Below are 108,813 nucleotides of genomic sequence, written 5' to 3'. Positions count from 1 at the left end.
CTTCCCGCTATCATAGGAGCAAGACAGGTTTATTCTTAGAACGACTCGAATTAATTGAAAAGATCTCTACAGAAGGCAATTTTGAGCTTCTAAAGCCCTTCGGAAACGAACTCTCTCTGTAAAAGCATATCTCAGGTAATACAAGACATTAAAAGAGAAGGGTATGATTCGATAAATTTGAAAACTTGAAACAAAAGAGCAAGTCGAAAGATTTTGGATTTGATTCGAAGGTCTTTATCATTCAAAAGGAAAAAATGAAGGTGAGATGAAAGGAAATACAAAGTCCTTGAAGAACAGAGAGAAGAACTTTGAATTACTTCAAGTTTTTCGCGAGTATGAACGCATAAAGCAAGAACAAAAGCTTTTCGATTACTGACAGACACTATTCTTGAGTTACTGTACGCTCTAGAAAGTGAAGATGGTCTACTTTCAGCTCTTCAAGAAAGATATTTATACATACTTGCTGATGAGCATCAAGACTCAAACCGCGCACAAAACAAAATACTAGATCATATCTCGAGTTTTCATGAAAATCCCAAGATTCTCAGAGTAGGAGACGACAAACAGGCTATCTACAGTATTTCAAGGGGCATCACTCGAAAACTTTCCAGTATTCCTAAAACCGTAGCACCTGAAGCGACTACAATATTGAAAAACTCTTTGAACTCCATAAGTATTCTCACAATCATAGTTTTGATACTTTTGAAAAAACCTTAAAAGAAACTGGCTTACTTGAAAGTATATTGGAGTCAAGAAGAAGTAGGGTAATTATCGAAAAGATGCAAACACTATACGAAAGAGCCAAGACTCTTGAAAGTAGGGAGGAGATTATTACTTGAATTACTTCCTTTCCTATATTACTAAAGCACATCGAATATGTAATAGTTACAACTGCAGCACAAAGAACAGAAGAAAAACCTATCCACCGTGCATAGTGAAAAAGGACTCGAATACGACGTTGTTGTTCCCGGTTAAAGAGATTAAGCAATGGAAAGTAAAAGGAAACCGGAATATTTTTATCTTCCGAATTAAAGCCCTAAAGGTTAGCAAGGAAGGAAATATTAAAGAGGACGAGAGGCGTCTCTTATGTTATACACACCAAAAAAGGCCATTCTTCTTATCCAAGATCAAATTCAGAAGGACGAAAATATTTACCCTCTCAGTTTCTCGATGAGCTTGGACTGAGCGAAAACAAGGGTCCCGAGGTTGGCACTTATATAGATCAGGAAAGATTTAGTCCGTCACGAAAGCTTTTGGATAAAGACCTGGTGGAATTTCTCTTTTGGAAGCAAGGCTTAAATCCGACTGCCGTCAACAAATATCTTGCCTGTCCCTGGGAGTACTTTTTTTTGACATTGATGCGACTTCCACAGCCACCAAATAGGAGCGCTGTATTTGGAACAGCAGTACATAAAACTCTTCAAGAATTCTTTGATGAAAGAACGAAGAAAAATGACCTTAGCATAACTGAGGTGCTCGCATTAATGGAAAGAGAAATAAAAAGCTCACACTTAGAAGCCCTAGACAAAGAAAAGCTGATCAAACGTGGAAGTTGAACTCCTGCCTGGATTCTAGAAGAAGGTAGAAAAAAAGATGGCAGCGAGAAAGCGAGTACAGAAAAGAGATATGAAACAACCGCTGGAGACAACTAATGGTAAAATTGCAATTACTTTCCGGTAAATTAGATAAGATCCATAGAGATGAAGGGAGTGAAGGCTTGGATAGTAACAGACTTCAAAACCGGCGAACCCAAGTCGAGAAATAATATAGAAGGAGAGACTCAAATGACTTGAACGGTGACTACAAAACGTCAGCTCAGATTCTACTCGTCTTTCGCTGAGAGCAATGAACGGCGAGAAAATGAAAGATAGGGGATCATCCGATCTTGTGAAGCCCAACAAAAGCGGTAAAATATATAAAAACACGAACGATCTCCCATCAGCAAACAAGCAAAGGGCAGAGCTAAAAAAATCATACAGAGAGGATCTCTTCCGAGATCCTCTCTATGGAATTCACACAAAAAGGTTGTGATAAAAAGGATTGCGAGTGGTGCCGCCTGGCAAACCTTTTGCTGTAGTTGTAACTAGTTCAGCTCGATAAGTCTGTCTATGATAGCAGCTAAAGGTTCTTCTGGAATTGCTCCGCTAATTCCCACGGCATTACCACCTTCAGAAAACACGGCCAAACTTCCGGCCTCAGGTCCCAACTGCGTTAGAGTATTGTATATATCATCCCTAGCGTCCTCTGTGATCTCCGCATCACTTATAAGTAGGCTATATGGCGTTCCGGTACCTCCGGCGTTTTGAGCGTCCTCCAAATGTGCTTCCACGATAGACAACGTCTCTTCATTGGCAAAACAACTTTCAAACTCCTCCACGTTGGCCCCCGCGTCTTGCGCAAATTCAGGCAACAGATCATGATCCAATCCATCGTTGGAAGGAGTTTCTTCATAGATCCTATCGATAAAGGTCCAGAAACCTTCTTCTCCGGCTGACTGAGCTACACACTCAGAAGCAACTGCTTCCGGAATTGCTTTCTGGTGAGCTGCCTCTAGAGGGAAGTGTCTATATACCCAAGCAAATTCACCTTCGTCATAGTTTTCTATTAAATTGTTCAAAGTATCATGATGTCGCTTGCAGAATGGACATTCCAAGTCAGAATAATCAACAAGCTTTACGGGAGCGTCTAGACTTCCTCGAATATGATCAGTTGAATCTACTGATTCATAAGAAATGGAAGAGATGGTCGGGCCACTAGAACCGGGATCTCCTGCTGATGAATCGTTGTTATCGTTTACAAAGATTATAGCGCCGGCCGTCAGCGCACCGATCAAAAGACCGGCAACTATGATCGAAATTGGTAAAAAAAGATTTGAAGATTTCATATATTTTTATGCTTTGTTTTGCTCTATGCTCTGCGTATTTCTAATATGACCAGTCTATCATATTTAAAAGGGAAGAGTATGGGTAACCGTAGAATCGAGTGGTTTGTCCCAATCCGAGACATCTATAGGAATATTACGCAATCCATCATTTGATCGGAATTTCACGTACCCGTTTTCCTTTATAAAATCATACACGGCTTTGGTAACTCTTACATCTTGCTCACAGTACTCGCGAAGCTTCTCTAATTCTCCGTTGTTCCACCATTCAATTGCCTCCAAGCCATGTCCGCTCTTGCGGTGCCCTAGAGTGGCCTCGGCAATAGCGTCCAACCCAATTCTTCGTCCTAAGGAATTCTTGATCGACTCCAAGAGATCTATGCTTTTGAACTCAGTCAGATCTCCCGGGTAATATTTATTGAGAATGGGAATATCAAAGTGATTTGAATTAAAGCCGATAAGAGCGTCCGACTTTTCTAGTACTGGCCAAAGCTTGGATAGATCTTCTTCAAAATAACTAGAAAACTCTTCGGTCTCTGTATCGTGAATTGATACCAGTGACAGATCAAGCATAGACGGCTCGCGACCACCCACATCAGCAAAAGTATTCTTCGTTTCTATATCAAACGTGACCAATCTCATACTTAAACTTCTCTTTTATAAATAGCGACGACCTCCTCCAAACTTTTTTGGCCGAGTGTTTTTCCGTACTCATCCTTTAGGATCAACTTATCGGAATTAAATGCTTCTTCGTCTACAACTAGAGCAAATTTAGATCCATATTTCTTCGATCGCTTCAACTGCGAATCGATTGTATCATAACGCATGTCAACTACAGTTCTTATCCCATTTTTACGCAAGCGCGTCGCAACGTTGTCGGCGTATACTTTATATTGTCTGTCCGAAACACAAACGTAAATATCAGTAAATGAAATTTCTTTTGGTAAGAGATCATAAGTTTCCAGTACGTCACGAATTGTGACATCGCCCATACCAAAACCTACGGCAGATACAGGTTCTTCACCAAATACCTCTAAAAGATCGTCGTAACGCCCACCACCAAAAAGAGATCGGCTGTTGTCGGGATTTGTATCAAATATTTCAAAAATAACCCCGGTATAATAATCAAAACCGCGTACCAAATATGGTTTGAATTTTACGTTATTTATCCCTCGCGCACTAAGTTCTTCGATAAGTTGATCGATCCTTTCGTTCGCTTCGAGACCTACCAATAGGTCGCCACCTATCAACTCATTTAGCTTCTCATCAAAATCATCAATTTTATCTTTCTTGTCCAACAGTCTATACACCGCCTGTTTCTTTTTTGGATCAAGCTCTAATTCCTCGAATTTATCTTCGAGAATACTTCTATCGTTTATGTATATTTCATATTGATCTTCCTTCAAGCCAAATCTTTTTAGAAGTTCATTCGCCAGATCAATTATCTCGATTTCGGCATCTATACCATCTATGCCAAACAGATCGGCGTTAAGCTGATAATGCTCACGCAGGCGACCGCGTTGCGGGCGTTCATAACGAAATACATTAGGAATCGAAAACAAGCGCTGAGGAAAAGCCATCGCCTTACGCCTTGAAGCAATCATACGCGCGACCGTGGGTGTCATTTCCGGTCGAAGAGTTACGTTTCTACCGCCACGATCCATGAATGTGTAAGTTTGCTCGCTTACTATTTCCTCGCTGGTTTTGTCCGTATATAACTCGCTGTATTCTAAAGGAGAAGCGTTGTATTCCTTGTATCCGAACAAAGTCACGGTTGAGCGCATTATGTCAAAAATATAATTTTGTATAGCTTGTTCTTCAGGATAAAAGTCACGCACTCCTTTGTAACTTTCCGTAGTAACGTTTTTAGATACCTTGCTTTTTTCCTCAGACATTGGAAATATTGTACCAAAGTGATGGAAAAATACGAGAACAAAAATATGATTCTAGCTGAAAAAAGCACAGGCGAGACAATGGGGCAATTAAGGCAGCGGGTTTTCTCTGAATTAAGTCTAGACCCGAACACTAAACTGACGTTTGCCGGCCGTCTAGATCCACTCGCAAGCGGTGTGGTCGTTTTTCTCCTCAATGAAAGAAGATTTCAAAAAGATGAGTTTCTGTCTCTGAATAAATCCTACAGCTTTCAGATCATACTTGGATTAAAAACTGACACCGGAGACCCCTTGGGATTGATTGAATGTGTGGATTTCTCTAGAAAGATCGAGGAAGCTGAAGTTATAAATACTCTTAAAAAATTTGAGAGTAAATACAGACAAAAGTATCCGAAATTTTCATCAAGAAAAGTAGACGGGAGGGCCTTGTTTGAACACACGCGAAACCAAAACGAAGTAAAAATTCCAGATCATGAAATTGAAATATTTGCTCTGAGTCTACAAAAAACCCGAGAAATTAAAAAAGAAGATCTTTTAGATAATATATTTACTCTGATTAGAAAAGTTGAAGGAGATTTTAGGCAAGAGAAAATAATCAAAAGGTGGCAAGAGATCGAAGATGACATACCAAATAAAGTTCAAGTGCTAGATTGTAATGTTGAATGCTCCAGTGGAACTTATGTACGCGTATTAACGGAAGATATAGCTAAAGAGTTAAACACTGTCGCGACAACACAAAACATACATCGCAGTAAGATTGGACATTTACAAACCAAATAATTATTGTATTGTTGCATTAGTACTCTGATCTTTAAGACACCGAATACACACACTACCGAAAGGAGCGGAAATGATCCATATCCCGGGAGTTCCAGGGAAGATCAATGAGATCAAGGAGTATCCGTTTTCAATTGGAAACTTGGTAGTCAACGCGCTTGGTAAACCAACAGATTGGAAGGGAGAACTTGAAAATCTTCACGACCAAACGACCTACAACCGCCTCCTCTCTATAGCCAGAGAGCTGGGCGCAACTAGGATCTTTTGTCCATACCCTGTCCACGGTACGACCATTTCAAGCTCCAAGATCAAAACACTTGATGTTTCCCGCACCAAAAGAAGGATCTACCGTGAAGTTAAGGCAGATGGAGCCGAAATTGATAAAGAGGAGGCTTACGGGCTCGCTTCCGGCGATTGCCACACAGTAGCCCTACAAGACCCGGTTACGGGAAAAACAATTGCTATTCACTTCAATCGTGAAAACGGAGTAGATGACGACATTCTTTCCAAGGCTCTTCGACACTTCAGGAAGGGAAGTGCTGAAAGGCTAATTGCCGTAATTACTCTCGGCATCGACTCTGCTCACTTTAAACACGATTGGGAAAACCATAAGCATGGAAAGAAGAATCGTCGACGTACCTGTGAGTTGATAGGAAAGTACGGACCTGAGATAGTAGATTGGCCCTTAGGCGAGGGCAAAATCGACCTCAGGCGAATCGCAGCGAGGAAGTTGGTTGAAGCAGGTCTGCTACCCTCAAACATCTACGCGGACCTTTTCGACACCTACTTTGATCCTAGGTTCTGGAGTCACCGCGCTAGTCAAACCAGAGGTAGTGCCAAATTCGGTGAAAAGGGAAGAAACATGGTTCTTGTTGTTAACAAGGGCTGAGGACGGTTCCTTGGAACCGTCCTCTTTTTATTGCCGACGTAGAGCGAGAGGAATACCAAGGCGAAGCCTTGAGTATTTCCGAGCCGAGGCAGATGGGTTCAATACCCCGCCCCTCTGGGGCTCAAGGGGTGAGCGAAGCGAACACCCTTTGAGTCCAGGGCTTGCCCTGGGGTTTAATACCGATTATTAGCTAGCATTTAAATCAGAAGTGCAGTTGGGACACCGCGTTGCCGACTTGTGGATCAACTCATAGCAAAAAGGACACTTTGATACAGTCTCTTCGGATTTATTTACATTAGTATCTTTACTTTCACGTAATCGGTTTACGGCTTTTACCAAAATAAAGACAGCAAAAGCCGTGATCAGAAAACTCACTGACTGATTAATAAATTCTCCGTAATTGATCGTTATAGCACCCGCAGCTTCCGCTTCTGCCAGAGTGGAGAAGTCAACGCCTGAAGAAAGGTTAACAAAAAGATTTGAAAAATCAGCTCCACCGACCAACATTCCAACCGGAGGCATTATTATGTCTTCCACTATCGAGTGGACGAGCGAATTAAACGCCGCGCCGATCACTATACCGACTGCCAAATCAACCACACTACCCCTTAGGGCGAATTTTTTGAATTCATTAAGAACACCCCTCATATTGTCAGTATATTATACACAAAAATATAATTATTTTATATGATATACTCGCTATTATGGAAAAAGACAGACCAGACGAGCCTGCACAGGCAAAAATAGTTAGAGAAAGAGTTGAAGAAGAAGCAAATAGGCGAGTCTCGCTTATAGGCAACGAATTCGCGAAAGGTTTCGACGTAATTAGAGACTATCCCAAATCCGTAACTTTCTTTGGTTCCTCTCGTCTCTCTGAGTCACACCCATATTACAAAAAAGCTCAAGAAGTTGCCCACCGCTTATCCGATGACGGGTTTACCGTGGTAACCGGCGGCGGCCCAGGCATAATGGAGGCGGCCAATCGTGGCGCATTTGAGGCAGGAGGAGACTCTTTGGGATTCAGTATTGAACTGCCATTTGAGCAAGTTATTAATAAGTATGTTACAAAATCTCTTTCTTTTAATTACTTCTTTTCACGAAAAGTAATGCTTGCTTTCTCAGCGGAAGCCTATATTTATTTCCCCGGCGGATTCGGAACTCTGGATGAATTTTTTGAAATTGTAACTTTGGTTCAAACGCAGAAGATCCCGCGAGTACCAATAATTCTTGTCGGTGATGAATTCTGGGGAGCTTTGGATGATTTTATTCACAATATGTTGGTGAACAAATATCAAACTATCGGCCCAGAAGACGAAGAGCTGTACACAATGACAGAAGATATAGATGAAATTTCTAAAATAGTCAAAAACGCGCCTAAGCGTAAGGAATAAACAAAAAACCGCTTTTGAGAAGCGGTTTTTTGTTTTAGTTCTATATTATCTGCTTATCCTTTAACCTCAGGCAGGTCTACCGTAGTGGTAATTTGAACTCTGATCGCACTACCACCTTCGGTTACTACTCGCTCGTCCTCGTCCTCTTCAAAGGTACCGTTTTCGTTTGTGTCTGTGTACAGCTCTACGTAGTATTGATCTCCTTCGGATGTGGACTCATCAAGCTCTACATTACCCGTCATATCTGTACCGGCCTCCACAAAAGCAGAACCGATAACTTCTCCGGGCTCACTGTCTACTTCATTTCTTACAACAACAAAACCGTCTTCTGTAAGATTGAGACTGTCATAAAAAACTACGTCTCCGGGAATTTGATCGTTCACTATTACTGAATTTTCACTGTCCCCACTAACGCTGTTAAATTCTTCTTCATTTTGTTCTGGAGGGTTAACCTCTTCACTGCTAGGCCGTGTTAAAAGTAACGCAACCACCGCAACTACCAGCACAAGAAGTACCCCGACTGTTATGATAATTGATCTATTATTATTCATATGCACACAGTATACAACAAAAACACCATTTACAACAATGGCCTTATATTAATCCCTTCTTAGCCAAAATCGCGGAAATAGGATCGGTGGACTTACCGCGAGCCGGACTAATTTCACGTCCGTACGCTTTAAGCTTATAAGAAATGTCAAACCATTCATCTTTAGGCCAAAGATACATCAACTCTCTCTCGACGATCTCGGGGTCATTGGTATTGACCAGACCAAATTTTCTCGCCAATCGCAGAACGTGCGTATCCACTGCAATTCCATCAACTTCACCAAAAAGATGACCTCGAACAACGTTGGCGGTCTTTCTGCCAACTCCGGGTAGAAAAGTAAGGTCTTCCATACTCTTTGGAATTCTTGCTTTAAATTTATTCTTGATAATACGAGCCGAGTCACGAATGTACTTTGCTTTAGCTCGGCTAAACCCGATTTCTAAAATATCCTTTCGCAGATCCTCTACGGAGGCCTCAGCGAACTTGTTTAATGTGTTGTATTTTTTACAATTTTTTCTTACCTGATTTCTCTTTGTCTGTAGTTTTAGCCGATATACTTAAAACCACGAACTTCTTTTTGCGGGGTCATTTATCGGCTCAAACTACGGACAAAAAAGTAGATCAGGTTACGGAAAAATTATTTAAAAAAATACACACATTTAAACAAGTTCGCTGAGGCCTCCGTCGAGGATCTGCGAAAGGATATTTTAGAAATCGGGTTTAGCCGAGCTAAAGCAAAGTACATTCGTGACTCGGCTCGTATTATCAAGAATAAATTTAAAGCAAGAATTCCAAAAGTAGTATGGAAGAACTGTACCTCCCTACCCGGTGTCGGCAGAAAGACCGCCAACGTTGTTCGCGGGCATCTTTTCGGCGAAGTTGATGGAATTGCGGTGGATACGCACGTTATACGATTGGCGAGAAAATTTGGTCTGGTCAATACCAATGACCCGAGATCGTCGAGAAGAGTTGATGGATCTTTGGCCCAAAGATGAATGGTTTGACATTTCTTATAAGCTTAAAGCGTACGGACGTGAAATTAGTCCGGCTCGCGGTAAGTCCACCGATCCTATTTCCGCGATTTTGGCTAAGAAGGGATTAATATAAGGCCATTGTTGTAAATGGTGTTTTTGTTGTATACTGTGTGCATATGAATAATAATAGATCAATTATCATAACAGTCGGGGTACTTCTTGTGCTGGTAGTTGCGGTGGTTGCGTTACTTTTAACACGGCCTAGCAGTGAAGAGGTTAACCCTCCAGAACAAAATGAAGAAGAATTAACAGTGTTAGTGGGGACAGTGAAAATTCAGTAATAGTGAACGATCAAATTCCCGGAAGACGTAGTTTTTATGACAGTCTCAATCTTACAGAAGACGGTTTTGTCGTTGTAAGAAACAAAGTAGACGGTGAGCCAGGAGAAGTTATCGGTTCTGCTTTTGTGGAAGCTGGAACACGGATTTGACGGGTAATGTAGAGCTTGATGAGTCCACATCCGAAGGAGATCAGTACTACGTAGAGCTGTACACAGATACAAACGAAAACGGTACCTTTGAAGAGGACGAGGACGAGCGAGTAGTAACCGAAGGTGGTAGTGCGATCAGAGTTCAAATTACCACTACGGTAGACCTGCCTGAGGTTAAAGGATAAGCAGATAATATAGAACTAAAACAAAAAACCGCTTCTCAAAAGCGGTTTTTTGTTTATTCCTTACGCTTAGGCGCGTTTTTGACTATTTTAGAAATTTCATCTATATCTTCTGTCATTGTGTACAGCTCTTCGTCTCCCGGGCCGATAGTTTGATATTTGTTCACCAACATATTGTGAATAAAATCATCCAAAGCTCCCCAGAATTCATCACCGACAAGAATTATTGGTACTCGCGGGATCTTCTGCGTTTGAACCAAAGTTACAATTTCAAAAAATTCATCCAGAGTTCCGAATCCTCCAGGAAAGTAAATATAGGCTTCCGCTGAGAAAGCAAGCATTACTTTTCGTGAAAAGAAGTAATTAAAAGAAAGAGATTCTGTAACGTACTTATTAATAACTTGCTCAAATGGCAGTTCAATATTGAATCCCAAAGAGTCTCCTCCTGCCTCAAATGCGCCACGATTGGCCGCCTCCATTATGCCCGGGCCGCCGCCGGTTACCACGGTAAACCCGTCATCTGATAAGCGGTGGGCAACTTCTTGAGCTTTTTTGTAATATGGGTGTGACTCAGAGAGACGAGAGGAACCAAAAAAAGTTACGGATTTGGGATAGTCTCTAATTACGTCGAAACCTTTCGCGAATTCGTTGCCTATAAGCGAGACTCGCCTATTTGCTTCTTCTTCAACTCTTTCTCTAACTATTTTTGCCTGTGCAGGCTCGTCTGGTCTGTCTTTTTCCATCAAATAGCGAGTATATCATATAAAGTAATGATATTTTTGTGTATAATATACTGACAATATGAGGGGCGTTCCTGTAAATGATTTCAAACGAGTACGCGCCTGAAGGGGTAGCGTGGTCTGATTTGGCAGTCGGTATAGTGATCGGCGCAGCGTTTAATTCGCTCGTCCACTCGATAGTGGAAGACATAATAATGCCTCCGGTTGGAATGTTGGTCGGTGGAGCTGATTTTTCAAATCTTTTTGTTAACCTTTCTTCAGGCGTTGACTTCTCCACTCTGGCAGAAGCGGAAGCTGCGGGTGCTATAACGATCAATTACGGAGAATTTATTAATCAGTCAGTGAGTTTTCTGATCACGGCTTTTGCTGTCTTTATTTTGGTAAAAGCCGTAAACCGATTACGTGAAAGTAAAGATACTAATGTAAATAAATCCGAAGAGACTGTATCAAAGTGTCCTTTTTGCTATGAGTTGATCCACAAGTCGGCAACGCGGTGTCCCAACTGCACTTCTGATTTAAATGCTAGCTAATAATCGGTATTAAACCCCAGGGCAAGCCCTGGACCCAAAGGGTGTTCGCTTCGCTCACCCTTTGACCGCCCCAGAGGGGCGGGGTATTAAACCTCATATTGCTCTCCTCGGCTCGGAAATACTCAAGGCTTCGCCTTGGTATTCCTCTCGCTCTACGTCGGCAATAAAAAGAGGACGGTTCCAAGGAACCGTCCTCAGCCCTTGTTAACAACAAGAACCATGTTTCTTCCCTTTTCACCGAATTTGGCACTACCTCTGGTTTGACTAGCGCGGTGACTCCAGAACCTAGGATCAAAGTAGGTGTCGAAAAGGTCCGCGTAGATGTTTGAGGGTAGCAGACCTGCTTCAACCAACTTCCTCGCTGCGATTCGCCTGAGGTCGATTTTGCCCTCGCCTAAGGGCCAATCTACTATCTCAGGTCCGTACTTTCCTATCAACTCACAGGTACGTCGACGATTCTTCTTTCCATGCTTATGGTTTTCCCAATCGTGTTTAAAGTGAGCAGAGTCGATGCCGAGAGTAATTACGGCAATTAGCCTTTCAGCACTTCCCTTCCTGAAGTGTCGAAGAGCCTTGGAAAGAATGTCGTCATCTACTCCGTTTTCACGATTGAAGTGAATAGCAATTGTTTTTCCCGTAACCGGGTCTTGTAGGGCTACTGTGTGGCAATCGCCGGAAGCGAGCCCGTAAGCCTCCTCTTTATCAATTTCGGCTCCATCTGCCTTAACTTCACGGTAGATCCTTCTTTTGGTGCGGGAAACATCAAGTGTTTTGATCTTGGAGCTTGAAATGGTCGTACCGTGGACAGGGTATGGACAAAAGATCCTAGTTGCGCCCAGCTCTCTGGCTATAGAGAGGAGGCGGTTGTAGGTCGTTTGGTCGTGAAGATTTTCAAGTTCTCCCTTCCAATCTGTTGGTTTACCAAGCGCGTTGACTACCAAGTTTCCAATTGAAAACGGATACTCCTTGATCTCATTGATCTTCCCTGGAACTCCCGGGATATGGATCATTTCCGCTCCTTTCGGTAGTGTGTGTATTCGGTGTCTTAAAGATCAGAGTACTAATGCAACAATACAATAATTATTTGGTTTGTAAATGTCCAATCTTACTGCGATGTATGTTTTGTGTTGTCGCGACAGTGTTTAACTCTTTAGCTATATCTTCCGTTAATACGCGTACATAAGTTCCACTGGAGCATTCAACATTACAATCTAGCACTTGAACTTTATTTGGTATGTCATTTTCGATCTCTTGCCACCTTTTGATTATTTTCTCTTGCCTAAAATCTCCTTCAACTTTTCTAATCAGAGTAAATATATTATCTAAAAGATCTTCTTTTTTAATTTCTCGGGTTTTTTGTAGACTCAGAGCAAATATTTCAATTTCATGATCTGGAATTTTTACTTCGTTTTGGTTTCGCGTGTGTTCAAACAAGGCCCTCCCGTCTACTTTTCTTGATGAAAATTTCGGATACTTTTGTCTGTATTTACTCTCAAATTTTTTAAGAGTATTTATAACTTCAGCTTCCTCGATCTTTCTAGAGAAATCCACACATTCAATCAATCCCAAGGGGTCTCCGGTGTCAGTTTTTAATCCAAGTATGATCTGAAAGCTGTAGGATTTATTCAGAGACAGAAACTCATCTTTTTGAAATCTTCTTTCATTGAGGAGAAAAACGACCACACCGCTTGCGAGTGGATCTAGACGGCCGGCAAACGTCAGTTTAGTGTTCGGGTCTAGACTTAATTCAGAGAAAACCCGCTGCCTTAATTGCCCCATTGTCTCGCCTGTGCTTTTTTCAGCTAGAATCATATTTTTGTTCTCGTATTTTTCCATCACTTTGGTACAATATTTCCAATGTCTGAGGAAAAAAGCAAGGTATCTAAAAACGTTACTACGGAAAGTTACAAAGGAGTGCGTGACTTTTATCCTGAAGAACAAGCTATACAAAACTATATCTTTGACATAATGCGCTCAACCGCTGACTTTGTTCGGATACAAGGAATACAACGCTTCTCCTTTAGAATACAGCGAGTTATATACGGACAAAACCAGCGAGGAAATAGTAAGCGAGCAAACTTACACATTCATGGATCGTGGCGGTAGAAACGTAACTCTTCGACCGGAAATGACACCCACGGTCGCGCGTATGATTGCTTCAAGGCGTAAGGCGATGGCTTTTCCTCAGCGCTTGTTTTCGATTCCTAATGTATTTCGTTATGAACGCCCGCAACGCGGTCGCCTGCGTGAGCATTATCAGCTTAACGCCGATCTGTTTGGCATAGATGGTATAGATGCCGAAATCGAGATAATTGATCTGGCGAATGAACTTCTAAAAAGATTTGGCTTGAAGGAAGATCAATATGAAATATACATAAACGATAGAAGTATTCTCGAAGATAAATTCGAGGAATTAGAGCTTGATCCAAAAAAGAAACAGGCGGTGTATAGACTGTTGGACAAGAAAGATAAAATTGATGATTTTGATGAGAAGCTAAATGAGTTGATAGGTGGCGACCTATTGGTAGGTCTCGAAGCGAACGAAAGGATCGATCAACTTATCGAAGAACTTAGTGCGCGAGGGATAAATAACGTAAAATTCAAACCATATTTGGTACGCGGTTTTGATTATTATACCGGGGTAATTTTTGAAATATTTGATACAAATCCCGATAACAGCCGATCTCTTTTTGGTGGTGGGCGTTACGACGATCTTTTAGAGGTATTTGGTGAAGAACCTGTATCTGCCGTAGGTTTTGGTATGGGCGATGTCACAATTCGTGACGTACTGGAAACTTATGATCTCTTACCAAAAGAAATTTCATTTACTGATATTTACGTTTGTGTTTCGGACAGACAATATAAAGTATACGCCGACAACGTTGCGACGCGCTTGCGTAAAAATGGGATAAGAACTGTAGTTGACATGCGTTATGATACAATCGATTCGCAGTTGAAGCGATCGAAGAAATATGGATCTAAATTTGCTCTAGTTGTAGACGAAGAAGCATTTAATTCCGATAAGTTGATCCTAAAGGATGAGTACGGAAAAACACTCGGCCAAAAAAGTTTGGAGGAGGTCGTCGCTATTTATAAAAGAGAAGTTTAAGTATGAGATTGGTCACGTTTGATATAGAAACGAAGAATACTTTTGCTGATGTGGGTGGTCGCGAGCCGTCTATGCTTGATCTGTCACTGGTATCAATTCACGATACAGAGACCGAAGAGTTTTCTAGTTATTTTGAAGAAGATCTATCCAAGCTTGGCCAGTACTCAGAAGTCAACGCATCTATCGGCTTTAATTCAAATGCACTTTGATATTCCCATTCTCGATGAATATTACCGGGAGATCTGAGCTGAGTTCAAAAGCATAGATCTCTTGGAGTCGATCAAGAATTCCTTAGGACGAAGAATTGGGTTAGACGCTATTGCCGAGGCCACTCTAGGGCACCGCAAGAGCGGACATGGCTTGGAAGCCATTGAGTGGTGGAACAACGGAGAATTAGAGAAGCTTCGCGAGTACTGTGAGCAAGATGTAAGAGTTACCAAAGCCGTGTATGATTTTATAAAGGAAAACGGGTACGTGAAATTCCGATCAAATGATGGATTGCGTAATATTCCTATAGATGTCTCGGATTGGGACAAACCACTCGATTCTACGGTTACCCATACTCTTCCCTTTTAAATATGATAGACTGGTCATATTAGAAATACGCAGAGCATAGAGCAAAACAAAGCATAAAAATATATGAAATCTTCAAATCTTTTTTTACCAATTTCGATCATAGTTGCCGGTCTTTTGATCGGTGCGCTGACGGCGGGCGCTATAATCTTTGTAAACGATAACAACGATTCATCAGCAGGTAGATCCCGGTTCTAGTGGCCCGACCATCTCTTCCATTTCATATGAATCAGTAGATTCAACTGATTATATTCGAGGAAGTCTAGACGCTCCCGTAAAGCTCGTTGATTATTCTGACTTGGAATGTCCATTCTGCAAGCGACATCATGATACTTTGAACAATTTAATAGAAAACTATGACGAAGGTGAATTTGCTTGGGTATATAGACACTTCCCTCTAGAGCAACTTCACCAGAAAGCAATTCCGGAAGCTGTTGCTTCTGAGTGTGTAGCTCAGTCAGCCGGAGAAGAAGGTTTCTGGACCTTTATCGATAGGATCTATGAAGAAACTCCTTCCAACGATGGATTGGATCATGATCTGTTGCCTGAATTTGCGCAAGACGCGGGAGCCAACGTGGAGGAGTTTGAAAGTTGTTTTGCCAATGAAGAGACGTTGTCTATCGTGGAAGCACATTTGGAGGACGCTCAAAACGCCGGAGGTACCGGAACGCCATATAGCCTACTTATAAGTGATGCGGAGATCACAGAGGACGCTAGGGATGATATATACAATACTCTAACGCAGTTGGGACCTGAGGCCGGAAGTTTGGCCGTGTTTTCTGAAGGTGGTAATGCCGTGGGAATTAGCGGAGCAATTCCAGAAGAACCTTTAGCTGCTATCATAGACAGACTTATCGAGCTGAACTAGTTACAACTACAGCAAAAGGTTTGCCAGGCGGCACCACTCGCAATCCTTTTTATCACAACCTTTTTGTGTGAATTCCATAGAGAGGATCTCAGAAGAGATCCTCTCTATTTGATTTTTTAGCTCTGCCCTTTCTTCTTTGCTGATAGAAAATCGTTCGTGTTTATATTTACCGCTTTTGTTGGGTTTTACAAAATCAATGATCCCTTCTTTCATTTTCTCGCCGTTAAGCTCTAGCAAAAGCGAGTAAAATACGAGCTGACGTTTATAGTCACCGTTAGAGTCTTTGGTCTCTCCTTCTATATTATTTCTCGACTTGGGTTCGCCGGTTTTGAAGTCTGTTACTATCAAGCCTTCACTCCCTTCATCTCTATCGATCTTATCTAATTTACCGGAAAGTAATAAATTACCATTAGTTGTCTCCAGCGGTTGTTTAATATATCTTTCTGTCTCGCTTTCTCTCTGCCATCTTTTTCTACCTTCTTCTATAAATCCAGGCAGGAATTCATTTCCACGTTTGATCAGCTTTTCTTTGTCTAGGGCTTCTAAGTGTGAGCTTTTTATTTCTCTTTCCATTAATGCGAGCACCTCAGTTATGCTAAGGTCATTTTTCTTCGTTCTTTCATCAAAGAATTCTTGAAGAGTTTTATGTACTGCTGTTCCAAATACAGCGCTCCTATTTGGTGGCTGTGGAAGTCGCATCAATGTCAAAAAAAAGTACTCCCAGGGACAGGCAAGATATTTGTTGACGGCAGTCGGATTTAGGCCTTGCTTCCGAAAGAGAAATTCCACCAGGTCTTTATCCAAAAGCTTTCGTGACGGACTAAATCTTTCCTGATCTATATAAGTGCTGACCTCGGGACCCTTGTTTTCGCTCAGTCCAAGCTCATCGAGAAACTGAGAGGGTAAATATTTTCGTCCTTCTGAATTTGATCTTGGATAAGAAAGAATGGCCTTTTTTCTGGCGCGCGTAATAGCAACATATAAGAGACGCCTCTCGTCCTCTTTAATATTTCCTTCCTCGCCAACCTTTAGGGCTTTTAATTCCGGAAGATAAAAATATTCCGGTTTCCTTTTACCTCCCCATCGCTTATCCTCTAATCCTGTAACGAAAACAACGTCGTATTCGAGTCCTTTTACACCATGCACGGTGGATAGTATAACTTTTTCTTCCTTGGTTTCTTTTGTGTGCAGTTGTAACGCATTATATTCACGTGCTTTAGTAATATAGGAAAGGAAAGAATCCAAAGTAATACTCTCTTCCCTACTTTCAAGAGTCTTGGCTCTTTCGTATAGTGTTTGTATTTCTTCAATAATTACCCTACTTCTCTCTGACTTCAATATACTTTCAAGTAAGCCAGTTTCTTTTAAGGTTTTTTCAAAAGTATCAAAAAAACTATGATTGTGAGAATACTTATGGAGTTCAAAGAGTTTTTCAATCGACTCATTTATCTCTGAATTAGTTGGCAACTCTTTTACTAAGTCTCTAATGGTTTTTTCTTCTTTCCTGATACTTTTCAAAAAGTCAGCTATATCTAATGCGTCTATACCAAAGCAGTCAAAGAATAAAGCTTTGCCAATGTTTTCATCAGTTGGGTGGTCAACTATGGACAAGAGAGTAAGTAACTGCTCTGTATAAGGATCCATTTCTTCTGTTGAGCCGGATCTTTTAAAATAATCAATTCCCTGCCTCTCTAGAGCCAAACTCAGATCTTGAGCTTCTTTGTTATTTCTAAACAGTACAGCGATCGTGTCTTCAGGAGAGTTATTTTGAATAGATCTTATTTCAGTCGCAACTGTATGAGCCTCTTCTGTTTCATTGTTTGAAGAAAAAAGAAGTGTGTCTATATTCTCGCGGTCTGTAGCGGCAATCAGTGTTTTTTCACTGAGGGTCGGATTGTTTGATATCAGGTCTTGTGAGATATCAAGAATATGTTGGGAGGACCTATAATTCTCGGTAAGTTCAATTGTAGTCGCTTCGGGGTGCCGGTTTAAAGAAATACTGAAAGTTTTCGAGTGATGCCCCTTGAAATCTGTATATAGCCTGTTTGTCGTCTCCTACTATAAAAATATTGGGGTTTTCATGAAAACTCGAGATATGATCTAGTATTTTGTTTTGCGCGCGGTTTGAATCTTGATGTTCATCAGCAAGTATATATAAATATCTCTCTTGAAGAGCTGAAAGTAGATCATCTTCATTTTCCAAAGCGTACAGTAACTCAAGAATAGTATCTTCGTAATCAAAAAGTTTTTGTTCTTGCTTTATGCGTTCATACTCGCGAAAAACTTGAAGTAATTCAAAGTTCTTCTCTATCTTTCTTTCAAGGACTTTGTATTTCCCTTTCATCTCACCTTCATTTTTTCCTTTTGAATGATAAAGATCTTCGATCGATCCAAAATCTTTTGACTGCTCTTTTATTAAGTTTTCGAATTTATGAGGATCATACCCTTCTCTTTTAATGTCTTGTATTACCTGAGATATGCTTTTTACATAGAAGAGTTCGTTTCCGAAGGGCTTTAGAAGCTCAAAATTGCCTTCTGTGAGGATCTTTTCAATTAATTCGAGTCGTTCTAAGGAATCAACCTGTCTTGCTCCTATGATACGCGGGAAGTACTCAGGAAATTCTTGGATAATTTGGTTTGCGAACCCATGAAAAGTTGCAATTTGGGTTTTGTACGCGTCTTTGCCGATAAGTTCATACAAGCGAAGTTGCATAGCGCTAGCTCCGGCTTCGGTAAAAGTCAAGGCCAATATTGAATCGGGCGTAGAGTCTGTTTCGTGCAAAATGTGAGCTATGCGTGTTGTTAAGACATGTGTTTTTCCGGTTCCCGGACCAGCTACTACGACTACCGGTCCTTCTATTGTTTCTACGGCCGCTCGTTGCGCCGTATTGAGCTTTGCTAACGCTTGTTTATATGCGTTTTGGGTCATTTGTGAATTATACCAGCTGGCAAGTAATATATAAAAACGGAGTATTAATTACTCCGTTTTATTTAAATTAATAATTTTTCAAGCGATTTGATTTTTCGTGTTGACGTATTTTTTCGTGCGCTTTTGCTTCAATTTGCCTAATACGTTCTCGCGTGACACCGAACTCTTTACCAACTTCTTCTAGGGTGTGGTTTACTCCATCTAATATTCCGTTCCGCATTTCAAGTATTTTTCGTTCTTTGGGAGTTAGGTCTCCGAGTATTTGATTAACCTGGTCTGAGAGAATTCGCTTAGATGATTCATAGTCAGGTGAAAGAAGAGTTTCGTCAGGAATAAAATCTCCCAAGGTAGACTTTCCATCCGATTCATCTCCAACCGGACTCTCCAAGGAAACGGTGTCTTGGTCAATTTTGATTATTGTGTATATCTTGTCCAAGTCGATGCCCATTTCAGTTGAGATCTCCTCCGGCATTGGATCACGGCCAAGATCTTGGCTGAGGCGGCGAACAACTTGTTTGTATTTGGCTATGGTTTCGACCATATGCACAGGGATCCTGATGGTACGTGACTGGTCGGCAAGAGCTCTAGTGATCGCTTGTCTGATCCACCAAGTAGCATAAGTAGAGAACTTAAACCCTTTCTCCCAGTCAAATTTGTCAACGGCTTTGAAAAGACCCAAATTGCCTTCTTGGATTAGATCGAGGAGGGTCAGGTCAGGACTACGACCTACATATTTTTTTGCGATCGAGACCACGAGACGCAGGTTTGCTCGCGCGAGTAAGGTTTTTGCATCTTCATCTCCGGCTTCGATACGCTTGGCTAATTCTCTTTCTTCGGCTGCTGATATAAGGGGGTATTGACCGATCTCTTTTAGATACATTTGAATGGAGTCGTAGGCTGAAGGCTTTCTAGCGTACGCTTGTTTCTTGTCTCTTTCTTCATCTAATTGCAAAATACCTGAACTTTCTAAAACGTCGACCCCAGCTGTGTTCAACTTTTCGTAAAGTTGCTCTAAATCTAAGATATTGTCTTCAATATTTGGAAATTCTTTTAATATTTCATCAAACGTAATAAAACCACGCTCCTTTCCTTTTTTGAGAAGTTTATTTGATTTCTTTTCGAATTCATCCACTTTTTTATTGGATGTAGTTTTCTTTGTTGTTTTTTTGTCGGTTTTCTTGTTTGTACTCATAACTTAGACATTATCTTTTAAGGATTGTAATTTTTTACTAACAGCTTCGTACTCCTCAAGAGACGTTGAGGCTTTTGATTTGTCTCCCTCGTTCTCTGCTTCTTTGATCTTTTGTAAAATAATTCTGGCCTCCCTTTCCAAACTTTGTATCTTAATTCTGTTTAATAAATATTCAACATCTTTTTGTAAACTTTGTAAACTCTTAAATCCTGCTTCAGACTCAAATAAATATTTTTCTTTCTCTTTTATATCCGCGGAATTCAAAGAGTCTTCAGGACTTTCTTCGAATATCTCCTCAAAAGATCTACTTAATCCCTGTCCAATTTCATTTTTTTGGTCATCATTGAGAGCAAGTTCCTTTTTATTATATACGTCGATCTTCGCCGCTATAAAAAGTTTGTTGTTCCATTTCAAATCTTCTTTGCTGTCTGATTCAACTTTGGTTTCATTTTGAGCTTTCGGTCTTTGCGTTCTGTTTATGAAGGACTCAAATTCTTCAAAAACCGTCTCGGATCTCATTCCCAAAACCTCAGAAACCGAATTGAGATAATATTCTTTCTCGATTGAACTTGGCACCACTGCAATTGTGGAAAACACTTCATCTCTGATCCTTTTAAGTATATCCTTTTTTGATTTGGCTTTTTGGTTTATTTCATCTATCTGAAACTGAATAAGGTCTTTTGAATTTTTTATAATTGCTTTCCATTTTTCTTTGTCGTCAAGGATCATATCCGCCGGATCTTTGTCATCGGGAAGTTCGGCTATCTTTACATCCATGCCAAGCGATAGAGCTAGAGTTGCATTTTTTACGGCAGCTTCTTTCCCTGCTTTATCAGAATCAAATGCTATGACGAGATTTTTGGAGATCCTTTTGACTAACTCTAAGTTGGAAACGCCCGCCTTGCCTTCTTCTTGTCCTCTCAGCGCAGTACCGGAGGTAGCTACTGTATTTCGAAACCCTACTTGGTGTGAAAGCACCAAGTCCATCTGGCCCTCTACCAATATTGCGAACCCAAGTTTGCGGATCGAGAGCTTTGCTTTATCTATGCCGAAAAGAATATCTCGTTTCTTGAATACTTCCGTTTCCGGCGTGTTGATGTATTTGGCAGTTTTCTCATCGCCTGAGAGTGTTCTTCCCGAGAAGCCGACCACTCTGCCGCTAGAGTCGTTTATCGGGAACATTACTCGATTACGAAATCTGTCGTAATAACCACCATTTTTCTTCTCGATCAATAACCCGGCGGCCTCCAAGTCTTTTGCTTTAAATCCTTTTTTGATCAACTTGTCGTGTATAAAGCTCCAAGAATCCGGCGCGAAGCCAATGTTAAAGGACTCAGAGATTTTAGCCGTTATTCCTCTGTTTTGAATATATTCCTGAGCGATTTCGCTTGAAAGATATGAATCACGATAGGCTTTAGAAGCTTCGTCCAAAATTTCGTGTAGAATTTCGATCCTTTCCTTTGCTTCGGGATCGTTGGCGTATAGTTTTACGTCGATCCCAGCTTTTTCTGAAAGTATTTTTAACGCTCCTTTGAAATCAACTCCTTCAAATTCTTCTACGAACGTGAATATGTCGCCTCCTCTGTTGCACCCAAAGCAGTAGAAAGACTGTCGTTCCGGAGAAACCACGAACGAAGGAGTTTTTTCTTGATGGAAAGGACACAGTGCTTTCAGTGTTTTGCCGTGAGATTTTAATTCTATATATGATCCAATAACTTCCTCAACGCTCAGTCGATTTTTAATTTCTTCAACTGGTGAGTTCATTAGATTTTATTTTACTTCCTCTGTTTTGCGTTCGGCAACTTCGGCGTTTTCAGACTCTGTCTCCTCTTTTCGTGAATACTCCAAGGCGGCTTTGCTCTTAGGTGATCCCTCGTAGCCGGTACCGGCAGGTATCAACTTACCGATAATGACGTTCTCCATCAAACCGTTTAGATGATCTTCCTTGCCTTGTATCGCGGCGTTTATCAAGACGCGAGTAGTATTTTGGAATGAGGCAGCTGAAAGGAAGCTTTCTCGAGTCAACGAAACTTCTGTAATACCAAGGATCAACGGTGTTCCTGAGGCTTTTTCTCCATCTTTGCTCAGGGCTTCGTCGTTTATTTTCTCTAACTCGCTTTGTTCTACTATGTCGCCAATAGTTAAGTGAGTGGTACCGGGGTCTGTGATCTTAATTCTAGAGAACATTTGTCTGATAATTACCTCAATGTGTTTTCTCGATATAGAAGCGGCTTGCAGTTCGTATATTCGTGAAATTTCATTGATTATGTAATCCTGTACTTTCTCAACGCCAGCGTACTTGTAATATTCTTGTAAGTTTACCGATCCATCCGTCAATATGTCTCCCTTTTTGACCTTGTCGCCTTCTCTGACAACAATGGTTCGCAGATAATGCACTGTATATTCAGTCTCGGTTTTCTTCTTGTTTTTCTTTTTATCTTCGATCTCGGGAAGTATCTTTATGAATTTTTCTTTTCCGGTATCTACTACTTCTGAGATAACTCCGTCAACTTTGGCAATTACAGCCGGGTTCTTTGGATTGCGTCTCTCGAATATTTCTTCAACTCGCGGGAGACCTTGTGTGATGTCTCCGCCAGCTGAAGCTGTTCCACCTTTGTGGAAGGTACGCATGGTGAGCTGTGTTCCCGGTTCACCGATAGCTTGTGCTGCAACTGTTCCAATCGCTTCACCTACCTCGATAACCTCATTTTTACCGAGATCTAGACCATAGCATTTCTGGCAAACTCCTCGGTTGCTCTCACACGACATAGGAGACCTTACGGAAACTTCAGTTACTCCCGCTTCTTCAACCTTTTTCGCGTCTTGACTGTTCAAGAAGTCATTTCTTTTGTAAAGAACGTTTCCTTTCGGGTCTTTTACTGTTTCTGCTAGGAAGCGGCCCTTGATCAATTTCGAAATTGGAGTTCCCAGTTCATCTGCTTCGTGGCGAATGGTTACTCCTTTCTTGGTACCGCATTCTTCTTCTTTTATAACTACATCTTGAGCTACTACGAATAAGCGTCGGGTAAGATATCCGGCTTTGGCTGTGTTAAGAGCCGTGTCTGACATTCCCTTTCGCGAGCCGTGGGTAGTAATAAAGTATTCTGTAGGAGTCAATCCTTCTTTTGAAGAAGAAAGAACCGGAAATTCAATGGTCTGTCCGGAAGTACCGGCGATCAGGCCCTTAAGTCCTACAATGTTGGTAATTTGCGAGATAGAACCACGAGCTCCTGAGTTCATCATGTCGTGTACAGAGTCGGTCGTGCTGATCGACTTTGGAACGATCTTTTCAATTTGTGCTCGAAGATCATACCAAATCTCGGTAACTTTACGGTGTCTTTCCTCATCTGAAAGCAGACCCTCGTTGAACTGATCGTAGATATTGCTCGCTTTTGCTTGTGACGCTTTAATAAACTCATTCTTACCTTCAGGTTCAGTTACGTCATCAATTCCCCAGGTTGTGCCGGATATGGTAGCGTACTTGAATCCAAGGTTTTTGATCTTGTCTAAGATATTGGAAACTTCTTCGGTTTCGTAATTTTCGATAATGTCATTGACAATTCTCGACATTATCTTTCTCTCTACGGAGCTATTTATAAACCGATAATTTGACGGCAAAACGCTGTTGAATAATAGCCGTCCAACAGTAGTGTCGAATGGTTTTCCTTCAAAGTCAGCATATTTCTCAGAGTCTGTACCCAAAACGGTTACTTTCGCTCGAAAGTCGATCAAGCCATAATCGTAAGCGTTTATAGCGTCGTTTGGACTTGAGAATATTTTTCCTTCTCCTTTTGAACCCTCTATTTCTTGGGTCATCCAGAAACATCCCAGAATAATGTCCTTATCAGCCGTTACGTGTGGCGCTCCGTCTCCCGGTTTCAAGAGGTTTTTGTTCGACGCCATGATCTCTCTTGCTTCGTACTGCGCTTCTTCGGAAAGAGGCAGGTGAACTGCCATTTGGTCACCGTCAAAGTCAGCGTTGAATGCCGAACATACCATCGGGTGAACCTGTATAGCATTACCTTCGATCAAAATAGGTCGAAACGCCTGTACACCTAGACGGTGAAGAGTTGGGGCACGGTTAAGCAATACGTATTTATCTTTGATAACTTCCTCCAAGATCGCCCACACTTCTTCCACGCCGTCGTCGATCAAACGTCCCGCGCCTCTGATGTTGTAGGCAAGTTCGCGCTTGAGCAACTCCGAAATAACAAAAGGTCGAAATAGCTCAAGAGCCATATGTTTGGGAAGACCACATTGATCCAGAGCCAAAGTTGGACCGATCACGATAACCGAGCGTGCTGAATAATCCACTCTTTTACCCAATAGGTTGGAGCGAAGAATTCCCTGTTTTCCTTTTAGGTTTGAAGAAAGAGACTTAAGCGGCCTACGTTGAGCTTGGTTTAGGGCAGTGTATCCGGTACCTCTTCTGATCGTATTGTCAACCAAAGCATCCACCGCTTCTTGGAGAATTCGCTTTTCGTTTCTGAGAATTACGTCGGGTGCGCCGATCTCCATTAATTTCTTAAGTCGGTTGTTACGGTTGATCACGCGTCGATACAAGTCATTAATGTCACTTGTGGCGTGCCTCCCTCCGTCTAGTGCCACCATAGGTCGTAGCTGAGGGGGTATAACCGGAATTCGGTTTAAGAACATCCATTCCGGTCTTAGGTTTGCCCTTCTTAGACCTTTGACGAGGCTTAGACGCTTTTGCAATTTTGTTTTTTCTGCAACAGAAGCATTTTCATATCTTTCCTCAAGTTCATTTTCGAGTTGCTCTATGTCAAGTTTTGTGAAGATCTCATAGATAGCTTCAGCTCCTATATTAGCCTCAAAGAGGTTGCCGTATTTAACCGAATAGGCGTGGAACTCTGAGTCATCCAAGACTATTCCGCGCTGAATGGATTCGACTTCTTTTTTAGCTTTTTGGGATATGTCTTTAAGTTTTTCTTTCGATTTTTCATCCTGCAAAGCTTTTAGTTTGGTTTTGTACTCGCTATCGATATCTTTGAGGATCTGTTTGCGTTGGTTTTCATCTACTTCGGTAATGATGTGTCCGGCAAAGTAAACGACCTTTTCAAGATCGCTTGAAGTAATGCCTAAGAGTAGCGCCATCCTTGAAGGAATGCTTTTCAAGTACCAAACATGAGAAACCGGGCAAGCAAGATCAATGTGCCCCATTCGCTCGCGCCGTACAACCGAACGAGTGATCTCAACGCCACATTTTTCACAAACTATTCCTTTGTAACGAATTCCGCGGTATTTACCGCAGTAACACTCGTAATCTTTTTCCGGACCAAATATTTTTTCGTCAAAAAGCCCTCCACGCTCCGAACGTTGAGTACGATAGTTTATGGTTTCGGGTTTTTGTACCTCACCGTGGGACCAGTCAAGAATACGCTCGGGAGACGCCATTCTAATTAGAATGCTGTCAAAATGTTCGGTTGATGTTGGTTTGAATTTCGTATTGTTCATATATTGGATTTATTTAAGCGTCGTCTTTCTCATCTTTGACTAGATCAACGTCAAGAGCTAGACCGCGAAGGTTGTTCAACAGTACGTTGAATGAAGCCGGTATATTAGGATGCTTGATCTTGTTACCTTTGATAATCGAATCAAACGCGGCGGAACGACCCATTATGTCGTCTGATTTTATGGTCAACATTTCTCGTAGAGCGTAAGCTGCTCCGTAACCCAACAAAGCCCATACTTCCATTTCTCCAAACCTCTGGCCACCTTCTTGTGCCTTTCCACCCAGTGGCTGTTGTGTGATCAAGGAATATGGTCCGATCGAACGCATATGTATCTTGTCTTCGACCATGTGGTGAAGTTTCAAAATATACATGTATCCTACTGCTATGTCTCTCTCGTACTTTTCACCGGTGTAGCCATCATATAGCGGCACTTTGCCGTTCTCAGGGTAACCCGCCTTTTTAAGTTCCTCGCGTATTTCTTCATTGGTTGCTCCGGCAAAAGGAGGTACGATCGCCTGATAGTTCAAGTTCTTTGCCGCCAGACCCAAGTGCATTTCTAAAATTTGTCCCAAGTTCATTCGAGATGGAACTCCAAGTGGAGAAAGAATGATATCAACCGGCGTACCATCTTCCATATACGGCATATCTTCTTCCGGAAGGATCTTTGAGATAACACCTTTGTTTCCGTGACGTCCCGCCAGCTTGTCTCCTACGGAAATATTTCTTACCTGCGCTGTTTCTATGTATACCTTTTTGATGATACCTGACTCCAGAGAATCACCTCTTTCGCGGGAAAAGACCCTTACTCCGACTACGCGACCTTTCTTGCCGTGTTCCATTCGCTTAGAAGAATCTTTCACGTCGCGTGCTTTTTCTCCAAATATAGAACGAAGCAATCTTTCTTCCGGAGTTAATTGCGCCTCACCTTTAGGCGTGATCTTTCCAACTAGAATATCACCGGGTAGTACTTCCGCGCCGATACGAACAATTCCTTCCTCATCGAGGTTTCTAAGTCTGTTTTCACCTACGTTAGGAATATCGTGGGTCGTGACTTCAGGACCGAGTTTCGTGTCGCGAACAGAGACTTCGAACTCATCCATATGTACGGAGGAGAACGTTCCTTCCCTAACCAATCTTTCACTGATCACAATAGCGTCTTCATAGTTTTGTCCTGCCCATGACATAAAGGCGACCAAAATATTCTGTCCCAGAGCAGCTTGTCCTTGGTCAGAAGAAGAGGTGTCGGCTAACACTTGATCTTTTTTAACCTTATCTCCTACATTCACGATCGGGCGTTGGTGAAATGCGGTGAAGTTGTTAGTTCTAGAAAGGTTCGCGAGTTCGTACACTTCTTTTTTACCCTTGTTGGTCTTTAATATTATTTTACGGGCGTCAACGTATTCGATCTCACCGGCTTCTTTGGCTGTTACTAAGCGGCCTGTGTCGCGGGCTACTCTGTCTTCCACTCCGGTTGCTACCAACGGAGCTTCTGGCCGTAGACATGGGTTAGCTTGTTTCTGCATGTTTGAACCCATAAGAGCGCGGTTTGCGTCATCGTGGTTCAAAAACGGTATCATAGAAGTTGCCGCGGAATATGCCTGATTGGTTGAAACATCCAAATAATCTACCTCTTTTTTATCTACAAGTCCGGGTTTACTTTTATGTCTAACTTCAGCCTTTGCTTCAGTTAGCTTACCTTTTTCGTCGTATGGAGTAGCTGCATGAGCGATCTTGTAGTTTTCTTCTTCTAGGGCGTTTAAGTATTCAACTTCCCCGGTCAATACTCCTTTCTCTACTTTTGCGTAAGGTGTTTCTATCATCCCAAATTCGTTGATCTTGGCGTACATAGAGAGGCGCAATATCAATCCAATGTTCGGGCCCTCGGGAGTGTGTATAGGACAAAGTCTTCCGTAGTGCGAAGGATGAACGTCTCTGACTTCAAAGCCCGCTCTTTCGCGAGTCAGGCCGCCTGGTCCAAGCGCTGAAACTGTACGAAGGTTCGCGAGCTCCGTAAGCACGTTTTCCTGCTGCATAAACTGAGATAGTTGGTTTGTGGTGTAGAACTCTTTGATACGCGCCTGCAGAGGTCGAGCTGAGATGAAATTGGCCGGTAGCGTAGTGTCGGTGTCTGAAGTAGACATCCTGTCTTGGATATTTCTCTTCATCTGCGAGAGACCGACGCGCATTTTTGCTTGTAACATTTCGCCTACAAGTCGAACACGCCTAGATCCCAAGTGGTCTATATCATCAGGTTCCGCATCCGGTGTTGTATTAAGCTCAGCGATATGTGAGACAATGGTAACGACATCTTCAAGCTTCAACTGCCTCTCCTTCAATTCGTTTTTTGTGACCTTTTTATCGAATCTCTTGTTCAATCGAAAGCGACCAACCTTTGAAAGGTCGTATCTTTCTTTAGAAAAAATGGAATCTATGAATTCTTTGGCGTTCTCAAAGTTAGCTAGATCTCCGTCCCTCAAGCGCTTATATATTTCTATATAAGAGTCTTCTACGGTTTTAGCCGGGTCTAACTCAATTGTTTTCTCCATCATTTTACGAGCATTCAGATCTCCGGCAAAAAGGTCTAGAATTTCCTCATCTGTTTTGACTCCCATAACACGGAACAAAGATGAGGCGAGAAACTTACGTTTTCTATCTACTCGTACATACAGACCGCCGTCTGCCTCGGAATCTAATTCGATCCACGCCCCACGCGAAGGTATGATCTTAGCTCCGAAAAATCTTTGCCCTTTAGCGTCGGTTGCGGTAAAGAAAGCTCCGAATGATCTCGCTAATTGTGAGACGATCACTCGTTCAACTCCATTTATGATGAAAGTACCGTGTCTACTCATCACTGGAAAGTCAGACAAGAAAACCTCTTGTTCTTTTTCGATTCCTAGATTTTTGTTCAAAAGCTTTACCCTCACTTTAAGAGGCGCATCTAGCGAAACTTTGTTCTCTTTTGCTGTTGCTTCATCAACTTTTGGTTGTCCCAATTCAAAGCTGACAATGTTCAACTCGAACTTTTTTTCTGAGTAGTCGGTAATCGGCGAAAATTCCTGGAATAATTCTTTAAGACCTTCGTCTATAAGCCACATAAACGATTCGCTCTGCGACTCCACCAAATTTGGCATCTCAGTTAGCGGCTCTTTATATCGCGAAAAATATTTTTTCTCCATATATACAATAAGTAAAACAAAGACAATTATGCCTTTTTATTAAGGATTTTAATCCTGCGTTCCCCACTTTTTATTCAAAGCAAGATGATTTCTACTGCTAAAATAGTGCTCCGCCGCTACTCAATCTTGCACGTTGCTATGAGTATAACCCTTTTTTATTTTATGTCAAACTCGCTAAATGCTTCAATCTATAGATTGAAGCATTTAGCTTTCTTTATTTCTCTTTTCATTTTGCTTTTTATGCCACTCCTCTATATTTTTGTGATGGCCGGTCAAAAGCACATCAGGAACTTTGTAATTTTTATCCTTCCATTTTAATTTCTCGGGTCGAGTATATACTTGATCGGTCGCGTAACGTGTTTCTTCAAGAGAATTTTCGTTTCCAAGCACCCCCGGTAGGTAGCGTGAAGTGCTATCTACTATGGCCAAAGCGGCTAATTCTCCCCCCGTGAGTATAAATGGACCGATTGATAATTTTACTGGCTTTAATATCTTTTCAACTCTCGCGTCAATTCCTTCATAATGGCCACAAATTATAATTATATCTTTATATTTTCGAGAAAGGTCTTTAGCGTACTTATTGTTGAACTGCTTGCCGTTTGGAGTTAGTAGAATGGTCAGAGTTTTTTTCTTCCTCCCTTTTGCTTCTTTGTGGGCTCTCAATATTGGCTCCGCACCAAGAACCATACCCGGACCACCACCGTATGGTCGAGAGTCGATCTTTTTATGCTTGTTATGACTATGATCACGTAGGTCGTAGATCTTTACGTTTATTAATCCGGACTTAATAGCTCTTTTCAACATCGATTCCTCGAGTACAGGAGAGATCATTTTTGGAAATGCTGTTATTATGTGAAAATTCATATTTGTTGAACTTTATAAAAAACCGTCCCCAGATTTGGAGCGGTTTTAAAATAGGTATTACTAAAGTAAGGGATATCTATTCTCTCTCATCCTTGAGCTCGTTCATCGCATCTTCTACGCTATGCGCTTGTGCTCTAGTTGAACCTTCAGGTTCATTGATCTTCAGATTTACTCTTGCGTTGTTTTTCAATCCTACAACTCTGAGAAGAGTTCTTATAGCGCGTGCAGTGTTACCTTGTCGGCCTATTATCTTGCCCATATCGTCGGGATGTACAGACAAGGTCAATAAAACACCCATTTCGTCTACTGATCTATCGATCTTTACCTCTTCTGGGTTATCAACTATTGATTGAACCACAAACTCAAGAAATTGTTTGTCTCCGTCTTCCGCATTCTTATCCATAGTACTGTTTGTTTTTTTGCTAATGATCTAGCCACTTCAGTTGCTAGGTTCTGTAATTGTACCTTAACTTATTATTATAAACAATCAACAAGCTATGAGTCTTTCTTTTCTTCGTCGTCTTCAACCTTTTCTTCACTTTTAGCAACTTCGCTCTCTGTATTTTCTCCCGATCCTTTTTCTTCTGAAGAGCCCTCTTCTTCTGCCTTTTCTGCAGTTGTAGATTCTTCAGTGTTCTCTTCTTCTGTCGCGCTTGGCTCGTCCTCGGAAGCTTCTTCTTCGTTCGTTTCAGCCTCTTTTTCTTCTTCCGCGCTTGATTCTTCTGCAGGAGATGTCAGAGCTTCTTTGTCTGTTGATTCGGTTGTCGCTTCTTCCTTTCCTTCGCCTTCGCCCTGCGGAGTCTTCTTAGGAAGAACATTGACTTTTTTGCCGGTAATGACGCCTATTTCGACCAATAGATTGTGTACGGTGTCAGAAGGAAGAGCGCCCACTTCAAGCCAGTGATTAACGCGCTCGGCATTTATGTTTTTACTGTCCTGTCTTGGGTCGTAAGTGCCGAGATTTTCTATATAGCTACCACTTTTAGAACTTCGAGATGACTCAACTACCACCATTCTAAAGGTGGCATCGTGTCGCCTTCCAACTCTTTTTAATCTGATCTTTAACATAGAGAAGATACTAGCAGAGCTCGGTATGCCGGTCAATAGCATATAGCTCGCATATATAGAAGATCACTGATAGACTGATTAATGTTAGATTTCTGTGTTAAGGACTATTAACGATATTTTATGAAAGGAAAAACGTATAGAGGTTATATTACGACCAATTCTAAAGGATTTGGTTTTTTCTCGAATGAAGATCTGGAAGAAGATATTTTCATTCAACCAGGAAAACTACTAATGGCTTTGAACGGCGATGAGGTAGAGATCAAGATAATTGATAAAAATGAATCCGGCCCCTTAGGTGAAGTAACAAAGGTGTTGGATAGAGCTCATAGTAAATACGTCGGAACTGTAGACAAAAGTTCTGGAAGGATCTTTGTAATTTCAGATGATAGAAAGGCGTATGTTGATTTCTTTGTTCCCGAGAGATTTCAAGGAGAGGCCGAAGACGGAGATAAGGTTGTAGTAGAATTGGTGGACTGGAAGGATGAAGACAAAAACCCAATAGGAAAAATAGTATCGGTGCTTGGGAAAAAAGGTGAGAACGACGCGGAAATGAAATCGATCATAATTTCTAGTGGATTTGACGGTGATTTCCCCCCTGAAGTTGAAGAAGAGGCGGAAAAGATCAGCAAGGAACGCGGACCTATTACCGAAAAGGATGTCCAAGAACGAGAAGACTTTCGCGATGTAACTACTATTACCATCGACCCGGCAAGCGCCAAAGACTTTGATGACGCTATTTCATTCAGAAAATTAGACGACGATAATTATGAAGTGGGTGTACACATAGCCGATGTCTCTCACTTTGTTGATTTTGGTTCAAAAATCGATAAAGAGGCCTTTGAGAGAGGCTTTTCAGTTTATTTGGTAGATCGAACTATCCCGATGCTACCGGAAGTACTGTCTAACGATCTTTGCAGTCTTAATCCGGGCCAAGACAAACATGCCTTTTCCGCAATAATGGTGTTGGATAAAAAAGGCAATATCATAGACCATCATTTTAGCAAAACTCTCGTACATTCGAACCGGCGTTTTACTTACGAAGAAGCACAGGCTGCCATTGATGGCGGAGAAGATGAGTTTTCTCACGATCTTTCTGTTTTGAATACGATAGCAAAGGAGCTTAAGAAGAAGAATCAGGAAGGCGGTGCTATAGAATTCGAAACAGACGAAGTATCGTTCGAACTCGCTCCCGACGGAACTCCGATAAAAGTTACTCGCAAAGAGAGGTTAGACGTTCACAAACTGGTGGAGGAATATATGCTCCTGGCTAACCGGATGGTCGCGAAAAAGCTCTCTCGAGCGGTAGAGAATGATGAAGCGGACTTAGCGGTGTATAGAGTACACGATACACCTCAAGTAGAAAGAGTTGAAAACTTTGCTGAACTCGTCCGGGCTTTAGGTTATAAATTACCGCTAACAGAAGAAGGGACTGTCAAATCAAAAGACCTGTCAGAATTTCTGGAAAAGCTTGAAGGAAGGCCCGAAGAAAGTCTTTTGAAGACGGCCGCGATACGCTCTATGGCCAAAGCTTCATACTCCACAGATAACATAGGACACTATGGACTCTCCTTTAATTACTATACTCATTTCACGTCACCGATCCGTCGTTACGCCGACCTTGTGGTGCATAGGATCCTCAATTCTTACTTGAAGAGCGGAGAAATACCTGAAACTGAGGCGCAGTTCTATTTCGATATGATCAGTCACATAACCGACCGCGAACAAGCCGCCGTTGAAGCAGAGCGTGCTTCCAAAAAGTACAAGCATGTCGAATATATGCAAAATCACATCGGTGAAGAATTCGAGGGTACAATATCAGGTGTTTCTGAATGGGGTATATATGTTGAAGAGAAAGAAACTATGGCCGAAGGAATGATAAGTACAAAATCACTCGGAGAAGATTGTGTTTATGAGAAAGAAAAATACCGCGTTAGTTGTCCAAGTTTAAAGCGCGTCTTTAGTCTTGGTGACTCTATAAAATTCAGGATCAAAGATGCTGACTTGGATAAAAAACAACTCAACTACGAATTAGTTGAGTAGTTTGTCTGCTTGATATAGATATAAATATCCCCCGGAAGACCCGACTGTCCTCCGGGGGTTTATCAGTTGGCCCTTCGAGATCTCGAGAGGGAGCCACGATCTCAAAGGGCGAGGAGGAAGTTAAAGAACTTTTGCGCTTATCCTTCCTACGCACGATATGGTTATTTCTATTCACTTTTTATACTAGTAGACTCGGGAGGTCAAGCTGGATCTATTGAGTTATTTTTTCCGCTTCTTCGAGATCAACGGATAATAGCTCTGAGGCAGCTCTCTTGCCCATAGTTATTCCATAAAGCATACCGGCATGAGACATAGTTTCTCGATTATGTGTTATAAGAATAAGCTGTGATCGTTTCGCTAGTTCAGTAAGTGCTTCAGCGTATCGCTTTGAATTAGCTTCGTCCAGAGCCGCATCTGTTTCATCAAGAATTAGAAACGGCGGCGGGTTCACTTGTGATAGAGCAAAGATCAGGGCTATTGAAACCAATGTTTTTTCACCCCCTGAAAGCATTGCTATGGATTTTATTTTTTTGTTCGGTATCGTTAATCCTATTTCTACTCCGGTTTCGGATAGCTTCTCTTCGTCTTTGGTTTTTTTCGTTACTACCGTTTTAGTAAGCTCGGCTTTACCGCCCGCGAACATATGAGAGAAAAAATTAGAGAAGTGATCACTGATCTCTTTAAGTCCTATCGAGAACTCATATTCTATCTTCTCGTCTAATTCTTGAGCTACACTGTGTAATTTCTCTATTGTTTTTTCAAGATCTTCTATTTCACGATCGAGAAATTCTGCTCGCTCTTTGGCCAATTTATACTCACGTTCGGTCTCTTTTTGATTCCCAACTTGCATGGTTTCGATCCTCAACTTCAATTTTTCTACCTCTCTTTCCTTTTCTCGCAGATCGTCGTTAGATACTTCGATTCTGGTTATATCGTTGTTCGGATCCAGGTTTTCTTTGGGGACATTTATGCCCGTAACATAGACAACTTCTTCAAGTAAACTGTAGAAATCCTTTACCTCGGATTTTAAACTATCTATTTTTTGTTTTATTGATCCTTTCTGAGTTTCCAACGAAGCTTTTTGATATTCTTTGCTCCTGTCTTTTTCCTCTTCCTGAAACAACTCAGAAATTTGCTTTTCAAATGCTTCCTTGTCGTTCAAGAGACCGTTTTCTTCTTCAACAATTTTTTCAAATTCATGATTAAGCTTGTTTAGCTCCTCGACAACTGAAGGATCCTCTCTTTCATGATCTTTTTCTTCGGATACATCAGCGGAACCTTTTTCGTATATCGAAATGGCTTTTTTTATTGTTTCTTTGATTTTCTCTAAAGAGTCTTCGTCTAGCGTTCTTTTGAGTAAATCAATAATTTCGTCGATCTTTTCGCTATTGATCTCTCTATTGCCAGCCGAAGTTTGTTTTGTATTACCTGTCTTCAGGATTTCCAATTTTGCTTCCATTCTCCCTATTGATCTTTCGATCTCACTTCGTTTGCTTTTCAGATTTTCTATTTCGTTTGTTGTGTTTTGTATTTTGGAGCGTAGCTCTTCCCTTCTTTCTTCAAATGAATGCGCTTCCTTTTCTCTCAAATTTTCTTTGATCGCCCTGTCTATTTCGTCTATTTTTGTTTGCGTATCTTGAAGCTCTTTTTCGTTTAGTTGAATTAGTTTAGTGCGGTGAGGAAGGAATAGCTTGGCATATTCATTGATCTTTGTTTTCAACTCTTCTATTAACTCCTTTCTTTTTTCAATTTGTGACATTTCACGCTCCAGATAACGTAGGTGCGGCGCGTGCTCACGCGCAAGAGAGCGAACGGACACCAAGTTTTCCTCAGTTTTTACGAGTTTTTTAAGAGCATCTCTTTTCTTGATCCTATATTGAGTCAATCCAATTGCCTCTTCTACATACTCTCTCCTTTCTATTGCTCCCATTTTGAGCATTTTATCCGCTTCTCCTTGTGAAATGATGTTATGCCCGGCTGTGCCAATTTTTGATGTGGACAGGATATCAATTACATCTTTGAGTCTAACCGGACTGCCATTTATATAATATTCGCTCGTAGAGTCTCTGTGAATAATTCTTTCTATTTCAATTTCATCAAATGCTCTTTCTATTTCGCGGTTTGAGTTATCAAAAGTTAGGCTAACGCTAGCACGATTGGTTCTGGGCAAAGAAGTTGAACCATTAAAAAGGAGATCTTCGGTTTTCTTGGACCGCAATGATTTCATAGATTGCTCTCCCAGGACAAAACGGAACGCCTCGGCTACGTTGGACTTCCCGGAACCATTTGGTCCGACTATTGCCGTTATGTTCTTACTAAAAGACAACTGCTCTTTTTTTGCAAAAGATTTAAAACCTTTTATTTCAATAAACTTCAGTTTCATATTTTATATCCATTCATTTTCTTTGAGGCCTGCCTCTGCCGCTTCTTGCTCCGCGTCTTGCTTAGAGGATCCACTGCCTTTACCTATGAGTTTATTGTCTAGATAGACACCCATAGTGAATTTCTTGTCATGGTCGGGACCACTTTCTGAAATAACTTTGTACTCTGGTGTTGTTCCGTGAATTTCTTGCGCTTTCTCTTGAAACAAGCTTTTAGCGTCTACCCAAAGTTTTTCAGTCACTATCGGCTCGATCATTTCAAAGAGATTATCACCGATAAACTTTTTAGCTGGCTTGTAACCCTGATCAATGTAGATCGCTCCGACTACTGATTCAAACGTGTTGGCTAGAATATAACTGCGCGCCCTCCCGGTACTTTTGGACTCACCCTTGGACAAAAATAAAAAATCTCCCATTTTTAGTTTCTTGGCGGCGCTTGAAAGAGATTTTGTATTTACAACAGCTGCTCTGATCGCTGTCAGTTCACCTTCGTTTTTATTAGGAAATCTTTTGTACAATTCTTCGGTTACTACCAATTCAAGAACGGCATCACCGAGAAATTCAAGGCGTTCATTATGACCAAGAGTAAAATCACGGTTTTCGTTTACGTATGATCTGTGAACAAAAGCTCGCAGAAGAATGTCTTTGTCATTAAAATTTACACCTAACTGTTCCTCGAACTTGCTGATATCTTTCATAGTATGTCTCTGGCTAATTGACTTTATCTTCAGATACGAGTGTTTTGATCGCTTTTGTAACAATTGGAAGTATGTCGTTATAAAAATTCAGATCTAAAATGTCATTGAGTTCATACCACTTACAATCATCAAGCCCTCCGTCTGTATCGAGTTTTAATTCATCATATGGAGCCTTGGCCAAAAAGTAGGTTACTTGCTTTCTTATTTTCCCTAATTCAGGATCTGAGGCAACATATTCGTTCTTGCCGAGCTCCTCGGTGATGTCCGCCTCTAATCCCAATTCTTCTTTTATTACCCTTTTGGCGCCCAGACTATCTGTTTCGCCGTCTTTGACGTGCCCTTTTGTAAGTGTCCAGTGTCCAAAAACATCATGAACTAACGCTAAATAATAAGAACTATTATTTTCAGAATACACAACCGCCCCACACAACCTTTTTACAGGCATTTCTTCGTAAGTTCTGTTGAATTTACTTTTCTCTTTCTTTACACTTTTCTCATCTTTCCCGGGCTCACCCATTTCTTTATAGACGGCACCTAAGACACCGTTTATAAAGCGCCCACTGGATTCGCCTCCAAATGATTTAGCTAGTTCGATCGCTTCGTTTATTGCAACTTTTGGCGGCACTTCTTCCCTATTGGCAAACAAAAGTTCATAAAGGCCGATCCTTAAAATATTACGATCTACAATTGAAATTTTTTCCAATGGCCAATCAGGAGCCGCCTCCGTGATAATCACATCAAGCTTATCTTGCTTATCTAGAACGCCATGCAAGAGCTCGGCCATAAAGGAGAAGTCATTCAACTCAGGCGCAAACTCTTTTGCGTTGAATTCAAGGACATCACTCGTTGATTCCTCGGGTATATTATTAAAATCCCATTCAAATAGGGTCTGTAGGACTATTGATCGTGATAGGTGACGATTCGCCATTTCAAAGGTGCTAACTAGTGCTATTTACCTGTTAGTGTACACGAATTCAGCAAAAGAACAAGGCACTAAGAGCTTTTTTTAGTGTCTTTCTCACCCTCGGTACTGCTCTCTTTATTCTCTTCTGCGGGCGACGCGTCAACAGTTTCAAATACCTTTCTACCTCGATACATTCCAGTTTTCATATCTACTCTGTGTCTGAGGTGGTAGCTATTTGTCTCTGTGTCTCTTGTTAAACGCGGCTCCTTCAATCCGTGGTGGGCACGCCGATTACCGGTATGACCTTTTGTGTGGCGCATTCGTATTGACATAGTGATACCGATTATACATATTTATTATTTTTGTTCAAGCGGATCTCTTTTTCTGAGCGATAAAGTTTTTGCAATAAGTTGATCTGTGAATGGGCGATAAACCATATTTTGATATTAATTCTCTGTGCTCTTTAGTTCCATATCCTTTATGTTTTTCTAAGGCGTATTGCGGATACTTTTTAGACTAGTCTGATCATTTTCCTATCCCTTTCTACCTTGGCTACTATTGACGAAAGGGCGATCACTTTTTCCTTCTCGTCACCTTTAATTATTGTCTCTTGATCAATAAATTTTTTGGGAGCATAAAGAGAACCATCCAGAAGAATTTTCTCTTCTTCCAGGGCGTTAATTTTTTTCAAAGCTTTTTTTATTCCGTACCTGAGAGATCTACTGATATTTTCTCTATCAATTACTTTTGCTCCAACTGAAGCAGTCGCAAAATCAACGTTGCCCTTTGATCTCTCCTCTAAGATCTTGCTGTAGTACTCCTCCCGTTCTTTCTCTGATAGTTTTTTTGAGTCTAAGATCTTTGTTTTTTTCGCGAATGTACTTTTCGTTCTTAGTCTGAAGGCAGAGACCACTACCGGACCGGCGAGAGGCCCTCTTCCTACTTCGTCAACTCCTATAACCGTTTTCATATTCTCAGTATACAGAACAAATACAATTTAATTCTGTGGAATATTTATAAGTGTTATACTGAGCACATGAAGGAAGACTCTAAGTTTATTCATCTCCACACACACTCTCATTACTCGCTTTTGGATGGACTTTCTAAGGTTCCTGATTTAGTAAAAAAAGCCAAAGAGCTTGGCATGCCTGCCTTAGGGCTAACCGATCACGGTAATCTTCATGGCGCGATCGAATTTTACAAGGAATGCAAAGACGCGGACATTAAACCCATAATCGGTTCCGAACTCTACGTTGCCGAGCGCTCTCGCTTTGATAAACAGGCGGGAATTGATGATAAAAGGTATCACTTGACTCTGTTAGCTCGTAATAATAGCGGGTACAAGAACTTGCTCAAACTAGTCTCGATTGCAGCACTTGAGGGATTTTACTATAAGCCTCGAGTAGACAATGAATTGCTTCGTGAATACAGCGAGGGACTAATATGTCTTACCGGCTGTCCTTCGGGGAAATTCGTTAATTTACTATACAACAAGAAAAGAAAAGAAGCTGAAGAGTTACTAAACTTTTATATTGAAATTTATGGCAAGGAAAATGTTTTTATTGAAGTCATGAAACATGAAGAAGTTGAATGGTATACTCCGTTAATTCCGAAAATGATAGAGATAGCAAAGGCATTCGATCTGCCTCTAGTAGCCACCTGGGACTCGCATTACCTTCATAAAGACGACAAAGAAGCGCACAATACACTTCTTCATATTAATACTAACAACAAGAACTTTACTTTAAACGGCGATTACTCCTTCATTACCACCGAAGAAGCCAAGAAGATCTACAAAGACATACCGGAAGCCGTCGAAAATACTCAGAAAGTAGCTGACAAAGTCAATGTTGAACTGGATCTAGGTAGCTGGACTTTTCCGGATTACCCCTTGCCTAACAATAAGAGCGCGGATGAAGTTTTACGTGAGATTGCTTTTGCGGGATTTGAAGAACAAGGATTACCGCAAACCGATGAATACGTTAATAGACTCGAATACGAGCTTGAAGTTATTAAAAGCAAAGGATTTTCGATCTATCTTCTGATCGTAGCTGATCTGTTAAGGTACGCTCGTGAAAATAGAATTTTTTCTACGATCAGGGGTTCGGTAGCGGGTTCCTTAACAACTTATTTGACCGGCATTACAACAGTAGATCCGATCGAGTACAAATTACCCTTTGAACGCTTCTTAAATCCCGAACGACCAAAAGCTCCGGATATTGATATGGACTACGCTGATAATCGTAGAGACGAGATACTAGAATACGCAAAAAATAAATACGGGGAAAGTAAGGTAGCTCAAATTGGTACTTTTGGAACAATGGCCGCCAGAGGAGCGGTGCGTGACGTCGCGAGAGCTCTCGGTTATCCATACGCGACGGGCGATAAGATCGCAAAACTAATTCCTTTTGGCTCACAAGGTTTCCCTATGACGATCGCACACGCCATGGAGGTAGAAGAAGATCTCAAAAAGATGTACGACGAAGACTCCGAAGTTAAAGAGATCATCGACTTAGCCCAAAAGATAGAAGGATGCGCTAGACACATTTCCGTACACGCCGCCGGGGTGGTGATCTCGCCTACGGACGTAACCGATTTTGTACCGATCCAGGTTGATCCCAAAGCCGGTAAGGTAATAACTCAATACGATATGCACGGCGTAGAAGATGCCGGGCTGATCAAATTTGACTTCTTAGGCCTAAAGAATCTTTCGATATTGTCAAACGCGATCGAGATCATTGATCATACTAGAGGAATTGATATAGATATTGAGAATATACCCCTTGATGACACGAAAACGTTCGAGATGCTTGCGCGCGGAGAAACCATGGCACTTTTTCAGCTGAATGGATCAGGAATGACTCGTTTTCTTAAAGATCTTAAGCCGACGCGTATTCAAGACATCAACGCTATGGTCGCACTCTATAGGCCAGGTCCTATGGAAACGATCCCTACTTACATCGAACGCAAGCACAATCCAGAGTTAATACAATATTTGGATCCGCGGCTTGAAAGCATATTGGATCAAACTTTCGGTGTAATAACATACCAAGACGACGTTTTGATGATCGCCATAAACCTTGGTGGTTTTTCCTGGCTAGAAGTAGATAAATTGCGTAAGGCGATGGGTAAAAAAATACCCGCCGAAATGGAGCGACAAAAGAACAAGTTGCTCGATGGACTGGTAGAGAATGGAATGTCAAAAGAGAAAGCCAAAGAGTTATGGTCATTGATCGAACCTTTTGCTTCTTACGGATTTAATAAGGCACACGCAGCCAGTTACGGCAGAGTTGCCTACCAAACAGCATACTTAAAAGCAAATTACCCCGTTGAATATATGGCGGCGGTACTAACGGCTGACTCCGGAGAGGTCGAAAAGATCTCTGAGATAATCAATGAATGCAACAGAATAGGCATTGACGTTTTGCCTCCTGATATTAATGAAAGTATGGCTGACTTTACCGTGGTCAACGAAGAGAGTGAGCAAAAAATTCGCTTTGGACTGACTTCAATAAAGAACTTTGGAGCGGGCATTACGGAATCAATAATAGAGGAACGAGAAAAGAATGGCCGTTTCAGCTCACTGGGGGATTTTCTTACCAGGGTGCAAGATAGAAATATCAACAAAAAATCACTGGAGGCACTGATCAAAAGTGGTGCTTTGGATTCGTTTGAGGCAAGAGGCACTATGTTAAAGAACCTTGATTATCTTTTATCCTATTCCAAAGAAGCCCGAACTGAAAAAAACCAAGATTCTCTTTTTACTCTTATGGGCGCTGAATCAGATATTGAAAAATTACAGTTGGAACCGGGAGAAGAAATAAATTCGAGCCTAAAGCTTGCTTGGGAGAAAGAACTTTTGGGTCTTTATGTATCCGGGCATCCCTTAGAGCGTTTTAGTTATGAGTTAAGTCAACGCAAAGCGAAAGTAATCGATGTTAAAGAAAAAGCCCATGAAAATTCTACTATTACTCTATGTGGGATAATTGATGAAACAAAGATAATTCTAACCAAAAAAGGACAGAAGATGGCATTTGTTAAACTCTCCGATTTTTCTGATTCGATCGAATTAGTCGTTTTTCCTGATACATTTAAAAACACTAAAGATTATTGGGAGGCCGAAAATTGCGTATGTGTAAAAGGTAAATTTTCCAAACGCAACAACGAGGCTAGTATATTAGTTGAGCAAGTACGGTTTCTAAAGGAAAAAGAAGAAGCTGAGGCGGTAAAATAGAAACACAAATTGACTTAATATGCTACGATACAAAAGTTAAGACATATTTATTTATGAACGACCAAGAAAAACTTGAAAAGATCCGACATTCATTCGCGCATTTACTAGCAGCGGCAGTTACTCAAATGTATCCGCGGTCATTACCTGCGACCGGACCTACTACTGAAAACGGTTTTTTCTATGACTTTGCTTTTGAATCTAATATTCCAACCGAGGAAGAATTAGAAAAAATTGAAAACAAGATGCGAGAAATTCTTTCTAGCTGGGAAGGATTCGAGCGTATTGAAGTAACCCCCGAAGAAGCTCGGGAACATTTCAAAGATAATAAGTATAAGCTCGAATTGATAGATTCATTTGAAGACAAAGGAGAAAAAGTTTCTCTTTACAGATCAGGTTCTTTTATTGATCTTTGTCGCGGCGGACACGTTGATGATATAAACGATCTAGTTCCCGAGGCATTTAAACTCCATGCAATTTCCGGAGCCTATTGGCAGAGTGATGAAAATAATGACCAATTGGTGCGTATTTCCGGTTTTGCCTTTGAAGCAAAAGAATCTCTTGCGAATTATTTGGAAATGCGCGAAGAGGCCAAAAAACGCGACCACCGTAAATTAGCCAAAGAACTGGATCTGCTTGTCTTTTCCGAATTGATCGGCCCAGGACTGCCGATCTTTACTCCGAAAGGCAATATTGTGAGGTCAAAAATAGTTGAATTCTCGCGTGAGCTAAATGCCAAGATCGGCTTCCAGGAAGTTCACACTCCTAATATGAACAAAGCTGAACTATTTAAAATATCAGGTCACTACCAAAAATACGAAGAAGATATGTTTAAGGTGAGTTCTCATTATACAGACGAGGAGTATTACCTGAAGCCAATGAATTGTCCGCAACATACGCAATTATATGCTTCAAAAAAACGGAGCTATAGAGATCTACCGATCAGAATAGCAGACTTCTCGAACTTATACCGAGACGAAAAACCGGGTGAATTAGCCGGCTTGACGCGCCTCCGCTTTTTTTCTCAAGACGACGGCCATGTCTTTTGCAGTGAAGATCAAATAGAAGAAGAGTTCAATAAAATACTGGAAGTTGTACAAGTTGCTCTCAAGATCTATGGGTTGGATTATCACATAAGGCTTTCTTTGAGAGATCCGGAAAACAAAGAAAAATATTTAGGAGATGATTCCCTGTGGGAACGATCACAGAGTATGTTAAAAGATCTGTTGGAGCAAAACGGCGTAGATTATGTTGAAGCTCCGGGCGAAGCGGCGTTTTACGGCCCTAAAATGGATATAATGGCCCATGATGCCCTCGGAAGAGAGTGGCAAATATCTACCGTTCAATTGGACTTTAGTATGCCTGAACGTTTCGATCTTACTTACGTTGATAACAATGGAGATGAGAAAAGGCCGGTTTTGATACATAGGGCTATCATCGGCTCCCCAGATAGATTTATGGGTATTTTATTGGAGCATTTTGCCGGTAAGTTACCGCTATGGCTATCTCCGGTGCAGATCTCACTAGTACCAGTTTCAGAAGAACAGAAAGATATAACCCATGAAATAGCCGAGCAGATCATAAAAGCAGGCTTGCGAGTGGATGTTCTTGATGAAAATGATTCTTTAGGTAAGCGTATACGCAACGCAAAAATGGAACGAGTTCCCTATATAGGAGTAATTGGAGACCGTGAAAGTAAAAATAATTCGATCTCTATAGAATCGCGCGACTCAGGAAAACTTGGTGAAATAAAGGTGGACGAACTCATCGATCTATTAAAACAGAAAAATACTTCTAGAGATATAAGTGTTTAAAAAACTTGCGAATAAACAAAAAGCCGGCAAATATTTACCGGCTTTTTGTTTATTGTAATTTCTGACCTGATCTAGCCAAGGATCGCTCTGACCCGGCTTTCGTTAACTTTCAAATACCCGTCTTCGCGTGGATACATTCCTTTCGCCTGATCAATTACTAAGTTTAGAACATCAGAAGAATTCTCGTTTGTAGTACTTGCTTTGGTTACAATGTACTGCAACGCCTTCTCAGAAAAGAGTGCTCTATCTTTATTAGCTTGGGTGCGCAAGTCTTGTAGCTCTTCGCTATCAAACTCCTCTTTTGCGTCGGTGTATGAAGTAACGAACATTGGCATCTCTTCATAATTAGACTCTTCTTCTGTAGCGAGAACGCTTTTATCCATTACTGTTTGAACACTCGGCGTGTTTTCTAACGCTAAGAATGAATAAAAGACAGATTTAGCTCGTGACCTGAATTCCGGTCCGGCCATTATGTAACTTAGTGCGGCTATCCATAGCAAAAGAGCAAGTAGAGCTAGAGAGCTTTGCAATACGTCACCTACTCCCGTATAAGGAATTTGACTCAAATAGACGTATGTACCGTCTTTGTTGATAACAAGTTCGCTATCCAAAGTCACGTTAGGATCACTTTCTCCAGTTGTTCCAACTCCGGAAGAATACGCTTCCCGAATATGAACACTAATATCAACGGTATCTCTATCACAGTCGTTTTCGGCAACTATCTCTACAGCAAAAGTTCCTTCTTCTCTCGGTGTTCCCCTTATCTCTAGGTCGTTCTCGAAAAACCTAAGACCTCTCGGCAAACCGCTGAGATCAACATCTTCGAGTTCCGAACCACTTATGTCTATCTGGTGTTCAAAATTTTCACCAACTCGTCCATAAGCACGACCAGAGCCGATCTCGATAGTTAGGTTTTCGCAATCGTGGTTCGCGTGAGTTACATCAAACCCCATTCCGAATAGGGTAAAAACTAAAGCAAAAACCGCAATTACAACCTTATTAGTATGTATAGATTTCATGTTATTAATTAATTATTGTTTAGTAATTATAACTTGATTTTCCAAACTGTCAAGTTATTTAACCTCTTTGATCAATACTGCCTCTACAATGAATCTGTCTTCTTTAGCCCCAAAAGAATTACAGGTAGCAAGCGTCAGCATGGCTTCGTCCGTTTCAAAATCAACTCTAACTTCATGATCTTTGGCTAGTTTATTTGAGGTAACTTGGTAGATGAACTTTTTTCCTGCGGACTCCATCACTATTTCATCTCCTATTTCTAGACCTTTGATGTTGTTAAAGATCCTATAGTTTTGATTATTTACAACGGGTAAAAATGAACTATGGCCAAACAAGAAAATATTTGCGTTATTTTCCCCTAAGTACCCCGAACCCGGATAGTGGACTACACCGTCTTTCAGAGCTGAATCTAGGACATCAATATCCCTTGAATTTGGCATCTTGATCTTTGCGTCAAGGCCAATAGAAGGAGCTGTGATTCGATCTGGTTTTAAATTTCTGCTCTCTTTAGTTGTCTCTGGGTTATTTTTAGCAGTTTTTTCAGTTTCTTCAAGGGCTTTTTCTTCTTCCTCAGCGAGTTCCTGGGAATTATCTCTGACTTTCTCTTCGTCGGCATTTACGACCGAAATTGTAAAAACGAAAGAGGAAAACAAGAGGCAAAAAACAATGCCCAAAGTGACAAACGAGATAGCGACGTCGACTCTGGTTGTTTTTTCTTGTAATAAATTTTCCATATTAAAAAGAGTTGACAGAACTGAAAATCAATATATAATTCGTTTCAGAAACAAAACTCTACGAAAAACAAGTTATTTCTTTCTCGAACCTGTGTTATACAGCAATTATACTATTATGTCAAATACATAGGTTACTTTATCACTATTAATAATTAACAAAAATGAACGAAAATAATATACCTCAAAAAGAGGAAGCTAGTCGTCCAATAACCAACGGTACGACCAGTGAAAATAATAACAGAAGCAAACGCCCAGCCTGGATCATCGTTTTGGCAATTGCGGGGATCCTAGCGGTATTTTCAGCTCTAGGAGTTGGTATCTTTCAGTTGGCAGGACAAGCTCCTCAAAACATTTCAGAGCTTGGTACTAATTTAACGAACCTTTTTAAGGGAGAAGAGAGATTGGAACTCACGTTGGAAAGCACTGAGATGAACTCTGGAGATACTCTGGAGTTAGATATAAAGCATAGAAACAAAAGCATTGATTCCGATAGTTACACGATCGAGTTTGAATGCGATACAGGAACTAGTGTCGAGCTATTTGGAGAGTCTATATCATGCAACGATGAGATCGATCTAGACGATATAGAAGAATCCGTATCTTTCTCCATTACTACAACCGATAATAGATACACCGACATTCCTGTTGTTGTACGGGGACTTGAGTCAGACATTACTTCCGATGTATTTCTCACGGTAGTTAATACTGAAATTGCCACAGAAACAGGAGAGACCGAAGAAAATGATGACGGTGATAACGAGGAAGATAATAATGGCGATGACAAGGAAGATGAAGAAGAGACCGAAAAAGAAAATGGAGAAGAAACTACAACAAAAGAACCTCAATATATCACTATTGAGCGTAAAGGTAGAGTAAATGATCCAAGCGGCATTTCAGATCTCAATTTGGTTATTGAAGCCACAGGATCCATAGACAATGACGGCGATTTTGTCGAAAAAAGAAGGATAAACGATGATGACAGAGCGGCGATCAAGTTCTATGTGGTGAACGACGGAACTAAAATGGTTCCAAACAACTGGTATTTTAGTGCCCTATTACCAACTCGAGATAATTATTATTATCGATCTCCAGGTCAACCAAGACTATATCCGGGAGATAGAGTTGAATTTATACTTGCCTTTGACGATATACACGCTGGAGAAACTCTTTACTTGAACGCTGATCCGGCCAACGACGTCAAGGAATCTTCAGAAAAAAATAACATCAAAAGCACAGAATTCTACGTTAGATAATTACTCAAAACCAAAGAACAAATAATCGGTATTAAACCCCAGGGCAAGCCCTGGACTCAAAGGGTGTTCGCTTCGCTCACCCTTTGACCGCCCCAGAGGGGCGGGGTATTAAACCTCATATTGCTCTCCTCGGCTCGGAAATACTCAAGGCTTCGCCTTGGTATTCCTCTCGCACTACGTCGGCAATAAAACCCCGCGCTGCAATAGCTACGCGGGGTTTTATATCTACGGAAGTGTAACTCCTAGAGATCTAGTGTTGCGTCTTTTGCGTTTGACTGAATGAAGGATTTTCTTGCGCTAACATCCGTGCCCATAAGGATGCCGAAGATCTGATCTGCTTCTTGCGCGTCGTCTATTTCTACTTGTTTCAATACCCTTGCCTCTGGGTCCATCGTCGTCTCCCACAGCTGGTCAGCGTTCATCTCACCAAGACCCTTGTATCTTTGTATACTGTATTTGGACTTTTTCTGTTTAGGAGAATTATCTTCCGAATTGTTTTCATTATTCTGAACTTCTTCGATCTCTTCGACATCTTCGCCTAGTGACGCGAAAAAGTCATCTTTAGCCGCTTCTGTGTAAAAGAAGTGAGATTCCTTGCCTCGGGTTACTTTGTATAGAGGCGGCTGAGCGATATACAAATATCCACCTTCAATTATTGGCCTGAAATATCTATAGAAAAGCGTTAGTATCAAAGTCCTGATATGCGCTCCATCGACATCAGCGTCTGTTGCTATGATTATTTTATGGTAGCGAAGTTTTTCTAAATTAAATGTCTCCCCAATTGCCGTACCTAAAGCCAAAACCAATGACTTGATTTCGTTAGATCCGAGCATTCTATCCAGTCGAGCTCGCTCCACATTTAGTATTTTTCCGCGTAAAGGCAAAATTGCCTGAGTTCGGCGATCGCGTCCCGCTTTTGCGGTACCACCGGCAGAATCACCCTCTACTATAAACAACTCACTTTCTTCGGCTTTCCTTGTCTGGCAATCAGCCAATTTGCCGGGCAGAGTAACTCCTTCTAAGGCACCCTTACGCAATATACTGTCTTTAGCGGCTTTGGCAGCTTTTCTAGCTCTTAGTGCTAACAGGACTTTGTTTATAATTGCTTTTCCGTCGTCGGGATTTTCCTCCAAAAAACTGGAAAAGTTTTCAGAAAATATTGCCTCAACCGCTCCACGTGCTTCTGGTGATCCCAGCTTTGCTTTGGTTTGACCTTCAAATTGGATTTCCGGCATCTTTACAGACACTACAACGGTAAGTCCTTCCAATACATCTTCGCCGGTAAAATTATCGTCAGATTCCTTTAATAGATTATTGTTACGGGCGTAGGAATTAAGAGTGCGAGTCAAAGCTGTCTTAAATCCCGTGACATGCATTCCACCTTCAACGTTATAAATGGTATTTGCGAATGGAAAAATTTTGGAAGAAATATCGTCCACGTACTGAAGTGCTATTTCAACAGATACCTCTCCTTCTTCTTTTTCAACATAAAAAATATTTTTATGTACCGGTTTCTGGTGTTGATTATAGAATTTGATCAAAGAAATGAGACCGCCTTCAAAGAAGAAAGACATCGAAGGTACGTCTAACCTCAGATCTTCCAAGTAGAATTTATCAGTATCTATCTTCCCTTCATATTCACGGGCGTCAATAACTGATATTTTCAAACCTTTTATCAGATATGCCTGTTGGCGCATATGAGAGATGATCTTATCTCTATCAAGGTTAATATCTTCAAATATTTCCTTGTCCGGTTTGAATGTAATTATTGATCCCTGGAATTCGCTTTTACCTAATTTTTTCAGAGCCGCCTTTCTTTTACCTCTTTCGTAGCTCTGCATGTAACTATTACCATTTTTGTGTACAGTTACGGACATCTCTTCAGACAAGGCGTTAACAACAGAAGCCCCAACTCCGTGAAGCCCACCTGAAACTTTATATCCGCCTCCGCCGAACTTTCCTCCGGCGTGAAGCGTGGTCATGATCGTCTCTAGGGCTGAAACTTTTGTTTTGGGGTGCTTATCAACCGGAATACCTCTTCCGTTGTCTACAATACGCACGTAATTATCAGGCAGAAGAGCAATTTCTATGTGATCCGCTTCTCCAGCCATCGCCTCGTCACGAGAATTGTCAAAAATTTCGGTAACCAAATGATGAAGGCCATCAAGCCCGGTTGTTCCGATATACATTCCAGGTCTTTTTCGAACCGGATCAAGACCTTCTAAGACTGTGATGTCTTTAGCCTCGTAGCTGGGTTTATTCGTATCTTTTTTAGCCATCTTTATTATAAAAAATACTGCACACTAAGTGCTTATTTATACCTTATTTTAACAAATTTCCACCCAAATTGCTATCGTATTTCAAATCCATTCCGGCTTGAAAGAGCGCCGTATATTTGTTGCATTTCTTCATTTACTTCTTCGTCTGAAAGGGTTTTTTGAAAGGACTGAAATACTAGACGAAATGCATACGATGTGAATTTCTCGCTTTCAAAATCCTTTTCAAATGTATCAAACAAAGTTATCACTCCGAGCAATCCACTGGCATTACTTTTAATAATTTCTCTTACTTCATTTGCGGTAGTTCCTTCAGGTGTCCAGACCGCCACATCGCGCAGTACGTATGGATAAGGTGAAAATTCATTATAAGCTTTGAACGGTGGTTCGCTATAACTCCACTCAAGGTTGTCTGATATTTTTTGAAGAATTGCGTCTAGATCAAATTCTATAACAAAAGAGTCTTGGTTGACCTCACGAGTTAGCTCGTGAGCGGACATTTTTATACCGAGCGCCGTGTCTAGATCTGATATGACTCTATCTAGCTCTTGGTCTGGTTTGAATTTGTGTCGGCAATTCTTCGTTTTGCTCGCTCCCAACGAAAGCGATTCAATTTCTTTGTCTTTTTTAAAAATGGTGCCTATTTCAAAAACACGTACTATTTCTAGTTCCAATAATTCGGCATTGCGCGCGTTTAATTCAAGAGCGTTTTCTATACCACTTTTGAGGTTCTTTCTCAAAAATGGTTGCTCCTTGTCCAGAGGGTTTGCCACTGCAACATCACCCTTTTTTCTAAATGATCGGGTAATAATTTCGCTATATCCTAGGTCCATCAACTGATCTCGTATGATCTCTTTAGCCGGAGGAGTTGATGGAATGTTTTGAGAGATCTGACCTAATTCCTTTTCAGGAACGTTCTCGTAGCCATACAAACGACCGATCTCTTCTACAAGATCTACAGATTGCTCAAGATCTAGCCTATACCACGGAGGTGTTACTATCAGGTTTCCTTCTTCACTTACTTCACAGCCGATCATTTTCAAAATATCTATTTGTGTTTCTTTAGGTATTTCTACGCCGATCAGACTTGCGGCGTGACTTGTATCAAGTTCGATCTTTCTCTCTTTTGGTTTGTCTGGATATTCATCTTTTAAAGCGACTACTTCAATGTCAGGCGCCAATTCTTTGAAGATTCTGAGTGCTTCGCTAATCCCCACTAGGGACAACTCAGGTGGAACTTCATTTTCAAATCTCTTTGAGGCATTGGTTTTGAGTTTTATTGCCTGAGAAGTTTTTCTGATCATTACTGGGTTGAAGCAGGCGGCTTCCAAGACGATCTTGTCTGTATTCTCGTTGACACCGCTTTCTTTTCCGCCTTTAATGCCAGCTACACCTAAGACTTTATCATCAGCGGCTATTATCAATTCACCGCCTGAAAAGTTGATCTCCTCTCCTTCTAAGCTGATCAATGTCTCGCCTTCTTTTGCGATTCGCGAGGTGAGCTTGAGTTTGCCTCCTGTTATTTCTTCCAGCTTGCACGCGTCATAGGCATGTAGCGGCTGACCGGTAAGTAACATCACATAATTAGTAACATCGACAATGGGGTTGATCGATCTTTCTCCCAGTGCCTCAAGGCGGCTTTTCAGCCACTTCGGAGTAGTAGCTTTGTTTAAGCCAGATATCGTAACCGCAACGAACCTTCTAGCAGTGCCTTCTTCAATTTCAATGTCTAGTGATCCTGGTGAAGATTCTTCGACGGTGGGTATTTCAGATGGAACGATGTGTTTTATGCGAAGGGCATTAGCTGTCTCGCGCGCTATACCAAAATGCGACAAACTGTCAGATGCACGGTTGGGCAGTACATCTACTTCCAAAAAATCAAGTCCTTCATGAGCTCCAATTTCTTCTACCTCATAACTTTTCATCGTAAGCGCGTGCGCAACATCCTCCGTCGGCGGTAGCGGCGCTTCTGTATAATCTTCAAGAATACTTCTTAAAACACGCATATAGAAACTATCTATTTAAAACTGATTAATAAAACGCAAGTCGGCTGAATAAAACAACCTTATATCCGGAACTTGAAAAATAGAAGAAGCTATACGATCAAAGCCGGCGCCGAATGCAAAGCCGGTGTATTTAGAAGAATCGACTCCGGATGCTTCGAGTACATTTGGATGGACCATACCCGCGCCCATAATTTCGATCCAACCTGTGTGCTTACAAAGTCCACAGCCCGCACCAACACATTTAAAACAACGTACATCTACTTCTACTCCCGGTTCCACAAACGGAAAGAAGCTGGGACGAAATCGCACCTCTGTATCATTACCAAAGAGCTCGCCAAAAAAGTATTTCAGTGTTGCCTTTAAATCCGCCAGAGTTACTCCTTCAGCCACGCTCAGACCCTCCAGTTGGTAAAACTGAGCCTCGTGCGTCGCGTCAGTCGCCTCGTTCCTATAAACCCTACCGATAGTGATCGCTTTCAACGGCGGATCGTTTTCAAGCATGTAACGAACCTGCACAGGAGATGTGTGAGTACGCAGAACATGATCCGGTCTTCCTTTGATCCAAAAAGTATCTTGCATATCGCGCGAGGGATGATCTTTGGGCACATTCAGTTTGTCAAAGTTGTATTCTTCGGATTCCAATTCTGGTCCGCTAGCTACTTCAAAACCGAGTTTTGTTAATATATCTATAGATTTGCGCGAAAGGATAGTAAAAGGATGGAGATGTCCTTTTGTATTATGCTCATTTTCTTGCATACCTAACGATTATATACAAAACAAGCAAAAAAATAAATGTATATTTATGATTGAACGTATATTCAGACGAAATAAACGCTTCAATCTATAGATTGAAGCGTTTATTTTTATGATCTTACTTGGCTTTTGGAGCCACCTGTCAGACTCGAATCCTACAGATTCTGTATAGTTTTCGCGTCGTGCTCGCTGCGCTCCGCACGACATGCTCAAACTTTTCTCGTCTGAACAAAAGCTCATAAATGAGCTTTTTCTGTTGCCTCACTACGTGAGCCACCTGTCAGACTCGAACTGACGACCGCTCGCTTACAAAGCGAATGCTCTACCAACTGAGCTAAGGTGGCACAACTCTGACTCTAATCGTACGAACCGTTTAATGCAATATTTCTTAGGACATTTTATCACATTCGCTCAGTCGCTAGAGTAAACTCTTCCTCCTACTTCCTGTTTCGCTGCGCTCAACAACGGAAGTTCCCTCTCTGCGTTCGGGACCGGATAAAACAGAAAGCAGTTTCTGTTTTATCCAACTGAGCTAAGGTGGCGCGCTATTTCAAAGCGATTATAAATTATTCACCAAGAACCGTAAAGCATTCGTATCGGGCAATTTTTACCTTTTCACCGAATTTTTGCGTAGCTTCACTCACAAGATCACCGACTGTCTTTTCCATATCCTTGATAAAGGGTTGCTCTAACAATATCCTTTCTTTTAGGTATGAATCTATCTTGCCTTCAAGGATCTTTTCTTGCATCTCTTCAGGTTTGTCCTTCACTTCTTCTTGGAACACCTCTTTTGCCTTTACCAGATCTTCATCTTTCACGTCTTCTCGGGAGAGATAAGTGGGCTTTTGGGCAGCTATATGCATTGCTATGTCATATGCCAGTTTGCCAAAATCTTCGTGTTTAGCGACAAAGTCAGTCTCGGAATCAAGCTCCACCATTGCTCCAACAGTTCCTCCTCCGTGTATATACGCCTTTATAACTCCTGCTCCGAGCTCTCTATCGCTCTTTTTTGAGACTATATCACCAGACTTCTTTGTGAGAATTATAAGGGCTTTATCCATGTCTCCTCCTGCCTCTTCAAGGGCTTTTTTGCATTGCATCACAGAAATACCCGTCTTTTCTCGTAATGTTTTTATTTCCTCAGTTGTCGCCATAAAATCTCTTCTTAATAAACAGTTAAATTATAATTCTACTGAGCTTGTTTATACGCTTCAGCTATCTGACTTGTGAAGTAAGTAATGCTGTGCAAATTAGCGTCGTTACCCGGAATCGGATAGTCAATTTTTGAGAAATCGCAGTCTGAATTTGAAAGACTAATTACTGGAATACCAAGCGTTCTAGCTTCACTCAATGCGATTTCCTCGTGAGCCACATCTACTATATAAATCGCATCGGGTAGTCGTGTCATCTGAGTCAGACCCGCAAACCCTTCTTCGAGAGAATTAATTTCACGATCTATAAGTAGCCTTTCTTTTTTAGTATATTTTCCCAGCTCACCAGCTTCCCTTTTTTCTACTAATTCTTCAAGTTTTTTAACTCTTTTTCGAATTTCTTCAAAGTTAGTAAGAGTACCACCTTTCCAGCGCCCGTTTACATACGGCATCTGAATCGACTCAGCCGCTTTCTTTATCGCTTCCTTTCCTTCAGCTTTGCCGGATACAAATAAGATCATTTTGCCTTTCTGGGCTAACCCAGAAACATATGATTTAGCTTCTTCGAGAGCTTGGTACGTTTTCTCTAGATCAAATATCTCTATATTATTCTTTGTACCAAACAAAAAGGGCATAACTGAAGGATGACGCAATCGTTTTACGTATCCATAGTGCGCGCCAACCTTGAATAGGTCTTCTACGGCGGCCTTGTTAATTTGTGGTGTTTCTTTTTCCATACCTGAGGATTCTAGCAAACAAATCGCTTAGGCGCAACGAATTTAGAGCGTTTACTACAAAGCGCGGATATCTATTAAAACCATAATATTTTTCACTATTTTCCTGCCCTTCTATCTCAACTTTTGTGTTATCCAAGGTGTGTTTGAGATCATAGAGAGCCACTTTGTTACTAATCCTATTTTCAAGTATTTCTACAACTTGCTTGTGGTACCACATCTTGTACTCGTAACTTGCGGTCAACATTTCCCACAGATCTTCATCGTAAACGCTATGATCTTTTGCAAGAGAACGCAGATTACATATTTTATCTGCTACACAAATAAGCATGCTCCCTTCTGAATCTTCTTTGAGATTTTCAAGATAGGCTTGCTTTCTTGTCTTCCACGACAGCTTATTACCCGCGTTATCGAATTTTGGCTCTGTAACACCGTAAACCATACGAGACACATTCTCTCCAAAATCATTTTCGAGTTCCTCAAGATTATACTCGGTGTCTTCTATTACGTCGTGAAGTATACCCGCTACCAACACATCTTCATCGTTGGTGTATTTAGACAACTGAATATACACCAAAAAATATGAGCGATATACGGAATTCGCTCGGGAGTCAGACGCTCTTGGTTTTTGTGTAATAGAGCGGCTTTCTCTATGGCTCTATTAATTTTCTCAGAATAATCCATACAAACCTTGTCCGTCTTAGTTAAAATACAACGAATTTTAATTATTATCAAGCTCTATTATAAAGGTTGAGCCCTCGCCGAGTCCGTCTGATTCAGCCCAGATCTTGCCATTGTGTGTTTCTACGATCTGTTTTGCGATATATAGACCGAGTCCTGTTCCTTGAACATTTACTTCGTCTGCGTTGTCGGCTCGATGAAATTTTTTGAACAGAGTTTTTAGTGTTTTCTCGTTTATGCCCATTCCACTATCAGCTACCTCTAAACGTATTTTTCCATCTTTGTTTCTTAATGAAATGCGTATAAAGCCTTCTTTAGTATACTTGATCGCGTTATCGATCAAATTGGTTATTACCTGTTTGAATTTCAGTCTATCTCCGCGCAAGATATAGTTCTTCTCTTCAGGGTGTTCTTCTTTTTCAAACGTAACCTCAAGACCAGATTTCTCAATGTTGGGCTTTTGATCCTCTACAACTTCGGTGACAAGATCCTTAAAATCAAATGCGGCAAAATTATAATTCATACTACCTTGTTCAATGCGAGAAACATCCAAAAAGTCTTGCACGACTTGAGTTAGAGATTCTGTAGATCGAAAAACTCTCTCGAGGGGTTCCTTTAGTTTCTTTGGAACCTTACCGTAGGTATCTTCTAGTATCATCGACGTATATCCTTTTATCGCAGTTAAAGGACTTCGCAGCTGATGAGTAGCAACCGACACAAACTCCGTTTTAAGCATGTTTACCCTGTGTAGTTTTGCATTCGCGCCCCGCAATTCTTCTGCCAATTTTTCTATTCGCTCACGAGATTCAATCTCTTGCATGACACTTTTGATTATTAATAAACCAAATATTACCGAAAGTAATAAAAGTGTACTGTTGAAAATCTGGTCGACTGTATTTTGTGCAAATAGAATTCTAATTAGAATAAATATCCATAGTATGAATGTAAACAATTGTGTAGCAACAAGCTTTGTATTGAACAACTGGTATCTATAAATGGCGTAACCGCTTATCGCTGGATATAATGAAAAAAGAATGAGTGGGTATGGTGGTACATTAATATTAAATGTTAAAAAGAACACACTACCTCCTCCTATAACAGCGGCTATGGTAAATATAAAAACGTATTTTAGCTTTTGCTTTTCTATTTCTACATTTTCTTTAGCATAAGTTCGGGCGATTATAACTAATCCGTAAATTACTAATAAAGAAAAATATAGAAAAAATATAAAATATAAAGGCCCTGCGTCTGGAGCAAAATTAAAAACAAATTTCGGTACTACATCGCGAATAAATAACTCAGTAGGATTTATTATTAAAAATAGGAATCCGACAACTACTGCTGTTAAAAAAATAGGTCTGTGTTTTTTATATGTATTTGTAATAAAAATTACTAAAAGTAAATAAAATAAAGGAATTAAAATAGCTCCTACATGTAAAATAATATTACTTACTAAAGCAAACTGTTTGTCTACGGAAACTATCATCAAGAAATAAAAAGTGCTCCATAAAGCTGTGCTCATTGTCAAACCCAACCAAGCCTGGTTCTCCAATCTTTTTCTGTCATTTATGTATACAATTACGCCCGACAATAACGCAGTAAAAGCTCCTATTAATAGGGATATGCTATAGTAGTTGAAGTAAATCTCCATAATTTCTCACTACATATTATTATACAGTATAATCTATTAAATATTGATTTCCCAATTTTGTAATTTCTAGGTCTTCGGAAATAATATCTGCAAGGTCGGTAACTGACTCGAATGTTACATTGCTTCCATGATGAGGTTCTATATGGATGTCACCCTTGTATTCTTCTCCATTTTCATAAGCTTTAATAAATGTTTGTAATTTACCTTGAAGTGCGTAAATTGCAGACTGCGGAGATGAACAAGATACATGTGGATTTTGCATTCCATGCATATGTAAACCTTTTGGTACTTTATTTTTATTCCAATAACCATGCCAATGACTGATGGAAAAACCACCTTTATATGCTTGTTTACAAAAATAAGAACTTTTATCTAATCCGAGTAATAAATTTGCAATAATACCGTTACCAACAGCGTGAGCAATAATTACATTCGTATCAAACGATGGTCTTGATTCTTTATAGTTAAAACCATTCTTAGGAAATTGAATTATCTTCTCACCTTTCACTAGACCAATTTTAATAATATCGCTCTTCGGATCCATTTTAGTTTTATCTGAACCCGATCTTTGTGTTAAAACCCACACATCCGGAACAGTAACATCAAACCATTCATTTTTAATATTCAAATAAACGTGGTAATAACCATCTTCGTCTTTATAAATTTTTTCTATGGGTTCTTTGTTAATTTTTTCAGGGTTTTTCAACTTTATAGGTAACTGTTTTGCCAAAAAACCATAACTCATTCCACTTCTGTGATCTAGATGTAATTTTCCAATCCATTTATAAAATTCATTTCTAAACGGTAGATCATCTACTTTCTTACCAGTAGGATATAGGTTTGTTTTTGAAAATTTTTTTGATCCGTTTACTAAATCATTAATATGTTCTTCTTGATTATTCCCTACTACAGAAAAAGAATTGTTATCAATTTTAAAATCCCTTAGTGTTGGTGGCATTATCGGGGCCGCTAACTTTGGAATTAGAGCCCATAAAAGCGCTCCTTTAACCTCTCTATCATTCAGTCTATAAACAGGATGTGCTAGATTGAAATTGTATAGGATAAATTTATTTCCATCTGTAGCTAGAACTACATGACTTATATTAAAAGCAAATAGTTCCATTGCTTTATTAAAATGATCATCAAAAGATGACCTTTCAGTAATTTCACTTGGCCAATCAAGTATAGATATGACCTGATTATCGGATAAACTAGACGTATAATCCACAGGCATCTTCCATTCTGGATGAGATCCTAATGAAATTATTGATATATTTTTTTGAATTCTATTTCTTTTCCAAATACTTTTAATAGATACAAATGGTATATACCCTCTTCTTTTATTAATTTTAAACAATGAATAGATTATAAAAAAAATATTATTTAATGTAATTTTTATAACTTTCTTTAGATTTTCTAAAAAAGAGACGTGGGACAATGATTCATTATAGGGTACGACTTCAACACCAATATCTTTTATCTGACTCTCAATCTTTTCTGCAAACTTGATAACATTATTTGATACTTTTTCTTTATCATACGGAAAAAAAGTCACCTTAATGGTCTTAGCCATTTCGTAAGGTGTTAGACAAACCTTTTTATCTAATTTTAACCCTAAAATTTTCCTAATTACCTCTTCATTCATGCAAGAATCTATAACCACACTTATATCTTACTCTCTATAAAGTATAACACCAAAAGCAAAAACTTGACTATAGCTCAACTTTTCCCACCTCTTCTAAGTCGTCCATCCCTTTAATATCAAACTCCCTTATATCCTCACGTAGTAACTAAGTATAAATACTCTCTATATTTTCTCTTTATATATTCCCTCGACCACTTTTCTTGCGAAATCCTTGAATGCAAAAACACCAGGTTGGTCATTCTCTTCATTGTTTTCATAACCAAAATGAAGAGGCTCACCGATTCTAATTCTAACCTTTCTTCTGCGTAATAAAAACTTAATAAATGTGATATTTTCAATTCCTTTAATATATACTGGTAATACTGGTGTATTCGCTGCATACGATAAGTATCCGACACCTCCACGATATTTTCCTTCGTGGCCATTTTTTGCCAAACCTCCTTCTGGGAAAATACACGTACTTCTTCCGCTTTCTAATATTTTTATATGTTCACGTAGTGAATATGCATAATCCTTTTTTCCTTCATATGCCGGGTATCCACCAATAAGCCGAAAGAACCAACCTCCATAAAGCAGTTTTTCTATGATCCCCGATGTATAAAATCTTTTTTCCCTAGTAACGAAAAATAATGGTATGTGTCTAGAAAATAAAGGCAGCGATGTTTGAAGCAAGAAAGGATCAAATTTACTAGTATGATTTGTAGCAAAAATTACCTGCCCATCTTTGGGAATGTTCTCTGTGCCGCGTACTTCTAAACGAAGAAAAAGAATAAATAAAGGCCTGGAAGTAAGTCTAACTAAATATTGTATTACTACAGTTAAATACCCACCTATCAAGAGAAAAACTGAGTATAAGAATTTCATGTTACTTTTTTTACTATACAACGTTCCATACTTTCTGTATATAAATCAAAAGCCAGCATAATAAATAGCTGGCTTTTGATCTTCTTTATATTCCCTCGTCTTGTAGCTCTTTGAGTAATTTTTTGGCTTTTCTGGATAACTTCTTCGGATGATCGATTTGAATTTTGACCAACAGGTCACCGCGTTTATTGCCCGAAATTACAACTCCCTTGCCTTTCACACGCAAGGTATCACCTGAATTTGTGCCCTCGGGTATTTTTAGTTTCAAGTTGCCGTCAAGGGTCTCTATACTATACTCTGCTCCGAGCAAAGCGTCGGTGAGTTTGACATTAAGATTCATCACCAGATTTTCTCCCTGCTTTCTCAGTGTTGAGTGCTTGCTCACATGAACCTTGACATAAAGATCTCCGGGTATTCCTCCGGCTACGGCTTCACCCATACCTCCCATACGGATCATTTGTCCGTCTTCAATGCCGGCAGGTATAGCGATAGTTATTTCTTCTTGCCGATTAACAACACCCTGACCAGAACAGGTACCACAAGGTTCTTCCGGAACTTCTCCTCTTCCATTACAAGCAGTACATGGTCTCACAGTTGTAAATGAACCGAAGATAGAGTTGCGAGTTTCATTGACTTTACCTGCGCCTTGGCAAGTCCCGCAGGTTTTCATATTTGTTCCCTTCTTTGCTCCGGAACCCTGGCATACGTCACAAACAGAGGTTTTGGTCAAAAGGACCTTTCTTTTTGTGCCAAAGACAGAATCTCTAAAATCTATCTCTACATCAATGGATATATCTCGGCCTCTTTTTTGTCGACGACCGCCACCGCCAAAGAATTCGTTGAAAATATCTCCAAAGTCAAAATCCTGGAAATCAAAACCTTGACCTCCGGCTTGCTGGAAGCCAGAAAAGTCAAAACCACCGGCACCGGCTCCACCGGCCTCGTTGAACGTACGTCCATACGAATCGTATTCAGCGCGCTTCTTGTCGTCAGACAATACAGAATACGCCTCGCTCACTTCCTTGAATTTATTCTCATCTCCTCCTTTTTTATCGGGGTGGTACTTGTGTGCCAGTTTCCGAAATGCTTTTTTGATATCATCCTTCGAGGCTTTTTTCTCAACTCCAAGAATTTTGTAATAGTCTTTTGCCATGGTTGCTCGAAAGATTTAGATTTTAAGAGTTTTTGTTTTGGTCTTCGTCTTTATTTTCGCTACTCGTATCGTCTTCATCTTCTTTAACTTCAGCATCTTTCGTTTCTCCCTCACTCTCAGATCCGCCTGTTTGCTCTTCAGTTCCTCCTGCTTCTCCCTGAGATGCGCCGCCAGCTTGCGCCTGTTGCTGCTGCGCCATTTGTTCGCCAATCTTTTGGATCTCAGTTGATAGCGCTTGTGTTTTAGACTCTATTTCCGAGGCGTCTTCGCTTTCTTTGGCTTTTTTCAGTTCATCGATCTTTTCTTGAACCGAATTCTTGAGATCCTCAGAAAGTGTATCTTTGTTATCTTGCAGAGATTTCTCAGAAGTGTAGATTAGTTGATCTGCCGCATTTTGGGCCTCTATCAATTTTTGTCGTTTCTCGTCTTCCTCGGCGTGCTTTTCAGCATCCTCGCGCATTTTTTCAATTTCTTCTTCGCTTAGTCCGGCAGTAGCTTCAATGCGGATAGATTGCTCTTTACCGCTTGATTTATCTACTGCCTTAACGTTCAAAATACCGTTAGCATCAACATCAAATGTTACTTCAATTTGCGGAACTCCTCGTGGTGCAGGGGGTATGCCGTCCAATATAAATTGCCCGAGAGACTTGTTATCTGTTGCCATAGGACGCTCACCTTGTACGACATGGATTTGTACAGAAGTCTGATTATCGGCAGCTGTCGAGAACGTTTGTGACTTTGAAGCCGGGATCGTCGTATTTTTTTCTATCAATTTTGTAGCTACACTTCCCATTGTTTCAATTCCAAGTGATAGAGGTATAACATCAAGAAGCAATACATCTTTTACATCTCCTTGAAGTATTCCGGCCTGTACGGCGGCACCGAGAGCCACCACTTCATCAGGGTTGATCGATTTGTTTGCCTCTTTCCCAAAAAGTTCTGTTACTGCTTTTTGTATAGCAGGCATACGTGTTTGCCCTCCAACTAGAATTATTTCGTTGATATCACTGAACTCAAACGGCGAAGCTTCAATGGCTCGTTTTGTGATCTCAATAGAACGTTCAACGAATTCCTCCGCCAATTCTTCGAGTTTGGAACGATTGAGCTTTATGATCAGGTGCTGAGGACCTTCATCGGTAGAAGTAATAAATGGAATGTTGATCTCTGTTTCAGTTTGGCTGGACAACTCGTGCTTTGCTTTTTCTGCGGCTTCATCCAGGCGCTGTAGGGCAAGTGAATCTTTTGATATATCAACCCCCGTTTCCTTTTTAAATTCGTCTATCAACCACCTAACGATCTTTTGGTCAATATCTCGTCCACCCATATGGCTGTCTCCGTCAGTCGACTTCACTTCAACGACATCATCTCCTACTTCCAGAACCGATATATCGAAGGTTCCTCCGCCAAAGTCATATACCACTATCTTTTCATCTTTCTTTTTGTTGAAACCGTAAGCTAACGCAGCCGCTGTAGGCTCATTAAGAATTCTCTTGACTTCTAGACCGGCGATCCTTCCCGCATCTTTAGTAGCTTTACGTTGATTGTCGTCAAAATATGCCGGTACGGTAATAACCGCTTCTTTTATCTCTTCACCCACTTTTGACTCGGCATCTTTTTTCATTTTCTGAAGAACCATTGCCGAGATCTCTTCGGGCGAATGCCATTTCTCACCCATTTTCACTTTTATGCCTTCACCATCGTCTGATTTTTCGATACTGAACGGCATATTTTCTTTGTCCTTCTGGACTTCCTTGTCGTCGAATGAATGCCCTATGAAGCGCTTAGCTCCATAGATAGTATTTTGTGGGTTTGTTACTGCTTGCCTTTTAGCTATTAGGCCAACCAGTCTTTCGTTGTTTTTAGAGATGGCAACTATAGAAGGGGTGGTTCTATTGCCTTCGGCATTTTCAATGACCGTAGGCTCTCCACCTTCTATTACCGCCATAGCTGAGTTTGTTGTACCTAGATCAATTCCGAGTATTTTTGACATAGTTTTGTTTTCTCAATTAAGTTAGTAAATTTATTTTTCATAGCTATAGACCACAACCTTTGGCGAACGCAGAACTTCGCCTGTTTGCAGTTGATAGCCCTTTTGCAGAACTTCTGCTATTTTATTATCTTTATTTTCATCAGCAGTATCTTGAGTAGAAACCGATGTATGGATATGAGGATCGAACTCTTCTTCAACTGGATTCATCTCCTCAATTCCATTACTCCTCAAAGCCGAAATGAACTGCTTATATATAGAAGACAATCCATTGCGCCATTTATCATCGGCATTTTCCCAAGCTTCGCCGGTCATAGCCATTTCAAAACTGTCAATTATTGGGAAAAACGAAGAAATTACTTCTTCTTTGGCTAGTTGAGTCGATCTTTCTCCGGATTCGTCACTGCGTTTTTTTAAGTTTACGTAGTCAGCCTTTAGCCGTTGCCAACCATCAAGATACTGAGATTTTTCTTGTTCACATTTTTTTAGTTTTTTCTGTAGTTTTCTGATCTTCTCTTGAGCCTCAATTTCGTACTCTTCAATATCATCCATATCTTCCTCTCCAGCTTCGTCATTATAAAACTCCAGCTCAGAATCGTCAATGTTTTTATTTTCGTCTGCTTTTTTATCTTTTGACATAACACTAAAGCCTTATATTAAGAGCCGCAAACAACTTATTCAACTATTGGCGAAACACTAGCGCTTCGACCATTGTGGTGACTTTCGCGCCTTTTTAAGACCGAATTTCTTCCTCTCCTTCTTACGTGGATCTCTCTTTAGGAAGCCTTCTTTCTTTAAAGTGCTTCGTAGGTTTTCGTCTTCTTTTACCAAGGCTCTAGCTATACCTAAGCGAATAGCTTCAGCTTGGGACGAGATCCCGCCACCCATTACTTTAGCAGAGACGGAATACGATTGAGCAACACCCTCAAGTTTCAAAGGAGAAATAACGTCTTTTTGTAGTTCGCCAATATCAAAAGCTTCTTCGAGTTTTACTCCATTGACAACCACTTCGTTTTCTTTGTTTTCGGTAAGACGAACTCTCGCGATCGCTCGCTTCCTACGTCCCACTGCCTCTATGTATCTCTGTTGTTCTTTTTTCGCCATATTTATTCTTCTATAACCAAATTAGCCAGCATTTCTTTGCGAAGCTTGTTGTCTGGTAGCATTCCATACACTGCTTTTTTGATAATTTCAGCGTTGGACTTTTTATCTACCACTTCACCCAAACTTTCCTCTCTTAGGCCTCCGGGATAGCCAGTATATCGGCGATATATTTTATCACTTCTTTTGCCTTCTGATATAGATAGTTTACTAGCGTTTGAGATCGTCACAGTCACTCCTGGAGCGAGATTCGGTTTATAAGTAACAGTATTCTTACCCATAAGGAGCTTTGCCGCTTCACTGGCTACTCTTCCTAACTTTTTCCCTTGTGCATCAATAGTATAGTTCATAAATGATATCTCTACACAAACTCGATAATTGCCATTTCGGCTCCATCGCTAGAGCGACGTGGAAGCTTCAATATCCTCGTATAACCACCGTCACGGTCTTTATATCTAGGCCCAATGTCGCTCTCAAGCTTTTTAACAGCGTCTTCGTTATTTAGTCGCGACAATAAAAGCCTTTTCGTTGCTAATTTATTGTCGTCATTTGATTTTGCTTTAGTAACCATCTTCTCAACATAAGGACGAAGTTCTTTCGCCTTGGCTTGAGTTGTGGTAATGCGACCATGCTTAATTAGCGAATTAGCTAACGAACGCAAAAGATCTCGCCTTTGACTTCGCGTTCTTCCAAGTGTACGGATTTTAGAATGGTGTCGCATAATTACTAATATAGCTTTTTATAACGTTGCAACTTTAACAGTTAGTTTTCTAAAAGTCAAAACGGTTATTTAAGAGTTATTCCGAAGTTAGTTACAGCTCTTTTTATCTCTTGAAGGCCCTTTGATCCTAGTCCAGGAAGGTTCAAGATATCTTCCTCCTTCTTTCTTGCGAGACCTCCTACTGTTCGAATATTCGCCTCAGTAAGGGCGTTGATGGTCCTAGTGGACAAATCGAGGGTTTCAATTCTGGTTTTTAGGTATTCAGTATCGCTATCTTCCTCAGTAGACTCTTCTTCGTTTGCATCACTTACACTCTCTTCACTTTCTTCTTTTGCTTCAGTAACCGGAGCTTCTTCTTTAAATCCAACAATTGCTCTCAATTGACTGATCATGATCTGAATGGACTGTTCTAGTGCTTCTCGCGGCGTTAAGGTTCCGTCGGTCTCTATAAAGATCCTCAGTCGGTTGAAGTCAGTCCTGTTTCCTACACGCATATTTTCTACCTCGTAATTAACGCGTCGTATTGGAGTGAATGAAGCGTCTAGGATTATAGTTCCTATCTCCGTACGATCCTCACCAAGGACTTCCTTAGGAAGATACCCCAGTCCTTTTCTTGCTTTGATCTCCATAGAGATCTCGGCATTCTTATCTGTCACAGAACAGATGTATTGATCCGGATTTAATATCTCAGCTTGACTAGGAGCTTCCAGGTCTTGAGCAGTAACTTCTTTCTGACCTTTAACTGAGAGATTAATGGTGGTGGTTTCTGAAGTATTAAGTTTAACTCTAACGTTTTTTAGGTTAAGTAAAATTGTTATTACATCCTCTTTTACGCCTTCAATGGTTGAAAACTCGTGTCCAACCCCATCAATTTTTACAGAAACTATTGCCGCTCCTTCAAGTGAAGAGAGAATTATTCTTCGAAGCGAATTGCCCAAAGTGTGACCATATCCCGGATACAAGCCATCGACTTCATAAACTCCGGAAAACTCTTCCTCTTTGATTACTTTAGGCTTTGATGGTAGTACAATGTTGTGCTCTGACATAATGCTAAATTTTGGTTATCTACTATAAAACTGAATCACCGATGAAAGATCAAAACCAAGTTCGTGCGCTTCCATTTTTGGCAAAGATGTTACTTTCCCTTCAAACTTCTTGGGGTCAAAAGAAAGCCAATTAGGTTGTTTGTAATTTTCTAAACGACCTTGGATGATATCAAATATATTCTTTTCTTTGGTTGAATCCTTGACGCTGATCACATCATCAACCTTTACCTGATAAGACGGAATGTCAATTTTTCTATTATTTATCTTTATGTGTCCGTGTGACACCAATTGCCTTGCAAACGCTCTCGAGGGAGCTAGTCCGAGTTTGTATACTGCATTATCAAGACGTCGTTCCAATGTCTGGAAAAGGATTTCTGCTGGCACTGCGCCGGTAGTTTCGCTCGCTTCTTTAACATAACGAGAAAACTGCTTTTCCCTTAGACCGTATGTATAACGAACTCGTTGCTTCTCTAGGAGCTGTTCTCCATATTCACTAACATTCCTGCGACGACCATGCCGTTGCATCTTACCCTTTCTAGCCTCAGCAAGCTGAAACTTCTGAGTTTGGCATTTTTCGTATATATGAGAGCCGAGTCTGCGGCAAATTTTGTATTTTGGACTTGTTAACATATCAATTATTCCGTACTAAATTACTTAAACACCAACTAAACTCTTCTAGGCCGAGGTGGACGAGGACCTCCGTGTGGAATTGGTGTGTCGTCTTTTATTGAACCGATTTTCACACCTTTTGATGCAAAAGATCTGATGGAGGATTCACGACCTGCTCCTACTCCCTTTACTACTATATCTACCTCTTTCATTCCCATATTTTCGGCGCTTTCGGCTAAAAGCTCCCCTACTTTCGCGGCGGCATAAGGAGTTGCTTTTCTCGCTCCACTAAATCCAAGCGCGCCCGCGGTAGACCACACCAAAGCCCCTCCTTCTTTATCGGTCAAAAGAAGTTTGGTGTTATTGTATGAAGAGTGAATGTAGAGCTTCCCTTCAGCAACGCGTCGTTTCGCAGCTTTGGCTTGTACTCGCTTTCCTCCTTCTCCGCTCTTTGTGATAATTCTCTTTTTACCCATATATTTCTACTTTGCTTTGCAAACTTATTTCTTTTCAACAGCTCTACGTCCTGATCCCATAGTATTTCTACGGTTCCCGCGAACTGTACGTGAATTGGATTTCGTACGCTGTCCCCGTCCGGGAAGGTTTCGCGCATGCCTAGCACCACGATAAGTATTCGAATCTTTTAAGCGCTTTATATTCCCGGATACAGTCCTCTTTAAGTCTCCTTCGATCGTATAACCTTCTATTATGTTCCTTAATTTGGTTTCCTCGGATTCTTTAAGATCCTTGGCTTTTTTACCATAGTCTACTCCGGCCTCATCCAAGATCTCATGGGCGCGGTTTCTGCCAACGCCATATAGTTCTGTTAAGCCTATTTCTAGTCGCTTCTCGTCTGGAATTGTAATACCAAAAATTCTCATAATAGTAAATATATAACGCCAATTTTAACCCTGGCGCTGCTTGTTGCGAGGTTTCTTTTTATTAATAACATATAGACGTCCTTTACGACGAACTATTTTGTCTTCCGGGCTACGTTTTTTTATTGATGAATTAACTTTCATAGTGATGCTATTTGTGCCGGCAAGTACGCAGACGCGCTCAAGTCTCTCCAACTCTAAAGTCGAGTTACTATACGCGCCTTTCCTCCATAAGGATCCATTTCCATACGAACAGAATCACCAACCAAAACACGAATCCTGTACTTTCTCATCTTTCCAGAAAGATAAGCTAGTACTTCTTCATTACTGTCTTCGAGCTGAACTCGAAACATTGTATTGGGAAGTGCTTCCGTAACAACACCAACCTGCGTCTGAACGTTTTCTTTAGGCATTAGTGAAATGGATACAAACGAAAGTGTAGCAAAAGATCAGCCACTACGTCAAGTAGCATATAGTAACTATCAACACTTTAAAGCTCTTCAGTTATAACAACTTCTACCTTTTCACTATTAGACGGCACTGTACGCATGAATCCTGGCACTAGTTCTAATCGCGCATCACGAATTTCCGGTCTTTCAGATAATATAGTAATTGCCTCAGTTCTCGGCTCTCCCATAATAGATTCAGTTACAGCTTGTTCTTCTATTATCCATTCCAAAATGGCTTCTCCGCTTATTGTTAGCGTTAGATTTTCCCCTATAGAATCAATATTGATCTCATCCTCTGTTAGCCCGATCTGAAGCTCCTGGATATTGATGATATTAAGTGGCTGATTTTGATAGTTATCTACATTTTCTGTGGCAATATATCCCGCAAGCAAGTCATGACTGATCATTATTCCATATAGCGTACCTTCGGTACGAACATTTACCGCGTTTTCATCTGTCGTATTTGGCAGGTCTTCATATTCAATAAATGTAGAGCCTGGTATCAATATTTTATTCTCTGGCAATGATTCTGTGATCTTGTTTTGTAATTCAGATTCCAGAGAATTTCTTAGGTTTTCTCTCGCCTCCTCTTCGGTAGCATCTCCGATTACTTGTTCAACACCGACAAAACCGCCGCTGATCTCGGAGTCAGCTTCGGCATACATAGTTTCATAAAGCTCGGTTCCCTCTAGGCCGGGAATAGTAAACCTACCTTCAGACAAGTTGTATTCTTCCCCCGGCTCATCCGCTGTAACTGTTACCGTGATCGAGCCCGGGGAACCGTCGGCTCTTACGCCAGGCACTACTACTGAGTCACCAATTCGATATATTCTTCCATCAGAAGTTTCAAACCTCGTATTGGCTATTAGCGGTTCGTCGTTTTCGGTGGTATTAAAAATAGTTATTGGTCCCTGAGCTCTACGCTCCACCTCTTCCTCTCCTTCTGAATCCACTGCCTCAGACATTGTCTCCGTTATATTTAACACTTCATAAGTGAGAGACGCAGATCCTGTATTTTCCTGTGTCAATTCAACTTCTTCATCAAGAGTCACATTTTCAGTTCTCGGAACTAAGGTAACCGTTGCTTTAGCGAAAATTGATGTCATCATCACTCCGCCAAACACAAGCAGTGCGACAACAAACAACGCAATAAAGTACTTGCCTGCTCCTATCCCTCTGTGGTGCCGAGATCTTTTAATTCTTTTTCTTGGCTTTGTCTTGGTATTTCTTTGCAGTTCTTCGTCTAAAGAAATATCTCTTATAGAACGCTTTCTATTATTGTTACTAAACTGCTTATCTTGTTCTTCGTTGTTATTGTAGTCTTTGGGGTCTTGATCCATAGCTTGAACTTAAATGTCTTATTACTTAGAAGTATATCTTATAATGCACTTTTTTTCATAACTAACTGTTAACTATTGGTCTGAAAAAAAGAGATTCTAGCGATAGAAAATGATCTTTGTAGCGAGATTTAGAAAAGGTAACAAATTTATCGAAGTATTCGCTGGTCAGGATCTTAATGTCAGATTCACGTGAATTAATCAAATAAATCGAATTCATCAGATCAGCCGCGTAATCTTCCATATCCATATCAGCCAGAACAAAGCTTGTATTGGGTATGTATATGCCTTTTTCTATATTATTCAAAAGCTCGTTTTTCATTTCCTCCTTTTTCTCTTCTACAATTGACCTTATATTATCAGCTGAACCTTCAGTAAGTTTACCGGCAAAATAGAGATTGAGCTTAGTGGTTGCCTCAAAGAGATCAATGTTCAAGGAGCTAGATAACTCCCGAATAAGCTCATTTTTCCCAATTTGAACCGTAACCGTTGAAACCAAAATATCATTTTCTATGACAGCAAGCTCTGAGACTTCACCTCTAAAATCAAAAACAGCAAAAGAGTTTACTGCCGGATGCATATCGCGCATCACTGAAAAATACGCCATCATAAATGAAAATGTGCGTATCTTTCTGTAAGAGAAATTTTTTCTTATAGGTTCTTTTACCGCACTTAGAGTTTGCTTAGCAGCGGCTGAGAAATATAGTTTGAGGTCGGCTGTTTTCGCTGTAGAAGATAAAGGATCGTCTATACTATAACCATTCAGTTTATATTCTAATATCCTCTCTTCCAAAAGACTTATAGAATCCGCCGGTGCAATTTCTTTTTTGAGATCTTTAGCAGCTCCTTTAACTATTTCTATGATCACATCAGAAGTAATTTGAGTTTCATTTTCAAATTCGTTATGAACGTCAACCACTCGTGGCATATACCACGGTGAAGAGAATACACAAAAAATATTTTTTATCTTGCGTTTTGATCGTTTACCTAAAACTCTGGACCTTGATTCTTCAATTGAGTCTGATACTTCTTCAACTGACCCCGAAAGAGAAGTTAGAATATCTACTGTTACAGACTCCAGGGAATCGAGCATTGATTTGTAAAAACGATCATAATCAAAGTCGTATTTAAACTCGATTCCCTTTCTCGCCGTAAACAATATTTGAGGCAGCGTATCTTCTTGGTAGCGAACTATAGCACCTCCCACCGAAGAAGAGCCGACATCAAAAATCAAGGTTATTTCCTCTGAGGTATTTTTATTACCAAATAGAACCATTGCATTCCCAGTATAGCGTATTTTTGTCTAAAAATTATACTCTAGGTGTGGACGGACTTAGACGGCTATTCAAGAATTGCTTTTATTCGGCGAACTCCGGCTGAAGACGCCTCTTCTTTCTTGATACGAAATTTTCCCAACTCCCCGGTATTTTCAACGTGAGGACCACCGCAAATTTCCAGGCTGACTACTCCTGTGCTACGATCTCCGATCTTATACACCCGAACTTTTTCTTCGTATTTATCTTCAAATACCCCCACTGCTCCTTGAGCTCTTGCTTCTTCTAAGGTCATTTCGCTATAGCTCACCGGTAAGCTTCTTTCGATCGCTCCATTAACAAAAGTCTCGATTTCTTTTTTCTCTTCTTCTGTAAGTTTTTCGCTGTGAGAAAAGTCAAAACGCAGTCTTTCTGGAGTAATATTCGATCCTTTTTGCTCTACGTGTTCTCCAAGTACATCTCTTAGGGCGGCATTTAATAAGTGCGTTGCTGTGTGATATTTTACTGACATTTCACCAGTGTCCCCAAGTCCCCCCTTAAACTTCTTATCCGCTCCTTTTCTGGATTCCTCTTGGTGGATCCTATATTCTTCCTCAAATGCCTCTTTGTCTACTTCTTTACCGTACTCTCGCGCCAATTCTTCTGTGAGCTCAAACGGGAATCCATGAGTAGTAAACAGCTTGAATGCACCCTTGCCGCTAATTTTGTCTTCTTTTTCAATAATTTTTCTAAATTCTTTTAATCCTCTATCGAGTGCTAATTTAAACTTACTCTCTTCAGATTCAATTTCATCTTGTATCCATTCTTGGCTTTCAAAAACCTCTGGATAAACTTCTCGATAATTGTTAGCAACTACAGAAACAAGGTCTTTTAATTTTTTCGTTTCGATACCAAGTAAATTCGCGTGGCGGATAGAACGACGTATTAGACGCCTAACAAAATATCCTCGTTCGCTGTTTGAGGGTGTAACGCCATCAGAGATCATAAAAACAGCACCGCGAATATGATCCGCGATCACACGAAATGAGTTCTTATTCTCAGAATTCTCATATCTCTCACCGCTATGATCCTCAAGTCTTTCAATAATACTGCGCAATACGTCAATTTTAAATATATCGGAGAAGTCTTCCGTAACAGCTGTTAGTCGTTCTAATCCACCGCCGAAATCTACATTTTCTTTAGGTAGTTTTTCAAAATGACCTTCTGCTTTTTTTACGTACTGCATAAATACGGAATTGCCGATCTCGAGAAAACGTCCGCAATCACAATTAGGGTGGCATTTTTTACCGAACGCCGGATCGTGTTCTACATCTTGAAATTCATAAAAAACCTCGCTGTCGGGACCACCCGGTTCGCCCACCGGCATATCATCGGGGGTGCCACCGCGGCTCCACCAGTTTTTTGAAGCATCATAGTAAAAAATACGACCTCCTTCTAAACCGATCTCACTACCATTTTCCTCAGTGCCTACCTCAACCTCATTTGCCTCAATGTTCTTTTGTTTGAACAAACTCTTCCAAATTTCTACCGACTCAGTATCTTTAGGCAGATCGTTGTTTTTATCACCGTGAAAAACAGTTATATATAGCCGTTCCGGATCTAAGCCTAACCCCGCTTCCTTATCTGTTAGAAATTCAAAAAGCCAGGAGAGTTGTTCTTCTTTAAAGTAGTCACCCAGGGACCAATTGCCAAGCATTTCAAAAAAGGTCGTATGGCGGTTATCTCCAATTTCTTCAATATCTTCCGCGCGAAAACATTTTTGCGAATCAACTATCCTAGAACCCAAGGGATGGTCTTCGCCTAGTAAGTAAGGAACCATAGGCTGCATACCAGAGCCAGTAAAAAGAGTGGTGGGATCATCTGTGGGTACCAAAGAAGCCGAAGGAACGATTCTGTGCCCCTTGCTTGCAAAAAAGTCTAGATAGCGTTTTCTTACTTCTGCTGTTTTCATAATTTTGAGTATATCGGAAAAGAATAAATATCAAAACGATCGACACTGAAATTATTCTGGCTTGAGGTTTGAGACAAAGAGAAAGGTTGTATAGTTTTCCGTTTTATCCTGTAATCCTCTATCCAGAATATTAAGTTCATAAAGATCTGCAGCTGCTTGTGATGCCAAAACAGCGGTAGTTTCAGGCAGCTGGCCTTCTGACAATGCTTTTGCCGCCATCGCCTGATCGATAAGTTCTCCTTCGCCTGATCGCAGATTTTTGTCAGGATACTGCAAGGACAATGTAGACTTGCACTGTGCCAATGCTTGCGGATGAGACATTATTGTTACGATACCGTCCATTTCTATACCCGGTAACACCAACAGATTATGGTTTACTATTATTTCAAACTGATCAACGATCTCAAAAAGCTGCCTTCCCATCGCGTAAATGGATTCATCAACCATTCCGCCAACTGAATTTTGTATAGCAAATATACCTCTGTCTATTTTATGTTCTGCTAACAGAGCTAGCACCTTATCAGTTGTATAGCAATAGCTTAATTCATAATTGGGAATACGATGCCCCTTGGCGTACCAATGAGCCGCTTCTTCGTTAAAGCTTCCTGGGCCTCCTTGGATGCCAATTACCAATTTTTCGCTATCTTTATTATTTTCCATTTTACAATGTTTTTAGTTTCTTTATATCTGCTTTTATTGATTCAATGCCCGTTTTGTAAGTTGACTTGTCTTCAGTATTTATACCCGCTTGCTTGAAAAGATCCTTAGGACTTCTGCTGCCACCACTAGCCAACAGCTTGAACATTTTTTCCAGTACTTTGGGATTTTCTATGCTGTTCTGATACATAACTCGTGAGAGTATACCACCATAGGCATATGAATAAACGTAAAAATATCTACGAATATGCGACCACGCAACGAAAAAGTTCCCGTCTTCGGCAGACATTCTTACAGAAGGTCCAAGATAAGATCTCATTTTTTTATTCAAAATTTCCACTATTTGATCCTTGGCAACATAACCATTTTGTCGAATCTCAGAGTGTAGTGAACTTTCGAATTCAAAACACGCCATCTGACGAAAAATTGTTGAAATATCTTGGTTTATCCTGTTATGCAGTAATACTTTTTGTTCTTTTTTACTAACGAGTTTTAATACTTCTTCAAAAACAATATTTTCGAAGAACTTCGAAGCAAATTCAGCGACTGCTGTGGAATAGTTCTGGTATAAAGGCCTTGCATCCTTTGCCATCTCAGTGTGAATTGCGTGTCCCATTTCATGCGCTAGCGTTAATAGAGAATCGAAGGTGTTAACATGATTTAGTAAAACAAAGGTCGGAAATTCTGTGGTGCCAAAACAAAAACCGCCGGCCGTCTTATTTCTCCTTGGAAATACGTCTATGCGCCCGTCACTGAGCATTCTGTCAAATATATGGAGTGATCTTGGATGGATTTTAGCAAAAACATCCCTCAAAATTTCAACCGATTCATCGAAGCTAAACGTCGTCTTCAGACCTCCGATTTCGGCGTTTCTGTCCGCATACGTTAAATACTTAAGTCCTAGGAGCTGCCTTTTTACATCATAGAAATCGTGGGAAACCTTGATATTTTCTAATACTGCTTCTCTGAGAAGCTGTAGCTCCTTATCGGTGGTTTCAAAATCGATCAGTGTTTCTTGATGCGGTATTCTATAACCGCGCTTAGAATCTGTAATTTTCTTTTTCGTATATATTGCATTGATTTCTGCCTCCGCGACTTCTGAATGTTCACCCAACTTTTTCATTATCAAAGAATGAAGACTTCTTCTTTTTTTTGTTCTCAAACCAGCCACACGATTCATCGCTTCTGAAATAGGAACTTTGTTATTTTCAAATTCTACCTCGTCATTATTTACAAGCCTTTCTGTTAGATCGATCCACATTTCCTCTGACGGTAATGAAAGTGAATTTAACAACGCTTCTTCTTTTTCATTAAGAATATGTTTTGAGGCGTTAAATATTTTTTTCAAAAAATAGCGATATTCCTTTAACGAAGAAGACCCTAATAACTCTTTCTGCTGCTTTTTTGTAATTTGTGCCAACTTGATCTCGAAAAATAAAACGGAGTTGTGAGCAGACACAATTCGTTGGTGCAATTGAGCAATTTTGGCATCTATTCTTTTATCGTTGGTAGTGACCGACTTCTTTAAAAAAAGATAGGCAATGGGTTTGGGTAGAGTGTATAACTTTTCAAGATCTTTCAGCGCCTTTTCTAATACAGTAACTGAAGATACGTTCTTCTTTTTGTAAGTATCCGCAAATTTTTTATATTCTCTTTCGATCTTTCTGACATCTTTCTCGATATTGGGATCATCGATGGAGCTGTATATGGCAGAAAGGTCCCATTCTGTATTATTTTTCATTTTATAATCTCCCCTTAGAAATTCCTCGATTAAAGTATAAGGATAACAAAAAAAGAGTAAAATTTAAATTTCTATCCCTAATTTAAGATAATGCCTTTTTTATGTTTTTAAAATCTTCGATCAAAGTTTCTTTTTGACCGGCGTTGTATAAAGCTACCGCGGGGTGATAAAGAGGAGTTATGAAAACATCGCCATATTTGAAATTTGCCTTTACTAATTGACCGTGAATTTTGGAAATGGGTTCGATTTTATCCTCCAGACCGTAGCGCTTCAAAATATATTCCATAGAAAATCGTCCCAACGTAGCTATCACCTTCGGTTCAATTATCTCGATTTGCTCGTCCAAAAAAGGCGCGTATAGAGCTATCTCTTCGGGTGAAGGATCGCGGTTCTGGGGCGGACGGTCTTTTACGATATTTGTAATATAAACCTCCTCTCTTGGAATATTAATTGACTGTAAAAGCTCATCCAACACCTTGCCGGCTCTACCGCAAAAAGGAACTCCGGATTTGGCTTCAGATTCGCCCGGCGCCTCCCCGATGAACATTATTTCGGCATAGTGATCGCCTTGACCAATAACGGGTAAATATTCGTTTTCGTTACGAAATGAATACAGTGTAGAATCTTTTAGATTAACTACTCTGTCGCGAATAGTCTTTAGCTTTTCATGTCGCACGTCACGCTTTTCGTCTTTCATTATTCCTCTACGTTATAGATATATGGCACAAATACAAAACCAGGAAAGGTTTTTAATTCGATCAAGCCGCCATCCTGCTTCTTATACTGTGTAATTGCCTCTCCAACGGGCGAGACCAAGAGTCCATCCTCTTTTAAGCTTCTTATGAAATGTTCGGGTATGTTTGAAGATATCGTAGCTGAAACCAACACTTTGTCGTAATAATTTTCCGGTATTTCTACTTCGCCACTTTTATAAACACCTGCCTGCGGATAATCGTATCTTTTGAGATTACCTTGTCCCATTTCGACTAACTCATCGACGATTTCAATACCCGTTACTTCGCCTTCTTTTCCCACCATTTCTGCTAATAATGCCGTAGTCCATCCTGAACCTGATCCTACGTCAAGTATCTTTTCTCCTAGTATTGGATCAAGTAGCTCTAGCATAAAAGCTACAGTTGTCGGCTGAGAAATAGTCTGGTCACCTAAAATAGGCAACGGATAATCTTCATATGCCTCCGGTACATAATCACCTAAGACAAAATCGGCTCTATCTATTTTTTTGAATGCTTTCTCTAATTCCTCAGACCGTAGAACATCTTTTTGTTTTAGCTGTTCGATCAGGTCTTCACGAGAATTCATAATTTCCGGTATGCTATGATCTTCTTTCATTATTTAAAATAGTTATTTTACGTTGCTCTCCGCCTCTGTTGTAACTTCCAACTTTGCCGTCGCTTCGCACTACTCTATGGCAGGGTATGTTTTCATCATAATTATTAGCCATTATTCTACCAACTGCACGCGAAGCTTTAGGCGAACCCGCTTTTAGAGCAACTTCAGCGTAGGTTAATGTTTCTCCTTTGGGTATTCTCCTCACCACCTCCCGCACCCTCTCTTTAAAAGAGCTCGCTTTCTCCTTCTTACTTTGAGCTTTGGTCTTTTTCTGAAGCTTCATTCTTTGAGTTTAGCACATCAGAAACTGCTTCAAAGTAACCGCAAAACTCACAATCTTTATGGCTTTCCGGTATTTCTTCAGACAGTAGACATTGATACATCTCTTCCAATGTTCCGTCCAGCCAGCTATCGTCTCCTTCGTACGGTATTATTTTAACGCTAAATTTTAGTTGCCCATTAAAGCTATCGACGTCGCGTAAGCCATTAACGTAATAAAAGTAAGCTGTATTTGAAACTTTGAAATCGTTCCTTCGCAGAAGCCATTGATAGATCTCTACTTGTCTTTTGTACATAATTTGCCAATCGCTATCTATGCTGACTTCTTGACCCCCTTCTTTAGATGTAGCTTTGTAATCCGCTACGTAGAGCAAGCCTTCGTCGTCTATCCAAATATCATCAACTCCACCTCTGATAGTAAGATTTGTATCGGGTAGATCGTATTGTACCCCGTGGCGCATCGCGTCACGCCACTCTTCCATTTTTTTATGCTTAAATGGCTTGAGGCGCAAATCGTTTTCTTTTAAAACCGGATGCCAAGTTCCCTTTTCTCGATGTTTATCAAACTCTTTTTTTAAAAGTTCGTCTACAGCGTTGTTAAGAGTAAAGGGAGGGTATTTCACGCGAGCTACACCATAACGCTGATCTAGGTAGAAACACCTTTTGCATTCTAAGAACAGGTCAATTTTGGTTCTGCTTACTCGAAAGCGATCTTTTGAGCCCGGTTTATAACAGTAGCGGCCGTCCCGCCGTTTATATGGAAATGCCATGGTTTTATTTATTTACTATATGGAGTACAAAGCTTACTAGCTTCATCTTTTATTTTGTTAATCTTTTCTTCCTTGAATCCAAGCTCTTCAAGCAATTTGGTGTTATTTTTTAAGTCCCTGCATAGAACAGTTCCCTGTTCCACTAGTAAGGTTTTTTCTTTATCGGGTAAACTCGTTAGGCAAGTCAGAGGATGAAGGCCGGTTTCCTCAACCAAGTCTTGCAAATTTCCTTTTTCAGGGTAGCTCCACGAAACTATTTTTAAGCCGACACATTCCGCGTAATCAAGAGCATTTTTGGTAAATTTAGTGTTAGTTAGAAGCCAACCTTCCTTTTTCTTTCCATTTCCGTCTTTTTGTTGGCGACTGAGTATATCTTCAAAGCGCGACTTGACGTAGAGAGCCACTTTCAGATCCGACCTGATCTTTTGACTATTATGAAATTTAATTTCCATAGAGATCTCGGAGGTCTCGTTTTCGGCTAGCATATCTACTTCGTGCTCCACACACTCTCCTTCTACCATAACCCCGACTTTTACATCGAATCCTTTTGCCCTGAATATTTCACCCACAAATTCCTCAAATGGAAACCCGGTGGGACCAAGGTCTACCAGCGCTCGGCGAAGCGAATACCGGGCGGCTGCTGTAGATTCCTTTCGCTCTAAAATTTCATAAGCACGCTTGTAGATCGTACCTGTGGTCATTCCGTCTTCTATTTCGCTTTCTATTTTAGACACCACCGCTTCTATTGTTTCTGATCCCGCTCCGGCCTTTTCAAGTGAATGTCGCAATTTATTGGGATCAAATATCTCTCGCGACCCATCCATTTTTATTATTTCCACTTCTTCTTTTTCGTTTTCTTTTTTACCCATAGTGGGTAGTATACTACATGATTATACCCCCGCCCAAACAAACATCGTCTTTATATACGACCAAAGACTGGCCGGACGTAACGGACTCTTGGGGTTCATCAAAGATGACAATGTGATATTCGTCATTTTTTTGCAGCTTTGCCCTTATCAGTGGTTGTCTATAACGATAGCGCACTAGCAATTCTTCGCTCTCTTCAGGTTCTCGCGATATCCAATTGGTATTTTCAATAAGCACTTTTTCTTTATTATATTTTGAAAACTTGTCGTTAGTTTTTTCTGCAACCGTTATGGTATTTTTTTCTATATCTTTGGCAACCACATAGCGTGGTTTATCTTCAGTTCCTTTTTTGGTCACGGTAAATCCCTTTCTTTCACCGTATGTAAATAACATCGCTCCAGGGTGATAACCGATAACCTCTCCGTAAGGGTCTAAGACCTCACCCTCTTTGGGGGAAACATAGTGTGATATGAACTCTTTCATAGAAACCTTGCCGAGAAAACACACACCCTGGCTATCTTTTTTGTTCGCGGTTACCAAATTATTTTTCTTTGCAATACTCCGAATTTCTTCTTTTTTATAGTTACCGAGGGGGAATAAAGTGCTAGTTAGCGCGCTTTTGTCAACATTCCAGAGAAAATAAGACTGATCTTTATTTCGATCTTCGCCCATTTTTAACTCTATTTCTTCGCTATTCGAATCCATTTTGGCATAATGACCTGTTGCTATGTAATCAGCGCCTCTGTTGATGGCTTCTTTGTAAAAAACCCCAAATTTTACATGTCGATTACACATAACATCCGGATTCGGGGTTCGTCCGCGAGAATACTCAGAGATCATATAGTCGACTACTTCTCTCTTGTAGGATTCTTCGGCGTTTATAGTTAAAAAGGGTATGTCTAAGGCCGCCGCGACGCGCATCGCGTCACGTCTATCTTCTTTCCAATTACAAGTTAGAAATTCGGGATACCAACCACGTATAAAAACACCGGTTACCTCGAAACCCGCCTCTTTCAGCAGGAGCGCCGCAACAGAAGAATCTACTCCGCCCGACATCCCGACAAAAACTTTTTCTTTTTCACTCCACTTATTAACCATAGCGTTTACACTATTATACTTACCAAGTATTTAAAACCGAGAAAATTTTAGCTGCCCAAGAATTGACGATTGTCTATATGCTCCTCAAACGTTTCGGCATAATATGTGTTTCCTTGAGTATCAGATAAATAAAAAATGTATTCTGAGTCTATTGGATTTGCGGCCGCTCTAATAGATTCAAGTCCCGGGTTAGTGATCGGCGTTGGTGGTAATCCGGTATTTGTATATGTGTTGTATGGAGATTCTATCGCCAGATCTTCTGTTGTCAGAGAATACGTATTTTTTCCATCAAGTTCATCGACATAAAGAAAGGCAGCGTCAACTTGGAGGGGCATACCTTTTTCTAAACGCTTCCAAAGAATTCCGGAAATTATTTGTCTAGAGTCCATATTCCCCGCTTCTTCCTCAAGAATTGAAGCCATAGTGATAATTTCATTCAGTGAATGATCTTCCAAAGCGTCTTCGGTTACAATACTTTCTACTTTATTTTGAAAGTTCGAATACATTTTCCTGATTACTTCCTCAGAAGTTACATCCTTATGAAAAATATATGTATCAGGAAAAAGATAACCCTCAAAAAGAGACGCTTTTTTAAGAAAATCTTCCTTATCAAAAGACGATAATTCGTTGTTTAGAATAGCGGCGATCTCTTGAATGGTAGAACCTTCCGGGATAGAAATGCCTAATGAACCATTTTCAAAATCACCTTCGGTTAAACGAGTCGCTATCTCCTCGACGGTTGAAGTTCCGAGAAAGCGATATTCACCCGCGACGATCTTGCTTTCGTCCTCCTTAAATAGAAAATAAGTTTGAAACGCTAGAGCGGATTTGATAATCCCAGCTTCTTTTAATTTTTGAGCGGAATCGCTCAAAGTTGAACCGCGTTCTATCTCAACTTTTACCGGCTCATCAGTAGCCTTAGGTGTTATAGATAACCAAAATATCGCGCTTACTGTTAAGGCAGTAAAAACGAAAACAATAACCAAAACTGCGACTACTCGTGAAAAAACCATATTAAGTTGGAAGGTTTGTAGGTGGCTCAGCTTTGCGTGACTGTACTCTTGATAGGGCTGGAGTTTCTACTATTCCCGATGGGAAGTGGTAGAGAGTGGCCAACTGCTCGGCATTCAACACCTGGTGTTTTCTAATAAATGGGGCATGGAAAAACTGTCGTCTTTTATATGCCTTTAGCATTTTTTCTTTCATCTCTGAAAGCTTTTTCTTTCTAAGCTCTTTGATCCACGGATAATCAAAATCTGTAACGTTATTAGGACGCAAAGAGTTTAAATTATTTGCGCCAAACTGTCTAAATGAACCGATGAACCCTGGAATATTAGCTCCCTGAAAAGCTTCTTTTTCACCCATATATAAAGCTCTAACTCCAGTGTCAAAACCATACTTTGAGATGTTTCTATTGATTGCTTCTACGTACTGTTCTTCACTCTTATTGAGAAGGCGTCCCTTGAACTGAGGAGCTCCCTCAGCGCCGCTCGACTCCGCTTCAGTGGTTTCTTTAATTGCCTTCTTACCTGTGTCTTGCCACTTTTCTTTGCCCGGCAAAATTCCCAAAAATCCCGCGCCGGCCTTACTTCTACCCTTATGAGCCCTGATTACTATTTGAATCCAGAACTGCTCCTTTCTAGAAAGTGTGCTCATAAATTCTATAGTAGGAAGCAGTGGATCTACCTTATCCTCATCTTTCATACCAGCTTGCTTATCCATGCCGTAATCCATGTATGTTTTTAGTGGCAAATAATCCGGCTCTGAAAACACAAATTCACAGCCCCAATAGTCCATTTTACTTTCATCGAATGAGACAAACTTCGCGTAATCGGGAGATTCAAATACTTCAATACCGGGATACTCAGCATATAGTTGAGACTCTATTAAGTTCTTCCATTTTGCTGGGGTCCATATAAAAAACCTGACATTGCCGCCGATCGATACTATCTCAAGGGAAAACCAGGAGCGCACCTTGCCCAGAACGTAGCGATCATACCAAGTCGACTCGCCCCCCGTTTGATATAAAGCGTTTAATACAAGCTCCATTGCCAGAGGCGTTCGCTTTACTTCCCGCGGTACTTTTATCTCTAAAACCTGCTCTTTCGTATCTTCTATAAACTTTGAACGTACGTAAGTTACCCACAGTTGCCAAAAGCCATAAAGGAGGAGCAGGGGAAGTAATATTGGATAAGTCAAATACAAGAAAAGACCTATAGCAGTTGTGACTTGCTCGAATGATTGAACAAATTGCTCCATATCAGTTACATTATATCAGAAAGATTCTGAACGTCTTTCCCTACAAAGAAAATAGAGTAAGCGTTTTACTTTGAGCTACCTTTTAAATAGTACCTACCTCTTGAGTCTTTTCCAAAGACTTCCGTATCTTGGAGATTAACGAGGATCGTGTTCCCTTTCACGTAACGCTCCTTCATAACTTTCTCCATTATGTTCTCTCTTGAAAGTGGTCCGTGTTTTTTAAGTATCGATTTGATAACATCCTTTACCACTCCGGTTTCGTAACCCCACTCACGTAGAGCGTACAAACCTCTACCTACAAGCACAAAGCGAGGATCTTTTATCAATTCGTTGTGAGTAGTCGCGATATGAGCCTTCTTGCCGAACATTTCATTAATTTTTTCGGCAACCTCACGAAAATGCATTGGGGAACCATGTTTTCGAATCACCAGATAAGCGTAGTCTCTCATTCCCTTAACTCTCACATTAGGAGAAGTGGATCGTCCCCATTCGCCAAGAGGATTACGATCTATATGCTTAGCAACACCAAGCCACCGCCTAGCGATCTCTTCGTTTCTATATTCTTCAGAGACATCTTTAACGTGCTCGAGAAATCGACTGATGATCTCCGGTTCAGTAACCAGCTCTTCGTCAGTCAGGTTAGAATAGAGATCTTGTATCGCTTTGTGCACCTTATCGTGTAATTCGTCCTCAATGTACCAACGATGCTTTAGGTGTTTATCTTCTTTTTGTTTCTTGAAGTTATTTCCTAGCTCTAAAAGGAATACTATGTGGTTCTGAATCCTTTCGCTGTCTGATAGATGTTTTAGAAGATCCTCTTCAGCTACTACACCTCCGAGAGATCTGATGATCTCTTCAAGCTCCTTGAAAGATATCTGATGTTCTTCATATTGCTCTGACTTACGAATTGAATTTAGGGAATGGTTTTCTATCTGCCTAACGCGCTCTCTGGTGATACCATAAAGATTCCCTATTCCTTCTAGGGTCATTTTTTCGCGATTCTGTCCAAGTCCATAGCGAGCTACTATTATATCTCTTGCTCGTTCTGGAAGAACTATAATTAGTTTCTTTGTTACTTGGTTGGGTTTAAATGTTAGTTTTCTGGACATTTTCTTTTTTAATTTGATTTATATTAACACTGATTTTACAAATAGTCAAATTTATATTTTCTAAATATTTGTAATTTACATAAGCTTATAGGACGATACTAACGATCTTCCCCGGTATAACGATTATTTTTTTAACTTCTCTGCCGTCTATCCATTTTTCTACCTTTTCGGTACGAGCCATTTGTTTTATCTCTTCCTCGTTCGCCTCGCTCGGAACCGTGATCGAATCTCGTACCTTACCGTCTACCTGTACTGCTAAGGTCAACTCATCTAGAGACAGGTCTTCTTCTTTAAATTCAGGCCATTTAGTCGAATGGACTGAAGTTTTATAGCCCAAATTCTGATACATCTCTTCAGTAATATGTGGAGCAAATGGTGCCAATAGACGCAAATAAGCTTCGAAATCCGCCTCTAAGATCTTTTCTTTCTTATCAAAATCGTTAGCTAAGATCATTAAGGCAGAGATCGCGGTATTAAACTGGAGGTTTTCAATATCTTCGGTAACTTTTTTGATCGTGCGAGCTACAATACTACCTGCAGTCTCACTTTTTTCTGTAACTTTTTCTTGTAGTCGCCATGACTTCTCCAAGAATCTTCTTAGGCCGATCATATTGTCAGTAGACCATGCTTTGGCTTGCTCTAGTGGCCCCATGAACATCTCATACATTCGAACAGTATCAGCTCCAAAGCGCTCCATCATTTCATCTGGGTTAACAATATTCCCCTTGCTTTTGCTCATTTTATTTCCGTCCGGACCAAGTATCATACCTTGATGTCTTAGGGATTGAAAAGGTTCGTCTATCCCCAGATAACCAAGATCTCGAAGTACTTTTGTAAAAAATCGCGCATACAACAAGTGCAATACAGTATGCTCCGCTCCTCCTATATACATATCAACGGGAAGCCAAGAATCCAATTTTTCACTATTAGCGAATTCATCCGCGTTTTGTGGATCTGTAAAGCGCATATAGTACCAACTTGAATCAACAAAGGTGTCCATGGTATCGATCTCCGGAGTCCATCCTTCTCCAAAAATTTCTTCGGTGCGCTTTTTTAGCTCTTCTGAAGAACCCAAAGGCGCTGTTCCTTTTGGTTGATAATCTACATCCGTAGGTAACTCCCACGGTAAGTATTTTTCGGGAATTGGATGGGGGTTTCCTTCCGGATCATACACTATAGGAATTGGTGCTCCCCAGTAACGCTGTCTCGATACTAGCCAATCTCTTAGTTTATAAGTTGTTTTTATCTCTCCTCCAAATGCTTCAGTAATTTTGCTCCTCGCCTCAGCGTTAGAAAATCCATCAAATTCACCAGAGTTTATAAGTACACCCGGCTCAGACCTGGGCAGATCACCTTCGCCGGATACAACTTCGACAATAGGCAAATTCATCTTCTCGGCAAATTGATGATCCCTCTCATCATGAGCTGGAACAGCCATGATCGAGCCTGTAGCATAAGTATTCAAAACATAGTCCGCGACAAACACAGGCAGCTCCTCTTTCGTTGCTTCATTTATCGCTTTCAGTCCCTTTAATTCAACCCCGGTTTTCTCTCTTTCTTCTGAGCTTCGTTCAATATCTGTTTTCGCTTTTGCGCTCTCTACATAACTCCTGACCTCATCAATATTCTCAATATATTTAGCATATTTTTCTACCAAGCTGTTCTCAGGAGAAACGATCATATAAGTAGCACCAAATAAAGTATCAGGACGAGTAGTAAACACTTCGATTGACGGAAGTGAAGTACGCAGTACCTCTGGCTCTTCTGAATCTCTGAAATGTGGTTTGCGAGCCTGCACATCTATGATCTCACCGCCGATCCTGCGTTCAATTTTTTCGGCCTGTTCAGGCGGTATAGAATCATCGCTTTCGTCTCGAACAATTTTTATACTTCGAGACTTATCCTTTATATTCTCGAAATCAAACTTCCAATCAAAGGTCTCAAAAAAGTCCCGGTCTACGTTGATATCGGTATCGATAAACCCACCGAACAACACAAGCTCATGGATCTTGCTGTTTGAATTTTCAAGATACTTTAGAGCAACTACAGTACCAAGCGAATGTCCTAAGAGTATTGTATCTTCATCTAAATTAACGTTTTCATTTACATATTTTACTTGCTCTTCAATGTTTGGATCGTCAGAGTTCGGTAGTGTGGGAATTTCTACAGAGTGACCTTGCTCCTCTAGTTTCCTCCTGAGCCAAGGCAAAAAATGCTTTTCAGGGCCACTCGCGTACCCATGTAAGATCACGTAACGAAATTTTTTATTCAGGGGAAATCTAAAAATAGCTCCTTCGCTTTTTCCTATCCAATTTTTTTGAGCCAGTTTTGTAGACTCTGGCCAGTCTACCGTATCTAAACCATCAATTAGCTCGTCGGCATATTTTAAAATGTTGAAAAACCACTGTGATAATTCTTTCTTTTCCACGGCCGAATCACACCTTTCGCACTCTCCGTCCACTACCTGCTCATTGGCCAAGACAGTCTGACATCCGGGACACCAATTTACTGTGGCTTTCTTTTTGTACGCCAGTTTATTTTTGTAAAGCAACAAAAAAAGCCACTGTGTCCATTTGTAATATTCTGGAGAGGATGTATTGATCTCTCGCGACCAATCATAAGAAAGGCCAAGAGATTTTATCTGTTCTCTAAATACATCAGTAGACTTGTCTGTGGTTTCTTGCGGGGGAACGCCAGTCTTGACTGCGTAGTTTTCTGCCGGTAATCCGAACGCATCCCAACCCATTGGGTGAAGAACGTTATAGCCCTGCATTCTCTTAAAACGAGAGTAGATATCGGTTGCTGTATAACTCTCTACGTGTCCCACGTGAAGCCCCGAACCGGACGGGTATGGGAACATATCCAAAATGTAATATTTTTCTTTATCTGAATTATCGACGGCTTTATATAGATCTTGCTTCGCCCAAAATTTTTGCCATTTTTCCTCTATATCCTTGTGGTCGTATTTAGTCATAAAGCCCAAATTAGTAAAAGGTATAAATAATTCCCAAATAGTCTGCTAAACGTAGCTAAACATCTAGTCCAGCGTGTTACTAAGGCAGTATATCATATATATTAGACAAGTAAATTAGAACAATGACAAGCTTTTATTATATTAAATATATCTAAATTTTAAACTCGATAACATCGCCATCTTCTACCACGTACTCTTTTCCTTCAGTACGTATCTTTCCTTCGGAACGGGCTTTGGCGAAAGACCCGATCGCGATCAATTCACCGTATGAAATAACTTCGGCTCGGATAAACTTTTCTTTGAAGTCCGTATGGATCGCCGCTCCAGCTTCTGGGGCTGTAGATCCTCGCTTGGTTGTCCAGGCACGGGTTTCGTCCTCCCCGGTAGTGAAGTAAGAGATCAGATCAAGTGATGCATATCCTGATTTTATGAGGTTACTTATGCCGTCATCTCCCGGCGCTCCAAGTTCCTCGCGAAATACTCCCTTTTCACGAGCTTCAATGTCTTTTAACTCGTCTTCTATGCCTGCGTCAACGATCACATATTCACTTTTGGAACCTTCTAAAAAGCTCATCAGTTTTTTAAATCTCTCGTCGTCTATTTCATCCAAGTTTTTTGCACCGGCTTTTTTATTTAAAACGTAAATTAGAGGTTTTGCTGTCAGAAGATTGAGCTCTCTTGCCAACCTTTCTTCTAAATCACTATTGAGTCCTTTGTGTGAAATAAAAACACCTTCCCGGAGTGTTTTCTCTAAGTTCTCGAGAGCTCTGTCTTCCTCTACGGCGTCTTTGTCTCCTCGTTTTACGTCTCTCACTATATTCCCGCGCCTTTTGGCTATTGTTTGCTCGTCGGACAAGATCAGTTCCAGGTTTATTGTCTCGATATCATCAAGCGGATCTATTTTTTCGCTAACATGAGTAACACTTTCATCTTCAAAAATTCGCACCACTTCCGCTATCGCGTTCGTTTCTCTCACGTTTGAAAGAAACGCATTTCCCAGACCTTCTCCCGTTGACGCTCCCTTCACTAACCCGGCAATATCAACGAACTCGACAACTGCCGGAATGGTTTTCTTTGAATTTGATAACTTAGAAAGTCTTTCCACCCTTTCATCCGGCACTGCAACCACACCCACCGAAGGATCGATCGTGGCAAACGGATAATTAGCCGCCAAAACATTATTACGTGTTAACGCGTTAAAAAGGGTTGATTTGCCAACATTTGGCAAACCTACTATGCCAATAGATAAGCTCATACAGAGCGCATTGTAGCAAAAAACCGTTAAATAAAAAGCGCTCCGCTGAACTACGGGCGCTTTGATTTAGCTAGTCTTTGATTTGTCTGTTTTTACTAGAATTCCTTTTTGGTATTTTTCTTGGTTCTTTCTTCTCAATTCATCGTTTTCTCTTCTCAGTCTAGTCAGTTCCGCCTCCAATTCATCGCAACTGTTTCCGTTGTTGTACCATCTTGCTATGTACGGAAGAAACAGCACACAAAGGAGCGCCATAACCAAGACAAAGCTTACCAACGTCTCCCAAGCAATTGGAGTACCATTCATCCTGGTTATTATGCTCGACAGGGCGATCAGCAAGAAAACACCCAGTAGCCGTCTCATAACTCTCTCTCCTTTCTCGGAATGCCTACAGCCAGAATTCTATTCACTTAAACAACAAAATCCTTATATAGGATTACTGGTTTAGTTTTACAATTATTCTCAATTTTGCGCAAGGTAAAACTTAATAGATCAATTATTGTTGTTTTGACCTACATCTTGCATTGCTTGTTGTAATTCACTCTGGTGCGCTCTCATAACCTCCATAGCGGCAGCCGTTTGATTTTTGCCTTGTTTGGTTTTCTCTTGTATTTCCTTTGATATTTTTTCAAAAAGTTCGGGATTTTTTTGCACTGCCGCTATGATCATATCCCTCTGATCCTTGGGCATATCTTTCATCTGACGCTCAAGGAGTTTTCTTGTCATGAAATCTTTAATTCCCATAGTTTTGTTTTTACTTTTTTAACTTAGTCCACTTATTTTAGCCGCGACAACAAAATCACAAAGTGTTAGATCTCCGAGGTCGTGAGTGGTCAGTCTTAGATAAACAGTATTATAGCGCAGATCAATATCCGGATGATGATCTTCAGACTCTGCAATTGACGCAACAGAATTCACATACTCAACCGCTTCCGCAAATGAATCAAAAGTAACCGATTTGGAGATAGTAGAATCTTCATTTAAGTTCCAGTCGGGAAGTTCATCAAGATATTCATCTATCTCTTCTTGCGAGAGTTCTTTTTTGTCTATTTCCTCGCAATTATAATCCAAAAGTTCTTGCATAGAATTGACTCATTTAGGATCGAACAATGCTACTATAGCACACAAACTCAAGGCGCCGGAACTCTATTTTATGTGTATAAAATTCTTTTTTACTTTCTCTAACCTATTATCGCTTTGGAAACTATATATCTGACCTTGATATATTATCTGCAACGAATTAACTAGTGCGGGACTTAATTTCTCAACGACTAAAGTATTCTCCGGCGCTCCCAACATATCTCTAACACTTTTCTTGTCGGATTCGGTTATAGGTAACGCAGTCTCTATTACGATCGCGTTTTGTTCTTGCTTGATCTCCCTATAGCGCGCAAGTATATTTATAACCTCCCGATCATCTTCTTCTTTACCTAGGTTGTTTCCATTTAGACCGGCAAAAAGAAACCTTCCGGGAAATAGATTAATAATTCTTTTAACTACATATTTCATATCACAGGAACTATTTTGACCATAAAGTCCTTGATAATGCAAGTAGTTGCTAATAAAAGCTCTATTCAATAGATAAATAACTAATTAAATTACGCATCTTCTAAGTTGCCAGCTTGACTATGAAATTAACTTTAGAGTCTCTACTCTTTCTTCTCTACCGTCGCTCGGAGGAAACATCAAGAACGCACCCACTGGACCTTGAAAAATAGTATCATGAAGATACTCAGCGGAGCTTATTGTGTCCTTTCTGTGATCCTCGTCACTAGCTTGATTGCCGGCACAGTCGCTATGCCCCGCGATAGCTACACCAACTACGTTATGTGCTCCTATTAGATCTAGTATAAAACTTGTAGTAGCATTACGTTTTTCATCGCTATATTTGACTGCTAGAGCATCAGGTCCGGGAATACGAATAAAATCCACGCTTTCGATCGAAAGCCCCAGTTCGTTTTCAAATTTGTTCTTAAAGCTCTCTATCGCTCTAGATTCAGCCGATCCCGTAAAACGCGGGTCGGAGCAATAGATCGCGATCAGAGTCTTTTTGTTATTTGTCATTGTTTTCTCAACTTTAATTTTTTAAACACACACTATCCGTTGGAGGATTTTATTTTTCCACTGCACTTTCTAGCAAAAGAAGCAGAGTTCCGTCTCGCCTCATTTCCACAACTCCTTCTCCAAGTTCAAAGTGTTTTTCACTAGAATCTTCAATTTCAAGAATTGCCGCCCCTTTGCGCGCCAATGCGACTAAAGGTTCATGGTGAGCAAGTACGGTTATTTCTCCGGACTCTGTCGGAATCGTTACCCTTTCCACTGTGGAGTCAAATACGTTTCCAAGAGGAGTTGCTATTTTACACTTAAATTTTTCGTGCATAAGATCTACTGCTCATTTATTTCATCTATGCTTCCCTTCATATAGAATGCCTGCTCAGGTGTGTCATCGTGCTTGCCATCAATGATCTCGCGAAAACCGCGGATGGTTTCAGAGACAGGTACGTATTTACCGGTGATGCCCGTAAACTGCTCTCCCACGAAAAACGGTTGCGACAAGAAGCGCTGAATTTTACGCGCACGAGATACCGTTAGCTTGTCCTCATCAGAAAGTTCATCCATACCAAGAATGGCAATAATATCTTGCAGATCTTTGTATCTTTGCAATACATTCTGTACGTCCTGGGCTGTGCGATAGTGTTCTTCCCCAACCACATCAGGCTCAAGAATAGTAGAAGAGGAGTCGAGCGGATCTACGGCCGGAAACAGGGCCTGGGCAGCAAGATCGCGAGAAAGTGCTACCGTTGAATCCAAGTGCGTAAACGTAGTCGCCGGAGCCGGATCCGTATAGTCGTCCGCCGGTACATATACCGCCTGTATGGACGTAATGGAACCTTTTTTGGTAGAAGTAATGCGTTCTTGAAGTGAACCCATCTCACTAGCTAGTGTTGGTTGATAACCAACCGCACTTGGCATGCGACCAAGCAAGGCAGATAGCTCCGAGCCGGCTTGGGTAAAGCGGAAAATGTTGTCTATGAAGAGTAGGATGTCCCTGTTCTCTTCGTCGCGAAAGTACTCTGCCATCGAAAGAGCCGATAGAGCGACCCTGGCGCGAGCTCCCGGCGGTTCATTCATTTGCCCAAAGATAAGAGCGGTTTTATCCAACACCCCGGACTCTTTCATTTCTCTATAAAGATCATTTCCTTCTCTGGTTCTTTCACCGACTCCGGCGAACATAGAATATCCCGAGTGCTCTGTGGCTATATTGCGGATCAATTCTTGAATAATAATTGTTTTACCTACTCCGGCACCGCCAAAAAGTCCAACCTTACCTCCGCGCAAGAAAGGACAGATCAGGTCAATGACCTTTATTCCCGTCTCGAGTATCTCGCTTTGAGTGGATTGATCCACCAAAGTGGGAGCTCTGCGATGTATAGGATATGTTTTCTCTGTCTCCACTGCCGGCAGTTCGTCAATGGGTTGACCAACAACATTGAACATACGTCCTAACACTTTTTCCCCTACCGGAACAGAAATTGAGCTTCCGGTAGAAGTAACTTCTTTGCCTCTATACAAGCCGTCAGTTGAGCTCATAGCTACAGCTCTGACTTCGTTTAAACCAAGATGTTGGGCCACTTCAAGAATCAATATCTCGTCTTCTTTATTTACTTCCAAAGCTTCGTTTATAGCCGGCAGATCTTCTTCAAATCGAACATCAACAACTGGTCCTATAATTTGTGTAATAATTCCTTTCATATTTCTTATCTTTATTTAACGGCATTCGCACCTGCGGCGATCTCTATTATTTCATTTGTAATGCTGGCTTGGCGGGCACGATTGTATCGTATGCTCAGCTCTTCACCCAAGCTGGACGCGTTGTCAGTGGCGTTTTTCATGGCTACCATCCTAGAGCTTTGCTCACTTGCATCAGATTCAAGCAGCGCCTGATAAACCTGCACAGAAACCAATTGAGGTAAAATTTTCTCCAACACTTCTTCTTTGCTCGGCTCAAATTTATATTCAACCAGGTCTTCTGCCTGGATAGTTTCCTCTGTATGATCTCTGTTTTCCGTACCAGCGGTGCTAGCTATGGTCTCTAATACACTTTCGCGGGTAATTGGAAGTAGTCTAGACACAACATTCTTTTGAGAAAAAACTGTCTCGAAGTTTGTATATGATATAAAGACTCGTCTGTATTCTCCTTTTTTGAATCGTTCAAGAATAAACTCTGATATTTCTTGTGCTTCTCTAAATTCTACATTTTCTTTTACTCTAAAATTCTGTAGAAAAAACGCTCCGGTTTTTTCCGCGTGGCGATCCGCATATTTGCCCACGGATATGATATGCATTTTTTCAGGGTCGGCCTTCGAAATGAAAGATTCTAGTGAACGCAAAGCTTGCGCGTTATACCCGCCACAAAGACCTTTCTCAGAAGCAATATGGAGCACCAGATCATTTTCTCCGACTCCTTCGTGCAAAAGCGGATACTTATTATTTTCATCTCCGTTCTTAGAAAGATTAGCCAAAAGTTCCAACGCGTATTCAGTATATGGACGAGCTGATACTGCAAAGTCGATTGCCTTTTTCATTTTACTGCGCGCCACCATCTCCATAGCTCTGGTGATCTTCTTTAAGTTACCAACAGTATTGATCTTCTCTTTTATTGCTTTCGTATTCCCAGCCATATCAATTAAGTCCGAGTTTTCTCAAATTTATAAAGCGCTTGCTTTAGAGATTCCTCTGTTTCATCGTCCCAACCATCTACCAATTTATCCAATAGATCAGCGTGGGACGATTCGAGATACAACCACAGATCTTTTTCCCATTTAGAAATTTCCTGGATAGGAACCTCGTCAAGAAAGCCAGAGTTTACGGCGTAGACAAGAGCGATCTGAATTCCTACGGGCACAGGCCTGTTAGCTGGTTGTTTTAAAAGCTCTACAATTCGTTGACCCCTATCGAGTGATTGTTTTGTTTCCTGATCCAAGTCTGATGCAAATTGAGAAAAAGACTCCAGTTCTCTATATTGAGCAAGGTCTAATTTCATTCGTCCGGATACTTTCTTCATTGACTTGATCTGCGCCGAACCCCCGACACGAGAAACCGAGTTTCCAATATTTATAGCCGGACGTACGCCTCGATAAAACAGCCCGGTCTCAAGGAAAATTTGTCCATCTGTTATAGAAATAACGTTAGTAGGAATGTACGAAGAAATATCCCCCGCCTGCGTCTCGATTATAGGTAGAGCGGTCATTGATCCACCTCCGTGTTCTTTGTCTCTCTTGGCGGCTCGTTCCAATAATCTAGAGTGAATATAAAACACGTCACCCGGATATGCCTCTCGTCCGGGAGGGCGCCTTAATAAGAGTGAGATCTCTCGATAAGAAGCAGCATGTTTTGACAGGTCGTCAAATACTACCAACACATCTTTGCCTTGATCCATAAAATACTCTCCCAGTGAAGCGCCGGCGTATGGAGCAAGATAAGAAAGAGCAGGACCATCAGAGGCGCCGGCTAAAACTACAGTGGTGTACTCAAGTGCTCCATTTTCTTCGAGGGTTTTGACCACTCTGGCAACTTTTGATTGTTTTTGATTGACGGCAACATAAATACAAATCAGATCCTTGCCTTTTTGATTTAGTATCGTATCCACCGCCACTGTCGTTTTCCCTGTCTGACGGTCACCGATGATGAGCTCACGCTGTCCTCTGCCAACCGGTATCATCGCGTCTATTGCTTTTATTCCGGTTTGCACAGGCTCTGAGACAGGCTCTCGCTCCATCACTCCGGGGGCCTTTTTCTCAAGAAGATAGTTGTCCCTTGATTCTATGTCACCCTTGCCGTCGAGCGGATCTCCTAGTGGGTTTATAACTCTCCCGATCATTTTTTCGCCGACAGGAATGGAAAGGATATTTTTAGTTCTTTTTACTGTGTCACCTTCTTTGATCCCGCTCGCGTCTCCGATGATGATTGAACCCACTGCGTCTTCTTCCAGGTTTAGAGCAAGACCCATCACTCCACCGGGGAACAAAAGCATTTCAGAAGATTCTACGGCCGACAAGCCGGAAATTCTAGCGATCCCGTCATGCACCTCTGCTACCGTTCCAACTTCTTCTACATCGGAATCTATTTCAGCTTTATCGATGCGTTGATTTAATTCTTTTATTAGTGTATCTATCTTCATAGCTGTATTTTAAGTGACCGCTTCTTTTAGTTTCCTCAAGCGAGTTGATAGGGTTTTGTCTATAAATATATCTCCATACTTAGCGCGAAATCCGGCCACAAGATTTGGGCTTGTCACGACTTTTACTTCCTCGGACTTCACGTCAAACACGTCTCTAATTTGCGACAATTTCTCTTCGTTTAATTCTGTCGCACTCTCTACAAGGCAAGTGTTTCGTTCTTTCTCCTTCTTTGCGTATTCTCGGAGATAGAAAACAATGAGTCTCAGCTGTTCTTTTTGGGAACTATTTTGCAGTTTATCTACAACCAACTGAGCTATCTCACTGGGTTCACTCCCTCTGTTTAGTGCCTCAATAATAACTAGTGCTGTTTTTTTCGCGGATTGCATAGTTATTTAAACTTTAGTTACGTTCTTTCAAAACACTAGAAGGAGTGATCGATGATCTTTGATATTCGGACTTAAACTCTTCAATTGAGCGATTCAGTATTTTGTTTTTTTCTTCCTCATTTAAGAGCTCACCTACGCTCTTTTCAACGGCTTTCGCGACTACGTCTCCTATCTCGTTGTGTATCCTTTCCTCAAGCCGTTCAAAGTCCGATTTGAGCGAATCTCTTTGTGATTCAATAAGCGCTTCTGCTTCTTTCCTCGCAGTAGCTAATATATGTTTCTTTGTCTCTTCGGCTTGCTCTAAGGTTTCCTCGCGAAGTTTTCGAGCTTCAGCATTCGCTTCAGAGACTACCTTTTCCTTCATTGAATCGATGCCGGAAAGTTTCTTTTCTAGTCTCTCCTCGCGCTTTTCGTTCTCTTCGATTTGCGCGCGTCTGTCATCAATTATCTTCAGTACAGGACGATACACAAACCTCTCAAGTACGATCAAGAGAAGTATAAAATTGAAAAGCTGCGCCAATATAAGGCGCCAATCAATTCCCAATTGTGTGATCAGCTCACCCATACTTTTAATTTATCGGCAAAAAACCGATCTATACGAACTTAATGATTAGCGCTACTACCAAGGCATAGATCGCGATAGCTTCCGCGAACGCAATAGCCAAGATCATAGCTGATTGAATTTTAGATGCCGCCTCGGGATTTCTTCCGATAGCCTCCATGGCTTTACTGGCAAGCATTCCGATAGCGATAGCTGGGGCCAGTGAACCGGCACCGATAGCTATAGCTGAAGCAAGTGATTCCATAAACTTACAGTGTTATTTTTAACTATTAAAACAGTAGATATCCTACAGCAAACCTGGCTCTTTTTCAAATGTATTATCGAAAAAACCGGAAAGTATTTTGTCCGGGTCTTTTTTTAATGCTCAGCGTGTTCTTCAGCTGAGGCAAAGAATATCATAGTCAGAACAGCAAATATGAGAGCTTGAATAACTCCGACAAAAAGCTCTAGCCCCATAAATGGGATCGGCAACACTATTGGTACTAAGAACGCGATAATTACAAGAAGAACTTCTCCCGCAAAAATATTGCCAAAAAGACGAAAGGAAAAAGAGACGATCTTCGCTATCTCGCCGATGAATTCAAGTATCCCCACAAAAAACGCTACCGGGCTTTTAAAGGAAATATATTTTTGTACGTGACCTAAGCCCAAACTGCGCACGCCAATAACGTGACTCATAATTACGGCAATAAAGGCGAGTGCGAGTGTCATATTTAAGTCAGAGAAAACTGTACGAAGTACCGGCACAGCCGAAACTTCCCCATTGTGCATCTGCTCAACAATGATCGAGCCGATACCCGGCACTATTCCAAACCAATTAGAAACGAGCACGAATATAAAGATCGTGGCCACAATAGGGAAATAACGCCTGGCTCTTTCTTCTCCTCCTCCTATCATGGCCAAAAAGTTTAGAAGTCCTCCTACTACCATTTCTACCAAAACAGCGATGCGTCCGGGAGATTTTGTGGCTTCTGTATCTCCAGCGCCTCCAACTGTAACCGTTTTCATCGTACGGCTTACTGCCCAAGCCACCGCGCATATTATCGCCATGACAACCCAAGCGGTCACCATAGTGTTAGTGACCGGAAAGCCCAATATAGTAAACAGTGTTTCTGCGGGCAGTGATATGTGTAGCATACGCGCTTCAGGATACCGCGGCAGAGCGCTTTGGGCAAGCAGAACTGATAAACTATTCAATAAATAAACGCTTCAATCTATAGATTGAAGCGTTTAGGATCCCTATATTTGTTGAGCAACTTCCGAAGTTATTCAACGAAGCCGTGAAAGTTAATTAGTTGTACGCTTAATCCTGCGCCTGTACATCGCATACCCGATCACACACGTAAGGAGATAGATTTCTACAAGATAATCTATCATCCAAGTGCTAAGAATATAACGCACATCATCGAAACCCGGCTCCATATATTCTGTAGTTAATATGCACTCAAAATGATTCCGGAAACAATCAGTACAACGATAAAAGTCACCAGCAGTGCGCGCAATCGGTATGACGTAGGTCTTTCTTCCATATGTATAAGTGTATCAATTTGCTGACGTATAAAAAAACTCCGCGGCGGGGAGACCGCGGAGTCAGGGGTGGGGAAGAAATGTATCAAGCACGTCGATAACTGTTTACTCTCCACGGGCGCTCTACTGCTACAACATGAGCAGGAGCATCAACCTACACCAGGCGCTCAACAAGTGTGACACACTTGAAGCTTCAACTGGTCGAGTATAGCTACGACGTCACTTTGTCCTTCTTGTTGCGATTTTGCCTTCGTCGATGGGCGTGTCTGCCGCCCCGGCGTGTTTTTGAGGGATTGCCTTTCTTGGAAGACCCCTCTGACGTTTTCTCGGATTCGACGACCTCACCTCTAGCATGAGCAGATTCTTCTTCGCTCTCTTCGGCGCGTTTGATCGCCGTTTTGCGGTGCATGGGACCACTAATGTGATTCCCGTCGGTGTCGAATACCGTGACATATGGAGGTTCGTGCTTTAACAGCATGGCCTTTTCCCCTCCTGTTGTTTTGTTCTGCACTGTCACGCGCTCGACATGCCCCTCGGGGTATGCTTTCGCCTGCCTGCTAAGCCGATCCACTTCTTCGCGAAGCGCTTCAACTTCGCGATCGCGTTCTTCGCGGATTTTGTTGCTTTCTTCATTATGCCGTTCGATCGTATTTCTGAGTAACGCAACTTCTTCGCGAAGTTTGTCGCGAGCTCCTTTGTAGGCCACAGCTTCGTCTCGAAGCTCTTGATTTTTATCACGAAGCCGGGCTATTTCATCCTGCATCTTCGTGATACGCGACTTCGGGTCAGGAGGGTTTCCTTTTTGGCGATTTCGCTCATTCCGGATGCGCTCTATGTAGTAGAGTAGCGCAACCACAATCGCGAGGATCACAAAAAAGATAAGAACCCTCACCCACCAGCGATATGGCCACTGCCAAAACACGCCGGTGTCGCGCTCTCGGGCGAGGTTCGCGAACCTCGCATCGACGAAAGCGGAGAGCTCGTCGACTTGGCCGCTGAGCCGCTCATCGTTGTTTTCGAGTTCAGCGATGCGCTCCTCAACCCCCTTGACGCGCTGCTCGATTTCCTCGAATTCTACACTGCTCACCGTGTTCCGAGACGCGGCATTGGCCAATGCCGCCGAGAAACGATCGATGCTCTCTGCGAGCAGTGCAAGATCCGTTTCTGCTGGCGCCACGTTGACTATGCCCGAAGCACACGCTTGTGGCACACGGAATTCGGAGTCGATCGCAATCGCGCGAAACTCACTCGCCACATGGCTTGGGTTGAGCGCGTTTACGGCCGGACGGAAGTCCGACCAGCCGCAGGTGTTCCGGTCGGCATTCGCCACCCAGAAATCCCACGGGGTAAACCCCCGCTCGACGCGCAACGTCAGATTTTCGTCGCCCGCCCGGACAATCTCGTATGGCTGCGCGAACGCAACCGTCATTAAGGTCATCCAAAACAGAACGATTGCGGCGCGAGCTACTTGCGTTCGGTACATGATTTCACCTCCTTTCGGTGGATTTGTTCTTCCTGCCTCTGTCTTCCTTCCCCTGTCAATGTGCAAGTGTCACAGTCATCTTGGTACTGTAACTGCGTCTAGAAACGAAAAGACGTCCTCCCCAAGACGCCTCTCTGCTGAGACGATACCACAATCTTTTATCTTACGCTAGTGCTGGAATTACTGCTGCGGACCACCGAGCGCATCGCGGAGTTCGTTTTGGTATTTGCGCAGTACCTCCACAGATGCAGCCATGTGACCTTTGCCCTCCCTCATTTTTTGTTGCGTTTCTTTTGAAATTTTTTCAAACAATTCGGGGTTCGTGTAATATTTAACAACTTTTTGTTAGGTGATGTTCACGGTAAATCTTTAATTGGTATCTTAAGTGCTCTTGCGATTCAGCTTGCCACGATACTGGAGAATTCTTGATAATCATACAAGCTCGTTACTTCCAATGTTTTTGCACAAAACAAACATTATTGAGTGACGCGAGTTATTTCCTTACTCGCTCAATCCTTCGCTTATACATCGCATACCCGACCACGCACGTGAGGAGGTATATTTCTACAAGATAATCTATGACCCAAGTGCTGAGAATATAACGCACATCATCCAATCCCGGCTCCATATATTCTGTAGTTAATATGTAAGTCAAAATGATTCCGGAAACGATCAGTATAATTATTTTTGTTTTATTCGGTCTCAGAAAAAGCCAGAATTCCCCTCTCTTGATGCGTCGATGTATGAACCTCGCAACACCCAGGAGTACGAGAATAAATCCAGCGAGGTAAAAGATAGGTAATTCGTGCATATGAGTCAGTAAATAAAACGCAAAGTGTGAATGGCGAATCGATACATCCGGTGGACCAAAAACACCTATTGTATTATGGTCTGGATAGCAGTAGCTTCGCTCAACGCTCCCTTGAGTGACCAACCAATCTCCCTCTCGTTGATATTCGATATAGTTACATAAAACGAGTGTATTCTTCGATGCTTTTAGTGCTCGCCCTTCGGCCGATTCACGGTGTGCAACAGTGAGACTTTCTCCGTACCTTGACCCCGTCCATTCTTTAAATGCTTGTAATAGAATTGGTTCGATGTCAGAAATATCATCATCGATCAACACATCCAATGCATCAACAAGCACAGCTTCATCTAAAGGAACATCTTTGTTTTCGAGACTGGTAGGAGGCTCAATCTGCAAAAAGTTCTTTTCAAGCGATACTTGTCCAAAAAAAGAAAGGCCTTCTTCTTGATCCTGCTCGTGAGCTCTCTTTATATAATAAAAATCAGAAGATTGCTCGGGGCCAAATACGAAAGCACAACCTTGATCTAAACAAATCTGCTCTTGTGTAAAAAGGCCTTCATCTAATGATGCTTCTATGTAAATCTTTGGCGCCGGCGGCGGACTAAGGGCCGACGCAGTTTGTGGAGCTACAATGAAGAACAACACAAAAGCAGAAAGTCCGATTATACGATAATCTATAAAACCCCTTGATGTTTTTGTCATTTTCTGCACTTATTACAATTAAAATACCTTAAGTTTAAGCTACCACAAAATCTAAAAAATGAAGTAAACACCTCACAAAACACCAAATAAACGCTTCAATCTATAGATTGAAGCGTTTAGGATCACTATATTTGTTGAACAACTTCCAAAGTTATTCAACGAAGCCGTGAAAGTTAATTAGTTGTACGCTTAATCCTGCGCCTGTACATCGCATACCCGATCACGCATGTAAGGAGATATATTTCTACGAGATAATCTATGACCCAAGCGCCGAAAATATAAAGAAGCTCTTGGAAATCTAGATGGACATCATATGGGAAATAATGCATGTAGGGTATATGTAGATATGTGAGAATAGCCCCTGATATTATCACTATAATTAGTTTAGTTTTATTTGGTCTTAGAAAGAACCAGAGCTCATTTTTTCTGGCAAGATAATATATGAATACCACTGCGCCCAGCAGTACAAAAATTAGACCAGTGAGGTAAGTAACTGGTAGTTCGGGAATATGGGTCAACAAATAAAGAGCAAAGTTTGAGTGATCCATGGGACCACCAGAACAATAATCACGCTGTTGGTTTCCAATAGTGATTAACCAGCTTCCTCTTTGCTCGTACCCAGGGTAATAACATGAAATCAAAAAGCCTATTCTTTGCTTTTGGAGTTCTCTTGTCCCTTGTTGTTCGTATGTGGGCAACAGTGAATAACCACCATCTGCCACTGCCAATCTGCCCATCTTTCAAGTGTTTGTAAGAGATCAGATTCAATTGGAGAAATGTCATTTTCAATCAACATATCTAACGCCTCGACAAGGGCTTTTTCATCTAGCGAAATCTCTTCCTGTGAAGAACTGGGTGTGATTAGTACGGAACCCTCTTCAAGCGACACGATCCCCAGTAAAGAAAGCTCTTCTTTCTGACCTTGCTCGTGAGCCTTTTTTAAGTAATAGGCATCAGAATCTTGTTCAGGTTCTAACACAAAAGTACAGCCCTGATCCAAACAGACCCGCTCTTGTGTCTCTTGTGTAAAGAAGTTTTCGTCTAGTGAAGCTTCTATATAAATTTCCGGTTCTGGTGGTGGAGGAGGACTAATCGCTGCCACAGTTTGCGGAGCCACATAAAGAGATATCCCGAGAACCACGAATACTATAGCCGGATAGATTATAAAATTTCTTAATGTTTTTATAATTTTTACGTATGCCATAACTATAAAACTTTAAGTCAACTTTATCACAAAATCTCAAAAGTGAAGTAAACACCTTACAAACCACCAATTAAATGCTTCAATCTATAGATTGAAGCATTTAGAATCGCTATATTTGGTCATTTTTATTATTCTTCTTCTTTTTCCTCGTCGCTCTCTTCCTCTTCTTCGTCGGGGTAGCCAGGCGCTTCCGGTTCCGGTATCCCGGCTCTTTTTCTTTCATTTTTGATCGCGGTTTCTAGCTTGGCGAGCTCACCGGTAAAGTAACGATATCTTCTGAAGAAGATCAACCAAGAAACAACAAGAGCTAGAGCCAGCAAAGCAAACAGAGCAATGTTTCCCCACTCCTCACGCAACTTCAAGCCAACAACGAGCGCCACAAAAGCCGGCACGCCAAATATCGCCAAATTTTCAAACATCATTACATAAAGACGGCGAGTGACTTCTTCTCTTTGCTTTAGTAGGTTGTCTAACTCAGGTGTCGATCTGTTTTCACCTTCACTGTTCATATTTTCGAACATAAATGTGGACCATACCGGAATCGAACCGGTCACCTCATCGCTGCCAGCGATGCGCTCTACCGAATGAGCTAATGGCCCCTACGCACTATCTATGCATAGTACAAAAATTAAGCACGAGCACAAATAAGAGAACCTCTATTTCTTTTTAAGACCTTTTCGTATAACAGTACCAAGGCTTTTGTATCGTCCGGCGTTAAACGCAACAAGGGTCAAAAGAGCGAGCACTTTGATTATGTGATCATTGACTATATACGAATGCTCTCCCACCATCGGAAAGTCGAGCGAAGCAAGATAGTAGAGAAGCATCAACAGTACTCCAAGCGGCGCGGAAACCCGAACAAGTACACCGGTTATAAGCGAAACACCGAGCAACGTGAGTCCCCACTCATTGAGCAAATTAACGATCGGCAACACGTCAGGATGCGCGAAAAATTCGTACATTTCTGGGAAAGTCGAAGCATTGCTAAGAAATACCCCTGCAGACCAGGTCGGATCGAAAATTTTAGTAATACCCGCATAGAAGAAGAGCCATCCGAGGCCTACGCGTAAACTAGTAAGCGCCCATTTTTGATAGTTAGTCATTTTTTTGTGAAATTACTGAAAATATAATAATTAATGCAAATGCCGTCAGGGCCATCATCGGAATACTTATGTATCCGAACGTCACCGTAAACGAATCGGAACAAGAGACCGATACACCCACAGCGCTGCAGGTTGTTGGCGCAATGAATCCCAGTTGCATTAGATAATGATAGAGGGCAATTATTGCGCCGATTATACTAAGAATGAAACCATAAGGGAGAATATTACGGTCACGTCGCAAGAGAGCTAGGCCAAACAATACGACTAAGGGGTACATAAGAATACGTTGATACCAACAAAACTCACACGGATCATACTGGGCTATTTCAGAATAGAACAAACTACCGAGCATTGCTAAGGCGGCAATAAAAAATGAATACAAGACAGGAGTGCGATCAACCAATCGCAAGATCATAGAATTCTTTTTTTTGCCCCTTGTCCGGATTAACTCAACTATCGCGAAAAAAATAAAGATCTGCGCGACGACCGTAAGTATAGATAATAAAAGGGTTACATTTTCTACCATATCTTGAATCTATTTAGCTTATCTGATTCTAGCACCAAGTTTTTTGAATTGCACAATAGCATCTGTTTATAACTAAGCACTCGTTTGTTTTCGGCTCTCTTTATTTCTGCGCAAATTACCTTGGTCCTGAAAGCAACTATCACAGCAGAGGATCTGACGTGAAGGGGTAACAGAATCATCGTCGGCATACTTCTCCGTATTAACACCACAGAACTGGCACTTGCCTACTACCTCTCTTTCCTGGTCCGGAGCTGTTTCCATAACAACCCTGCCATCAAAAACATACAATCCTCCTTTAAAGTGCGCAGCCGGATACTTTTCTATATAGCGATGAAGACCACCTTTGAGTTGATGCACTTTACTAAATCCCTGTGATTTTAGATATGCTGAAGCTTTTTCACAACGCACGCCTCCAGTACAAACTGTAACCACGGTCTTGTCTTTTAAATGCTCAAGCTCTTTTGCTTTTTCTGGAAGATCACGGAAATTGCGCATACCCGGATCCACCGAATTATGGAAATGACCCGAAACAAACTCATAATCATTACGCATATCGATCACCGTAAAATCTCTGCCTTCCTCGTACCATCTATGTAACTCATCAGGATCGATCTTTGTTCCCGTATCTTCTTGTGGATTCACTCCACTCCCCAGTCTTGAAGATACTATCTCCGACCTTACCTTTACTGAAAGTTTTGGAAACGCCCCGCCGGTACCTTTACTTGTTTTAAAGTCAATATCTGAAAATCGTTCGTCTTCGGTTAGTGCTTGTATATATTTTTTGATATCTGGCTCACGCCCTTCCAGAGTTCCATTTATACCCTCATTGGCCACGATCAAGCGGCCGGTAAGTCCATGTCTCTCACACAACTCTCGTTGTTCATCCCGTTCCTTTTCGGGATCTTCAATAGTTATATATTTGTAGAAAAGTATAATTGTATACATCGGGTCTATATTATCTGTGACTCTTTGCGAACGCAACTTCCTTATTAATATGCCGACGATATTAAAAAGAGATCTCGTTACCGACATTGTATACCCTGTGCCTATGCTTAGCGGTAATGACGAATATCTGACCTGTAGAAAATTCGCGCGCTTTTCCTCAGTTTCGATTTCTCCTTCCCTTTCAACGCAATATACACTCGATTCTCTTAAAGAATTTGACAATATATAAGTATTGTATTATATATAACATTAGAGTCACTAATACTACAAACAGTTGCGGGTGAGCATTAGTGACTCTGAGTACTTTAAAGCCTTTTTTGTCGAAAGGAGTAGAATTGGGACTGTTTAATACCTCCAACAACTGATACTCACGTCGACACTGAGAATGTAAGAGCGCAAACTCATTTAATGCTTAGGGGGTGAGCAGTCATGTTCCGCTGAAGCGGTGCGGGAGCATCTTCCGTATCGTGGAGGATTTGATACAAATATAGTACTCTATTGCTGGTGCGAACTGACACAGAAGGGGGATCCGATGGATCCCCCTCTTTTTTTATATTTCAACACTAATACTAAATTACAAAATTAAGAGCTGCTGTAATTCAACTGCCTGCGGTTTCCTTATTATAATACGTCTCCGTAGATGTAAATGAATAGTTTCTGTGTGCAATACCTAGAAATAGAAGCGCCATCACTGAAGCAAAAAGAGTAAAAATAAGCATATATAGAAGACTGCTGGAAAGATTCTTTTTACTCTTCTTCATTGCTCCATTATAGCAAACTATGAAAAATTAGAATCCAAAATATCCACATTAGTTTGTTTCCCGCCTATTCTTAAGCTTATAAATTACATATCCGATCACACAGATAAGGAGATATATTTGTATAAGATAATCTATTATACGCGCGCCAATAACAACGGACATCGCAGGGCCTGGTTGCATATACTTAGCGGCGAATATGACCGTCAATATGATTCCTGATACGACTACTAAAATTACTTTGGTTTTATTCGGTTTCAAGAAAAGCCAAAAATTTCCTTTCCTGATGAGGTGATACATAAATCCTACAACGCCCAGTAGTATGAGTATTAGTATAACAAGGTGAAAAATAGGTAATTGACCAATATAGGTAGGAAGTTGGTGTATATTGGTCAAAAGAAAATACGTAAAGTGCGAGTAGTTAATCGACCTACTAAAATTTCCATCCGGATAACAGTACTCACGAGTATTTCCTTCTGAAATGATCAACCAATCACCTTTTCGTTCGTACTCATTAAAGAAGCACTCAAGAAGTCTATTTTTGTCTTTCTGAAGTTCCCTTTCCTTGCTCGGTTCATATGGAGTAACTGTGAAGCTTGCCCCTCTTCCCACTCTTGCCCATCCTTCAAATGTTTGCAGTAAAACTGGTTTGATGTCGGAAATATCATCTTGAATCAACACCTTCAACGCTTCTACTAACGCGTCTTCGCGAAAGGGAACGTCTTTGTACCTTATGCTATAGGGATCAGGTTGAATTCGTATACGATTGTTTTCGCGCGATACACTTCCTCTAGTAAGAATAGAGAACTCATCTTCTTTGTCGTGAGCTCGTTTTATAGAAAAATCACCCGTTTGATCTTCCTCAAGAACAAAGAAACAATTTTGATCCAAACAAGTTCTTTTCAGTGTAAAAAGATTATCATTTAACTCGGCTTCTATGGTGACCATTGGTGGTGGATCACTTGTTGCTCTTACATTTTGAGGAGCTATGAAAAAGAGCAGGGCAAAAGCAGCAAGTCCAATTGCCAGATAGCTTATAACGTGTCTTTTGATACCGTTCCTCATTTTGGTTTTTAAGGCTTAAGGGCCCTTACTTTTTTCTATGGCTGTGAAGGATAATACACAAGCGACTGAGCTATATAATCCACCGTCTCTCTAATCTCTTCCTTGGCTCCCTCACCTCTCGTAGTCGGAGAGGTATGCATATATCCAAAGTTGATGATGTAAGGAGGTTGTGAAGATGAAATGCTTGGATCGGTCTTTTTATGTATTAGAGCAAAAAGATCATCGCCGAAGTAGCCATCTTCGCCGCCGGACATTCTATAAATATTATGCCCGGTAGAAACATCGGGCGCAGATTCGCCGGTCAGAGCAAAAGATAATGGATCTTGTGTGGTAGCACCCACAGCAACCGCTTCACATTTTTCGTAATTATAGACATTGTGCACACTTCTTGTGTTTTGGTGAACTGGTCGCTCAGCATTTGTATACCAGACATCGGCGAGATAATCATAAGCAACAAGGGAGTAACTTCCCGACATAAATGACTCTGACGAGAGTTCGTAAATAGATATAGTTACGCTTACCTCGTCACCGTTACTTAAAGGAAATGTGACTTCATAATCCCATGATGAATGATCAATTGGCTCAATAGTGCTCTCTGGTGGCAAAAGCACCGAGCCTGAGAACGCATACCTTGCGTATGACGACGCATCCTCATCGATCACTACACGATCCCAACCCTCAACGGCTGAGGGCGTGATAAAGGCAATGGGTTCATCCTCCATTGGACACAGAGACGTTGTGTCTGTGTTGTTTGCGGTATCTTTCTGTTCGTCCGTCTCTTCACTGACGACCTCCTGGTCTGAGCTGTGATTTTGATCATTGGTTTGACTGTTAGTGAGTACCAAAACCACGAGAAACGCCAAACCTATCACCGTAGTCCAGAGAGTACTTTTTTGCATATTTCCCATCTTAGCACAGATATATCTCTTCTGGTCATAAAACCAAATACCAAAAGTGGAAAACTGAATAAGTCGAAAAAGAAGGTGTCAACCTGGCAACTTGACCCCTTTACAGCTCAAAGCAAATATTTCGAAAACCAAAACCGCTAAATACCAATGATATTTAGCGGGCTTTTTGTTTTGCTTTTGTTTGTGGTCACAGATAATTGACAGCTCGCCAGCTGTCAATTTCCGCGACCCCGGCTCGCCCTTTCAGCGTGCTCGCTGAAAGATGGCTCCGCCTTCCGCAACTAAAAAACAGCACGCAGGTGCTGTTTTTCTTAACGCTGTGGACCCTACCAGACTCGAACTGGTGACCTCCTCAGTGCAAATGAGGCGCTCTACCAACTAAGCTAAGGGCCCGACACGTTAGAATTCTACCTTATTATATTTCTAACGCAAGATTGACGCACGATCAAACAGATACAATTTGATCTGCTTTTAACTTTCAGTAAACTCTTGTTTCTTCCCGCACCAAGGGCAATACCAGTCGTCTCTATCATCAGGTGGATCACCAATAGACCACCATTTTTCACAATTATAACAAAGAAAATGAACCAGTCTTTCTTCTGCTTTTTTGCCTATATTTTTCTCTTCTTTCATGAGACTACTTATTCAGAGCAAGATATATCAAATGTTCGATGAAGGAATGGTGATCAATGCCGAGAACCTCCAACGACTTTGGAAAATGAGAAGTTTCCGTTAATCCAGGAAGGCTATTAACTTCTAGAATATAGATGTCATCAGGAGCAACTATAAAATCAGAACGAGAATAGTGCCGTAAACCGAGTGCATTGTGAGCGTTGCGCGCCAAGTCTTGCAGGATCCTTTTTTCTTCTTCGGAAAAATTACCCGGATATATACCTTTAGACTCTCCGGTATATTTATCTTCGTAATCATAGACCTCTTTAGTAGGAGCGATTTCAACCGGTAAGAGCGAATACAACTCTTCGTTTCGAAAATCTTCTAGTACGCCTACAGTTGCTTCACGTCCGGAAATAAATTCTTCTATCAATACTTTTCTAGAATGCTCCAAAGCAAAAGTAACAGCCTCGCGAAGATGATCATAGCTTGATATTAGTGATACCCCAACTGACGAACCACCGGAAGCTGGCTTAACTATCATTGGCAAAGGAAATTCTTTTGAGATCTTCTCTACTGCACCGTCTACATCATCCGTCTGCGGATCTAAAACAATATGCAGAGGAGAGCGGATTCCTTCTCGCTCGAACATCTCTTTGCTTATGTGTTTATTCATCCCCAGAGCCGAAGAAATGGAATCTGATCCGGTATAAGGAACTCCGTGCCTTTCCAAAAGCGCCTGCACTTTTCCGTCCTCACCATATTCTCCATGTAGTGCCACAAAAGCCACATCAATATGTAATACGACGTTCTTTGGATCAACCTCTATACCCTTAAGGTGCCAGGCTCCGTTGCGTGAAATTAGAATGTCAACCGGCTCAAACACCTCAGAGAGTTTTCGCAGCTGATCTAAAACATATTGCCCGGTCCGCAGAGATACCTCATATTCGTTCGAAGGACCTCCGCGCAAAACTCCAACTCGTATCTTTTCATGACTCATAGTGTCATTATACACGAGCACTAATTTATGACCTGTGCACTAGTAGATTTAATTATATAAATCCTTTCTTGCGGCGTTCTTTCTGGAAGGCTATAGCAAATCTGTGAGCTTCGCTGTTCGCAAGAAGTATCTCAGCGTTGTATTTTTCGATCACCTTTTTGTCTGATCCAATGATCTCCCGCGGACGATGTTTTTCATCCTTTACTACTGAAACGACTTTTATCCGCTCTTTTTTATCGTTTTCGAGATTACCGACAACCCTCTTAGCCACGTTGAGCTGAGCACGTCCTCCGTCAGTTACGAGAACGTCAGGGGTTTGCCACTCATCATGCTTAAAGCGTCTTTCCAATATCTCTTCTAGGGCACCCGTATCTCCAGATTTAGAATTGCGGATCTTAAAACGACGATAATCGCTTTTTTTGCTATAACCGTCTTCCACTACCACCATAACCCCGATTGTTTCAGACCCGCCAAAATGCGATACGTCATATCCCTCAATTCGAACCGCCGATTTATCTTTCGCGTATTTGCTATCTATGTCTTCCTCTCTTGAAATGAGCGCCGTATCGTTGATGTGGTCAAGGGCAAAAAGAGTACGTTTTATACTTTCAGCTTTTTCAAAATTCTCCGATCTTGCAGCTTTTTTCATATCACGCTCCAAAGATCTGATAAGTGCTTTTTTCCGCCCCTCAAAGAAAAGTTTAATATGCTGTATGTTTCGCGCGTATTCCTTTTTATCGACTTCCCCAACGCACACGCCCGGACAAAGCCCGATTTGGGCGTTAAAGCACTTTCGTGCTTTGTCTTTCTGTTTTTCTGTAAGCTCAACAAACGGTGTGCACTTATCACGAAACGGAAATAGTTTCCGTACTATTTTGAGCGCCCTTCGCAAATTTGAGCCGGAAGTAAAAGGCCCGAACTGATATTTGATGTCTTCTTCACCAAACCGTTCCGGCAGAGTACGCGCGCGTTCTATTAGAACCCTGGGAAATTTTTCGTTCGTTATAACTACAAAATTCCAGCTCTTGTTGTCTTTGTCGCGACTATTGTATTCCGGCTGATGTTTTTTTATTAAATTGGCTTCAAGGATTAGCGCCTCTAACACAGAATCAGTCTCTACATAAGTTACCTTTTCTGCCTCTCCTACCATCTTGTTAATTAATGGACCGCGAGTATCCAAAAGATCACCGGAAAGATAGCTCTTCACCCTGTCACGAAGACTAGTAGCTTTACCTATGTAAAGGATTTCACTTTTTGCGCCATGAAAAAAATACACCCCGGGAGATTCAGGAAGCTTGGCAATACTTTTAATTAATTTTTTAGAAATTGACATAGCAACTATTTTAACATAGTGTCAACACCAGAAAAGAAAGGAGGCTTGCGGTGACAAACACAGCGGTGCCTTGCCCGGTTTGTAAAAAGCCCCTGACTCAAGCTTGGCGACTTGAAGAAAACAGACCGTGGAAACCCAATGTACGGAAGTGCAGACGATGCGAGATCAAGGTGTACGAATGGATCGTCTTTTCTTATGGACCGGACGATCAAAAGAACTTAATGCCTCTTAACTCGTTTGAGTTTGAGCATGCCGTTAAGGAACTGGAGAAGTTTGAAGAGTTTTCCAAAGAAGGCTCGCTTGTCGTTACCGAAAGTACCTACCACGATTTCAAGTCCTTCTGGAAACTTGATGGATTAGACCTGATACTTTTCCTTTACGAACACTACACGAAGCACCAAACAAAAGCCTTCAACTAGACCGACGAATTGTCGGTCTTTATTTTTTCTTCTTTAGCGCTTTCGCTAGATATTGTCCGGTATACGATTCTTGCACGCGCGCCACATCTTCTGGCGTACCCTTGGCTACTATCTTACCTCCTGCCTCACCCCCTTCTGGACCGATATCAATAATATAATCAGAAGATTTAATAATATCCATATTGTGCTCGATCACCACTACCGTGTTCCCTCTGTCGACTAGTCTCTGAAGGATCTCGATCAACTTCTCTACGTCCTCATAGTGAAGCCCGATCGTAGGTTCATCTAAAAGATAAACTGTTTTTTCAGTGTGCCGTCGATACAATTCAGAGGCAATTTTTACGCGTTGAGCTTCTCCTCCGGAAAGAGTTGTAGCTGACTGGCCAATTTTTAAGTAGCCCAGACCCACATCATCAAGAGTTTTGAAACGGTCAAATATAGCCGGAATATCTTCAAAAAACGCCAGCCCTTCCTCTACTGTCATTTCAAGGACTTCATAAATATTCTTCTTCTTGTATTTAACTTCAAGAGTTTCCTTTGTAAAACGCTTCCCGTCACAAACGTCACACTTAACATGAACAGTCGGCAGGAAGTGCATCTCGATAGCGATTTCGCCCATTCCCTGACACGCCTCGCACCGTCCGCTGTTTTTAACATTGAAACTAAATCTGCCCGGCTTCCAGCCCCGCGCCTGCGCCTCCGTGGTAGCGGCAAAAAGATCGCGAATGTGACCGAAAGCACCAGTGTAGGTAGCGGGGTTGGATCTGCTTGTCCTACCGATAGCAGATTGATCTATAAGTACCGCCCGGCCGGCATATTCAGTACCTAAAAACTCTTTGGCGTTATATACCTTATTGATCCTCTTGCGTTTGTTGAAGCGAGCTTCTAAGTTTTTATGCAAAATGTCATAAACAAAAGAAGATTTTCCTGACCCCGACACACCGGTTACCATTACCAATTTACCTAATGGCAGATTTACATTGAGATTCTTTATGTTGTGAATATTGCCACCTCGGATCTTTATGTCTCCTTTGTTTTGATTTCGGCGACGTTTCGGTGTTGGGATCTCTTTTTCTTTGCGCAGGTACGCAAGAGTAGAAGAATCGTGATCAGAATCGCCGCTTATAAGTTCATCTATATACCCCGAAGCTACAATTTTTCCGCCATGCACACCTGCCTTTGGCCCGATATCAACCAGATAATCAGCAGAGAATATAGTATCTTCATCATGCTCTACTACGATTATGGTGTTGCCGAGGTCGCGAAGCCGCAAAAGAGTTTGTACCAACCTATCGTTGTCCCTCGCGTGCAAACCGATCGTTGGCTCGTCGAGAACATATAACGCTCCCACAAGTCCCGAACCCAGCTGAGAAGCTAGTCTTATTCTCTGTGCCTCTCCACCGCTGAGAGTTTTGGCGCGACGATTCAACGTCAGATACTCTATCCCGACATTTTCCATAAACTTCAAGCGTAGTTCAATTTCGCGCAGTATTGGTTTGGCTATTTCCGCTTCTTTTTCAGTCAGATCCAAGTTGGACACATATTCTATGGCAGAATCAATCGATAGTTTTGTTACGTCTACTATATTGGATTTTTTGGGTTCAGTTTTGGAGAATACAAAAACATTCAATGCTTCTTCGCGCAATCTGGTACCGTCGCATTGCTCGCACGGCTCGTCACTGCCATAAAATTTTGTCCCCAAACCATTACAGACCTCACAAGCGCCATAGGGAGAATTAAAGGAAAATAATCTGGGCTCTACCTCAGGATACGAATAACCATCGTGCGGACAAGAAAATTGTGAGGAATAAATACGATCCGACATTATCGGAGTCTTTTCGCTCCCATAAACGACATGCACCAAGGAGCCGGATTCCTCGAGCGATCTTTCAATTGATTCCGACAATCTTTCATCGGCGGACTTGAAGTCATCCTTAAAATCTTGAACTTCTATTCTGTCCACCAAAACAGAAATATCGTGAGTTTTATTTTTCTCCAAAACTATCCTCTCGCGCAATTTTTTTCTATTTCCGTCAATAATTACTTCCTCGAATCCTTCAGATAAAAGATCATATAACAGTTGGTAGTACTCACCCTTTCGTCCACGAACTACCGGCGAAAAAATTTCAACATATTGAGCATCTTCTTCTTTTTTTACACCCTCGAATATGAATTCTTTGATCTCTTCGAGCGAAAGTTTTTGAATTTCTCGCCCACATACTAAACAATGCGGTCTGCCTATGCGCGCGAACAGCACTCTTAGATAGTCATAAATTTCAGTGATAGTTGCTACGGTAGAGCGTGGATTTCTGGATTGCGCCTTTTGATCAATAGAAATAGCCGGAGATAGGCCAGTTATTTCGTCTACATCCGGCTTTTGAAATTGCTGTAAAAACTGCCGCGCGTAACTAGAGAGACTTTCCACGTAGCGACGCTGTCCTTCCGCAAAGATCGTATCAAACGCGAGAGAAGACTTTCCGGATCCTGATACTCCCGTAAAAACAACCATCTTTTCACGCGGAAAAGAGACATCAATATTTTTTAAATTATGCGTGCGAGCTCCACGTACAGAGATCCACTTCTCTGCGTTCACTCTACTATTAGAAGATCTTTTAGCCATAAAGGCCTTAGAGTATTACGATTGCTCTCCGCTTGCAACCTCTCGAACCTTTTCAACTATAGCATCCAGAGAATTATTTGCTTTCACCAAGAAATCTACAGCGCCTAATGATTTACCTTTTTCAATATCTTCTGTTTGACCGAAGTTGGAAAGTATCACTACCGGAATATCTTTAGTGCCTTCATCGGCTTTAAGTTTTTCTAGCACTTCAAAACCACTCATTCCCGGCAATAGTATATCTAGAAGAATAATATCTGGCTTTTCAGAGTCCGCCAGCTCCAAAGCATCTTCCCCGGTTGCTGCATAGGATACATCAAATTCATCATCTGAGAGCTTGCCAGCCAAAAGCTCCTTAAGAAACAGATCGTCCTCAACTGCTAATACCTTTTTTTTATCGTTTGCCTCTGCCATTGTTTTTTTATTTAT

Annotated in this window: 108 protein-coding genes, 3 tRNA genes and 1 pseudogene (1 of these 112 cut by a window edge); 18 read left to right on the top strand and 94 right to left on the bottom strand. The window is 41.1% G+C overall.

All coding sequences use genetic code 11. The features are described 5' to 3' along the window. Nucleotides 1–1,253: 1,253 nt before the first annotated feature. Complete coding sequence (locus tag U5L75_02350) at nt 1,254–1,556, top strand: PD-(D/E)XK nuclease family protein (GenBank protein MDZ7726400.1); 303 nt, start codon at nt 1,254–1,256, stop codon at nt 1,554–1,556. Between the two features lie 527 nt (nt 1,557–2,083). Here the strand turns inward: U5L75_02350 and U5L75_02345 are convergent. From U5L75_02345 to hisS, 3 genes are all read right to left on the bottom strand, one after another. Beyond that, nucleotides 2,084–2,884, bottom strand: a complete 801-nt coding sequence (locus tag U5L75_02345; protein MDZ7726399.1) for a DsbA family protein — start codon at nt 2,882–2,884, stop codon at nt 2,084–2,086. Nucleotides 2,885–2,947: 63 nt separating this feature from the next. Next, nucleotides 2,948–3,523, bottom strand: coding sequence for a ribonuclease H-like domain-containing protein (locus U5L75_02340; GenBank protein ID MDZ7726398.1), 576 nt, complete (start codon nt 3,521–3,523; stop codon nt 2,948–2,950). A gap of 2 nt (nt 3,524–3,525) precedes the next feature. Beyond that, nucleotides 3,526–4,776, bottom strand: coding sequence for a histidine--tRNA ligase (gene hisS, locus U5L75_02335; protein ID MDZ7726397.1), 1,251 nt, complete (start codon nt 4,774–4,776; stop codon nt 3,526–3,528). Between the two features lie 21 nt (nt 4,777–4,797). On the opposite strand from hisS, the gene U5L75_02330 reads away from it, so the two are divergent. Both U5L75_02330 and U5L75_02325 read left to right on the top strand, forming a co-directional pair. Continuing rightward, on the top strand, nt 4,798–5,553 hold the full coding sequence (locus U5L75_02330) for a hypothetical protein (GenBank protein ID MDZ7726396.1): 756 nt from the start codon (nt 4,798–4,800) through the stop codon (nt 5,551–5,553). A gap of 70 nt (nt 5,554–5,623) precedes the next feature. Continuing rightward, nucleotides 5,624–6,439 (top strand): laccase domain-containing protein, encoded by an 816-nt coding sequence (locus U5L75_02325; GenBank protein MDZ7726395.1) that lies wholly within the window; start codon nt 5,624–5,626, stop codon nt 6,437–6,439. Nucleotides 6,440–6,625: 186 nt separating this feature from the next. Here the strand turns inward: U5L75_02325 and mscL (U5L75_02320) are convergent, their stop codons facing one another. Then, on the bottom strand, nt 6,626–7,087 hold the full coding sequence (gene mscL / locus U5L75_02320; protein MDZ7726394.1) for a large conductance mechanosensitive channel protein MscL: 462 nt from the start codon (nt 7,085–7,087) through the stop codon (nt 6,626–6,628). A gap of 56 nt (nt 7,088–7,143) precedes the next feature. Here mscL (U5L75_02320) and U5L75_02315 point away from each other — a divergent pair, with 56 nt between their 5' ends. Next, nucleotides 7,144–7,830, top strand: a complete 687-nt coding sequence (locus U5L75_02315; GenBank protein ID MDZ7726393.1) for a TIGR00730 family Rossman fold protein — start codon at nt 7,144–7,146, stop codon at nt 7,828–7,830. Between the two features lie 53 nt (nt 7,831–7,883). Here U5L75_02315 and U5L75_02310 read toward each other — a convergent pair whose 3' ends face one another. Further along, complete coding sequence (locus U5L75_02310; protein ID MDZ7726392.1) at nt 7,884–8,381, bottom strand: hypothetical protein; 498 nt, start codon at nt 8,379–8,381, stop codon at nt 7,884–7,886. A gap of 43 nt (nt 8,382–8,424) precedes the next feature. Further along, nucleotides 8,425–8,877, bottom strand: a pseudogene (locus U5L75_02305) (endonuclease III). Between the two features lie 448 nt (nt 8,878–9,325). On the opposite strand from U5L75_02305, the gene U5L75_02300 reads away from it, so the two are divergent. From U5L75_02300 to U5L75_02285, 4 genes are read left to right on the top strand one after another with little or no spacing between them, the layout of a single operon-like run. Beyond that, complete coding sequence (locus U5L75_02300) at nt 9,326–9,487, top strand: hypothetical protein (GenBank protein MDZ7726391.1); 162 nt, start codon at nt 9,326–9,328, stop codon at nt 9,485–9,487. A 43-nt stretch (nt 9,488–9,530) separates the two neighbouring features. Then, nucleotides 9,531–9,695, top strand: coding sequence for a hypothetical protein (locus U5L75_02295; protein ID MDZ7726390.1), 165 nt, complete (start codon nt 9,531–9,533; stop codon nt 9,693–9,695). A gap of 2 nt (nt 9,696–9,697) precedes the next feature. Then, nucleotides 9,698–9,844, top strand: a complete 147-nt coding sequence (locus tag U5L75_02290; GenBank protein MDZ7726389.1) for a hypothetical protein — start codon at nt 9,698–9,700, stop codon at nt 9,842–9,844. Next, nucleotides 9,841–10,029 (top strand): hypothetical protein, encoded by a 189-nt coding sequence (locus U5L75_02285; protein MDZ7726388.1) that lies wholly within the window; start codon nt 9,841–9,843, stop codon nt 10,027–10,029. Before U5L75_02290 ends, U5L75_02285 begins: the two co-directional genes overlap by 4 nt. A 53-nt stretch (nt 10,030–10,082) precedes the next feature. Here U5L75_02285 and U5L75_02280 read toward each other — a convergent pair whose 3' ends face one another. Next, the gene (locus U5L75_02280) at nt 10,083–10,769 is read right to left on the bottom strand and encodes a TIGR00730 family Rossman fold protein (protein ID MDZ7726387.1); all 687 of its coding nucleotides are present in this window, start codon (nt 10,767–10,769) and stop codon (nt 10,083–10,085) included. A 77-nt stretch (nt 10,770–10,846) separates the two neighbouring features. Between U5L75_02280 and mscL (U5L75_02275) the strand changes: the two genes are divergently transcribed. After that, entirely contained in the window at nt 10,847–11,296 is a 450-nt protein-coding gene (mscL, locus tag U5L75_02275; protein MDZ7726386.1) for a large conductance mechanosensitive channel protein MscL, read from the top strand. A 194-nt stretch (nt 11,297–11,490) separates the two neighbouring features. Here the strand turns inward: mscL (U5L75_02275) and U5L75_02270 are convergent, their stop codons facing one another. Next, nucleotides 11,491–12,306 (bottom strand): laccase domain-containing protein, encoded by an 816-nt coding sequence (locus U5L75_02270; protein ID MDZ7726385.1) that lies wholly within the window; start codon nt 12,304–12,306, stop codon nt 11,491–11,493. 70 nt (nt 12,307–12,376) lie between these two features. After that, nucleotides 12,377–13,132, bottom strand: a complete 756-nt coding sequence (locus tag U5L75_02265) for a hypothetical protein (GenBank protein MDZ7726384.1) — start codon at nt 13,130–13,132, stop codon at nt 12,377–12,379. 151 nt (nt 13,133–13,283) lie between these two features. Between U5L75_02265 and U5L75_02260 the strand changes: the two genes are divergently transcribed. The 4 genes from U5L75_02260 (at nt 13,284) to U5L75_02245 (ending at nt 15,846) form a co-directional block, all read left to right on the top strand. Then, nucleotides 13,284–14,405 (top strand): ATP phosphoribosyltransferase regulatory subunit, encoded by a 1,122-nt coding sequence (locus tag U5L75_02260; GenBank protein ID MDZ7726383.1) that lies wholly within the window; start codon nt 13,284–13,286, stop codon nt 14,403–14,405. A 2-nt stretch (nt 14,406–14,407) separates the two neighbouring features. Next, complete coding sequence (locus tag U5L75_02255; protein ID MDZ7726382.1) at nt 14,408–14,614, top strand: hypothetical protein; 207 nt, start codon at nt 14,408–14,410, stop codon at nt 14,612–14,614. 52 nt (nt 14,615–14,666) lie between these two features. Continuing rightward, on the top strand, nt 14,667–14,981 hold the full coding sequence (locus tag U5L75_02250; protein ID MDZ7726381.1) for a hypothetical protein: 315 nt from the start codon (nt 14,667–14,669) through the stop codon (nt 14,979–14,981). 157 nt (nt 14,982–15,138) lie between these two features. Next, a complete protein-coding gene (locus tag U5L75_02245) occupies nt 15,139–15,846 on the top strand; it encodes a DsbA family protein (GenBank protein ID MDZ7726380.1) in 708 nt (235 codons plus the stop codon). Nucleotides 15,847–15,852: 6 nt separating this feature from the next. Here the strand turns inward: U5L75_02245 and U5L75_02240 are convergent, their stop codons facing one another. The 9 genes from U5L75_02240 to rpsP form a co-directional block, all read right to left on the bottom strand. Further along, nucleotides 15,853–17,751 carry an ATP-dependent DNA helicase gene (locus U5L75_02240; GenBank protein ID MDZ7726379.1) on the bottom strand — a complete coding sequence of 633 codons (1,899 nt, stop codon included), beginning with the start codon at nt 17,749–17,751 and terminating at the stop codon, nt 15,853–15,855. Nucleotides 17,752–17,806: 55 nt separating this feature from the next. Beyond that, nucleotides 17,807–18,775, bottom strand: a complete 969-nt coding sequence (locus U5L75_02235) for a UvrD-helicase domain-containing protein (GenBank protein ID MDZ7726378.1) — start codon at nt 18,773–18,775, stop codon at nt 17,807–17,809. A 67-nt stretch (nt 18,776–18,842) separates the two neighbouring features. Further along, nucleotides 18,843–19,967 (bottom strand): sigma-70 family RNA polymerase sigma factor, encoded by a 1,125-nt coding sequence (locus U5L75_02230; GenBank protein MDZ7726377.1) that lies wholly within the window; start codon nt 19,965–19,967, stop codon nt 18,843–18,845. Nucleotides 19,968–19,970: 3 nt separating this feature from the next. Next, complete coding sequence (dnaG, locus tag U5L75_02225) at nt 19,971–21,731, bottom strand: DNA primase (GenBank protein ID MDZ7726376.1); 1,761 nt, start codon at nt 21,729–21,731, stop codon at nt 19,971–19,973. Nucleotides 21,732–21,737: 6 nt separating this feature from the next. Then, on the bottom strand, nt 21,738–25,442 hold the full coding sequence (rpoC, locus tag U5L75_02220) for a DNA-directed RNA polymerase subunit beta' (GenBank protein MDZ7726375.1): 3,705 nt from the start codon (nt 25,440–25,442) through the stop codon (nt 21,738–21,740). A 13-nt stretch (nt 25,443–25,455) separates the two neighbouring features. Then, complete coding sequence (locus tag U5L75_02215) at nt 25,456–28,617, bottom strand: DNA-directed RNA polymerase subunit beta (GenBank protein MDZ7726374.1); 3,162 nt, start codon at nt 28,615–28,617, stop codon at nt 25,456–25,458. 204 nt (nt 28,618–28,821) lie between these two features. After that, entirely contained in the window at nt 28,822–29,481 is a 660-nt protein-coding gene (trmD, locus tag U5L75_02210) for a tRNA (guanosine(37)-N1)-methyltransferase TrmD (GenBank protein ID MDZ7726373.1), read from the bottom strand. A gap of 76 nt (nt 29,482–29,557) precedes the next feature. Beyond that, nucleotides 29,558–29,884 (bottom strand): KH domain-containing protein, encoded by a 327-nt coding sequence (locus U5L75_02205; protein ID MDZ7726372.1) that lies wholly within the window; start codon nt 29,882–29,884, stop codon nt 29,558–29,560. A gap of 92 nt (nt 29,885–29,976) precedes the next feature. Continuing rightward, a complete protein-coding gene (rpsP, locus tag U5L75_02200; GenBank protein MDZ7726371.1) occupies nt 29,977–30,549 on the bottom strand; it encodes a 30S ribosomal protein S16 in 573 nt (190 codons plus the stop codon). Between the two features lie 120 nt (nt 30,550–30,669). Here rpsP and rnr point away from each other — a divergent pair, with 120 nt between their 5' ends. Continuing rightward, nucleotides 30,670–32,589: a ribonuclease R gene (gene rnr, locus U5L75_02195; GenBank protein MDZ7726370.1), complete on the top strand. Its 1,920-nt coding sequence runs from the start codon at nt 30,670–30,672 to the stop codon at nt 32,587–32,589. A gap of 211 nt (nt 32,590–32,800) precedes the next feature. Here the strand turns inward: rnr and U5L75_02190 are convergent, their stop codons facing one another. From U5L75_02190 to U5L75_02170, 5 genes are all read right to left on the bottom strand, one after another. Continuing rightward, a complete protein-coding gene (locus tag U5L75_02190; GenBank protein MDZ7726369.1) occupies nt 32,801–34,972 on the bottom strand; it encodes an AAA family ATPase in 2,172 nt (723 codons plus the stop codon). A 3-nt stretch (nt 34,973–34,975) separates the two neighbouring features. Further along, nucleotides 34,976–35,668, bottom strand: a complete 693-nt coding sequence (rnc, locus tag U5L75_02185; GenBank protein ID MDZ7726368.1) for a ribonuclease III — start codon at nt 35,666–35,668, stop codon at nt 34,976–34,978. A 13-nt stretch (nt 35,669–35,681) separates the two neighbouring features. Then, nucleotides 35,682–36,596, bottom strand: coding sequence for a transcription antitermination factor NusB (nusB, locus tag U5L75_02180; GenBank protein ID MDZ7726367.1), 915 nt, complete (start codon nt 36,594–36,596; stop codon nt 35,682–35,684). Between the two features lie 65 nt (nt 36,597–36,661). Further along, nucleotides 36,662–36,904, bottom strand: a complete 243-nt coding sequence (gene rpmF / locus U5L75_02175; GenBank protein ID MDZ7726366.1) for a 50S ribosomal protein L32 — start codon at nt 36,902–36,904, stop codon at nt 36,662–36,664. 179 nt (nt 36,905–37,083) lie between these two features. Further along, entirely contained in the window at nt 37,084–37,542 is a 459-nt protein-coding gene (locus U5L75_02170) for a ribonuclease HII (protein MDZ7726365.1), read from the bottom strand. A gap of 66 nt (nt 37,543–37,608) precedes the next feature. Here U5L75_02170 and dnaE point away from each other — a divergent pair, with 66 nt between their 5' ends. Together dnaE and thrS are read left to right on the top strand one after the other, a co-directional pair. Beyond that, a complete protein-coding gene (gene dnaE, locus U5L75_02165; GenBank protein MDZ7726364.1) occupies nt 37,609–40,806 on the top strand; it encodes a DNA polymerase III subunit alpha in 3,198 nt (1,065 codons plus the stop codon). Nucleotides 40,807–40,859: 53 nt separating this feature from the next. Next, entirely contained in the window at nt 40,860–42,617 is a 1,758-nt protein-coding gene (gene thrS / locus U5L75_02160; protein ID MDZ7726363.1) for a threonine--tRNA ligase, read from the top strand. A gap of 71 nt (nt 42,618–42,688) precedes the next feature. On the opposite strand, the gene U5L75_02155 is transcribed toward thrS, so the two are convergent. Continuing rightward, nucleotides 42,689–43,636, bottom strand: a complete 948-nt coding sequence (locus U5L75_02155; GenBank protein MDZ7726362.1) for a hypothetical protein — start codon at nt 43,634–43,636, stop codon at nt 42,689–42,691. A gap of 54 nt (nt 43,637–43,690) precedes the next feature. Then, nucleotides 43,691–44,368, bottom strand: a complete 678-nt coding sequence (locus tag U5L75_02150) for a sortase (GenBank protein MDZ7726361.1) — start codon at nt 44,366–44,368, stop codon at nt 43,691–43,693. A gap of 161 nt (nt 44,369–44,529) precedes the next feature. On the opposite strand from U5L75_02150, the gene U5L75_02145 reads away from it, so the two are divergent. After that, the gene (locus tag U5L75_02145; GenBank protein MDZ7726360.1) at nt 44,530–45,621 is read left to right on the top strand and encodes a hypothetical protein; all 1,092 of its coding nucleotides are present in this window, start codon (nt 44,530–44,532) and stop codon (nt 45,619–45,621) included. A 242-nt stretch (nt 45,622–45,863) separates the two neighbouring features. Here U5L75_02145 and U5L75_02140 read toward each other — a convergent pair whose 3' ends face one another. From U5L75_02140 to U5L75_01815, 66 genes are all read right to left on the bottom strand, one after another. Beyond that, nucleotides 45,864–47,900: a DNA gyrase subunit B gene (locus U5L75_02140; protein MDZ7726359.1), complete on the bottom strand. Its 2,037-nt coding sequence runs from the start codon at nt 47,898–47,900 to the stop codon at nt 45,864–45,866. Between the two features lie 71 nt (nt 47,901–47,971). Next, nucleotides 47,972–49,903: a phenylalanine--tRNA ligase subunit beta gene (locus U5L75_02135; protein ID MDZ7726358.1), complete on the bottom strand. Its 1,932-nt coding sequence runs from the start codon at nt 49,901–49,903 to the stop codon at nt 47,972–47,974. Nucleotides 49,904–49,918: 15 nt separating this feature from the next. After that, on the bottom strand, nt 49,919–50,659 hold the full coding sequence (gene pheS / locus U5L75_02130; GenBank protein MDZ7726357.1) for a phenylalanine--tRNA ligase subunit alpha: 741 nt from the start codon (nt 50,657–50,659) through the stop codon (nt 49,919–49,921). Nucleotides 50,660–50,927: 268 nt separating this feature from the next. Continuing rightward, nucleotides 50,928–51,000, bottom strand: a tRNA-Thr gene (locus U5L75_02125). 222 nt (nt 51,001–51,222) lie between these two features. Next, nucleotides 51,223–51,810, bottom strand: coding sequence for an elongation factor Ts (gene tsf, locus U5L75_02120; GenBank protein ID MDZ7726356.1), 588 nt, complete (start codon nt 51,808–51,810; stop codon nt 51,223–51,225). Between the two features lie 35 nt (nt 51,811–51,845). Continuing rightward, nucleotides 51,846–52,544 (bottom strand): 30S ribosomal protein S2, encoded by a 699-nt coding sequence (rpsB, locus tag U5L75_02115; GenBank protein ID MDZ7726355.1) that lies wholly within the window; start codon nt 52,542–52,544, stop codon nt 51,846–51,848. Next, complete coding sequence (locus U5L75_02110) at nt 52,519–53,103, bottom strand: HD domain-containing protein (GenBank protein MDZ7726354.1); 585 nt, start codon at nt 53,101–53,103, stop codon at nt 52,519–52,521. The genes rpsB and U5L75_02110 overlap by 26 nt, the downstream gene beginning before the upstream one ends. A 159-nt stretch (nt 53,104–53,262) precedes the next feature. After that, the gene (locus U5L75_02105; GenBank protein MDZ7726353.1) at nt 53,263–54,042 is read right to left on the bottom strand and encodes a HAMP domain-containing sensor histidine kinase; all 780 of its coding nucleotides are present in this window, start codon (nt 54,040–54,042) and stop codon (nt 53,263–53,265) included. A gap of 850 nt (nt 54,043–54,892) precedes the next feature. Then, complete coding sequence (locus tag U5L75_02100) at nt 54,893–56,518, bottom strand: hypothetical protein (GenBank protein ID MDZ7726352.1); 1,626 nt, start codon at nt 56,516–56,518, stop codon at nt 54,893–54,895. Nucleotides 56,519–56,680: 162 nt separating this feature from the next. Then, nucleotides 56,681–57,382 carry a lysophospholipid acyltransferase family protein gene (locus tag U5L75_02095; protein ID MDZ7726351.1) on the bottom strand — a complete coding sequence of 234 codons (702 nt, stop codon included), beginning with the start codon at nt 57,380–57,382 and terminating at the stop codon, nt 56,681–56,683. A gap of 85 nt (nt 57,383–57,467) precedes the next feature. Continuing rightward, nucleotides 57,468–58,535, bottom strand: coding sequence for a molecular chaperone DnaJ (gene dnaJ, locus U5L75_02090; GenBank protein MDZ7726350.1), 1,068 nt, complete (start codon nt 58,533–58,535; stop codon nt 57,468–57,470). Nucleotides 58,536–58,557: 22 nt separating this feature from the next. Further along, nucleotides 58,558–60,525 (bottom strand): molecular chaperone DnaK, encoded by a 1,968-nt coding sequence (gene dnaK, locus U5L75_02085; GenBank protein ID MDZ7726349.1) that lies wholly within the window; start codon nt 60,523–60,525, stop codon nt 58,558–58,560. A gap of 30 nt (nt 60,526–60,555) precedes the next feature. Then, on the bottom strand, nt 60,556–61,161 hold the full coding sequence (locus U5L75_02080; GenBank protein ID MDZ7726348.1) for a nucleotide exchange factor GrpE: 606 nt from the start codon (nt 61,159–61,161) through the stop codon (nt 60,556–60,558). Nucleotides 61,162–61,218: 57 nt separating this feature from the next. Beyond that, nucleotides 61,219–61,626, bottom strand: a complete 408-nt coding sequence (rpsI, locus tag U5L75_02075; GenBank protein MDZ7726347.1) for a 30S ribosomal protein S9 — start codon at nt 61,624–61,626, stop codon at nt 61,219–61,221. 2 nt (nt 61,627–61,628) lie between these two features. Beyond that, complete coding sequence (rplM, locus tag U5L75_02070; GenBank protein MDZ7726346.1) at nt 61,629–61,973, bottom strand: 50S ribosomal protein L13; 345 nt, start codon at nt 61,971–61,973, stop codon at nt 61,629–61,631. 11 nt (nt 61,974–61,984) lie between these two features. Further along, a complete protein-coding gene (gene rplQ, locus U5L75_02065) occupies nt 61,985–62,344 on the bottom strand; it encodes a 50S ribosomal protein L17 (GenBank protein MDZ7726345.1) in 360 nt (119 codons plus the stop codon). Between the two features lie 65 nt (nt 62,345–62,409). Next, nucleotides 62,410–63,390 (bottom strand): DNA-directed RNA polymerase subunit alpha, encoded by a 981-nt coding sequence (locus U5L75_02060; GenBank protein ID MDZ7726344.1) that lies wholly within the window; start codon nt 63,388–63,390, stop codon nt 62,410–62,412. 15 nt (nt 63,391–63,405) lie between these two features. Beyond that, a complete protein-coding gene (rpsD, locus tag U5L75_02055) occupies nt 63,406–64,020 on the bottom strand; it encodes a 30S ribosomal protein S4 (protein MDZ7726343.1) in 615 nt (204 codons plus the stop codon). Between the two features lie 35 nt (nt 64,021–64,055). After that, nucleotides 64,056–64,475, bottom strand: a complete 420-nt coding sequence (rpsK, locus tag U5L75_02050) for a 30S ribosomal protein S11 (GenBank protein ID MDZ7726342.1) — start codon at nt 64,473–64,475, stop codon at nt 64,056–64,058. A gap of 24 nt (nt 64,476–64,499) precedes the next feature. Further along, complete coding sequence (gene rpsM, locus U5L75_02045) at nt 64,500–64,883, bottom strand: 30S ribosomal protein S13 (GenBank protein MDZ7726341.1); 384 nt, start codon at nt 64,881–64,883, stop codon at nt 64,500–64,502. 21 nt (nt 64,884–64,904) lie between these two features. Further along, nucleotides 64,905–65,021, bottom strand: coding sequence for a 50S ribosomal protein L36 (gene rpmJ, locus U5L75_02040; GenBank protein MDZ7726340.1), 117 nt, complete (start codon nt 65,019–65,021; stop codon nt 64,905–64,907). 53 nt (nt 65,022–65,074) lie between these two features. Further along, nucleotides 65,075–65,290: a translation initiation factor IF-1 gene (gene infA / locus U5L75_02035; protein MDZ7726339.1), complete on the bottom strand. Its 216-nt coding sequence runs from the start codon at nt 65,288–65,290 to the stop codon at nt 65,075–65,077. 77 nt (nt 65,291–65,367) lie between these two features. After that, nucleotides 65,368–66,666 (bottom strand): hypothetical protein, encoded by a 1,299-nt coding sequence (locus tag U5L75_02030; GenBank protein ID MDZ7726338.1) that lies wholly within the window; start codon nt 66,664–66,666, stop codon nt 65,368–65,370. Between the two features lie 61 nt (nt 66,667–66,727). Next, nucleotides 66,728–67,939, bottom strand: coding sequence for a hypothetical protein (locus tag U5L75_02025; protein MDZ7726337.1), 1,212 nt, complete (start codon nt 67,937–67,939; stop codon nt 66,728–66,730). A gap of 65 nt (nt 67,940–68,004) precedes the next feature. Further along, entirely contained in the window at nt 68,005–69,888 is a 1,884-nt protein-coding gene (locus U5L75_02020; protein ID MDZ7726336.1) for an alanine--tRNA ligase, read from the bottom strand. A gap of 51 nt (nt 69,889–69,939) precedes the next feature. Then, nucleotides 69,940–70,548, bottom strand: a complete 609-nt coding sequence (locus U5L75_02015; GenBank protein ID MDZ7726335.1) for a prephenate dehydratase domain-containing protein — start codon at nt 70,546–70,548, stop codon at nt 69,940–69,942. A 1-nt stretch (nt 70,549) separates the two neighbouring features. Continuing rightward, nucleotides 70,550–72,286: a M3 family metallopeptidase gene (locus tag U5L75_02010; GenBank protein ID MDZ7726334.1), complete on the bottom strand. Its 1,737-nt coding sequence runs from the start codon at nt 72,284–72,286 to the stop codon at nt 70,550–70,552. A gap of 82 nt (nt 72,287–72,368) precedes the next feature. Next, a complete protein-coding gene (locus tag U5L75_02005) occupies nt 72,369–72,983 on the bottom strand; it encodes a uracil-DNA glycosylase (protein MDZ7726333.1) in 615 nt (204 codons plus the stop codon). Further along, on the bottom strand, nt 72,983–73,636 hold the full coding sequence (locus U5L75_02000; protein MDZ7726332.1) for a methyltransferase domain-containing protein: 654 nt from the start codon (nt 73,634–73,636) through the stop codon (nt 72,983–72,985). Before U5L75_02000 ends, U5L75_02005 begins: the two co-directional genes overlap by 1 nt. Beyond that, nucleotides 73,620–73,919, bottom strand: a complete 300-nt coding sequence (locus U5L75_01995; protein MDZ7726331.1) for an MGMT family protein — start codon at nt 73,917–73,919, stop codon at nt 73,620–73,622. Before U5L75_01995 ends, U5L75_02000 begins: the two co-directional genes overlap by 17 nt. Continuing rightward, on the bottom strand, nt 73,885–74,685 hold the full coding sequence (locus U5L75_01990) for a PD-(D/E)XK nuclease family protein (protein MDZ7726330.1): 801 nt from the start codon (nt 74,683–74,685) through the stop codon (nt 73,885–73,887). The genes U5L75_01995 and U5L75_01990 overlap by 35 nt, the downstream gene beginning before the upstream one ends. Before the next feature lie 8 nt (nt 74,686–74,693). Next, the gene (locus U5L75_01985; GenBank protein ID MDZ7726329.1) at nt 74,694–75,554 is read right to left on the bottom strand and encodes an ATP cone domain-containing protein; all 861 of its coding nucleotides are present in this window, start codon (nt 75,552–75,554) and stop codon (nt 74,694–74,696) included. Nucleotides 75,555–75,567: 13 nt separating this feature from the next. Continuing rightward, complete coding sequence (mnmA, locus tag U5L75_01980) at nt 75,568–76,650, bottom strand: tRNA 2-thiouridine(34) synthase MnmA (GenBank protein ID MDZ7726328.1); 1,083 nt, start codon at nt 76,648–76,650, stop codon at nt 75,568–75,570. A gap of 47 nt (nt 76,651–76,697) precedes the next feature. Then, nucleotides 76,698–77,663 (bottom strand): endolytic transglycosylase MltG, encoded by a 966-nt coding sequence (mltG, locus tag U5L75_01975; GenBank protein ID MDZ7726327.1) that lies wholly within the window; start codon nt 77,661–77,663, stop codon nt 76,698–76,700. A gap of 1 nt (nt 77,664) precedes the next feature. After that, a complete protein-coding gene (locus U5L75_01970) occupies nt 77,665–78,909 on the bottom strand; it encodes a hypothetical protein (protein ID MDZ7726326.1) in 1,245 nt (414 codons plus the stop codon). Nucleotides 78,910–78,974: 65 nt separating this feature from the next. Continuing rightward, a complete protein-coding gene (locus U5L75_01965; protein MDZ7726325.1) occupies nt 78,975–80,018 on the bottom strand; it encodes a sigma factor-like helix-turn-helix DNA-binding protein in 1,044 nt (347 codons plus the stop codon). Between the two features lie 85 nt (nt 80,019–80,103). After that, nucleotides 80,104–82,992, bottom strand: coding sequence for a leucine--tRNA ligase (gene leuS, locus U5L75_01960; protein ID MDZ7726324.1), 2,889 nt, complete (start codon nt 82,990–82,992; stop codon nt 80,104–80,106). A gap of 151 nt (nt 82,993–83,143) precedes the next feature. Further along, a complete protein-coding gene (ychF, locus tag U5L75_01955) occupies nt 83,144–84,247 on the bottom strand; it encodes a redox-regulated ATPase YchF (GenBank protein ID MDZ7726323.1) in 1,104 nt (367 codons plus the stop codon). 66 nt (nt 84,248–84,313) lie between these two features. Further along, complete coding sequence (locus U5L75_01950) at nt 84,314–84,607, bottom strand: hypothetical protein (GenBank protein MDZ7726322.1); 294 nt, start codon at nt 84,605–84,607, stop codon at nt 84,314–84,316. 129 nt (nt 84,608–84,736) lie between these two features. Continuing rightward, a complete protein-coding gene (locus U5L75_01945; GenBank protein ID MDZ7726321.1) occupies nt 84,737–84,988 on the bottom strand; it encodes a hypothetical protein in 252 nt (83 codons plus the stop codon). A gap of 18 nt (nt 84,989–85,006) precedes the next feature. After that, nucleotides 85,007–85,327 (bottom strand): 4a-hydroxytetrahydrobiopterin dehydratase, encoded by a 321-nt coding sequence (locus tag U5L75_01940; GenBank protein MDZ7726320.1) that lies wholly within the window; start codon nt 85,325–85,327, stop codon nt 85,007–85,009. 63 nt (nt 85,328–85,390) lie between these two features. After that, nucleotides 85,391–85,753 carry a hypothetical protein gene (locus U5L75_01935; protein ID MDZ7726319.1) on the bottom strand — a complete coding sequence of 121 codons (363 nt, stop codon included), beginning with the start codon at nt 85,751–85,753 and terminating at the stop codon, nt 85,391–85,393. A gap of 117 nt (nt 85,754–85,870) precedes the next feature. After that, complete coding sequence (locus U5L75_01930; GenBank protein MDZ7726318.1) at nt 85,871–86,308, bottom strand: carbonic anhydrase; 438 nt, start codon at nt 86,306–86,308, stop codon at nt 85,871–85,873. A gap of 49 nt (nt 86,309–86,357) precedes the next feature. Further along, a complete protein-coding gene (locus U5L75_01925; GenBank protein MDZ7726317.1) occupies nt 86,358–86,624 on the bottom strand; it encodes a F0F1 ATP synthase subunit epsilon in 267 nt (88 codons plus the stop codon). Nucleotides 86,625–86,629: 5 nt separating this feature from the next. Then, nucleotides 86,630–87,997, bottom strand: a complete 1,368-nt coding sequence (gene atpD, locus U5L75_01920) for a F0F1 ATP synthase subunit beta (protein MDZ7726316.1) — start codon at nt 87,995–87,997, stop codon at nt 86,630–86,632. A gap of 11 nt (nt 87,998–88,008) precedes the next feature. Next, entirely contained in the window at nt 88,009–88,926 is a 918-nt protein-coding gene (gene atpG, locus U5L75_01915) for an ATP synthase F1 subunit gamma (GenBank protein ID MDZ7726315.1), read from the bottom strand. Between the two features lie 5 nt (nt 88,927–88,931). Continuing rightward, on the bottom strand, nt 88,932–90,425 hold the full coding sequence (atpA, locus tag U5L75_01910) for a F0F1 ATP synthase subunit alpha (protein ID MDZ7726314.1): 1,494 nt from the start codon (nt 90,423–90,425) through the stop codon (nt 88,932–88,934). 9 nt (nt 90,426–90,434) lie between these two features. Next, entirely contained in the window at nt 90,435–90,812 is a 378-nt protein-coding gene (locus tag U5L75_01905; protein MDZ7726313.1) for a F0F1 ATP synthase subunit delta, read from the bottom strand. Between the two features lie 13 nt (nt 90,813–90,825). Beyond that, the gene (locus U5L75_01900; GenBank protein MDZ7726312.1) at nt 90,826–91,377 is read right to left on the bottom strand and encodes an ATP synthase F0 subunit B; all 552 of its coding nucleotides are present in this window, start codon (nt 91,375–91,377) and stop codon (nt 90,826–90,828) included. Nucleotides 91,378–91,405: 28 nt separating this feature from the next. Next, nucleotides 91,406–91,618: an ATP synthase F0 subunit C gene (atpE, locus tag U5L75_01895; protein ID MDZ7726311.1), complete on the bottom strand. Its 213-nt coding sequence runs from the start codon at nt 91,616–91,618 to the stop codon at nt 91,406–91,408. A 113-nt stretch (nt 91,619–91,731) separates the two neighbouring features. Continuing rightward, a complete protein-coding gene (gene atpB / locus U5L75_01890; protein MDZ7726310.1) occupies nt 91,732–92,511 on the bottom strand; it encodes a F0F1 ATP synthase subunit A in 780 nt (259 codons plus the stop codon). A 601-nt stretch (nt 92,512–93,112) separates the two neighbouring features. Beyond that, nucleotides 93,113–94,339, bottom strand: a complete 1,227-nt coding sequence (locus U5L75_01885) for a hypothetical protein (GenBank protein ID MDZ7726309.1) — start codon at nt 94,337–94,339, stop codon at nt 93,113–93,115. A 225-nt stretch (nt 94,340–94,564) separates the two neighbouring features. Further along, on the bottom strand, nt 94,565–94,696 hold the full coding sequence (locus U5L75_01880) for a hypothetical protein (protein MDZ7726308.1): 132 nt from the start codon (nt 94,694–94,696) through the stop codon (nt 94,565–94,567). A gap of 181 nt (nt 94,697–94,877) precedes the next feature. Further along, a complete protein-coding gene (locus U5L75_01875) occupies nt 94,878–95,894 on the bottom strand; it encodes a hypothetical protein (GenBank protein MDZ7726307.1) in 1,017 nt (338 codons plus the stop codon). 646 nt (nt 95,895–96,540) lie between these two features. After that, nucleotides 96,541–97,098 carry a hypothetical protein gene (locus U5L75_01870; GenBank protein ID MDZ7726306.1) on the bottom strand — a complete coding sequence of 186 codons (558 nt, stop codon included), beginning with the start codon at nt 97,096–97,098 and terminating at the stop codon, nt 96,541–96,543. Between the two features lie 128 nt (nt 97,099–97,226). Continuing rightward, nucleotides 97,227–97,619 (bottom strand): hypothetical protein, encoded by a 393-nt coding sequence (locus U5L75_01865; GenBank protein ID MDZ7726305.1) that lies wholly within the window; start codon nt 97,617–97,619, stop codon nt 97,227–97,229. Nucleotides 97,620–97,624: 5 nt separating this feature from the next. Further along, nucleotides 97,625–97,697: transfer RNA gene (locus tag U5L75_01860), tRNA-Ala, on the bottom strand. A 57-nt stretch (nt 97,698–97,754) separates the two neighbouring features. Continuing rightward, the gene (locus tag U5L75_01855) at nt 97,755–98,201 is read right to left on the bottom strand and encodes a DoxX family protein (protein ID MDZ7726304.1); all 447 of its coding nucleotides are present in this window, start codon (nt 98,199–98,201) and stop codon (nt 97,755–97,757) included. Further along, nucleotides 98,194–98,727, bottom strand: a complete 534-nt coding sequence (locus tag U5L75_01850; GenBank protein ID MDZ7726303.1) for a disulfide oxidoreductase — start codon at nt 98,725–98,727, stop codon at nt 98,194–98,196. Before U5L75_01850 ends, U5L75_01855 begins: the two co-directional genes overlap by 8 nt. Nucleotides 98,728–98,799: 72 nt before the next feature. Next, nucleotides 98,800–99,672, bottom strand: coding sequence for a rhodanese-related sulfurtransferase (locus U5L75_01845; protein ID MDZ7726302.1), 873 nt, complete (start codon nt 99,670–99,672; stop codon nt 98,800–98,802). Nucleotides 99,673–100,481: 809 nt separating this feature from the next. Next, the gene (locus U5L75_01840; GenBank protein ID MDZ7726301.1) at nt 100,482–101,495 is read right to left on the bottom strand and encodes a hypothetical protein; all 1,014 of its coding nucleotides are present in this window, start codon (nt 101,493–101,495) and stop codon (nt 100,482–100,484) included. A 35-nt stretch (nt 101,496–101,530) separates the two neighbouring features. Then, nucleotides 101,531–102,394 carry a hypothetical protein gene (locus tag U5L75_01835; GenBank protein MDZ7726300.1) on the bottom strand — a complete coding sequence of 288 codons (864 nt, stop codon included), beginning with the start codon at nt 102,392–102,394 and terminating at the stop codon, nt 101,531–101,533. Nucleotides 102,395–102,723: 329 nt separating this feature from the next. Further along, nucleotides 102,724–102,796, bottom strand: a tRNA-Ala gene (locus U5L75_01830). 78 nt (nt 102,797–102,874) lie between these two features. Continuing rightward, nucleotides 102,875–103,036 carry a hypothetical protein gene (locus U5L75_01825; protein MDZ7726299.1) on the bottom strand — a complete coding sequence of 54 codons (162 nt, stop codon included), beginning with the start codon at nt 103,034–103,036 and terminating at the stop codon, nt 102,875–102,877. Between the two features lie 4 nt (nt 103,037–103,040). Further along, complete coding sequence (locus U5L75_01820; protein MDZ7726298.1) at nt 103,041–104,015, bottom strand: D-alanine--D-alanine ligase; 975 nt, start codon at nt 104,013–104,015, stop codon at nt 103,041–103,043. Between the two features lie 52 nt (nt 104,016–104,067). Next, nucleotides 104,068–105,348 (bottom strand): UvrB/UvrC motif-containing protein, encoded by a 1,281-nt coding sequence (locus U5L75_01815; GenBank protein ID MDZ7726297.1) that lies wholly within the window; start codon nt 105,346–105,348, stop codon nt 104,068–104,070. 50 nt (nt 105,349–105,398) lie between these two features. Here U5L75_01815 and U5L75_01810 point away from each other — a divergent pair, with 50 nt between their 5' ends. Continuing rightward, nucleotides 105,399–105,767 (top strand): hypothetical protein, encoded by a 369-nt coding sequence (locus U5L75_01810; GenBank protein ID MDZ7726296.1) that lies wholly within the window; start codon nt 105,399–105,401, stop codon nt 105,765–105,767. Nucleotides 105,768–105,786: 19 nt separating this feature from the next. Here the strand turns inward: U5L75_01810 and uvrA are convergent, their stop codons facing one another. The 3 genes in view from uvrA to U5L75_01795 are tightly spaced (at most 15 nt apart) and all read right to left on the bottom strand, a layout consistent with a single transcriptional unit that may run on beyond the window. Then, nucleotides 105,787–108,387, bottom strand: coding sequence for an excinuclease ABC subunit UvrA (gene uvrA, locus U5L75_01805; GenBank protein ID MDZ7726295.1), 2,601 nt, complete (start codon nt 108,385–108,387; stop codon nt 105,787–105,789). A 15-nt stretch (nt 108,388–108,402) separates the two neighbouring features. Then, nucleotides 108,403–108,798 (bottom strand): response regulator, encoded by a 396-nt coding sequence (locus tag U5L75_01800; protein MDZ7726294.1) that lies wholly within the window; start codon nt 108,796–108,798, stop codon nt 108,403–108,405. A gap of 7 nt (nt 108,799–108,805) precedes the next feature. After that, nucleotides 108,806–108,813 carry the final stretch of an ATP-binding protein gene (locus tag U5L75_01795; protein MDZ7726293.1) on the bottom strand. 1,546 nt of this gene lie beyond the right edge of the window, so the window shows 8 of its 1,554 coding nt (coding positions 1,547–1,554); the start codon falls outside the window, past its right edge; the stop codon is at nt 108,806–108,808.

It is taken from the genome of Candidatus Campbellbacteria bacterium (genome assembly GCA_034521025.1).
Classification (GTDB): Bacteria; Patescibacteriota; Minisyncoccia; order Phycocordibacterales; family JAXHMZ01; genus JAXHMZ01.
The sequence above is the reverse complement of the archived record's forward strand: the minus strand, read 5'-3'. Positions and strand labels throughout refer to the sequence as shown.

Bases quoted from the DNA above. Each gene is read 5' to 3' on its own strand.
- U5L75_02345 (MDZ7726399.1), bottom strand. From the start codon at position 2,884: ATGAAATCTTCAAATCTTTTTTTACCAATTTCGATCATAGTTGCCGGT.
- U5L75_02340 (MDZ7726398.1), bottom strand. From the start codon at position 3,523: ATGAGATTGGTCACGTTTGATATAGAAACGAAGAATACTTTTGCTGAT.
- hisS (MDZ7726397.1), bottom strand. From the start codon at position 4,776: ATGTCTGAGGAAAAAAGCAAGGTATCTAAAAACGTTACTACGGAAAGT.
- U5L75_02330 (MDZ7726396.1), top strand. From the start codon at position 4,798: ATGGAAAAATACGAGAACAAAAATATGATTCTAGCTGAAAAAAGCACA.
- U5L75_02325 (MDZ7726395.1), top strand. From the start codon at position 5,624: ATGATCCATATCCCGGGAGTTCCAGGGAAGATCAATGAGATCAAGGAG.
- mscL (MDZ7726394.1), bottom strand. From the start codon at position 7,087: ATGAGGGGTGTTCTTAATGAATTCAAAAAATTCGCCCTAAGGGGTAGT.
- U5L75_02315 (MDZ7726393.1), top strand. From the start codon at position 7,144: ATGGAAAAAGACAGACCAGACGAGCCTGCACAGGCAAAAATAGTTAGA.
- U5L75_02310 (MDZ7726392.1), bottom strand. From the start codon at position 8,381: ATGAATAATAATAGATCAATTATCATAACAGTCGGGGTACTTCTTGTG.
- U5L75_02300 (MDZ7726391.1), top strand. From the start codon at position 9,326: ATGACCCGAGATCGTCGAGAAGAGTTGATGGATCTTTGGCCCAAAGAT.
- U5L75_02295 (MDZ7726390.1), top strand. From the start codon at position 9,531: ATGAATAATAATAGATCAATTATCATAACAGTCGGGGTACTTCTTGTG.
- U5L75_02280 (MDZ7726387.1), bottom strand. From the start codon at position 10,769: ATGGAAAAAGACAGACCAGACGAGCCTGCACAGGCAAAAATAGTTAGA.
- mscL (MDZ7726386.1), top strand. From the start codon at position 10,847: ATGATTTCAAACGAGTACGCGCCTGAAGGGGTAGCGTGGTCTGATTTG.
- U5L75_02270 (MDZ7726385.1), bottom strand. From the start codon at position 12,306: ATGATCCATATCCCGGGAGTTCCAGGGAAGATCAATGAGATCAAGGAG.
- U5L75_02265 (MDZ7726384.1), bottom strand. From the start codon at position 13,132: ATGGAAAAATACGAGAACAAAAATATGATTCTAGCTGAAAAAAGCACA.
- U5L75_02255 (MDZ7726382.1), top strand. From the start codon at position 14,408: ATGAGATTGGTCACGTTTGATATAGAAACGAAGAATACTTTTGCTGAT.
- U5L75_02235 (MDZ7726378.1), bottom strand. From the start codon at position 18,775: ATGACCCAAAACGCATATAAACAAGCGTTAGCAAAGCTCAATACGGCG.
- U5L75_02230 (MDZ7726377.1), bottom strand. From the start codon at position 19,967: ATGAGTACAAACAAGAAAACCGACAAAAAAACAACAAAGAAAACTACA.
- dnaG (MDZ7726376.1), bottom strand. From the start codon at position 21,731: ATGAACTCACCAGTTGAAGAAATTAAAAATCGACTGAGCGTTGAGGAA.
- rpoC (MDZ7726375.1), bottom strand. From the start codon at position 25,442: ATGAACAATACGAAATTCAAACCAACATCAACCGAACATTTTGACAGC.
- U5L75_02215 (MDZ7726374.1), bottom strand. From the start codon at position 28,617: ATGGAGAAAAAATATTTTTCGCGATATAAAGAGCCGCTAACTGAGATG.
- trmD (MDZ7726373.1), bottom strand. From the start codon at position 29,481: ATGAATTTTCACATAATAACAGCATTTCCAAAAATGATCTCTCCTGTA.
- U5L75_02205 (MDZ7726372.1), bottom strand. From the start codon at position 29,884: ATGGATAAGAATGCGGAAGACGGAGACAAACAATTTCTTGAGTTTGTG.
- rpsP (MDZ7726371.1), bottom strand. From the start codon at position 30,549: ATGTTAAAGATCAGATTAAAAAGAGTTGGAAGGCGACACGATGCCACC.
- rnr (MDZ7726370.1), top strand. From the start codon at position 30,670: ATGAAAGGAAAAACGTATAGAGGTTATATTACGACCAATTCTAAAGGA.
- U5L75_02190 (MDZ7726369.1), bottom strand. From the start codon at position 34,972: ATGAAACTGAAGTTTATTGAAATAAAAGGTTTTAAATCTTTTGCAAAA.
- rnc (MDZ7726368.1), bottom strand. From the start codon at position 35,668: ATGAAAGATATCAGCAAGTTCGAGGAACAGTTAGGTGTAAATTTTAAT.
- nusB (MDZ7726367.1), bottom strand. From the start codon at position 36,596: ATGGCGAATCGTCACCTATCACGATCAATAGTCCTACAGACCCTATTT.
- rpmF (MDZ7726366.1), bottom strand. From the start codon at position 36,904: ATGTCAATACGAATGCGCCACACAAAAGGTCATACCGGTAATCGGCGT.
- U5L75_02170 (MDZ7726365.1), bottom strand. From the start codon at position 37,542: ATGAAAACGGTTATAGGAGTTGACGAAGTAGGAAGAGGGCCTCTCGCC.
- dnaE (MDZ7726364.1), top strand. From the start codon at position 37,609: ATGAAGGAAGACTCTAAGTTTATTCATCTCCACACACACTCTCATTAC.
- thrS (MDZ7726363.1), top strand. From the start codon at position 40,860: ATGAACGACCAAGAAAAACTTGAAAAGATCCGACATTCATTCGCGCAT.
- U5L75_02155 (MDZ7726362.1), bottom strand. From the start codon at position 43,636: ATGAAATCTATACATACTAATAAGGTTGTAATTGCGGTTTTTGCTTTA.
- U5L75_02150 (MDZ7726361.1), bottom strand. From the start codon at position 44,368: ATGGAAAATTTATTACAAGAAAAAACAACCAGAGTCGACGTCGCTATC.
- U5L75_02145 (MDZ7726360.1), top strand. From the start codon at position 44,530: ATGAACGAAAATAATATACCTCAAAAAGAGGAAGCTAGTCGTCCAATA.
- U5L75_02140 (MDZ7726359.1), bottom strand. From the start codon at position 47,900: ATGGCTAAAAAAGATACGAATAAACCCAGCTACGAGGCTAAAGACATC.
- U5L75_02135 (MDZ7726358.1), bottom strand. From the start codon at position 49,903: ATGCGTGTTTTAAGAAGTATTCTTGAAGATTATACAGAAGCGCCGCTA.
- pheS (MDZ7726357.1), bottom strand. From the start codon at position 50,659: ATGCAAGAAAATGAGCATAATACAAAAGGACATCTCCATCCTTTTACT.
- tsf (MDZ7726356.1), bottom strand. From the start codon at position 51,810: ATGGCGACAACTGAGGAAATAAAAACATTACGAGAAAAGACGGGTATT.
- rpsB (MDZ7726355.1), bottom strand. From the start codon at position 52,544: ATGGAAAAAGAAACACCACAAATTAACAAGGCCGCCGTAGAAGACCTA.
- U5L75_02105 (MDZ7726353.1), bottom strand. From the start codon at position 54,042: ATGCAAGAGATTGAATCTCGTGAGCGAATAGAAAAATTGGCAGAAGAA.
- U5L75_02100 (MDZ7726352.1), bottom strand. From the start codon at position 56,518: ATGAATGAAGAGGTAATTAGGAAAATTTTAGGGTTAAAATTAGATAAA.
- U5L75_02095 (MDZ7726351.1), bottom strand. From the start codon at position 57,382: ATGAAATTCTTATACTCAGTTTTTCTCTTGATAGGTGGGTATTTAACT.
- dnaJ (MDZ7726350.1), bottom strand. From the start codon at position 58,535: ATGGCAAAAGACTATTACAAAATTCTTGGAGTTGAGAAAAAAGCCTCG.
- dnaK (MDZ7726349.1), bottom strand. From the start codon at position 60,525: ATGTCAAAAATACTCGGAATTGATCTAGGTACAACAAACTCAGCTATG.
- U5L75_02080 (MDZ7726348.1), bottom strand. From the start codon at position 61,161: ATGTCAAAAGATAAAAAAGCAGACGAAAATAAAAACATTGACGATTCT.
- rpsI (MDZ7726347.1), bottom strand. From the start codon at position 61,626: ATGGCGAAAAAAGAACAACAGAGATACATAGAGGCAGTGGGACGTAGG.
- rplM (MDZ7726346.1), bottom strand. From the start codon at position 61,973: ATGAACTATACTATTGATGCACAAGGGAAAAAGTTAGGAAGAGTAGCC.
- rplQ (MDZ7726345.1), bottom strand. From the start codon at position 62,344: ATGCGACACCATTCTAAAATCCGTACACTTGGAAGAACGCGAAGTCAA.
- U5L75_02060 (MDZ7726344.1), bottom strand. From the start codon at position 63,390: ATGTCAGAGCACAACATTGTACTACCATCAAAGCCTAAAGTAATCAAA.
- rpsD (MDZ7726343.1), bottom strand. From the start codon at position 64,020: ATGTTAACAAGTCCAAAATACAAAATTTGCCGCAGACTCGGCTCTCAT.
- rpsK (MDZ7726342.1), bottom strand. From the start codon at position 64,475: ATGGGTAAAAAGAGAATTATCACAAAGAGCGGAGAAGGAGGAAAGCGA.
- rpmJ (MDZ7726340.1), bottom strand. From the start codon at position 65,021: ATGAAAGTTAATTCATCAATAAAAAAACGTAGCCCGGAAGACAAAATA.
- infA (MDZ7726339.1), bottom strand. From the start codon at position 65,290: ATGCCTAAAGAAAACGTTCAGACGCAGGTTGGTGTTGTTACGGAAGCA.
- U5L75_02030 (MDZ7726338.1), bottom strand. From the start codon at position 66,666: ATGGATCAAGACCCCAAAGACTACAATAACAACGAAGAACAAGATAAG.
- U5L75_02025 (MDZ7726337.1), bottom strand. From the start codon at position 67,939: ATGGTTCTATTTGGTAATAAAAATACCTCAGAGGAAATAACCTTGATT.
- U5L75_02020 (MDZ7726336.1), bottom strand. From the start codon at position 69,888: ATGAAAACAGCAGAAGTAAGAAAACGCTATCTAGACTTTTTTGCAAGC.
- U5L75_02015 (MDZ7726335.1), bottom strand. From the start codon at position 70,548: ATGGAAAATAATAAAGATAGCGAAAAATTGGTAATTGGCATCCAAGGA.
- U5L75_02010 (MDZ7726334.1), bottom strand. From the start codon at position 72,286: ATGAAAAATAATACAGAATGGGACCTTTCTGCCATATACAGCTCCATC.
- U5L75_02005 (MDZ7726333.1), bottom strand. From the start codon at position 72,983: ATGAAAGACGAAAAGCGTGACGTGCGACATGAAAAGCTAAAGACTATT.
- U5L75_02000 (MDZ7726332.1), bottom strand. From the start codon at position 73,636: ATGAAAGAAGATCATAGCATACCGGAAATTATGAATTCTCGTGAAGAC.
- U5L75_01995 (MDZ7726331.1), bottom strand. From the start codon at position 73,919: ATGAAGCTTCAGAAAAAGACCAAAGCTCAAAGTAAGAAGGAGAAAGCG.
- U5L75_01990 (MDZ7726330.1), bottom strand. From the start codon at position 74,685: ATGGCATTTCCATATAAACGGCGGGACGGCCGCTACTGTTATAAACCG.
- U5L75_01985 (MDZ7726329.1), bottom strand. From the start codon at position 75,554: ATGGGTAAAAAAGAAAACGAAAAAGAAGAAGTGGAAATAATAAAAATG.
- mnmA (MDZ7726328.1), bottom strand. From the start codon at position 76,650: ATGGTTAATAAGTGGAGTGAAAAAGAAAAAGTTTTTGTCGGGATGTCG.
- mltG (MDZ7726327.1), bottom strand. From the start codon at position 77,663: ATGGTTTTTTCACGAGTAGTCGCAGTTTTGGTTATTGTTTTCGTTTTT.
- U5L75_01970 (MDZ7726326.1), bottom strand. From the start codon at position 78,909: ATGGAGCAATTTGTTCAATCATTCGAGCAAGTCACAACTGCTATAGGT.
- U5L75_01965 (MDZ7726325.1), bottom strand. From the start codon at position 80,018: ATGTCCAGAAAACTAACATTTAAACCCAACCAAGTAACAAAGAAACTA.
- leuS (MDZ7726324.1), bottom strand. From the start codon at position 82,992: ATGACTAAATACGACCACAAGGATATAGAGGAAAAATGGCAAAAATTT.
- ychF (MDZ7726323.1), bottom strand. From the start codon at position 84,247: ATGAGCTTATCTATTGGCATAGTAGGTTTGCCAAATGTTGGCAAATCA.
- U5L75_01950 (MDZ7726322.1), bottom strand. From the start codon at position 84,607: ATGAGACGGCTACTGGGTGTTTTCTTGCTGATCGCCCTGTCGAGCATA.
- U5L75_01945 (MDZ7726321.1), bottom strand. From the start codon at position 84,988: ATGGGAATTAAAGATTTCATGACAAGAAAACTCCTTGAGCGTCAGATG.
- U5L75_01940 (MDZ7726320.1), bottom strand. From the start codon at position 85,327: ATGCAAGAACTTTTGGATTATAATTGCGAGGAAATAGACAAAAAAGAA.
- U5L75_01935 (MDZ7726319.1), bottom strand. From the start codon at position 85,753: ATGAAATATGTAGTTAAAAGAATTATTAATCTATTTCCCGGAAGGTTT.
- U5L75_01930 (MDZ7726318.1), bottom strand. From the start codon at position 86,308: ATGACAAATAACAAAAAGACTCTGATCGCGATCTATTGCTCCGACCCG.
- U5L75_01925 (MDZ7726317.1), bottom strand. From the start codon at position 86,624: ATGCACGAAAAATTTAAGTGTAAAATAGCAACTCCTCTTGGAAACGTA.
- atpD (MDZ7726316.1), bottom strand. From the start codon at position 87,997: ATGAAAGGAATTATTACACAAATTATAGGACCAGTTGTTGATGTTCGA.
- atpG (MDZ7726315.1), bottom strand. From the start codon at position 88,926: ATGGCTGGGAATACGAAAGCAATAAAAGAGAAGATCAATACTGTTGGT.
- atpA (MDZ7726314.1), bottom strand. From the start codon at position 90,425: ATGAAGATAGATACACTAATAAAAGAATTAAATCAACGCATCGATAAA.
- U5L75_01905 (MDZ7726313.1), bottom strand. From the start codon at position 90,812: ATGCAATCCGCGAAAAAAACAGCACTAGTTATTATTGAGGCACTAAAC.
- U5L75_01900 (MDZ7726312.1), bottom strand. From the start codon at position 91,377: ATGGGTGAGCTGATCACACAATTGGGAATTGATTGGCGCCTTATATTG.
- atpE (MDZ7726311.1), bottom strand. From the start codon at position 91,618: ATGGAATCACTTGCTTCAGCTATAGCTATCGGTGCCGGTTCACTGGCC.
- atpB (MDZ7726310.1), bottom strand. From the start codon at position 92,511: ATGCTACACATATCACTGCCCGCAGAAACACTGTTTACTATATTGGGC.
- U5L75_01885 (MDZ7726309.1), bottom strand. From the start codon at position 94,339: ATGACCTTAATGACGGTTGCGTTCGCGCAGCCATACGAGATTGTCCGG.
- U5L75_01875 (MDZ7726307.1), bottom strand. From the start codon at position 95,894: ATGACAAAAACATCAAGGGGTTTTATAGATTATCGTATAATCGGACTT.
- U5L75_01870 (MDZ7726306.1), bottom strand. From the start codon at position 97,098: ATGGCATACGTAAAAATTATAAAAACATTAAGAAATTTTATAATCTAT.
- U5L75_01865 (MDZ7726305.1), bottom strand. From the start codon at position 97,619: ATGTTCGAAAATATGAACAGTGAAGGTGAAAACAGATCGACACCTGAG.
- U5L75_01855 (MDZ7726304.1), bottom strand. From the start codon at position 98,201: ATGACTAACTATCAAAAATGGGCGCTTACTAGTTTACGCGTAGGCCTC.
- U5L75_01850 (MDZ7726303.1), bottom strand. From the start codon at position 98,727: ATGGTAGAAAATGTAACCCTTTTATTATCTATACTTACGGTCGTCGCG.
- U5L75_01845 (MDZ7726302.1), bottom strand. From the start codon at position 99,672: ATGTATACAATTATACTTTTCTACAAATATATAACTATTGAAGATCCC.
- U5L75_01840 (MDZ7726301.1), bottom strand. From the start codon at position 101,495: ATGAGGAACGGTATCAAAAGACACGTTATAAGCTATCTGGCAATTGGA.
- U5L75_01835 (MDZ7726300.1), bottom strand. From the start codon at position 102,394: ATGCAAAAAAGTACTCTCTGGACTACGGTGATAGGTTTGGCGTTTCTC.
- U5L75_01825 (MDZ7726299.1), bottom strand. From the start codon at position 103,036: ATGAAAGAAGAGAAAAATATAGGCAAAAAAGCAGAAGAAAGACTGGTT.
- U5L75_01820 (MDZ7726298.1), bottom strand. From the start codon at position 104,015: ATGAGTCATGAAAAGATACGAGTTGGAGTTTTGCGCGGAGGTCCTTCG.
- U5L75_01815 (MDZ7726297.1), bottom strand. From the start codon at position 105,348: ATGTCAATTTCTAAAAAATTAATTAAAAGTATTGCCAAGCTTCCTGAA.
- uvrA (MDZ7726295.1), bottom strand. From the start codon at position 108,387: ATGGCTAAAAGATCTTCTAATAGTAGAGTGAACGCAGAGAAGTGGATC.
- U5L75_01800 (MDZ7726294.1), bottom strand. From the start codon at position 108,798: ATGGCAGAGGCAAACGATAAAAAAAAGGTATTAGCAGTTGAGGACGAT.